The following is a 114623-nucleotide window of genomic DNA, read 5'->3' on the forward strand; positions in this document are numbered from 1 at the left end:
GATGGAAGATTACCATCTATCGCATATCGAATAGCTAGCGTAATGGCGATAATGCCATTATTTTTTTGGTTTCTCAGTTGATCTCCTTTAGATGAAATTGCTGAATCTTCTTGCGGGAAGGAATATGCATATTGTATGACTTTTTCTTTATTGCCTTCTTTAATTGCAGAAAAAAATTTACGTTCCAATGATATGTCATAATGTTGCGGATCATGCCGAAGACGTTTTGAAATGTATAGATCAGGATTTACGATTTTATAAGAAACGTCTTCGAGCAATTTATTTTTTTTCCAAACAATATCGCGATCTAATTTTTCATTAAAAATGACGTAATGTAACCAAATACTTATATCAATTAGTGTGCTTTTTTTCATCTCGGGTAGAAATTGATAGTAGTCTATTCCTTGCTGCGTTTTATCATTACAGTTGAAATACTTCATAAGTTTAATCGCCATTTCATCTGATACTTTTGGATAAGTAGTAGGGCCGAGTATAATTGTTCCTTTTATATGTTCATGATCTATGAAGGCTAATGAAATTCTCAAGGTACTTATTCCCTTTGAAAATTGGAAAATTACAAGGAGCATTTTCTTGATAAAGTTCATTCAGATGTTCTTCTTTAGAAGTATAAAAAGGACTACCAATCGTATGAGAAGTAGATTCATATACAATTTTTTTATTAATAGCTAAAAATTGAACAGGTACATGAAAAGTGCTATGTACAAGGTCGCATAAGTGCTGTATGTCGATATAATTATTCATAATCTTCTCCTTTTAAATCGTTTTGAAATATATTTGAACCTATATTCGTTTCTACAAAATATAAATTTCTTATTATTTAAATTTCTTTGCTCATACAAAATAATTACATATGTTGGATAATAATGAAAGGTAATTGACAGATTTATTTCTACAGATGTTGTATGAAAATAGACGTAGTGATGGTACCTTCCATAAAGTTCATTTTTTATATCCATTATACCGAATAAATGAATATAAGAGAGATGTTTATATATAAGAACAAATGATATATTCTTCATAAAATCTTAAGAAATCTCCTCAATTTTTGTTAAGAAACGATAGTTATACTTAAAAACAAGTTAAAAACTATTGAACGAATGAGGAGAGGTTTACATGCAGCTCATAACATTCTTACATGAATTTATTAAACATCCGAAACATACTGGTGCAGTTGCGCCAAGTTCAAAAATATTAGCAAAGAAAATGGTAGATGTAATTGATTTTAATAAAGCAAAATGCATCGTAGAGTTAGGGCCTGGTACAGGGGTTTTTACGAAGGAGATTATGAAGAGAAAAAAGAAGGGAACAATATTTCTTCTTATTGAAATTAATGAAGTGTTCTGCAATGAGTTAAAGAGAAAATATAAAGATGAGCAGAACGTTATTGTTGTACACGGTTCAGCTGAAAATATAAAGAAGTATATGGAAGAGTTCCATATAGAATGCGTGGATTATGTCTTATCGGGATTACCTTTTACCTCTTTACCAGAAGAAGTTTCAAAACGCATTTTAAATAATGCAATGGAAGCAATACATGAGAATGGGGAATTCATAACATTTCAATATTCACTTGTGAAAAAAGGATTTATACAGCATTTCTTTCCTCAAATTACATTAGAAAAAGTGTGGCTCAATTTCCCGCCAGCGTACGTCTTTAGCTGTAAAAAAGAGCTAAGGAGAGTATATGCATAATGGAATTGCATGAATTATTATCCTATATTGAGCAGTATGGTTATTGGGCGTTATTTTTCTGTTTATGGTTGGGTATTATCGGTATGCCAATTCCAGACGAAATGATTGTAATGAGTGGCGGATTTGTCTCTTCACTAGGGATATTAAGTATCATTCCTGCATTTTTATTAACGTATTTAGGAGTTGTATCCGGACTTTCTTTAGGTTATATACTAGGGAAAATATTTGGTACAAAAGTACTTCATAAACTAATGAAAAAGAAAAAGGCAAAATATCTTTTGAAATCTCAACAAATGGTAGAGAAATATGGTCATTATGCGTTAGTTACAAGTTACTTCATACCAGTTGTAAGACATATTGTACCGTATGTAGTTGGAATGAATAACATGTCATTTCGGGTATATGCTTTGTATTCCTATACGACAGGATTTGTTTGGACGCTCATTTATTTTGTGCTCGGTTCTTTATTCGGACAACATATTGAAAGAATTGTAGCAGTTGCGATAGAGTATGGTGTGTATTTTGGCGTAATTGTCGTTTTAATTGGTAGTTTGTTTTATGTAAAAAGAAGTGCAGTAGTGAGTAAGTAGCGGAGGCTGTTCCAAAATACATTTTGGACAGCCTTTTTTGTTGTTTCTACTATCAGTTTTTGTCGGTAAGTCGATATTCCTTGTCGAAACGTCGATATATTCGAAAAATCGTTGATATATTTTGAGTTGTGTTCGATATATTTGAAAAATCGCCGATATAATTTCATGTACCTAGATGTAACGCCACATTTCTTCTACATTAAGAAAAAGTTAAGAAACAGTACGAGTTTTTATTAAGAAATGCGCACTATACTTAGAAATGTTCTCAAGAAAACTTAATAAAAGGCGGAATATAAATGAAAAGATTTATTTTTGGATCATTACTTGTTATCGTCGCAGGAGCGACATATTTATTAAGTGGAAGTGCTACAGTAGATTCCATGAACCCGTTTCTTAAATTAGAATATCGTTATGCCGTAATTGATAACGATGGAAAAGATTTAGGTGGAAATAAAGGCCGTGCATACACAGTGAACACATATGATAAGGATGGAAACGAAAAAGAGATAACAATTGATGGAGTGGATACATTGCAAAAAGGTTCATACTGGCATGTAATTACGAGAGGAAAGTCTGTGCACGATAAGGTACAAATAGAAGAAGAAATAATTCCTGACGGTGCAAAGGCAAAGTTAGGATTGTAAATATAAACCCGATTCTCGATGAGAGAATCGGGTTTGTTATTTTATGGTAAAATTTAAAGGAGAGGAGTGAGAGGAATGCTACTCATTGTTAGCCTTATTTTAATTGGAATCATGTGTAGTATGAGAATAGTATCATTACATATGATAGAACGAGAAAAGATAGAAGAACGATACGTATATTGTCCAAAATGTGATGCGAAAATTAGAAAAGGGAATTCTGCTCCTTTTTGTTCAAAATGTAATGTAATCTTTTAAAGAAGATAAAAAGGCCAAAACGAACATATTTCAGTTCGTTTTGGCCTTTTTTGAATGAAGAGTAATAACAACTTTCTATGTTCCACTCATAATTTCTACGGTTATCTCCGCAAAAATAGGTTTTTTTTATAAAATCATTTTATTTTGGAGCTACAGACGTTGAAACATAAAATTGTTACTTATTAGTATCTATAACACTTTAAAGTGCGTACTTTTTATTGTGTTGTAGATAAGACATAATTACATACGTGAGAGGGAAATGAGTAGTGTAGAACTAAAAAGCATATACGTTATTTTTCATAACTATCGTGCTTTAATCGGTCAGCCCTTGTCACATTAATTGATATTCATTCATCATTTTTAAATAGATTTTAGGAGGAGATTTTAAATGAAAGATTTATTAAAAGGTACACTTGGTTTTGGTACGGCACCACTAGGTAATATGTACCGTAATATTCCAGAGGAAGAAGCAATCGCAACAGTGGATGCTGCTTGGGATAATGGTGTTCGTTACTTTGATACAGCTCCACTGTATGGATCTGGTTTAGCAGAGATTCGTCTTGGTGAAGCACTATCGAAAAGAAATCGTGATGAGTACTTCTTAAGTACAAAAGTAGGTCGAATTATTTCAGATGAATTGGAAGATCCATCTACACGTGATTTAGGTGAAAAAGGCGGACTTTTCGAATTTGGTCGTAAAAATAAAATCATCAACGACTACAGTGCGGATGCAACTCTTCGTTCTATTGAAGATAGTTTAAAACGTTTAAAAACAGATCGTCTAGATTTTGTTTATATTCATGACGTAGCACAAGATTTTTATGGAGATGAGTGGATTTCACAATTTGAGATTGCTCGAACAGGAGCATTCCGTGCACTTACTCAATTGCGTGATGAAGGTGTAATTAAAGGCTGGGGCCTTGGAGTAAATAAAGTAGAAGCTATTGAACTTATGCTGGACTTAGAAGAAGCAAAACCAAATGTATCTTTATTAGCTAGTCGCTATTCATTATTAGACCACGAGCGTGCGTTAGAACGCGTAATGCCTGCGGCTGTAAAAAACAATATGGACATTGTTGTTGGTGGACCATATAGCTCAGGTGTTCTTGCTGGAGGTACTCACTTTGAATACCAAAAAGCGTCACCAGAAATCATTGAAAAAGTTAATAAAATGAAAAACCTTGCCGATCGTCATGGAATCAGTATTAAAGCTGCTGCTTTACAGTTTTCACTGGCTAACCCAGCGGTTGCTGCTGTTATTCCAGGTGCAAGTAAACCGGAACGAATTGCAGAAGACCAAGCTGCATTGAAAACAGTGATTCCAGCAGCGTTCTGGGAAGAAATGCGTGAACAAAAATTAGTTGCAGTTAATGCACCACTACCAATTAACGTTAAATAAAAAGGAGAGTAATGAAAATGGCAAATACTATTACATCTATTGAAATTCCAGCTTCACCTGCCCAAGTATGGCAATTAATCGGAGGTTTTGATGCACTTCCAGATTGGTTACCATATATCCCTAGCAGTAAAGTAACGGAAGGTGGACGTGTACGTCATTTAGCTAATCCTGATGGCGATGCAATCGTAGAGCGCTTAGAAGCATTTAATGAGAAAGAACGTTACTACACATATTCAATTATGCAAGCACCATTCCCTGTGACGAATTATTTATCTACAATCCGTGTTAAAGAAGGTAAAGATGCTAACACATCATTAGTTGAATGGTCTGGTAGCTTCACTCCTGTAGCGGTTACTGATGAAGAGGCAATTAATCTATTCCATGGCATTTATAAAGATGGTTTAGAGGCGTTACAACAAACATATTTAGCTTAATCAATTTATTAAACATTTGAAAGTCTGCAGTGTAACAACTGCAGACTTTTTTGATTATGGAATTTCTTTTTAAGAAAATATTAAGAAACCCTAGCACTATTTGTTAAGAAAATGTATCTATACTGAATTCTGTTGCTTAAAGAGAACATCACGAATTATAACAGGAGGTACAAATAGATGAAAACGATGTTAGAAGCGAAAGGGATTTCGAAAATATATAATACAGGCGGGAATACGTTTGAAGCGTTGAAAGATATTCATCTGCAGGTGAAAGAAGGAGAGTTTGTCGGTATTATGGGACCATCTGGTTCTGGTAAGACGACACTTTTGAATGTTCTTTCTACTATTGATACGGCTTCAAAGGGTGAGATTTTAATTGATGGAAAAGATATTGTGAAGATGAATGATGATGAATTGGCACTCTTTCGCCGTAATCATTTAGGGTTCATTTTTCAAGACTATAACTTATTAGATACGTTAACGGTACGAGAAAATATTGCATTGCCACTTGCTTTGTCAAAAGTGAAGGCGAAAGAAGTAGAATCTCGCGTTGAGAAGATTGCGAAGAAGTTTGGAATAGATCATATTTTAAATCAGTATCCGTATGAAGTATCCGGTGGACAAAAACAACGCTGCGCAGCATCAAGGGCAATTGTAACAAGTCCAAGTATGATTTTTGGAGATGAGCCAACTGGTGCGCTTGATTCAAAGTCAGCGACGGATTTATTAGAAAGTATGAAGACATTAAATGAAAAAGATCTTGTAACGATTTTAATGGTAACGCATGATGCGTTTGCGGCAAGTTATTGTAAACGTGTTGTATTTATTAAAGATGGAAAGTTATATAAAGAATTACATCGTAAAGGGATGACACGAAAACAGTTCTTCCAGCAAATTATTGATATGATGTCTTCCATATCTGGAGGTGCGACAAATGAGCTTATCTAGCATTGCACTTCGTAATATAAAACGAAATTTTAAAGATTATTTTATATACTTTGCCTCTATGATTTTTAGCATCGTCATTTATTTTACGTTTAAGGCGTTGCAATACAATTCACAAATAAGTGAAGCTGGAGATAACATCGGACGAGGATTCCAGCTCGCGAGTGTTATGCTCATTATTTTCGTTGCGGTATTTATTATATATTCGAATGGTTTCTTTACACGAAAGCGTAAGAAGGAAATAGGTCTTTATTCTTTACTCGGTATTCGAAAGAAAGAAATAGGTAAAATGCTTTTTTATGAAAATATGTTAATGGGTTTATTATCGTTAGTAATCGGAATTGTAATTGGTAGCTTACTTTCAAAAGGATTCCTAAAGCTACTTGTAAATATGTTAGAGCTACATGTAAATGTTCATTTTGAAGTACCAATTGGAGCTATTATAGATACAGCAGTTATTTTTTGTTTCATTATTTTATATACGTCATTTAAAGGATACCGCGTTATTTATCAATTTAAGTTAATCGAGCTATTTCGTGCAGATAACGAAGGCGAAGTTATGCCAAAAGATTCTAAAATAATGGCTATCATTTCTTTATTATTAATTGGATCAGGTTATTTCTTTTCAGTAACGGCTATTAAAAATGCAAGCAGCGATAACTTTATGCCACTTGCGCTTTATATTGTATTAGCAACAGTACTTGGAACGTATTTATTATTTAGGTTCTTTACTGTTTTTGCATTAAAAAGAGCGCGAGATATAAAATCTTCATTTTATAATGGAATGAAAATGGTGACGACATCTCAATTACTATACCGCATTAAAGGAAATGCAAAATCGTTAGCGACAATTGCTGTATTAAGCGCAGTAACGTTAACAGCGGTTGGAATGTCTGTTACGATGTATTACAACACATATATGCAGGCGAAGAAATATCACCCAGTTAGTTATTCATATGAAAAGAAAGATATAGAATTGGATCGTAAAGTGAGTGGGATTTTAAAAGAAGGAAAGAATGAAGTCATTCATCAATATGAATTAGAGACAGTAAAAGTAGTAGGAGAATACGATGATGGAACTTCATTACAATCAAGAACAACAGAACTTATCGCACAATCATCATTTAATAAAATTGCAAAATATTTAAATGAAGAAACTTTAGATTTAAAGAAGAACGAATTGTATGCATTTGATGGTATGTACAGTGAAGGTAAGAGAGATAGTGGGGTATATAAAAATCGAAAAGCTACATTCCAAATTGAAGAAGTAGCACCAGTACAAGTGAAAGATGTACAAGCAAAAAACATTACAAACTTATATGAACTTCTAGTTGTTGTTCCAGACGAAGTATATGAGCAAGCAAAGAAGACAATTGGCTCTCATACTGTAAAAAATATTGATGTGAAAGATGAAAGAAATAGTAAAGTATTAACGGAGAATTTAAAGAAAGTAATACCGGAAGAAGATGCAGAAGGTAAAGAACAATTCAGTGATTTCTATACTATTTTCCGTGATGGTATTGAGGTATCAGGTTTAATGATGTTTAGTGGTATGTTCTTAGGACTTGTATTTTTACTCGCAACAGGGTCTATCATTTACTTCAAGCAATTAACAGAAGCACATGCAGATCGTGAGCGTTACATCGTTCTTCGAAAACTAGGTGTCACGAAAAAAGAAATGAAAAGGGCAATCGCAAAACAAATGAGATTTATTTTCTTCATTCCTTTAGTAGTTGGCATATTACACACTTTATTTGCATTAACAGGATTAGCGACAGTACTTCCGTATGAAATTGCAGTTCCGTTGTTAATTAGCATCGGCGTGTATAGTGTTATTTATATTGGTTATTATTTGTTGACGGTTCGTGCTTATTTTGGGATCGTTAGTAAATAGAAAAGAGAGAAAGAGAGCATAGTGAAAATTATGTTCTCTTTCGCTTTTTATCATTATTTATTTTCTAAAATTCGTTCAACATCATGTACACTTAATTTACTTGCCTTAGCAATCGTCTCAAGTGGTATACCAAGATCATACATACTTTTAATCATTTGGATTTTTCCCTGTTGAACTCCTTCTTTTCGACCTTTTTCTATACCTTGTTCTAAGCCTTTTTCCATACCCTTTTCCATGCCTCTTTTCATACCTTCTGTCTCTGCGTGGGCGAATTTTGCTGCTTCATCCATTAAAACTTTCTCCCTTGCGTCATAGGCTTGTCGGAAAGAGGAATCTTGACTCATACGTTCCCACTTGTTTATTGCTTTTTGTAAAATAGGGTCTTGGTTCATAGCAATATCCTCCAATAGTTTAGTTAAGTGCTCATCCTCATTTGCTGAAAGCAATAAAAGCCAACGAGCAAATGGGTCTTTCCACGGATTTACTTTTTCTTCATGCCACTGTTCTGTTAACTTTGGAATTTCTACAATGTGAATTTCTATGTCATCACTCAAGAGTTTCTGTTGTTGTGTATTCCACAATGTGCCCTTTGTATGAAATTCTTTGTGATCTAAAAACATTATGAAGTTCAATAAATTAATGGTGATGGTTTTACGAAGTGCACTGTAGGGCATACCTTTTTGTAACTGGGATGTGTATAATTTTCCCCAATAATATAAACTGCGTTTCATCATATCGTGATTATTATTAAGCTGTATTTCTACATTTACTTTTGTCCCTGTGTCTAATGTTACTGAAATATCTAGAATTGATAATTTATCATTTGCGTGTTCTCGGTGTAAATGTGGATCTTCTAATTGTAGAGAAGCAATAGGTGACTCTAAAGACTCTTGTAACATCGCGTTTAAAAAGGCAATGAGAATATCTTCACTACCATTCGTACCAAACAATTGTTTAAATGCAAAATCAATGCGTAAATTCACTAATTGTTGGTTGAACAAAGGTTGTCCTCTCCCTTATATGAAGGTGCTTCTTTTCTTAATTGTATCTAAAAATAACTAGAGGATGCAAATAGACCATTCTGCTATTTTTAAGTAGGATTATTATAATGTCAGAGGTAAGTATAGCTATGTTATACTCTAGTAAATTTGAAAAGTTTATATAGAGGTGAAGATGCTACAGATGCAAAAAGATATTTTGAAACTATTAGATAAAAAGCAAAGTAACTATGAATTTCCTGCCTTTGATAATGAATATATGGATATTTCACAAGTGAAATTCTCTCTTTTCTTTAAAGATAATAAAGATTGGTTAATGGTATTTCAGGTTGTCGGTGTAGGATCATTAGGTGTATGTAATGATATTCAAGTATACGGTGATAGAATAAATCATTCAATTGGTGATGATGGTATTTTACAATTAAATGATGGAGAGTATGAGTTGTTTGATGATGAAGGTGAATTTATGCCAAATATTTATAATGACAGTGTGAAAATTCGTGATCATCATTTTGAGTATGAATTTACAGAAGAGGACTATGTGAATAATGGAATAGAAGTAAAAACGACAGATTCTTATCCAACATACTTCATGCGTATGCTTGCTACTAATAATGAAGCACGAAATTTATTGTGGTGGAGTAAAGAAGAGATTTTAGAAGAGTTTGATTTAGAAGGCGACTGGGAAGTAGCGTATGAAACGGAAGAATGGAAACATGTTGAAGATGAAAAAGTAAGTGAAAATGAATTCTTCCAATCAGTAGCCGCTGCAATAGAGAAGAAAGATCCAAGTATTATTGTGAAGAAGGATGCTAATACGCACTGGAAAAATTGGGTGGAGTTTGATTACGAAAATTCATATTGAAATATCTTTGTAATAAAAAAGACGCGCTAAAATGTTAAAACTTTAGCTCGTCTTTTTGTATTACACAACCGCAGGATTATAAATCATCGTAAAGTGCCCTTGTAACAATTCAATATGACAAGGTGTATGAAGCGAACTTTCTCCATCTGTATCTACTTCTTTTTCTTCTTCTGTTTCAATATGAATGGATTTCGCTTTTACGTGGAAGATGTCATTTGCATTTGAGTCTTCAAATAGTTTCTTTCCGATATAATCTTTAAATGCTTGAATACCTGTTGATTTGACTGCGAAAATATCAAGTGTTCCGTCGTCGCATTTTACGTTCGGAATAAAGGACGGGATGCCGCCAAGATATTCACCGTTGCCAACCATAACAAGAACAGCTTCATCTTCATATACTTGTCCGTCATAAGTGATTTTAACTGGGAATGTTTCAGCATTTTTGACAGTTCGAATTGTGCTTAAGTAGTAACCAATTTTACCAAGCTTTGCTTTCTCCTCTGCATCAATATTGTTTGATACTTCAGATACGAGTCCAATGCCCCAGAAGTTTAAGAAATGTTGTCCGTTTGCTTTTGCAACGTCAACTGGTTTTACGTGTTCCTTAGTGATAAGTTTTGCTGCTTCTGCAATGTTTTGCGGAACGCCGAGTGTGCGAGAGAAGTCATTGCAAGTTCCACCTGGAATGATTGCAAGTGTAGGTCTAGTTTCAAGAGGTGCTAAGCCGTTTGTGCATTCAAATACTGTTCCGTCACCACCAAAGACGATAATTAAATCTACTTTACTAGCAAACTCTTGGCAATATTTTGTTGCATCACCTTGTTTTTTCGTGTGAAGGATATGTAAGTCAGGAAAAGCTGCGGCAAGAGGTGGTACGATTTTCGTTAAATTTGTATGTAAGTCGCCTTGTCCAGCTTTTGGATTTACGATGAGGAGTACTTTTTCAAATTTTGTCTTTGTCATTTTTCATCTCTCCCTGTTTTTTTGTAATGGAAAGAAGGAGCTGTTCCGATGTATTTCAGAACAGCTTCTTCCTATTAATAGGGTGCTAAGATTGTCGGTTATTGTCGGTAAGTCGATATATTGAAAAAATCGCCGATATAATTTGAGTTGCAGTCGATATATTTGAAAAATCGCCGATATAATTTAAGATACGGTCGATATATTTTGAAAATCGCCGATATAAATTTCATGTACTATCGATTTTTTAAGTTATACGATTATTCCGTTACAACCGAAGCAATAAATGGTAAGTTACGATATTTTTCTGCGCAGTCGATGCCGTAGCCAACGATAAATTCGTCTGGAATTTGGAAGCCAACATATTCAGCTTTTAAGTCCACTTTACGACGCTCAGGTTTATCAAGTAGCGTACAGAATTTTAACGCTTTTGGTTTATGCATAAAGAAGTGGTCTTTTAAGAAGTGAAGTGTTAAGCCAGAATCGATAATGTCTTCTACGACAATTACGTTTTTGCCAGTAATGTTTACATCGATATCTTTTAATAGTTTTACTTTGCCAGTTGTTTCTGTTTGATTTCCGTAGCTAGATGCAGAAATAAAGTCGATTGTTACATCGTTTTTAATGTGACGAATTAAATCAGCAGCAAATACGAAAGATCCTTTTAATACAGCGATTACTACAATTTCTTCTCCTTCAAAATCACGTTCGATTTGAAGTGCTAGTTCTTTTACTTTTTCTTGTAATTGTTCTTCAGAAATTAAAGTGTTTTTTATTTCAATATTCATTGGAGTCCTCCTACAGTGTAAAACTTGTGAACATTTCGACTGTAAAGGATAGAAAGGAAAAAGTCAAAGGAGATAGTAATTTTTTACAAAATACCGACAAAATCATCTGATGATATGATATACTAATTATATTAAGAAAACGCTTCCACAAAGGGTGATGATAATGAAGAAGAAACAGTACACAACTGTAACATTTATAAAAGCATTACTATTAACAATTGTTCTTGGATTGTTGGCTTATATAATTGATGTACCAGCGATTCGGATTTCACTAATTGGAATGACTTTAGTATTAGGCACAATTTCTCATGGTATGATGTCGCAGCTACAAGAAGCTGGACTTGATGATATGAAAGATCATATAGATAAGAAATAAGAGACCTTCACATAGGCATAGTGAAGGTTTTTTGTTTCTTACAAAAATGTAAGGTAGTTGTAAGGGAAATCGATAGTTGCATAGTAGTGTTTTGGATAAACTATGGGTGTAAGGTAAAAGGCAAGCATATTTTAGGTAAATTAAGTTTTAGGCACTCTATATGTGAAAAAGGAGTAGGAGGGCATGGAGAAACGTTGGACGACCTTTTCTTTTTTAGCAACTAGCAACACCGTAATGCTAGCTGGCGAGATGGATTTTTTGCACTTGTTTGATCGAGAAGACGATCATTCTTCTTCTAAATTTACAATGAAATGGAATAAATGGAGCGAAAGTTGTAGGTTGGAAGAAGAGGCCCCTAACGAAGCGCAAAAAATTATTTTGACAAACCCTATTAAAGCGTGGGTTGTTCAACGTCGTAAGTGTAACGTCAAAAATCACTTAAAGAAAACTGAGCCGAGACAATTAGTTATCGCTCCGGCCCGTTCTACTTCTAAATCACGCGAAAGTAACATGTAAATATTGAGACACACACCCGAAAAAACATCGTATATATTGCGATGTTTTTTTATTTTTTACAATGAAATCTTTAAATAAAATATATTTCATCTGCATTTCATATTTATATCTCTTGTTTATTCTAGTGATACATCCGATGCGAAGTGATGTAAAACGTATAAAAGGAGAGAAATAAAATGAAAAAGAAACTATTACCGATTTGTGCAATAGCACTTTTAACAGTAGGCTATTCTTCAGTAGCAAGTGCGGATACTGGAACAGTAACGAAGGAAGAAGCAACGCAACTGCAACAAGATAAGGCGAAAAAAGAAGCAGCGATTAAGGAACAGCAAAAAAATGAAGAAGAGAAAAAGAGAATAGCACAAGAACAGCTGAAAAATGATATGGCAAAAAAAGAAGAAGCAATAAAGGCTCAGCAAAAGAGTGAGGAAGGGAAAAAGGAAGCAGCACAAGTACAACAAAAAAATGCTGCAACTAAAAAAGAAGTAGCAAAGCCAGTTGTACAAGGTGAAAAATTACCAAATACAGCTTCTAATAATGTAGTAATGATGGCACTAAGCGCATGCCTTGTAGGGGTAGGGACATTATTTGGTTTGAATCGTCGCAATAAAGTTAAGGCGTAAATAAAATATTCTCCTATAAAGAATGGAATAATTTCATATATTAAAAATGGTAGGTTATTCCTACCATTTTTGACATGGAGGAATGAAGAATGAAGTTACTCAATTATATCGGTATCATATTGATGGCTATAGGACTATTTATGGGATCTTATTACGCTGTGGAATGGTATAAAGGAAAAAGTTCTGCGCAAGAATTAACGAATGAGGAAATAAAGAGCTTTAAAAATATACAACATAATCAACTTCCTTATGAAACACTGGTAACTTCTCAAGTGCCTTCTTCTCAAACAGAACATAAAGAAGGAGAAAAGGTAGCGATGTTAAATATACCGAAATTAAAGAAGAAATTTTCTATATATTGGGGAGCGGATGATGCAACTTTGAAAAAAGGAGTTGGAATGTTCGTTAGTGATGTAACGACAACGCCATCTGGAGGAGGACATACTGTACTAAGTGGGCATAGGGATACTGTCTTTACAGATTTAGGACAGTTGAAAGAAAAAGACACTCTTGTTTTAGAGTATGATAATAAAACGTACACATATGAAATTCAAAAAATATGGATTACCCATGCGGATGATCGTACTGTTATTATAAAAAAAGAAGAACCGATACTAACACTGACGACTTGTTACCCATTTGATTATATAGGGGATGCGCCAGATAGATATATTATCGAGGCGAAGTTAACTGGTAGTTATTCAAAATGAAATTATAGTTTCTGAAAGCGAGAGGGGGATATAAGTTATGGCAAAAAACATTTTAATTGTAGAAGATGAAGATATATTACGTGAAATATTAAAAGATTATTTTTTAAGTGAGCAATATGTAGTGTTTGAAGCAAGGGACGGGAAAGAAGCTTTAGTTGTATTTGAGGAAGAAGAGGTTGATTTAGTTATTTTAGATATTATGTTGCCGGAACTTGATGGATGGTCTGTTTGCCGAAGAATCCGTAAAACATCCGAGGTTCCTATCATTATGCTGACGGCACGTGTTGATGAAGATGATACGTTACTTGGTTTTGAACTTGGGGCAGATGACTATGTGACGAAGCCGTATAGTCCACCAATTTTATTAGCAAGAGCAAAACGGTTGTTAGAAAGTAGAAAAATAACAAAACAACTTTTAGAGAATGAAGATGATATATTATCAATTCATGGTATTCATGTCCATTTTCCATCGCGTACTGTTACGGTAGATAAAACAGACATTAATTTAACTCATACAGAATTTGAAATATTAGCGTACTTGATGAAAAATCAGGGGATTGTTTTAACACGAGAGCAACTCATTTCAAAAATTTGGGGATATGAATTTGCAGGCGATGATCGAACGGTTAACAGCCATATTCGTAATGTAAGAAATAAATTAGGAGAGAAAGCAAAGTACATTACAACTGTAGTACGAACAGGTTATAAATTTGAGGGGAATGTATGAGAAAAGGGATTGTACTAAAATTATTTACCCTCACAACAGCGTTATGTATGTTAATTTTAGCGACGATTTTTATTGGACAAACGATATTTTTTAAGCAATATTACGCGAATCGAAAAGTGGAAGATATTAAAGTGAATTTAAATTCCTTTGAGAAGAATTATTTAAACTATGCAGGAAATGTGGAAGAAATTAAGCGACTGGAGCAAGACTTTTTAAGAGAAAATAATACGTGGATTACGACATTAGATCAAAATGGGAATTTAAAACATGCGAACGACTTCTATTTTGAGGTTGCTTTAGAAAAAAGGGCAGAGAAGAAATATGGACCCAAAATGATCTATATTCCTTTGAACTATCTCATGAATATAGATGAAATTGAAAAGGGAGCACTATCTAGTTTTGTAGGGCAAGAATTGTATTTTAGTGGACTGCAAAGAAATGGCAGTTTTATCACATTATATTTACAATTACCAGAACAGAACTTAAGTTGGGCTAATAAACCGTTAAGTAAGAAATTACTTGAAAAAGAACGTAAGATAAGCGAGGATGGGCCAAAAGTCGCTCAAGACCTTATCGTTCAGGAAAGAAAAAATATTGCTGGAAATTTGAGTGATTTGGAAAAGAAGAGGGTCGTTCAAAATTCAGATTTTGATATGTTTGGGAAGATTACGAAAGTTCAGCTTCCGGATGTAACAAGTCCTATAAATCAAATTTATAAAAATAGCATCTTTTTAGATAACATAAAAGAATTTCAAACGGATTTATTATTAAAAGAGAGCAAGCCCATACAATCTACTACACAAACAATGGACTATGAAAAAAATGATATTAAATATAAATTATTAATCAAACCAATAAAAGAAAAAGACGGATCCGTCACATATATATGCGATGGCTTCTTTACAGCCTGTAGATGAAGCTGTACAAATGGTACAAGATTACTACATTTACATTATTGCATTTGTAGTTGTTCTTATTTTTCTAGCGTCATTCTATTATTCAAAACAAATTGCAAAGCCGTTATTAAAAATAAATGATACAACGAAGAAAATAGCGCATTTAGATTTCACAGAACAAATACCGATTACTTCAAAAGATGAAATTGGGGATTTATCTAAGAATATTAATACATTATCGAATAAACTCCATTCGCATATTGGACAGCTAGAACAAGATATTGAAAAGGAAAGAAAATTAGAAAATACGCGGAAAGAATTCATTTCTGGTGTTTCGCATGAACTAAAAACACCGCTGAGTATTATGAAAAGCTGTATTTCTATTTTAAAAGATGGAGTAGCTGAGCATAAAAAGGAGTATTATTTTCAAGCGATGGAACGAGAAGTAGACAAAATGGATACGTTAATTTTGGATATGCTGGAGTTAGCTAAATTTGAGTCAGGCACATATAAAATGAAAATGGATTCATTTTATATCGATACAGTAATGGAAGATATATGTGAACACCTTTCTGTAGAAATAGAGAAAAAAGAACTTCGTGTTCATAAAAATATAGGTCCATTTGAAGTAGTCGCAAATCAAGGACGGATTGAACAAGTGATCGTGAACTTCATTACGAATGCCATACGTTATACACCAAATAAAGAAGATATTATTATTTCTACAATAGATGAGAAGGATCGTATAAAAGTGTGTATTGAAAATAAAGGTACTCACATAGAAGAAGAACAATTAGATAAAATTTGGGATCGTTTTTATCGCGTGGATGCAGCTCGCCAGCGTTTGCAAGGAGGAACAGGTCTTGGGCTTGCCATTTCAAAGAATATTTTAGAACTACATGATGCTGAATATGGAGTAAAGAATACAGAAGATGGTGTGTTATTTTATTTTTATTTACAGAAAAAAGCGTAGACAATATAATCTACGCTTTTTTAATTTATTTTCATATTATCTTTACTTAATCTTTATTTTTAAACGATATAATCTGGTTAGAAAATGAGGTTATGTAAGGAGTAGATTAGCCGTGAATAGCAATTTACTAGGTATGGTAGTATTTATTTTTCTTTGCGCATTTATTGTATTTTTAATTGATATTACGATATGAAAAAAAGAGCGCTTATTAAGCGCCCTTTTTGTTTGCATTTATTTGATAAGCATTGATGCTCTTGAATAAGCGTGGTGAAGTAAGGAATAAAAATATAAGTAAAACGGTACATAGAATATAGGAACCAATCATTGTACTACCATTTACGATTAATGAATAAAGCACAGCTGATTGACCTTTCGGCGCATATTGTCCCCAGAAAATAATACCGGCAATAAAGTGACAGAAGTAGCGAGCAAAGCTACCGATAAATGTAGCAAGAATAATATAACCAAGAACTTTCTTACCTTCATTTTGTTTTGATGAAGGTTTGTCTTTACGGCTACCTAAATTTGATTGTTCTAAGTTATTTTCATTAGAAGTTAAAAGTGCTTTTTGAATTGGACGATAGAATAAGCCAGCAAATCCGATAAAAGCAAAGGCAATGAAGTACTCAATGAATGCTTGAACAGGTGTTAAAATGTAAGCATCTCCCACGACTATTTGTAATAGTCCCCAAACTAAACCACCTAAGAAAGCTGATTTAAAGCCCCAGCGGTATGCAATAATAAAAATAGGAATCATAGCAAATGAAATGGAACCGCCTGTTGGAAGTTTAATTGATAATGGTAAAATGTCGATGACCATGGCGAAGGCTGCAAGAATAGCAGATTCGATCATCGCTTGTAAATTGGTGTTACGCATGTTGTCTCCCCCTAAATCCAAGTTGTACAAAAAAGAATAGATATCATAGGAGGATACGAAATACGTAAATAAAAAAGAGGTATGTATTTCGGACGTTTGCACAATCCCTGCGTTAGCATTAACTAACAGGTTCAAAGGGTCGGAACGAAGTGTTCCCTCTCAGCGGTATGGCTCCCCCTGTGATAACGAAATTCTTTATTTGTTATTGTTTATTGTAAGCGAAATGGATGAGAATGGCAAACGAATCAATTATGACAATGATTGAAATAGAATTGTAGCGAAATGTTAATAAATATGAAGCAAAAGGGTATAGTACAAGAGAAATAGAGTGTGCTATAATTCTTTTGAAAATAATTATCATTCTCTTCTGAGGGGGAAGGTTATGAGCTTAGTAGATATTAAAATTGGTGAGAAAGTGTTAGTAAAAAGCGTTCAGTCGTTAGATCAATTATTAAAGAGAAGACTGGCTGCTTTCGGTCTTTCTGAAGGAAGCGAACTTCGTATGAAGCAGAAAGCGATGTTCAAAGGTCCTTGTACATTGGAGTGTCGTGGACAGTTAATTAGTATTCGTCATTGTGACGCGAAAATGATAAAGGTGGAATTAGCGTGAATAAGGTAGCTTTGCTAGGGAATCCGAATACAGGGAAAACATCATTATTTAATGCGCTTACTGGTTCTTATGAATACGTAGGAAACTGGAGCGGTGTAACAGTAGAAAAGAAGGTTGGTAAATTAAAAGATAAGCAAGGAACATTAATTGATTTACCAGGTGTGTATGATTTAAATCCAGTTTCGCGTGATGAAGGTGTTGTAACAAACTTTCTATTAACAGAAGAATTTCAGCATATGTTAAATATTGTGGATTCTTCGCAGTTCGAACGAAATATGCATTTAACGTTGCAATTACTTGAATTTGGTAAGCCGGTTTCAATTGGTTTAAATATGATTGATGTGGCGAAGCAAAGAGGAATTGTCATTGATGTAAAACGATTATCAGAACTATTAGGTGTAACAGTCGTTCCTGTCGTTGCAAGAAGTGGAAAAGGCTGTGAAGAATTACTTGCGACTCTTAAAGAAAATGACAAAAACGAGAAAAAGCCATTCATTATTTCATATGGTGTACGAATGGATGAAGGAATTGGAGAAGTAATTTCTCTTTTAGAGAAAGCGAATTATGAGCATCCGAGATGGTTAGCTCTTCAATTTTTAAGTAATAACGAAGTAGTAGAAAAAGAAATGAAAGCATTACCAATCTATAAGGAACTCATAGCCATTCGATCTCGCTTAGAAGAAAAACTTGATTGTACGTTGGAAGAGCACATTTACAAAACTCGTGAAGCGTATATTGAAAAGTTAAAAACAAATGTTATGAAGCATGAGAAAGAAGGAGAAATTCCTTTTTCAGAAAAAATTGATAGATTAATTACACATAAAATTTTAGGACTTCCAATCTTTTTAGCAGTTATGTTTTTTATTTTTCAGGTTACGTTTACTTGGATTGGGACACCTTTATCGGATATGTTAGATGAGTTTTTTGCTGGACAGCTTACGGATTGGGTGATAGCTGGGCTTACAAGTGTTGGAGCTTCTGATTTTATTCAAGCACTCGTTACAGAAGGTATTATTGCTGGTGTTGGTGCCGTATTAGTATTCGTTCCACAAATCTTTGCACTATTCTTTTTCATTTCATTATTAGAAGACTCAGGATATATGGCGCGAATTGCAGTTGTTATGGATAGAATTATGGAGTTCTTCGGTTTAAACGGAAAAGCGTTTATTCCGATGATTATCGGTTTTGGATGTAATGTTCCAGGTATTATGGCAGCGAGAACGATTGAACAAGAAAAAGAACGTTTACTTACAGTTCTTGTAACACCATTTATGTCTTGTTCGGCACGTTTACCTGTATATGCGTTATTTGCGGGAGTATTCTTCCCTCATAGTCAGGCAACTGTTGTGTTCTCCCTATATGTTGCAGGGATTGTCCTTGCGTTATTAGTTACAAAAATTATGTCTCTTACCATTTTAAAAGCGGAAAAATCTATTTTCGTTATTGAACTACCGCCTTACCGCGTGCCGCAAGCGAAAACGTTATGGCTAAGTACGTGGGAGAAAGGGAAAGGATTTGTTCGTAAAGCAGGTACATTTATCTTTGGTGGTTCTGTTGTCATTTGGCTATTAAATTATGCAGGGCCATCAGGATTTGGTGTTGATATGGGAGACAGTTTCTTAGCAATGATTGGTGGATTTATCGCACCACTATTTGCACCGCTTGGTTTTGGAACGTGGCAAGCTGCAGCTTCCCTTTTAACAGGATTTTTAGCGAAGGAAGTTGTCGTTTCTACAATGGCCATTATTTATGCGGTGAAAGAAGATGTGCTTGGAAATGTAATGGGAGCACATTATACAGCATTATCAGCTTATGCATTTATGTTCTTTATTTTATTATATGTTCCGTGTTTAGCGACGGTAGCTGTTATTAAACGTGAAACAGGATCAGCGAAATGGACGATTTTCTCAGTCGTGTATCCACTCGTAGTTGCTTATGTATTAACGCTCATTATATACCAAGTTGGATCCCTACTCGGATTCTAGAAGGAGATGTATTGTGATGATGGTCAATATTATAATTGGAGCTATCATTTTTGGTTATGCAGCATACACGTTAGTTAATTTTGTAAAGAGAAGTAAAAAAGGAAAATGCGCGGCATGTTCTTTAAATAAGTCATGTCAGTCGAATACTTGTAGTCCGGATATGGAGCAAATTGCTCATAAATAGAAAAAAGCTTTTCGAATTTGAATTGAACCCAAAAAGTTAGACAAATATATTAAGCAGCTAGCTACTAAGGATTGAACTCTGTATTGCACAGGGGGCAATCCTTTTAGTTTTGCTTTAATTCTTTTGTGATTGTAGTAATAAATATAAGTTTCTAGTTCTTGCTTAAATTGTTCCATTTACTGCTTGTATTTTATCCTTTGAAGAAAATTTAGCCATAAAAAATGCACCTCCAATTGTTAATTATGTGTCTAACAATTGGGGTGCACTTCATTTCGTGAAGCTTTTTTGTTTTACTTTTTAATTTTTACAAGTTGTGATGATTCTACACCATTCTTTCCAGGGAATTCTTTACTTGGGTCTTTATCGAATTTTAATACACCTACAGATTTTTCTTCACCTTTTACATTTCCGTAAGTTGCATCATCAACAATTGCGAACATGTCGGCATATGCACGGCCACTTCCGATAATTGTGTTGCCTTCATATTTTAATTTTGCTCCATCAAGTGTAGCATTTTCTACTTTCTCTTTTGCGAATAATACACCTTGTTCTGCTGTTACAGCTGGTAATTTATCAAGTGGCTTCGTGTTGTCTTTTGCATCCACTTTGTTAAGTAATTCTTTCTTCACCAGTTCTTCACCAGTTTTCTTATCCATGACAAGAACTTTTTTACCTTCTAATGTTGTCATTTTCATTTTATAGAAGTCTTTTTCTTTCACTTCTTTTTTGTTTTTATCTGTAATTTGCTGAACTTGTTCTTCTGATCCATAAAGTACAAAACCGTTCGCTTTCTCTCCTAATAAAGAACAACCTGATAATGCTCCAAGTGAAATTGCTGCTGCTAACCCGATTCCTACTAATTTTTTCATGATGATTTCTCCTTTTATATGTTTTATAGTAAATACAATTTTTGTATTAGTTTTGAAATGATGAGAAGCTTGTTTGTTGCTTCTGGTATTAGTGTATAAGAAATAGGGAGACGCAACTATCGAGTTAGCTTACAGTAACATTACACTTATGTAATTTAGTGAAATTGCACAAAAGTAAGTTAATTTTAAAGAGGGATAATGAGAATATATTAGAAATACAATATTATATATAGAATGTCATATTATAATGGATGTATTTTGGAAATAACATGTAAGGACATATTAGTTTTGTTATAATAAACACATAGGCTGTAAAAATGAATATTCTTTACTGTAAAGGGAGATTTTTCAGTTTTCCAAGTAGTGAATTTGAAATATGAGGTATATCATAGGAGGAATTTAGATGTCTGTATTTAAACGATTAAGAGATTTAACAATGTCGAACGTATATTCATTAATTGAAAAAGCGGAAGATCCAGTTAAAATGACGGATCAATATTTACGCGATATGCAAGCGGATGTACAAGAAGCTGAGAAAAGTGTAGCCGCTCAAATCGCACTTGAGAAGAAATTCAAAATCTTATTTGAAGAGCAAGAAGCGCTTGTGAAAAAACGTGAAGAGCAAGCTCATATGGCTGTTCAAGCTAACAACTTAGATCTTGCGCGCCGTGCGTTAGAAGAAAAACAAAATGCAGAGCAAAAGATGAATGAGTATAAAGCAAGCTATGAGCAAAACAAAGCTGCTGCTGATAATCTTCGCCTGAAGCTAGAAGAAATGCGTAAGCAATTAACTGAGCTGAAAAATAAACGTGAGACACTTGTAGCACGTGTAAATGCGGCGAAAGCACAAAAGAATATTAATCAGGCGATGTCTGGATTTGATTCAAACTCAGCGAAAGCTGGTTTAAGCCGTATGGAAGAGAAAGCTCTTCAATTAGAGGCTGAAGCAGAAGCAAGCGGTGAAGTGTACAAGAAAGAAAAATCATTAGATGATGAATTCGCAAGCTTAAACAAAAATTCTGCTGTTGACGATGAATTAGCTCGTATTATGAAGCAGTATGAGAAATAATATAGAATAGAGACAAATGAACCGACATGTCTAAACAAATTCATGTCGGTTTTCTATTACCCCGCATTAACGGGCAGTAAGACTCCCACCTCTACTTTTTGTGAAAGCAGAGAGGTGGGGGGGAGATCTACTGCCCGTTAATGCCCGATTGGTTCAACTAATAATCAGCGGGGAATGAACACCTCCCCACTGATTAAAGTTTCACTTTATATTTAGAGGAGGTTTTGCAATGACATGGACAAATGTATTAGCCATGCTTGTATGGACTGGAGCGAGTGCAGTACTTTTATTTGCAATTATGTGGGTTGATTCAATTTTTACTAAATACAATGACTTAAAAGAAATAAAAAATGGGAATACAGCTGTAACAACTCGTTTCGTCATGAAATTATTCGCGCAAGGGTACATTTTATCTCAATCGATAACGAAAGCAAATGACTTATGGCAAGCGCTACTTGCATCAGCAGTTTCTTTCGTTATTTTATTAGTGGTAGAAATGTTTATCGAATTTGTGTTAAAGAAAATGGCTGGTTTAGATTTAGAAGAAGGTACGAAAGAAGGCAGTGTTGCGCACGCGATGTTGGCCGGATCATTACATATTGTGGGTGCACTTATTTTAGGTGCTTGTTTATAAAGAGAGAAGGAGGGGTAGCTCATGAGTTTATTTAAACGAATTAAAAATATAATGAAAAGCCCAGAACCGCCGAAACCAGAGAAAAGTTTGTTAACGTTAGCTCCTGGCGATATGGTTGAAGTTTCATTAGTCATGTATGAATTAATTGGGAAAACGAGTATGCATTCTCGTAAAGAAATTGTTTTAACACTGCAAGACGGGAAAGATATTCGTTATTTAAAAATTGAAGATCGTGAAAATACGTATTACAAATTATATACACCAATTGATGGTCGTTTAGATTCGATTGATGAAATTCCGACGACAATTGAGATGGATGATACAGAGTACCATATGGAAGAGCAATATAATGGACGTGTTGTTGTGATGGGGAAAACACCATTCTCAGCTTCAGAAGAACAGTATGTATGGGAGTTCCAATCGGATAATCGAAAATTATTACGTATTGAATGGCAAAATGGTCGCACAATGATGTATGAGGGAGAAGCAATTATTCCTGCTGATGTACAAATTATAAGAGCAACGTAAGGGGGCGTAATCATGTCAAACCGATTGTTTACCATGATTAAATCGTTCGTGATCCCTATACTTGCTATCGTTACATTACTTGTTGTTGCTGGATATGCCTTATCAGGTTGTCAGGGTGGACAGACAAAGTCGATTCAAGACCGTTATCCACTTGAATCTGTCGCAAAAGAAGGTAAACAAGAATCTTACGTGTATAGGGCCGCCAATCGGTCAGTTCCTGAAGTCGCAAAGGAACTCATGAATGAAAGAGAACCGAAGCAAGCATCTAAAGAAGACGAAAATCAAATGTTCCTCGTTTATTCTGATAAGATTTATAATCTGCAAAAGGATAAAGAGAAGCCATCTGATACGTTAATTGAAATAAGTAATAAAGAATTTGTTCGTCAAAATTATCAACCGTCCTTCCTGCAAGGATATATTATGGGTAGTATATTAAATGATATATTCGGTTCACGAAAATCATCGTATGGTGATTACCGTGGGTATAATGACAGACAAAATCATAAACCGGTTATTCCAGAGAGACCGCCTACGAAAGAAGAAAAGAAAACCCCGCCCCCAATTACGAAGGAAGGGAAAGGATCTATCATTAAGCGTGGCGATAATGTAGATTCGAAATCTTCTGTAGGAGATACAGGAAGTATTACGAAAAAAGGAAGCAGCACGCCTCCGCCTTCTACTGGAAGCAAAGGGAAAATAACGAAAACACCAGGTGGTTCGAGCGGATCAGATGTGAAGCCGAAATCATCTATTAAAACGCCACCAAGGAATACCTCTCCTCCGAAAACGAGGGTCGGTGGTTCAGGAAAGATTACGAAGAGAAGATAGTGTAGAGACCGGAAAGTGGAATTTGCTTTTCGGTCTTTTTTATGGGGATTAATTCCTTGTAGCTGGTACAATGGATTTATAAGGAGGAGATTATTATGACTATGTATAAAAGATTTAGTGTAATTATGCTCCTCGTCTTATTTTTAAGTTTATTCATTAGCACAACGATGAAATTTCACTTTGTAGTAGATATTCTATGGATACTATGTACATGTACTCTTTTTCTGTATGTTCCGCTTCGTTTCCAACAAGAAGTGCCAGCCTTTCAAAAATACGTGGTATGGATTAAGAGCGGGGGAAGATGGGGGGAGTAAAAATATATCAGCGATTATCGAAATATATCGACCACAACTCCAAATATATCAGCGATTATTGAAATATATCGACTTACCGACAAAAACTGACAATGGTAAAAGAAGAGGGTGTGCCAACATATTGGCACACCCTCTTCTTTCATAATGATTAATGAATATCACGTTTCTTAAAGTTACCGCCTTTTACTTCTGCTACGTCATAAACTGTAATAAAGGCGTGTGGATCGATTTCGTTAATAAGTTCTTTCATTTTACTTTCTTCTAAACGGTTAATTACACAAGAAATTTCTTTGAATTTCTCTCTTGAATAACCACCGTATACTTCGTTATATGTTGCACTTCGGCCTAAACGATCGCGAATGGTTTCTACCATTAATTCAGGCTCTTTTGTAATGATTTTAAATGCTTTCGAACCACTTAAACCAACTTCAACGATATGAATCACTTTCGAAGCAATAAAGTAAGCAATTGCCGAAAGGATAGCTCCTTGAAGACCGAATACAGTTGATACGAAAATAAATACGAACATGTTTAAGAATAAAATAAGGTCACTCGTTCCAAATGGTAACTTACGAGAAAGCAATACAGCTAGCATATCGATTCCATCTAATGCCCCACCGTTACGTAATGCTAGTCCCATACCAAAACCGATGATAATACCACCAACAACTGTAACTAATAATGTATCGCCCTCAATAATAGCTGGTATTCCGTGCATGACAACGGTACCTATTGCTAATGAAGCAATCCCGATAATAGAATAAATCGCAAAGCTTTTACCGATTTGCTTATATCCTAACCAAACGAAAGGAATGTTAATAACTGCGATTAGAGCTCCTAATGGTAATCCAAACAATCTTGAACTAACGATACTTAAACCAGTTACACCACCGTCTGATACGTTATTTGGAATTAATACTGCCTCTAATCCGTACGCTGTAATAAATGCCCCAATAATAATCATCAAAGCTTTTGAAGCGATTTTAAGCTTATTGGGCTTGTTTTTGATAATTTTCTCCATATGATTTCCTCGTTTCAAACTAGTTTCTTATTTGTTACGTCATTCACACTTAAATTTTATTTTAACATTTTATTTGAAAAAATTCTCCTTTAATGGATGTATGCAGGGAATATTATGACCATATTATCTTTAAAATATTTTTGAAATGAGTATAAGAAATCCCATCCTTTCAAAGGATGGGATGCTATTAAGAAATGATAAAACTAAGCACGGATAGGAATAAAGCGAAGCCTAAAATAGTTCCACATATTTTCATATGGCGCTTACGTCCCATCACAACGATTGCAACATACTCACGAATCATTGCATTAGGCCAATAATAAAAGGCTGTCTTTGATCCAATTCCTTGGCTATTAAGACCAGCTTGTCTTGCATATATACCAGCGCGGAAAAGGTGGAAATTATTCGTTGTAAAAATACTTTTATACTTACCGTCTGGTTTTAAAGAATCCATAATTTCTTTAGAGAACAACATATTTTGATATGTGTTTACAGAGCGATTTTCTTGCACTGTATGTTCAAGCGGAATTCCTTTTTCAACAGCGTACTTTTGCATCGCTTCTGCTTCAGGAAGGCCTTCATCTGGACCTTGTCCACCAGAGAAAATAATTGTTGGTGGCGTATTCACAGCGGCTTGTTTCCAGTAAAAGTCGATTGCTTTATGAATACGACTTGCAAGTAAAGGTGGTACTTTATCATTAATTAAGCCGCTACCGAGAACGATAATGAAATCTTGATTACGCCTTGGTCTGTTGAATTGATATAAAAAATAAGCGCTTAAGAAGTTAGATAAGTGTATAAAGAAATATACGGTTATAAGAGAAATACCAGCGAAAATAGGCTGGAAATGTGATGAGAAGAAACTTGCTGGACTTATGAAAAGGAATAATATACAGAATAAAATACCTAAAGCAGCAATAAGTGTTAAACAGTTAGTAAAACGTCGGCCCTCTCGTTTCATTAAAATTCTCGCATTCAGAAATAGTCCAAACATTAAAGCAACAATACCAAAAGGAATCATAACGATAAGTGCTAAAATAGGTAAGACTATTATGTAGCCTAGGATAGTATTACTTGAGTTCCAAGAGACAAGTATACAAAACAGAAGGAAAAAACAGATAAAAGTATTAAATAAAAACCCATTTATTATTTTTCGTGGATCTTTTAAATAGGAGATAAGAAAAATAATAAACAATATAAGAGGAATGATTCCGAAAGACATAAATATAGTACACCTCAACTTGTATAAGAATTTGACATACCTTTTATATTACATGATTTTATAATTGAAAATGAAAAAAAAAGGATTTTGAATTTTCTCAATAAAATATATGGATACATATGTTACAATGTATGTAAAGCGATATATTAAAAGTAAAATGGTTGAAGAGGCACTCTATGGAGTGTCTTTTCTTTTTCGTATGTAATTATGCATATTATATTTATTTTCAAGTGAAGAGGATTAAAATATAAGTGGTAGACATACTTTATAAAACAGAATGTAATACAAACATTTCCCTCTACTTTTTGTATCTAACAATCGTATAACAATAAATAATTCTGTTTTATAGTGTCTGTTTATGAAAGGCATCTTCTTTGAAGGCGCCTTTTTTGTTGTTTCATGTAGATGCTTTTCACTGTTGATATAGTGGAAAGTATCTATACTAAACATTAGCAATCTTCCGTATAAATATTATCAATTTACTATATATTCCAGTAGTGTTAACCTACATATGAAAGGCTTTCTTTTTCAAAATATTACCCCTAATAAATTTTTGAAGAAGTCAACTGTCTCCAAAATTGCCATTCATGCTTAGCAAAAAAGAATCCTGCAGGATTCTTTTTTGTGTTCGACAGAATATGACAAAGTACATTTGAATAATTTGTTGTATTGTTAAATGGTTATTATGGAAAGAGAAGGAGACTTAAGTATGAGATTTAAAAAATTAATTTTAACAGGTGCACTTGTTGCAACTACAGCATTTACTTCAATTGGAACAGCGGAGGCAAGCGCAGGTTTTAAAGATGTTCCAAACAATCATTGGTCTTATAAAGCAATTATGGATTTAGCAAATAAAAACGTTGTTGCTGGATACGGAAATGGGATTTTTGGATTTGGTGATGATGTAACGCGTGAGCAAGTTGCAGCTCTTATGTTCCGCCATTTAAAACCGACAGTAAAAGAACAGTATAACAATCCATATAAAGATATTACGGATCGTTCAACTATGTTTAAAAAAGAGATTCTTGCTTTAACAGAGATGGGTATATTTGTTGGAGATAACACAGGAAAATTTAGACCGAAAGATTCGTTAACTCGTGAAGAAATGGCACAAATTTTGACAAGAGGATTCCAATTGCAAATTAGAGGGGATCATAATTTCCCGGATGTAGATAGAAATGGATGGGCGAATCCTGCTATTATTGCAATTAAATCAAATTATATTACGGCTGGAACTGGTGATGGTACATTCGCACCTAAAATGCATGTAAGTCGTGAGCAATACGTTCAGTTCTTATATAATGCAACGTTACCATTTGAAGAAAGACCAGGAGCAAAACAACCACAGCCACAACCGAAACCAGAAGTAAAACCGGAAGTGAAACCAGATCCGAAACGTTTTGCGAACTGTAAAGAAGCAAACGATGCGGGATATTATGACATTACAAGAGATAGCCCGTATTATGGTAAGCATTTAGACCGTGATGGCGATGGAATTGCTTGTGAGAAAAAGAAAAAAGGTAAATAAGAAAAAAGCACTCAGTCTGAGTGCTTTTTTCTTATGGAAACATGCTATTTTTTTAGGCGCTTTTCATAAAATGAAAGTAAGGAAATGAAAGTAGGTGACAAAATGCCGTCAGTTGTGGAAGGCGTTATTATTGAAAACTGCAATGGAACGATTAATTTAGGAGATAAATATAACGTGCAGCCGATTGAAAAAACGAAAGCTTATAATGGATCGGGATCATCGAATACAGGGATTAAAGTACAAACATTTAGCGGGATTAGTACATCAGATGTAGGGGATAGCGATGTGAATGATCAAGGAATACAGTTTACTTTATAGAGAAATATGCAAAATTGCATCAAATGATGGACTTACCCTGTGCTACAATCTAGCTGTGAGCTGTTAATGATTCTTCTGTATTATAGTTGTTAGATTAGAAATATAACATCTTATCGAAAATCATACGTATAAAAAAGACACTTCAAACGAAGTGTCTTTTTTCATTTTAGTGATACCCTTTAGCAGAGTCTTTATGAATTTTATTTTTAAAGATACTGTAACTCCAAAGTTGATATCCAATAACAATTGGTACCATAACCATTGCAACGAAGAACATAATTTTTAAGTTTAATTGACTACCAGCTGCGTTGTATAACGTTGTACTATAAGCATCATTAATACGAGATGGTAACATTCTTGGGAACATACCCGCAAAGCCAGTTGTCATAAACATTGCGATTGTTAAGCAAACGAATGTGAATGCAAGACCGATTTTATGTTTGTACACCATAATAAGTGCGAGTACACTCATTAACATTGCAAGTACTGGAAGAATGAATAGTACCGGGTACTCTGTGAAGTTTTGGAATAAATTTGTACGATTTGCAGTTGCTACATAGAAAATAGCTAAAATGATAGCAGCTGCCATTGAAAATGGTCTTGCGATTTTATAAGCACGGTCAGATACTTCACCAGTCGTTTTAATCATAACCCAAAGAGCACCCGATACGACGAATATAGCAGTGAAGAACAGCCCTCCTAAAATACCGTAATGATTTAGTAAGCTAAGTAAATTTCCTTCATAGCCATTTTTTCCAATTTGTAGTCCGTAATAAAGATTAGCAAATGTAACACCGAATAGGAAAGCAATTAAGAAACTACCAATTGCAAATGCCCATTTACAAGTTTTTTGCCAAATTGGTGAATCATCTTTATGCATGAACTCAAGTCCAGCAGCACGAGCAAATAGTGCAAGTAATACTAAGAATAACGGTGTATATAAATAACTAAACATATTTGCATATGTGACTGGGAAGGCAGCAAATGTTGCGCCACCAGCTGTAATTAACCACACTTCATTACCGCCCCAGAACGGGCCAATTGCTTCTTGTAATTGATTTCGTTCTTGTCGGTCTTTCGTAACGAAAGGAAAAATCATTCCGTTACCAAGTGCATATCCATCAAGAATAAAGTAAACTGTCCAAATCACGCCCCATAAACCAAACCAGATAATCGCAAGCATATCATGAGACATGAGCCACGCCTCCCTCAGTAGCAGGTTCTTCTAATGCTGCTGGTCCTTTTTTGGCGAACTTCAGCATTAAGTATACATCTGCGATTAAAAGTAAAGTGTAGAACAAGATTAAACTAATTAATGAGAACCAAATTTGCGGGACAGATATAGGTGATACAGATTCTGCGGTACGCATGAGTTTATATACTGTCCATGGTTGACGACCTACTTCGGCAACAATCCAACCAGCATTAATTGCGATATATGGTAGTAAAACAGACCATATTGTAATTTTTAAGTAACGTTTTGAGTTTTCTAGTTTTCCTTTTCGGTTTAAGTAGAAACCGTACCAAGTTAATGCCATAAAGAACATACCAAGTGCAACCATTAAGCGGAAGCTATAGTACACAAGGTTAACGTTTGGACGATCTTCTTTCGGAATATCTTTTAAACCAACAATTTCGCCATCAAATGAATTTGTATAGAAGAAGCTTCCTAACTTTGGAATCGTAAGGAATTCAAAGTTCTTTTCATTTTCCACATCAGGAATTTGAACAATCGAGAAGCCTTGTCCTTTCCCAGTTTCCCAAACAGCTTCCATTGCAGCACCTTTAGCAGGTTGATATTTAGCCGCGGATACACCAGATTGATGTCCCATAAACGGTGTAATTGTTGCGGCAAATAAGCCTAACATTAAGCCAAACTTAAATGATTTTTTGAAGAATTCAACTTCATTTTTACGTAATAAGTGATAGGCACTAATTGCCATGACGAAGAAAGCACCAACAATATAGCAACCAACTACAGTATGGAAGAACATATTCCAAGCGTATGGATTCGTAACGAGTGCCCAGAAATCATTTAATTCAGCGCGGCCGTTACGTACGACGTAGCCAACAGGGTTTTGCATAAAGCCGTTTGCTGTAATAATCCAAAGGGCGGAAATATTTGTTCCAAGTGCAACCATCCACATACAGAAGGCACGGAACTTTGGTGAAATTTTGTCTTTACCGAATAACCATATTCCCATGAAAGTAGATTCTAAGAAGAAGGCAACGAGTGCTTCGATTGCGAGAGGTGATCCGAAAATATCTCCCATATATTTGGAGTACTCAGACCAGTTTGTTCCAAATTGGAATTCCATCGTAATCCCGGTTATAATCCCCATTACGAAGTTAATTGTAAATAATTTACCCCAGAAATTTGCCATTTTGCGGTATGTTGGATTCAATGTGCGGGCGTATTGAGTCTCCATACACGCTACTAAAATAACAAGTCCGATTGTCAAAGGTACAAATAAAAAATGATAAAAAACAGTAATTGCAAATTGAAAACGACTCAGTAACAGAACGTCGGACATAATAAATATTCACTCCTTTTTTACATTATCTACAATCAGTTTATAGTGAAAATGCGTTTAAAGTATGTGAGACTTGTTACAAAGCTGTGTGTATATTTTGAAAGAATTATGTCGATTATCTGAAAAATATCTTATTTTTACTATAAAGCGATATCCTTTTTGAGTTTTTCATATTTTGGTACACTAATTATGTAGTGTAAACGAGAGAAAAGAGGGCCTTTTACTATGAAGTCATTAGAAGAGATTTTGCAATACAATGAGAAATTTGTGGAAGAGAAAAAGTATGAAGAGTTTGTAGCGGGGAAATTTCCAAACAAAAAGATGGTAATTATTTCTTGTATGGATACAAGACTTGTTGAACTATTGCCGAAAGCGATGAATATGCGTAACGGCGATGTGAAAATTATTAAAGTAGCAGGCGCTGTTATTTCACATCCATTTGGAAGTATTATGCGTAGTATTTTAGTCGCTGTATACGAACTTGGCGCTGATGAAGTATGTGTAGTTGGTCACCATGATTGTGGTATGGCAAAAATTCAAGCAAGTAGTACGATTGAGAAAATGAAAGAGCGCGGTATAACAGAAGAGAAATTAGATATGCTTCGTTATTCTGGAATTGATTTAGAACAATTCTTGCGCGGTTTCTCTAGTGTAGAAGAAAGTGTAGAACATAGCGTATCAGTACTTCGCAACCACCCATTACTTCCGGAAGAAGTACCTGTTCACGGTCTTGTTATCGATCCTGATACAGGAAAATTAGATTTAGTTGTGAATGGTTACGATAATTAAGAATGTACTTTGTCATCCTTTTTATCTGGGACAGGATCAAATCCTCCTGGGTGGAAAGGGTGACATTTTAATATACGCTTACAAGTAAGCCAAAAGCCTTTGAGTGCACCATGCTTTTGAAACGCCTCTAATCCGTAATGAGAACAAGTCGGATAAAAGCGGCAAGTGGGTGGTGTCATCGGAGAAATGAACTTTTGATAAAAGCGTATAATCCCAATAAAAATCTGTTTCATAACGATCTCCTTTTCAGCATATTCTTAAAGTATTATAGCACGACTGTACATAATACTTTACTAATGTGCATTTCCGTTATATCATATTGGATATAACGGAATTAAATTAAAAGCGGGAGAGATGTTGTATGCCATCAGTAGAAAGCTTTGAATTAGATCATACGATTGTAAAGGCACCTTATGTAAGACATTGCGGAGTTCACAATGTAGGTAGTGACGGTATTGTAAATAAATTTGATATTCGTTTTTGCCAACCGAATAAACAAGCGATGAAACCAGATGTTATTCATACGTTAGAACATTTATTAGCATTTAATTTACGTAAATATATTGATCGTTATCCGCATTTCGATATTATCGATATTTCACCAATGGGCTGCCAAACAGGATATTACCTTGTAGTAAGCGGAACACCGACAGTTCGAGAAATCATTGATTTATTAGAACTAACATTAAAAGATGCGGTTCAAATTACAGAAATTCCAGCTGCAAATGAAACGCAATGTGGTCAAGCGAAGCTTCACGATTTAGAAGGAGCAAAACGCTTAATGAACTTCTGGTTAAGCCAAGATAAAGATGAACTTGAGAAAGTATTTGGATAGAAAGAAAACTGCCTGTAAAAGGGCAGTTTTTTTTGTCATGATAATAAATAAAATTATATCGACGATTTTTCGAATATATCGACCGTAACTTGAAATATATCAACGATTTTTTTAATATATCGACGTTTCGACACTGGATATCGACTTACCGACAAAAACTGACAAAAAAATCATCCCTATTTTATTACGTGCTTGTAAATGCGAAATTGCTCAAGATTTCATTCTATATGTAGCGAAGGTAGTTTGATATGAGAACGAAGAGTGTAAGAATAGAAACGAAAAAAAAACGGAATGCTCATTGATTTTCGTCCGGATATAAATTCGTTAATTCCGACAAGAATAAAGAAAAAACTGAGAATAAATTGTACGTATGGGAGAAGTGAGAAATGATCGGTAATCTGGATATAAGTGCAAAGAAAGAGTATGAGAAGCGTGAAAAGTCCTAAAGCAATCCGTAATCCAATTAGCATGTAATTCCCCCTTAAATAGATTATTTATCGGAATATTTCTGAGAAGCTAAGAAATAAAGCACCAGCTCCAGCTATGAAAGCAAATATACCACTAGATTTTCTGTCTTGTTTTATTTCTCCTAGTCCTATAGTGAAAGCCATTAATCCTAAGAAAATGAACATATAAGGCATCATTTCTCTATTACCAGTAAAATATCCGTAAATTACTATACATAATGCAATGAGTGCAAAAATAATCTGTAATCCCTTTAGCATATATATCCCCCTTGTTATTTTATATAGCTAATGATGAGGAAAATCTAAATAAATCCGGTTCCTGAATCTTTTTTCTTTATTTGTTCAAGGGCAATAAGGAATAGTAAAGCTCCTAATAGAAATTGTGAAAGTGGTAGAAAGTTATGTTGACCTGCTAGTAAACGAATACTGGATATGATGTGGCCTAAAATAAGTAGTAGTATACGAAGCGTATTATGAATTCTTCTTGCTGTTTTTTGTATACGGGTTATCTTCTGGTTTATCGACGGAATGTTTATAAGCGTAGCCTTTATTAATCGTCATGACGGAGAGTACTAATATGACTAGGACAATTATAATACCGATAATTAATATTTTAAACATGGAATCCCTCCTTTTCTTTATTTTACATAATTTTGTAATTGATGAAAACAATAGAAATAAAAAGGATGAAAGAAGGGTGTTACATGGAGCAGAAAAAAACATATTATATATCAATAGCAAACGGTCAAATTTCACAAGTGAAGACAGCGGATACGTATAATTTTGAGATTTCCGCAAATGATGAGGAAATTACGGAGTTAAGAGAGTACTTTGATCAAGCGTATGTAGAGGATTTAGGTTCATTTGTACGCTCCCACGTTCCATTTGTTGAGTATCATCATGATTCAAATAATGACCGATATGATGAACAACTACAAAAAGCATATAAAATGATTTACGATTTAGGAAATCATGAGACGAAAGAATTAGTCGCGCAAATGGGAATAATCAATGGATTATAATTGGATAATATTATGCAGAAAAGCGAGAATATGCTACAATTTGTGGTAGGAAAAACTTGTAACCATCAATAGGGGAGTAATGGCATGTACAAATTTAAAGATTATTACCACAACACTGTACAATTATCGTTTGAACGTTATCCATTTTCTCCTGAGCCAAAGCATGTTTGGGTTGTATGCCGGTACGGGGATCAATGGTTATTAACGCATCATTTACGTCGCGGTCTTGAATTTCCAGGTGGAAAAGTAGAACTAGGGGAAACACCGGAAGAAGCGGCAGTTCGAGAGGTTCATGAAGAAACCGGCGGCATAGTTTCTGATTTAACTTACTTAGGACAATATAAAGTATCTGGAAAAGACAAAATAATCATTAAAAACATTTATTTTGCAACAATTAGTGCGGTAGAAGAACATACGCATTACGAAGAAACGAAAGGATCTGTTTTATTAACAGACATTCCTGACAACATTAAAACGGATAGAAAATTTAGCTTTATAATGCGCGACGATGTATTGGCGCGTACGATGAAACATATAGAAGAAATCGGCTGTTTTACGAAGTAAAGTGGCCGATTTCTTTTTTTATATTTTAGGAGGAGGAAGATGGATAACAGAAAAGAAACGACTGTTACTGTTTCGATGGTTAAGTTAAATATCTATTCATTACTTATAATATTTGCGTTGGCGTTTGGAATTGGTTATTTGCATATATTTCTTTCAGGCGGAGTTCAAATTGAATTTACATTGCCCGTTATGTTTCTTTTGATTATTGGAATGATTGTTTTCGTTTGTATTCATGAGGCAATACATTTAATTGGATTTCGTTATATCGGAGGTGTTCCGTGGAGTGAACTAACATGGGGCGTCAATTGGAAATTAGGTGCTGCATACGCTCATTCTAAAAAAGAAATTACAGTAAAGCAAATGAAGAAAGTATTAATGCTGCCGTTTTTACCGACTGGAATTTTGCCAATTGTATTGGGGTTAGCTATGAATCTGGAGCCACTCTCATTTTTAGGAATTCTACTAACAGCAGGTTGCATGGGTGACATTGCCTTATATCAAAAAGTTTCAAAGTTTCCAGATGATGCGCTAGTTAAAGATCATCCGAGTAAACCGCAGTTTACAGTATATGAATTATAAAGGAAGAGGAGGCGTCCGGGAAACGAAGCCTCCTTTTACTATTGTCTTGTTTTTGTCTCTATCTCTAAAAACGAAAGCACCTCCAACAAATCATCCACCACACGCGAATGCTCAAAATTACCCCAAAATGAATCTCTTTTCCAAACACCAAGAATCCCTACTTGTTCAGAACCCAGTACATCATTTTCAGGATGATCCCCAACGTAAAGACATTCTTCTGCCTTCACATCTAGCTTTTTTAAAGCTCTTTCGAAAATTTCAGGATGCGGTTTTTTAATTCCTTCCGCTTCTGAAACGAGAATTGTATTTGTATACGTATGTATGTTTAGTGCGCGAAGATTATTTATCTGAAAGTCAGTAAAGCCGTTTGTAATAATACCAATTTTAATATTTTGTTGTGTTAAACGTTGAAGTAATTCATGCATGTTTTGGAAAGGGATACAATGATGTTGAAAATTTGTAATGTAGTCGTGCAGCAGTTGCTCTTGCGTTAAAGTAGTAATGTTGTATTCGGAAAGGAGAGTAGCATATACTTTATCTTTCCACGTATAGCCATTATTATCTAGTTCGAGAAATCGAGAACAATACTCGGATTTTTCTATGTTCATTAAATGAGAGGCAAAGCGATTATATTGATCATGAATAAATTGTTCTAAAGATTGACGACGATCTAATAGTGTTCCATCTAAGTCGAATAAGACTGCCCGAATCATAGGAAACCTCCTTACATTTTTTATAATTCATTATCGCATATTCGTTAAAAAATGATTATGATATTTTGTAGAATGGAATAATGGAGGATTGTATGAAGAGACTGTATGGCAAGTTAGTAGGGGTTATCGTTGCAATCGGCTTACTAGCAGGATGCGAAAGTTCTATGAAGAGTGTGAAAGAAAAAGAAGTGTGTAAAACAGACGAAGAATGCGTGGAAATAGGAGATAAGAAACTTCAAAAAGTATATGAAAAAATAGATGGATTATCTGAGCTTGAAGCAGTAGAAGATTATGAAATAGAAGAGCATGAAAGTGCAGATATGAAAGAGGCAGAGCAGAAAAAAGAAGATGATGATGAAAATTATTTCTTTTTAGCTTCTTATTATATTGATGGCGATGAAATTGTAGATCCTTATTTTGAAAAAATAGAACGGAAACGTTTAAATAAAGTATTTGCTGAAGATAAAGAAGCGAAAGAAGAAGTACTGCAACAACGTCAAGATAGAGGGTATCATGAAGACTTGTGGGATATGTATCGCACGCTCATTCCAGCTAAATATCGCGGGAATATAACAGAATTTGATCTAATAACGGATGGTTATGACGGTGTTGTTGCTCACGTTATGCCTAGTATAGAGAATCCGAAAGAATGGACTCTTAGCTTAGATACGCTTGATTCTGCGGTAAATATTGATGAAGTGATGAAAACATTAATTCATGAGACGGCTCACGTGTTAACGCTCGGGCATAAGCAAATACCAGTAGATGAAAACTATGTAAAGGATTTTGAAGAGGATAAAGATATTTCGACGTACCGAAATAAATGCGGCAATCTTTTCTTACAAGAGGGATGTGCGAAGGAAAACTCTTATATTAATCAATTTTATAATTCTTACTGGAAGCCTATTGAGCTGGAGTGGACAGAAAAGAAAGTAGAAGAAAGTGAAGAAACGCAAATTGAATTTTTTAAAGAAAAACATGATGAGTTTGTATCACAGTATGGAACGACAAATGTAGCAGAAGATATTGCAGATACATTTACAGCATTTATTTTGCAAGATTCAAAAAAGGTGAAAGAAGGATCGGAGTTAAAGTATAAAAAAATTGCCTTTTTCTATCAATTCCCTGAGCTTGTAAAAATGAGGGCGGAAGTGTTGGTAGGATTATATGATGTTTCGAAAACGATAGAACAACGAAGTGGAAACTAATGCGAGTTATATATGTTAGCTAAGAAAACGTAAAGAATTGTAGTTCTTTACGTTTTTTATGTTGATAAAATTGAAAATTCTGTATTTTTATTAAAAAGAAGAAGGAACTACCATTATAAAATAGAATTAGTATAAAAATGTCACAATTTAGACACAATTATAATGCGCGTGTTATAGGGACTATAAGTTTACTCTCGAGGAGGTAATGAAACGTATGAAAACGATTCTTGCTGTCGCTGGTCTCATTTGGGTAATGTCTCACGGTTTTCCGATTTTTGAAGGGGAGCAAATTCGTAGTGCATTGGATAAAAAGTTTAATGATTATCATGTGATAGATCGAAAAGATAATGTCGTTACAGTACGTGTGAAAGATTGTTTCCATACAGTTACGGTTGCGGATGGAAACGTTAAAAATGAAACAAAGATGTGTGATAAAAAGTAAAAGAAAGAAGCTGACTATAGTCTATCGCTCTAAGTCAGCTTCTTTTTCGTTTCCCAATTAGAAGTTTTTCAAATGTCTCAACAAACACATACATAAGTGTTGCGAGGACGCATGTGAGTAGTACGCTTAGTAAGACAAGTGTGAAATTAAATACTTGGAATCCGTAGCTAATTAAGTAGCCAAGACCTTGTTTAGAGACGAGAAGTTCGCCGAATATAACACCGACCCATGATAAACCAACGTTCACTTTTAACGTTGAAATAATGGCTGGGAAAGATGCAGGGAGAACGACTTGTTTATAACATTGCCATTTATTTGCACCAAATGTGTCCATCACTTTTATATAGTTAGAATCGACTTCTTGGAATGCGCTGTAAATAACGAGAATGGTAATGATGATGGAAATGATTACCCCCATTGCAATTGACGAAGAAATATTTGGACCGAAGATTACAATGATAATTGGCCCAAGTGCCACTTTTGGCATGGCGTTTAGGACGACGAGATATGGATCAAGTACGCGGGCGAGAAGTGGTAGCCACCAAAGGAAAGTAGCGATAATGGCTCCGAGCACTGTTCCAAGAATGAAGCCTACTCCCGTTTCAAGTAATGTCGTCCATATGTGGACCCAAAGCGAACCGTCCATCCATTTATTAAGGAAGAGATCCCAAATGCTTGAAGGAGAGCTAAAGAGTAAAGGATCAATCCATTCTTTTTTGCTAGCGATTTCCCATAGTGCAAAGAAAAGAATGAGCAGTAAAAGCTGCAAAGAGCGTGCTAACCATGCGCGCCTGCGTTCTTTTTTCCGAAATTGTTCATGTAGTTGCTTTATATTATCCAAGGCGCTCCAACTCCTTCCATATATTTTGGAAGAGGGATGGGAAGTCATGGTGGTGGCGTGATTCTAACGGTGATAAGGAACGGATGCTTTCTGGGACGATAAATGTTTTTGCAATTTTTCCAGGATTCGCTTGTAGTAAATAAATACGATCACTCATCGCAATTGCTTCTTCAATATCATGTGTTACGAGTAGTGAAGTTTTCTTATATTTGTGTAGTAAGCTGAAAACGAGATTTTCTAGTTTCAATTTCGTTTGATAATCGAGCGCCGAAAAAGGTTCATCTAGCAATAAAATTTTTGGATCGGTCGCTAACGTTCGAACGAGGGCGGCACGTTGACGCATACCACCGGATAGTTCACGAGGGTATTGCTGCTCTACATCATGTAGACCGACTTGCTTTAAAAGCTGTAAAGTATGTTCTTTCGTCTGTTCATCGTAAATGTTTCGGATATGAAGTCCAAGCATAATATTTTCTTCAATTGTCTTCCAAGGGAACAAGTAGTCTTGCTGCAACATATACCCCATAGATGAAGTTTTCGTTGTAATGGGCTCACCATCTAAAAAGACGATACCTTCAATTGGATCAAGCAGCCCGGCAATAATGGAGAGGAGTGTCGTTTTGCCGCAACCACTTGGACCGAGTATCGAAATGAATTCGCCTTCTTCCACTTGTAAACTCATATCTTCGAGAATCAATTTGGCATTCTCTTTTGCGAAAAAGCAGTGAGAAACGTTACGTATTTGTAAAAAGCTCATACACTTCGCCTCTATTTCTTAATAACGCTCTCGGCAATTTTTGTATTGACGAGCGCTTCATGTGGAACTTCTTTTTGTAATTCGCCAGCGTCTTTCATAATCGTTTGGAGCTGTTTCCATTCTTCAGCATCTAATAGCGGATTTGTCGCATAAGAATGTTGCTTTTTATACCGTTCAATTACTTTTACTGTAATGTCTTTTGAAGTGTCTTTAAATACCGGAGAAACGGCATCAGCAATCTCTTCTGGACTATGAGTATCAACCCATTGCTGCGCTTTATAGAGAGCACGTGTGAACTTTTCAGCAGCAGCTTTATCTTTCTTTAAGAAACTTTCTTTTGCCATGAACGATGTATACGGAACAGTACCAGATTCATTTCCGAACGAAGCGACGATATAACCTTTACCTTCTTTTTCAAATATACTTGCAGTCGGTTCAAAGAGCTGGACAAATTCTCCCGTACCAGATGCGTAGGCATTTGCAATATTAGCAAATTCGATGTTTTGAATTAAGTTTGTATCTTTGTGAGGGTCAATGCCATTTTTCTTTAAAACGTATTCTCCAACCATTTGCGGCATACCGCCTTTACGCTGTCCTAAAAACGTAACACCTTTTACGTCATTCCAATTAAAAGAGTCTAATTTTTTACGCGAAACTAAAAATGTTCCATCTGTTTGTGTAAGTTGTGCGAAGTTAATGACGGGGTCTTTTGCGCCTTGTTGATGAACGTAAATGGACGTTTCAGAACCGACGAGAGCAATATCAATCCCGCCAGATAATAAGGCAGTCATCGTTTTATCTCCTCCAGCTGTTGTTTGGAGGTCAACATGTAATCCCTCATCTTTAAAAAATCCTTTTTCAATCCCGACATATAACGGGGCATAGAAGAGAGAGTGGGTAACTTCGCCGACTCGAACATTTTGAGTTTGTTCTTTCGTATCTTCTTTTTTACTACTGCAAGCAACAAGTGTGAAGACAGCTAGTAACATGATACAAAAAACAGCTATTAATTTTTTCACTATATAACACCTCCTAGAAGTCACTCTACAAGCATGATATGTAGGTAAGTGCCCACATGTGAGTGTAGATAGCAGGAATTTTTTTGGTGATAAAGAAGTACAAATATAAGGGGTGATAAAATGGAGTACGAATATGATGATAGCGTACATTTACATCTTGACTATTTCGGAACAGAATGTGATATGGAATCGATTGCTTATAAACGGAAGAATGAAGACGTGTGGGATGTATATTTTAATTTTGGAGCATATGGTCTTCAGAAAGATGGGATCGAGACGGGTAAATTTATGGACGAATATGCTGGCTATTACGTTTTTTCTGTACATGCTCGTGATCTTAGTTGGGAATTTGGAAGTGCTCAATTTGAAGAGTGGGTTTTGAAAAATCATATAGTAGAAAAATCGCTGCAAAAATAAGGAGGAATTTTGTGGTCGATTTTCTCATTTTCTTGTTTATTTTCGTAGTCGGATTTTTTATTATGCAAGTGCTCATTTACCGATTTGCAAAGAAAAACATCCAAAAATATACAAAAACAAAATGGATTCATATGTGGCTAGAGATGAATATGAAAAAGGGTCCGAGATTAGATTTTTTTGATTTTGTAGTTATTGTACTCGTATGTATCGTATGGAAAATATGGCTGTTTCCTTTTATATAATACACATGCTAATGATTTTTTCTTTTATCATAAAATAACGAAAAGAACCTGTCTTGTGGCGGGTTCTTTTCGTTATAGTAATAGTTGTAAAAAACTTGCATTTATAAGTGAAATAGTGAGTAGTATTGTGAAAGATATTTTGACAAATACAGAAACATATACATACGGAATTAAAGTGTGATTACAGAATGGACAAATTGGCTGTGTGCAAAGTGTGGGGTAATAAGAAAGAGGTCGTCCACCGTTGGACGACCTCTTTCTTATTATGCTTGGTTCGTGCGGAAGAATGGAAGCTTCTGCACAATGTGAATTAATCCGTATGCAAGAATTAAGCACATAAGAGGATTAATGAAAAATCCATAGCGATTAATTGCTAAGAATAAGTTTGAGAAGATAATGTAAATAATAGAACTTGCTACTAGCATCATAACGCGTTTATGTTTAAATGAATTTAGCATGAAGCAGAAGCTGCTCAAGAATGTACCGATGATAAACACTCTATGACATAGTTGCATAAAGTTGTGAATACGGTATTGGTCTACAGCAGGAGCTGTTTTGAATAATTCAATTGTTTTACCGACAGTGAACCAAGAGAACCAATAAGTGAAGTCCGTCTTAAAGCCGTTCTTGATTAATTCTTTTGCGTATGCCCCTTTGTCATCTAAGCCTTTGGCTCTCATTTCATTTACTATATTTTCATATCCAATTTTATTAAATGGATCAGCACCCGCAATTAGTGGATCAGCACCTTGGGTTGAGAATAAAATAAATTGGTTGAGTGCTAAATAGTTACGAACAACCCATGCACCAATAATAAAGAAAGGTCCGATAAACCATAACAATCCGATTCGAATGGAGTCTTTAAATCCATATGTAAATAACACAACAAGAACAGGAATGAGCATCATTGGAGCTGGATTTGGACGGAACATAAGTAAAATTGAAACGACAATTCCAAACCATATATGGAATTTCACTTTATTGTATTTCCATGCGAGAACAAATACATATACACATAACGCTAATAAGAATATGGATGGAACTTCTGTTAGCAATGTACGGAAGTATGTATAGTTACTTGGATAAATAGCATATAAAATACTTGCAACAATTCCATAAATGTTTTTTTCGAACAATTCTTTTCCTATTAAGAATACTAATAGCACTGTGCATAGGTTCATAATCATGTTAATAACAGTTGCTACGTAATAGTAAGGAATTGATGTAATATCAGAAATAATCATAGCGCCAGCTAATAGTAATGGCTGACCTGGTGTGATATATGCATTTTTCCCTGGAACTTCACTAGGTTCTAAATACACATAACCAAATACACCATGTTTTAATAGTTGTTCAGCTGTTAACGAATAGTTAAAGGCATCATTTGCACCATATGTTACTTTGACTAACTCTCCATCTAATCCTGGCTGTTTTACTAAACAAAAAACGTGCAACAGGAAAGAAAGCGCCAAAATTGCATATACCGCTTTAGGCAAACTCTTAAACTTAGTAAGCAAAAATGAGCAACTCCTTTTTTATTAATTCTTTCGTATTTTCATGTGAAATCTTTAATAGTATTAAGGATTTCCAAAACATAGTTATTATATCATAAAGTGGAATGCTGAAATTAAGTTTTTCAAGAATGAGTAATTTGTATGCCATAATTTAACTGTTTACTAAGGGAATATTAAGACAATACATTTATGATAGAATCAACTATGCAGACGAAATATGTCATATATGTTATTTTAATAGAAATAGTTCTTTCGATGCGGGGGAAATTAAGACATAGAAACGAGGGAATGAATTGAAGTATGGTTCTACATTTTTTGATCTTCCAAAAAGAAATATATTAATTTCTAGCATTATAAGTAGTATGGTGACTTTATTAGTAATAACTATGCTGTTTATGCTTTTAAAGGTTTTTAATTTAGACATAATGAAAGCTCATTTAAATCAAAATCTTGTTTTAATTGTTATGATGATTTTCATATGGGGCATAACATTTTATATTTCACATTTTAATAAAAAAGAGATGTCTACACTTAGGGCATCCCTACGAGTGCATTTTGTATTATTTTTACTAGCTCATACAGTAGCGTTATTTTATATTGTCATGCAAGTTAATATGAGTTTCATAGAGGCAATGAATTGGATTTACTTGTATAACATGCAGTTTATATTAAGTTTTGTAGTAATTTATGCAATATACATTCTTGTTTATAATTTAATAGGCAAGGTTTTTCTAAGTATGATTTTAACGAGCTGTACGTTAGTCATTTTAGGTATTGTGAATTATTTAAAGCTTATTTTTAGAGGTGATCCGCTGTATCCTTCTGATTTCACACAAATTATGCATATGCAATCTGTTATACCGATGGTGATGGACTATTTTAGCTGGAGTTATATTTTTGTCATTATCTTAAGTATCATGGCTTGTATTGTAGCAGGGATATATATGAGAAGGTATATTCAAAATGTAAAGACTCATCTAGGAATAAGAGCCTTATTAGTAGTAGGTTCTATTTTTGTTCTATATGCGTACGGTAATTTTGCGAACACATTTATGAATAAAGTATTTCAAAAATCAGGTGTAGATTTTGTTTTGTGGGATCAAAATGAGAACTATGCTTCAAATGGTTTTGTACTTGGGTTTATTAGCAATTTAGATACAACAGTTATGGAAAAACCAAAAAATTATTCTAAAGAAAATATGCTTCAAATAGCAAACGATATAAAAAAACAATATAGTGGAAATATAGGGAGCCCAAAGAAAAAAGAGAAACCGAATATTATTTTTGTAATGAGTGAATCGTTTTGGGATCCGACGAAAGCAACTAACCTTTCTTTTAGTGAAGATCCTGTACCAAATTTACATCATTATATAGAAAACTTTCCTGGTGGACAAACTATTTCTCCTACATTTGGGGGAAATACGGCGAACGTTGAATTTGAGGCATTAACGAGTTATTCAATGAGTTTGTTAAAGCCAGGTTCTATACCATATCAGCAGGTTATTACAAATAAGAAAGAAATTCCATCAATCCCTACGGCGTTGAAAAAAGAAGGGTATTACACAAGTGCAATTCATTCATTTGGTCGCACATTCTTTAAACGTGATGATGTATATAAGGTGTTAGGATTTGATAAATTTAATGCAGCTGATACGATGGAAAATGTAGATGTTGATGGAGATTATATTAGTGATTTAGCGATGAGTAAAGAGATAATTGCTGAGTTAGAGAAACAAAAACAACCTACATTTATTCATGTAGTTACGATGCAAAATCATTTTCCATTTACAGAGGGCCGATTTGGTGAAAACCTAATAGAAATTAGTGGGCTAGAAAATGAAGAATCAAAGGGAGAATTAGAAACGTATACAGAAGGGTTAAGACGTTCAGATGAGGCCCTTCAATATTTAATAGAGCAACTAGATAATTTAGATAGACCTACATTATTAGTATTCTTTGGAGATCATCTTCCATCATTAGGAACAAATAAATCTTTTTATAAAGAGAATGGGTATATAACGAATGAAAAAACACCGAGCGAACGTTTAGCGATGGCTCAAACGCCGCTATTAATGTACGCAAACTTTGATATGCCAAATGATAATTTAGGTGTAGTAAGTCCAATTTATTTTTCTAATCTTATTTTTGATTATGCAGGATTAAATAAATCCTTATTTTATCAATTTTTATCGGCATTTTACAAGGAAATACCAGTGCTTAGAGATGAATTAAAAGTTGATAAAAATGGAGAGGTAATCAATGATTTAACAAAGAAACAAAAAGAAATGTTAGAACAATATAAAATGCTCCAATATGATTTACTCGTCGGAAATCAATATAGTAAAGATATCCTCTTTAAATAAAGTGAAACTTTAATCAGTGGGGGGCTTCTTCATCCCCCACTGATTATTAGCCTTCACCGATCGGACTTTTATGGGCAGCCCGAACCCCACCTAACTTCTTTGCTTTGCTGAATTTTGAGGTGGGGGTCTTACTGCCCGTTAAAGCGGGATAAAAGAAACAAAAAGAACTTGTATAATGATACAAGTTCTTTTTTATAGTATTTAACGGGGTAACCAGACAAGCTGGGTTTAGGGAGTATTACCTGTACATTTAGTATAAATGAAAATATAATCGTTTTATCAGTTGATTTGTGAGAAATGTGTGAATTTTAACGTTTTTGAAAACTACGTTCCTATCGATACGATTTGGCATAGGTTTTTATGAATGCAAAAACTTTATAAGTTCTTCGTTTACTTCATCCGCTAGGAGTGTAGGATTTCGTTCTATTAAGACACCAAACTTTCCTTCATTCTTACGTGTGAAAGATTGTAGTTACTTATTCCTCATCAATTCCCCGTAAAAGCCCGATTAGTGAGGGATAGTTAATTTACCACTTATATAAAATCTCTCCCACATAATATACGTATTATTGTTTATAATTTTTATGATTGCATATCGTCTGAAAATATCACGATTTTGGGATGATTTTCCTCAAATGTTCGATTTATCTTTGTTTGTATAAGGAAATCATTTATTATAATAAATGGTATTCTTAGAGATATTATGTTGAAGGGGTGTTGAAGTGAAGGAAAGTTTTCTATCATATAAAGAAGAAGAAAGGAATGCCAAAATCTTTTTGTGGGTGCTATACGTCATTGTTGTTTCATACCAAATTTTCTATGCAATCGTATTAGAAAATAAATCACTAACGGATAAGGGACATAGCATACTATGGCAAGTTATTTGCGGAACTGCAATACTCGGTGTAAATGTATATTTAATAAAAAAAGAGAAAGTGAATTTTGTGAAATATGCATGTGTATTTGCATACATAGGAATAGAAATTGCTAACATATTTTCGTATATGCTTTATAATGAGGCGGCATTTGATGGGGGAAATATAGTAGAAATTATTCTTATCTTCTTTGTACCTATATTTTTAAATAAAAAATATTTTGTGTTTGTACTTTCAACTATTGTAGGGAAATATGTAATTTACTTATTTGTATTAAAAGAAGTAAAAGGATTTATGTTCCTCATTATGTATACACTCGTATTAATAGCAGCATACATCATTTTAAATCGATTTATACAATACCTTTCAGCGGTAAAGGAAAGTATTAAGATTGCTAGTGAATCACAAAAATTAGCAGTAATCGGAAAGATGGCAGCGACAGTGGGACATGAAATTAAAAATCCACTTGCTTCATTGAAAGGGTTTACGCAATTACAACGAGAGAAGCATGAAGAGGACCCTATTTATAAACAGATGATTTTTGAAATAGAAAATATGAATAATATGATAAGTGAATTGATGGAAGTTGCTACATGTAAACCTTCTATTTATAAAAAACATAATATAGGTGAAATTGTATTACAAGCAGTAGCAATTCTTCGAGAAAAAATGAATGAATCTAGTATCCAGCTTATTTCTAATATCGAAGAAAAGATGATAGAAATTGAATGTGATGAGCGGAAAATGCGAGGAGTTTTTCTATATGTCATAAAAAATGCTCTGGAGGCAATGGAGCAAGGTGGCACATTAGAGTTACGGTTAGAAAATAAAGGACAAGATTATGTAATGCTAAGTGTAATCGATAATGGTTACGGTATTAAGAAAGAGAATGTGGCTCGTGTTACAGAAGCTTTTTATACAACAAAACAGGATAAAATTGGTTTGGGACTTACGGTAGCAGATCGAATTGTCAACGAACACCTTGGTACGTTACATATTTCAAGTGAAAGAGATAAGGGAACGAGAATAGATATTATTCTTCCAAAAAAGTGTGGAAATAATGAAGTACAAGTGGGAGAAAAGCTAGGAGTTACCATATGAATAAAGACGATATATTTAAAAATGAAGAAATGAAGGCGCTGAAAATATATTTAAGTTTATTTTTCATTATATTTTTTGTATACGATCTTGCCTACGAATTTATTGTACCTTTAATAGGAGGAGAGCAAGAAGGAGTAGGACAATTTGAAGATGGTTTAGGTTTATGGCTTTATTTTCTGATGGTGGTTTTATTTTGCATTGGAATATACTTTATGAAATGGAAAAATCCATTTGCAGTAAAGTATATTATTCTAATTGGATATAATCTATTAGATTTTATCCATAATATTATGATTTACTACGGTAGTGATGCTGAGTTTGATGGTGGGAATATAGTAGAAGGATTTTTTATTTTATTTGCCCCACTTTTTGTGAATAAAAGATATTTTTGGTTAGTTCCGAGCATACTTGTTGGAAAATATGCTCTTATAGGAATCATGATTCACTCATCACTCGTTTTAATCCCGATGGCATTATATAGCGTATTTACTATCATATGTTGGATTATGTTTGTAAGGTTCCAATCTTACGTTCGTACGCTTGAGATGATGAATAAAGAAATACAACAAACAGAAAAGTTAGCAACTGTTGGGAAAATGGCTACAGTTATTGGTTCCAAAATTAAAAGACCTTTAGCCAATTTAGATAAATTTGTGAATAAGCAAGCGATTAAATATCCAGAGGATAAAATATATAGTGATATTATGAAACAAGAAGTAGAACGAATTCATACAATCGCTACAGAACTTAGTGGATTTGAGAAATCTAAATCAATAGAATCAGAAGTTCATAATATAGAAGAAATTATCGCTTATGTTATTCGAGTTATGGGGAAGCCTGCTTTAAATCAAGGTGTGCACATACAAGGTATTTATAGTAAAGACATACCATCGATTACATGCGATGAAAAACGATTAAAACAAGTATTTTTTAATTTAATTAAAAATGCGATTGAAGCAATGTCAGTTGGCGGAACGATTACGATTAAAGTGACTGTAGAAGATGCAATCATTGTTCAAGTTAAGGATGAAGGTTGCGGCATTCCAAAAGACAAAATCCCGAAGCTAAATGAAGCCTTTTACACAACGAAAGAAACGGGAACAGGTTTAGGCTTAGTAGTTACAGAAAAAATTATTAAAGACCACAACGGTAAAATGAGTTTTGAAAGTGAAGTTGGGGTTGGAACGACGGTGAAGGTTATGTTGCCGATACAATAAAAAATATATTTTAAAAAGGGAAATCATTTATTTGAGAGTGATTTCCCTTTTTTGTGAATAAAAATCCGGAAGTGTTTACACTATTGGTGCATTATGTATAATTACGAATCTAAGATATGGGTATTTTTATAGTGATAATATATAGTGAATTTGTCTGTTATTGATTTTTTTAGAATTGAAATGGATATATCTTTTATATACTATAACCACCATTTTTCCTGTGGAACCAAAGTAACATCCACTTCAAAATTTTCTTTAAACCAATTATACATCAATGTTTCTTTCACTTACTACATACATTGTATATTGTTCGTAATTTTCTGTATATATTTTTAAAGAAAAATGGTGGTACAATATATGAAGGATACGAGAAGAGAGGATGAAGATTAGAGTATGTACGTTACTGTAACAGAAGCAGCATATAAAAAGATTATGGATACGATTCCAAATGAAGCGAAATATATAAAGTTATTTTACGATAATGAAGGTTGCGGTTGTGTAATGAGCGGAATTATCGATTTAGTAGCTGTAGCAGAAAAAGATGAGCGCGATGTGGATATCGAATCTAGCACAATGAATTTTATCGCAGATCGCACAAAGCTTGTATTTATGGATGATAAATTAACAGTTGATTGGCATGAAGGTGGAGGGACGTTTCAGCTGAAGAGCCCGAGCCAATTTTATAATCCAAATATGAAGTTACACGTTCGAGTGTAGTAAAGAAAAGGTGGTTCCAAAACGTATTTTGGAACCACCTTTTTTATTGTATAAGTCGCTATTCTTGTCGTTTTTTGTTGATAAGTCGATATATTTAAAAAATCGCTGATATAATTCGAGTAGCGCCGATATATTTTGAAAATCGCCGATATAATCAGAGTTGCGCTGATATATTCAGAAAATCGCTGATATAATTTCATGCCCCAAAACGTTTCATACAATAAAAAGATTTTTTCACATAATGAAATGTACATATGATTGAATTTTCTGTATAATTTTATTTGCGGAGGGGATACGCATGAGAAGATGGGGAATTGAGTTATTAATTTTAGCAGTCGTTATTATTTGGGGGATTAATTTTACGATTGCGAAATATGGACTTTTAGAATTTACAGCAATTGAGTTTACTGCACTTCGGATGATATCGGCGGCACCGCTTATGTTACTCCTTACATTTTTTATTGAAAAGTCGGTTTATATGGAGAGAAAAGATATACCTAGATTAATCATCGTTAGCGTTGTAGGTATTGTACTGTATCAAACGTTATTTATGGAAACTGTTAAATATACATCCGCTACAAATGCCTCTTTACTCATTTCTATTTCACCTATTTTTACAACTGTATTTGCGATTATCTTAAAACAAGAAAAGTTTTCTTCTCGAAAGCTTATCGGTTCGATTATTGCCTTTGGTGGTGCAGCCTTAGTTTTAGTAGCAGGGCATTCACTGGCTAGTTCTTTTTACGGGAATGGGATTGGACTCATTACATCAATATGTTGGGGGCTTTATCCTGTTTTAGCTGGTCCATTAATTAAAAAATATTCAGCGCTACGTGTTACCGCATGGTCAGCACTAGTTGGCGCGATTCCACTCTTGCTTTTAAGTGGACCATACGTATTTATAATGCCATTTCATATTACACATGGAATAACACTATTCGCTTTACTATATTCTATTTTCTTTGTAACAGTATTTGGTTTAGTAATGTGGTATGTTGGTGTTCAAAAAATTGGAGCATCACATACGATGGTATATATGTATATAACGCCACTTGTAGCTGTTTTATTTGCAGCTGTATGGGCAAATGAATACGTATCGTTTCAACAAATAATCGGTGGAATTATTATTTTCTTCGGTTTATGGTTTGTGAAATCGGAGAAAGTAAAAGTGCATTCTACTGCGGGGGAACCTATATCAAAATAGGAAAACAGATCACCTATGATCTGCTTTCCTATTTTTTTATTTTTGGTAAGAAGATGAGAAATAAGATCGCAGTAATAAGTGGAATTAAGTTTAAAAATGGAATACGGAAGAGTGTAATAAGAATAATACCCGGAAGAAGGACACCGAGGACAGCGTAGAAAATACTATGGTTTTTCGTGTACCAATATAATGAAAGTCCAATAAGTGCAGGGATAATAAGGTGAATGAGAGCCATTAAAAAATAAATCATTAGACGCCCCCTTTATTTGTGTACTTATTACATCATATCCGTATGTTCATAGATTGATATCAATTTTTTCATAAATGGACGAAAAATGTTTGAAAAAACGTCACAAATTATGGGGGGATGATCTTTGAAATCTTGTATAATATTATTTTCTAAAAATATTTAAACAACATAAACATACCGTTTATGTTGTTTTTAATTTGAGTGAAATGAATGTAAGTAGTATAGACTTGAAAAAATTTATTGTTGGATAGATAAAAATTACGGAAGAGGAGAACATCATGATTAGTATGTCATTAAGGTCGTTTAAAATTCAATCGTATTATATACTAGGTATTCTTTTACTAGGCTGGATGGTAACGCCGTTTTCAGCACATTTTTTAGGTGCAGGAATTGGACTTATCGTAAGTATGTATTGCGTTTGGCTTTTAGGGAGACGAATTGAGAAGCTTGGAGATAGTATCGTAAAGAACACGAAAGCGCCGACGCTCGGTATGTTTAATCGTTTTGCGGCTGCTATTTTAGGCGCTATTATTATGTACGAAATTGAGCACCATATGGTAATGTGGGCATTTGCAGTAGGGATTATGGGCGGTTATTTTTTAATCGTTGTGAACTTAGGTTATTATAGTATGAAAGATGAAAAGGAACTAACAAAAAGATAAAAAGCCTCTTTTTAGATGGAATAGAGGATCTAGCGAGGGATAGAAGCGTTTAAATCCTTTTTTAGCTCCATACGTTGTGAAACTAGAGGGATGTAATTTATATGTTCGAATCCGTAAGTTGTATGTGTAAAAATGAATTTACCCTAGAATAAGGAATCCAGCGATGAATAGTACAACAGGAAGCGAAACATTGCATAAAATACAGGTTTTTGCTTCCGATAAGTTAACATGAAATTACGTATTAGTATGACTTTTATGTTCTTTAAAAAAGTTGGATATAATACAAAAAACTATTCCGGTAATTAGAATAATATATTTTATCGTTTCACTTGTATGCTCAAATAAATTAACGTTAAGCATTACAAGTCCCCAAAACATTTGAATCGCTCCATAACTGAATAAAATTTTTCCTGTACGAGAAAAATTTTTCATAGGTTTCACCCCTTCCTATATATGTAAATTATATCATGAAAAACTAAAAATAAGTAAATATAAAGTGAAAATTCTGTAAATTAACAAACGAAGTCACAGATGAAGAGAGTAACGTTTTACTTTATATAAGATATAGAAAGAAGCTTACGTAAAAAACGTAAGCTTCTTTTTTATGTAAGTGTGTGTAACCGTTAAGCCGCATTGGGTTTTGTCGGTGAGTACGCGAAACTTTACGGTTACACGACACTTATTCATATGAGTAAAGGGTTATTCCAACAGAAAGTTTGCGCTTAAGCGATTGGACCGCCTAAGTTAATAATGTCTTCAGATACGCTGTCGAACTTTTTGAAGTTAGCTTTGAATTCATTTGCAAGTTCGATTGCTTTTGCTTTATAAGCAGCTTTATCAGCCCAAGTTTGTTCAGGCATTAACACTTCGTCAGGTACACCTGGTACGTGAAGTGGAACTTCAAGACCGAAGATGTCATGTTTAGCTGTTTCAGTTTTCGCAAGTTCACCGCTTAATGCTGCTTGAATCATTGCACGAGTGTAACCTAAGTTCATACGTTTACCAACGCCGTATTCGCCACCAGTCCAGCCAGTGTTTACTAAGAATACTTTCGCATCGTGTTTCTCAATTTTTTCACCAAGCATTTCAGCATAGCGAGATGCATCAAGTGGTAAGAATGGTGAACCGAAGCAAGTTGAGAATGTTGCTTGCGGAGATGTAACACCGCGCTCTGTTCCTGCTAGTTTACTAGTGTAACCACTTAAGAAGTGATACATAGCTTGTTCTTTTGATAACTTACTGATTGGAGGCAATACGCCAGATGCATCAGCAGTTAAGAAGATAATTGTATTTGGGTGTCCTGCAACACTTGGCAGTACGATATTGTCAATCGCATGCATAGGGTATGCAGCACGAGTATTTTCTGTTAAAGTAGTATCGTTATAGTCTGCGATACGCGTTTGGTCATTAATGATAACGTTTTCTAAAACAGATCCAAATGTGATTGCATCGAAAATTTGTGGTTCTTTCTCGTGAGAAAGGTTTACACATTTCGCGTAGCAACCGCCTTCAATATTGAATACACCGTTATCAGACCAACCGTGCTCATCATCACCGATTAATTTACGGTTTGGATCAGCAGATAATGTTGTTTTACCTGTTCCAGATAAACCGAAGAATAATGCTACATCGCCTTCTTCACCTACGTTTGCAGAGCAATGCATAGAAAGGATATCTTGTTCAGGTAATAAGAAGTTCATAATAGAGAAGATTGATTTTTTCATTTCTCCAGCGTATTCTGTACCACCAATTAGTACGATACGTTTTTCGAATGAAACCATAATGAATGCTTCAGAGTTTGTACCGTCAACAGCTGGATCAGCTTTGAAATTCGGTGCAGAAACAATTGTGAACTCTGATTCATGAGTTGTTAATTCTTCTTCAGTTGGACGAATGAATAGTTGATGTACAAATAAATTGTGCCATGCATATTCATTAATAACTTGAATTGGTAGGCGGTAATTGCGGTCAGCGCCTGCAAATCCTTTGAAGACGAATAACTCTTCTTTCTCTTTTAAGTATTCTAAAACTTTCGTATATAATTTATTAAAATGTTCTTCAGAAATCGGTTGGTTCACTGCTCCCCAAGCAATTTTGTCAGCAACCGATGCTTCTTTCACAATAAATTTATCTTTAGGAGAACGTCCTGTATATTTTCCAGTTGAAGCAGAAACGGCACCAGTCGAAGTTAATTTCCCTTCATTTCGCATTAATACTTTTTCCACTAATTGCGGAACACTTAGTTGAATCTGTGCATTGCTTCCGTTCAATAATTCGTGTAAACCAATTTGGACATTCACAGTACTCATATTTATATACCATCCTTTTCATTTAATGAAATATTTCTCGTAATCCCCAACAAGAGTATAACACAATTATATAAATAATGTATACTATTTATTTCTTTTTGTTTGTGTGAATACATTATTTCCTTATTAATATTTCATTTTAGGCGCATTGAGAAAAACTTTCACGAAAATGTGAATATTAATTGACAAATGAATATCATTTCTTTAGTATAGGTTGGGACGGATACTCTCTTATCCCGAGCTGGCGGAGGGACAGGCCCGATGAAGCCCAGCAACCTCACTTGTATTGGTAAACACAAGTGAATAGGTGCTAAAACCTGTGCGAGGCTACAGGTCTCGAACGATAAGAGCGAAGGGCAAAAAGCAGTATGCAAGTAGCAAATTAAACCTTTCCTCTCTATTATGTAGGAAAGGTTTTTCTGTATGCTTGTGTGGGAGAATAAATGTATGTCGCAATCTGTGGCAAATTAAGGATGAGTTCCGTACAATATATACAATTACTGTAGGGAGGTTTACCACATGACAAAAAAACGTCATCTGTTCACATCTGAGTCTGTAACTGAAGGACATCCAGATAAAATTTGTGACCAAATTTCTGATTCAATTTTAGATGCGATCTTATCAAAAGACGCAAATGCACGTGTAGCTTGTGAAACAACTGTAACAACTGGTTTAGTATTGGTAGCGGGGGAAATTACGACTTCTACTTACGTAGATATTCCAAAAATCGTTCGTGAAACAATTCAAGGCATTGGTTACACACGCGCAAAATACGGATTCGATGCAGAAACTTGTGCAGTTTTAACATCTATCGATGAGCAATCTGCTGACATCGCTATGGGTGTTGACCAAGCGCTAGAAGCACGCGAAGGTCAAATGACTGACGCTGAGATTGAGGCAATTGGTGCAGGAGACCAAGGTTTAATGTTTGGTTTCGCATGTAATGAAACACAAGAGTTAATGCCACTTCCAATCTCGCTTGCTCACAAATTAGCTCGCCGTTTAACTGAAGTACGTAAAGATGATACATTATCATACCTACGTCCGGATGGAAAAACGCAAGTTACAGTTGAGTATGATGAAAATGGTAAACCAGTACGTGTTGATACTATCGTAATTTCTACACAACATCACCCAGATGTTACATGGGAAGAAATCGATCGCGACTTAAAAGAGCACGTAATTAAAGCTGTAGTACCAGCAGAATTAATCGATGGAGAAACAAAATTCTTCATTAACCCAACTGGCCGCTTCGTAATTGGTGGACCACAAGGTGATGCTGGTTTAACAGGACGTAAAATCATCGTTGATACTTACGGTGGATACGCTCGCCACGGTGGCGGTGCATTCTCTGGTAAAGATGCAACAAAAGTTGACCGTTCTGCAGCATATGCAGCTCGTTATGTTGCGAAAAACATCGTAGCAGCTGGTCTTGCTGAGAAAGCAGAAGTACAACTTGCATACGCAATCGGTGTAGCACAACCAGTATCAATTTCAGTTGATACATTCGGCACTGGTAAAGTATCTGAAGACGTATTAGTAGAACTAGTTCGTAACAACTTCGATCTTCGCCCAGCTGGTATTATTAAAATGCTAGACTTACGTCGCCCAATTTACAAACAAACAGCAGCTTACGGCCACTTCGGACGTACTGATGTAGATCTATCATGGGAACGTACAGACAAAGCTGCAGCTTTAAAAGAGCAAGCTGGTCTATAATATATGAAAAAAAGCTTTGCGCGGTGAGCGCAAAGCTTTTTTTTATTTCGTTTTATTTACAATTTGAATGCATGATTTGCAATATACTTCTCCATCTAGCTCAATATACTTTTTCATATGTTTGTATTTCTTTTTGGCATGATTTACAAACAGTTGGCTTTTTTGAAACATGTGAAATCAACCTTTCATTTGACGTGCTTTGCCCGCGCAAAATGCACCGCTTAGTAAAAATAGCGTTGCGCATATAATACTTACTAATGTAGCGTATGGAATTGCGCCTTTTAGAGAAAAGCCGACAGTGATGGAAGCGATAAATAAGAGGATGAATGTTGTTGTTAATTTTTTGTATAGTTCCATAATAGATAGACCTCCAATTTATTTTTTAGTACAAGTTTTAAAATTGAATTCTATGTATGTAGAAAATATAAAGAGTAGCTAAAGGTGTGTAGTCTAAGGAGTATAAGAAAGTGCACTTTCCTTTTTGTGGTTTTTTATACTTATATTGTATCATGGCGCATTGTTGGCTTCATACATAATTGTGTAAAGATATGTATGATAAAATGAAGAAAAGCCTTTAAGAAAGGAAAGATGAAAAAATGAGCGTAACCGAACATAAAAAACAAGCGCCAAAAGAAGTGCGCTGCAAGATTGTAACGATTTCCGATACACGTACAGAAGAGACAGATAAGAGCGGGCAACTATTACATGAATTGTTAAAAGAAGCAGGCCATACAGTGACTTCTTATGAAATTGTGAAAGATGATAAAGAAAGTATTCAGCAAGCTGTGTTAGCTGGTTATCATAGGGAAGATGTTGATGTTGTATTAACAAATGGCGGAACTGGTATTACGAAACGCGATGTCACAATTGAAGCAGTATCAGCGTTATTACATAAAGAAATTGTCGGATTTGGTGAGTTGTTCCGCATGATTAGTTATTTAGAAGATATCGGAAGCAGCGCAATGTTAAGTAGAGCGATCGGCGGCACAATTGGGCGCAAAGTAGTCTTCTCGATGCCAGGATCTAGCGGAGCAGTTCGCCTTGCGATGAATAAATTAATTTTACCAGAATTAGGTCATATTACATTTGAGTTGCATCGCCAATGAGTAAGTATGCTGGAATTGTATTGGCAGGAGGTATGTCGAGTCGATTCGGTGAACCAAAAGCGTTAGCGAGCTGGCAAGATAGTACTTTTATTGAGCATATTTTGAAAGTGATGACAAGTACGCTCCAAGAAGTTGTAGTCATTAGTCATTCTGATATAAAAGAGCGAGTAGAGAAACTCGTACAAGTTCCTGTTATAGAAGATATTCCGCACTATAAAGGGAACGGGCCACTTGCTGGAATTGTATCAGGTATGGAATATATAGAAGCAGATTGGTATGCTATTATGCCATGTGATGCGCCAAATGTTTCGCATGAGTGGTTTACCATTTTACTGGAGCAAACAAGCAATGAGTATGATGCAGTTGTACCTATTATTAATGGAAGGAAACAACCGCTACTTGCAGCGTACCATAACCGCGTGAAAGAAAAGATTTATACTTTGCTTCAAGAAGAAAAAAGAAGTATGGGTCAGCTTTTATCACAATGTAATGTGAAATATATTGCTGGTGAAGATATACAAGCAAATGCGGATTGGTTTATAAATGTGAATACGAAAGAAGAATATGTGCAGGCTCAAAAAGACCTTTCAAATGAATGAAAGGTTTTTTTGTATACAGAAATTGGGGAACAATTACTGTATAAAGGTATGTGAGTAAGTTGATTTTAAGGAGAATTCTTAAAATCACTATACAGTTAAAATACTGTATAACCATATATTAATTTTTATGGGTTTTTATTACAAGTCTATTTGTTTATGTTTGTTTTTGTTATAATGAATATAGAAATAATATAATATTTCACCTTGTGTATCATTTATTTAAGTGAATTTTACAATTGTATAATAAACTCCCTTCGTTTTTTGAAGGGAGTTTTTCTGTTTAAGCAAGTAACTCTGATGCGTTATGCTGAAGTACTTCCTCATATTCGTTAAGCAAGCCACGAAAGATCTCATCCCAGCTTTTTGATTTCGCATAAGATAAAGCTGCTACTCCCATCTGCTCCAATTTTTCTTCATTTTGCAATAAAAAATAAATGGATGATAGAAATGCGTCCTCATTTTTTGGCGGGCAAAGAACTCCCGTTTTTCCATCTGTAATAATATTTTTAACCCCGCCACTATTTGCACCGATGACAGGTGTGACGCATGCAAGCGATTCAAGTACAACATTTCCGAATGTTTCAGTGGCTGATGGAAATACCATCATGTTAGAACAAGCATATGCTTCAGCTAAATCCACGCCTTGTAAATAGCCAGTAAACGTGACATTTGTTTTCGGAACAGCTTCACGAAGACTTGTTGCTAGAGGACCGTCTCCTGCTATAAGCCAATGAATATCGTTTCGAGTATGCGCTGATTTAACGATAAGATTTTGCAACGTATCAATATCTTTCTCAGGAGCAATCCGTCCAACATAGGAAAGGACATACTTCGCTGTAATATTATATTTTTTCCGGAATACTTCTGTATTGTAAGCTGGATGAAAGAGTGTGCAATCTACACCCCGTCCCCAAATAGAGAGGGCCTGAAAGCCTTTATGTTTTAATTGATGTAATGTTTCAGGAGAAGGGACAAAATTTTTTTGCATATGACTATGAAACCATTTTAAATAGTTCCAAAGCATATTGGAGAGAAATTCGATTTTGTAATAGCGCAAATAAGCATCGAAATCAGTATGATAAGAACCGACAACTGGGATGTTTAACTTTTTCGCATAATACAATCCACAAAGTCCCATGTTGAAAGGTGTAGCAATGTGAATTATGTCAGGTTTAAAGGAAAGAAGTTCTCGCTTAATGCGCGGAGTAGGAAAAGAAAAGCGACATTCTGGATATAATATTGTTAACGGGATACTTCTCATCTTGTTCACATTCGCTACGAAATTATCTTCAGCTGTATGCTGAGGGGCGAAAACAGAATAGGCGATTTTTTCTTTCTGAAAATATCGTGTTAACCGCTCTAACGTTTTCGCAACCCCGTTCACTTGTGGCGTAAAAGTATCGGTAAAAATGGCGACTCTCATCATATCACTCCTTTATGTGAAAAGTGGGATGAATTGATAAAAAGAGATGATGCCAGAGCAAGTGCCGAGACACATACCGACGAATACATCAGATGGATAGTGAAGCCCTAAATAAATGCGAGAAATACCGACGCATAATGCTAACGGTAATAGGAAAATAAGTAAGCTTGGATTATAGCAAATAAATGGAATAAAGACAGAGAAAACGGCTGTTGTATGACCAGACGGGAAAGAGTGGTCTTGTAATGGATGGACTGGATATTTTGCATCCTGAATTGTTAAATAAGGACGTTTTCGTGGATACCATCTTTTTAATATTTGCACAGGAATATGGCTAATTGCTAGCGAAATAGCAGTTGCAATTGCAGCTTGATGCAAAGTTCCACTTGCGAAAATTAAAAAGAACAGTGTGAGTGCGATAGAGAAAGTCGCGCCACCGATATGAGTAATATTGCTGAAAAAGAGATTTAACGTTTTTTGATCAAAGTAGCGGTTAATTCCTCTGAAAATGTAACATTCTATTTTATATAATCCACTGACCTTCATGAAAATTCTCCTCCCTCATCTACATATATATGGAGATATTAGCTTTTATTTTAATAAGATTTTGTTGAGGGAGTAATAATGTTTTGTAAAGAAAAAGTTAGATTTTATATAAAAAAACTGCCAGTATTATGGCAGCTGTAAAATCATTTTTGTAGTGATTTATAATATTGGCCTTTTTCAACGTATTGCGTGCGAATTCGCTCCATGTCTTTACGGTCTTCTTCTGTTAACTCACGAACGACTTTCGCTGGACGACCGAAAGCTAATGTATTCGGCGAGATTTTCTTTCCTTGTGAAACGAGGCTTCCAGCACCGATAAAGGCTCCTTCGCCAATTTCAGCACCATCTAATATAATAGATCCCATTCCAATTAAAGCATCTTTCTTAATATGGCAGCTATGTAAAATCACTTGATGCCCAATTGTTACGTCATCTTCTAAAATAAGAGGATATTGCGGGCTTTGGTGGAGTGTACATTGGTCTTGTACATTTACTCGGTCTCCAATAATTGTCGGTGACACATCACCACGTATGACTGTATTAAACCAAATACTTGATTCCTCGCCAATTGTCACATCACCAGTAATGGTTACGTAGTCAGCGATAAAAGCACTACTCGCAATTTTCGGATTTTTTTCTTTGTAAGGATATATCATGTAAAGCCTTCCTTTCCTAGAGACTAGTTTCAGTGTATCAAATTATGAGAAAGAGTGAAATGGAGGAGAGCCGTATGTGGAATTATGAAGCTGAGCAAGCAAAGGCTGTCATCGTTATTGTGCACGGCGCAATGGAATATCACGGACGTTATGAAGCTGTTGCGGAAATGTGGAATCATATCGGCTATCACGTCGTGATGGGGGACCTTCCGTCACATGGAACGACTTCAAGAAATAGAGGACATATTGATTCGTTTGATGAATACATAGAGGAAGTTAAATTATGGGTGAAAGAGGCAAGAAAGTATCGATTACCTATTTTTCTATTTGGTCATAGTATGGGTGGTCTTATCGTCATTCGTATGATGCAAGAGACGAAGAGAGAAGATGTAGACGGCATTATTTTAAGTTCGCCATGTTTAGGTGTATTAGCTGGACCTTCTGCACCGCTTCAAGCTGCCTCAAAAATATTAAATATTATCGCTCCGAAGTTACAATTTGCAACGAATCTTACAGTGGAAATGTCAACGCGTAATCATGAGGTGAGAGATGCGATGGAGAACGATTCATTGTTCTTGCGCAAAGTATCAGTACGTTGGTATAGTGAATTGATTAAGTCTATTGAAATCGCTCATAAAAAAATAGATGATTTTCCAGATGTTCCGCTCTTGCTAATGCAAGCATGTGAGGATAAACTTGTAGATAAAACACGTGTCCGCACTTGGTTTAATAATGTTAAAATAAGTGATAAGGCTTTTAAAGAATGGCCGAATTGTTATCATGAGTTATTAAATGAGTATGAGCGTGATGAAATTTTGAATTATATTCAGTCATTTACTGAAATACGCATCAATAACATAATAGAAACAAATAAGTAAATTATTTGTACATTGAATAGAGGAGATGAAGGAAGAAGTGAACGTACCGAGTAATCCCATAACGCTCATGGCGAAAGTATACCGTGATGTGTTTCCGGTTGTACACCATGAGCTAGCGATGTGGAAAGAGCGTGCCTACCATATTCCGAATGATGAGCTTCATAGTCAGGCAATCGCAAGTATTGAGCATAAAACGTTTCATTGCGAAGGCGGTGGCATTTTAGCACTATTAGCAAATGAACACCGTGAGGAATGTATTCGTTTTATCGTCGCATATCAAACGATTAGTGACTACTTAGATAATTTATGTGATCGCAGTACATCACTTGATCCGAATGATTTTGCCGCACTGCATGAATCTATGTTAATGGCATTATCACCTGAAGTAGAAGGTGGCGGTAATTATTATCGCTATCGTGATGATCAAGATGATGGTGGTTATTTAGATGAACTTGTTGAAACATGCCAAGATGTTTTAAAGAAAACGAAGCACTATGACAAAATTGCTCCTATTCTTCATGAACTTGCTTGTTATTATTGTGATCTGCAAATTCATAAACATGTGAAATTAGAAGAAAGAGAACCAAGATTACAAACATGGTTTGAAGCACATAAAGAAAACTTACCGGAGATGAGTTGGTTTGAATTTTCAGCATGTGCCGGTTCTACGCTTGGAATCTTCTGTCTTGTCGCATATGCCTTTCATGATGAATTACATGATGAAGATATTGCGAAAATTAGACAAGGATATTTTCCTTACGTACAAGGACTTCATATCTTACTTGATTATTTCATTGATCAAGAAGAAGACCGCATCGGCGGGGATTTGAATTTCTGTAGTTATTATGAAAACGAGCAAGTGATATTAGATCGTATGAAACATTTTGTAGAAGAAGCAGAGAAGAGCATTGGTGATTTGCCTCATGCGAAGTTTCATCGTCTCATAAGCCGAGGATTACTTGGTATTTATTTATCAGACCAAAAAGTATCAGCACAAAAGAATATGCACAAAATGGCAAGGCGCATTGTAAAATACGGTGGTCTCACTTCACGATTCTTCTATTGGAACGGGAAGATGTACCGAAAGAAAACGGCGCAGTGATAAAGAAAACCACTCATGTAGAGTGGTTTTTTGTTATAATATGGTAAAGGTGGTGGCAGAAATGAAGCAATTGTTTCAAAAGCTGTATAACCATATTGAAATAACATTACTCGTGCTACTCTCCATTTCATTTGTAACTGGAATGTATATGATGATGAATAAAGCCGGTGGTCCTACAACGATGGATTATGTAGCTCAAGTTATTATTGTATTGATTATTATAGTAGATATTGTCTTTTTAATAAGTGATAGAAAAAAAGAAAATAGTAAATAAAAAGCATTTGTACAAGGGAGTACAAATGCTTTTTTACTATGAGTGTATTTTTGAAAATACATATATAAGAAGTTCAATCACAAAAATAGCTAAAACAGATAGTCCGAATAAAGGCATGACAGCGCCTAGTATAACCATCATGATAAAGAAAACGATTATGCTTTTCTTATCTCTTTGCTTTGGCGGTGCTGCTAATTTTCCTTTCGGCTTTCTTGCTAGCCACATTTTTACTCCGTAATAAATAAGGAGCAATAAAGATAATGTCGTTAGTAAGCATAATATTTTATTGGGCCATCCGAATAAATGACCTTCGTGAAGCGGGATACCGTAAGTGAACCATTGCGCAAGTAATCCATAATCACGATAGTCCGTTTTGGAAATAAGTTCTCCGCTATATTGATTAAAGTAAGCTGTTATTTCTTCATTTGGTGCAACATGCATACCTGTAATACCAGAACCGCTCGATTTCGAAACAGTAAACACACCTTTTGGATCAGCTGGTAGTGAAATAACATATGGTTTCTTTATTTTAATTCCGTTTCGCAATTCATCGACAGAAATTGCTTTTGGCTCATTCGAATTCGATTCAGGAGGTGCTTCTTTTCTAGTTGCCCACGGCAATTCTTTTACCTTCGATTCAGGCGGTGCCATATACACTTTCGGATATCCGAGTGATTCATTTGACGATGCAATTTTATAAATTTGGTTACCCATAAATCCTGACCATGGCAATCCAGATGCAACTAACAAAACGAGAGGAATTGTAAATATAATACCGATAATAGAATGACGTCGTTTTGCTTTCTCTCGCTTATTGGATGCCGGTGTGTTTTTGAATCGGCGTATACTCATGTACAACCCAGTTACAATTAAAAAGATTGTCCAACATGCCGCAAGTTCTACCGTATAGTTGACGATAGTGCCACCAACTAAAAGAGAACTATGTAATTCCCTCATAATATTGGCAAACGTTTTACTTGCGTTTTGATCCCCAACAATTTGATTATTGCTATCTAAATACACATATTTTTGTTGCCCAGTATACTCATTTGCAATCGTAAGTCTCGTATTATAATCCCCATTAAACTCACTAATTTTCGCCACACTATAATGTGGATATTTTTTCTCTGTTAAGGAAATAGAATCAGCCATCGAAATAGATTCTGTTTGAGCACTCTTCCCAAAATATAAATCTTTATAGATGAAATCCTCAACCTCTTCCCGAAATAAATACCCAATTCCGCTCAGTGACAACGTAATAAGAAGCGGCGTAATAAAAAGCCCAGCATAAAAATGCCAACGCCAAAAAATGTAATGAAGCGAACGATTTACTTTCATGCTCTTAGTTCCCCTAACCTTCCCTATATGAATAACTACTTATTTAATATAGCGAGATTAAGTGTGATTACTTTGAAAGAATTGTGAAGAAAGTTAAAAGTTTTTAAGTATTTTTATGGGTGAGACATACAATACGCAATGCAAAGCTTAGTTGAATGAATTAGCTCTGCATTTCCTTTTTGTAGCCTAATTTGAAGCGCTTTTTGAAAACAAGTAAGGGCGGTGTGGAAGTCACCTTCATCTAATTTACTTTTTCCGTAATGTTGGTAGAAAAAATCTTCATAAGCGGGTAAGTCTGGCAGTGTTTGTAGAAGTTCGGCAAAGATTGTATTTGCAGCAGAAAAATTTCTTTCCCAATGATATGTATGTGCGAGACGAAGTTTGTTAATAAAGAGCCCTTGGATGTTGTCTGTTTGTGTGTAATATTCAATGGCCTTCTGTAAGTAATACTTACTGTCAGAAAGGTTGCCAGTGATTCGTTCATAAACACCGATTAATCCGCAGTTTTTCCCATATAACGGTCCTTCATGTAAATGCTCTTTCAAAAGTACAATCCCTTGCTTCATTTTAACAAGGGATAAAGGTTTTTCTCTAAGGTTTTCATCAAACGTGTATCCCATTTCAAAAGGTATATTCATTGGGACCCCCTTATATTTTCTACATACATCTTAACAACCGCTTTCGCAAGACATTGAGAGGAATCAACAAAATCCTCAATCGCCACCACATTCAAATCAGTACATGCAATAATTGCAGTATCAACTTCCTCTCTCAATTGTAAAACGAGCGCATTCCACAATTCGCGAGCTTCTTCAACTTTTCCACTTTTAATATAAGTAATAATTTGATTAATCATATCCTGCCATTTTTCATGATGAATGTACTCTATATTACGCTTTGCAATCCCATCTTGGTAAATACCAGCTTGAACAGTTGCTTCTGTTGCGAGAAGAGCGACTCTTTTTGCAGTTTCAGGAATCGCTTGTAACGTTTCATCAACTATATTCAAAATAGGAATAGAAAGAGATTGCTGTAATTCTTCAAAATAAAGATGCGCTGTATTGCACGGCATAGCGATAAAGCTTGCGCCAGTACTCTCGAGTTTTTGTGCTCCTTCAATAATCGCTTTTTTCATCGCTTCATGATCAATAGGGCGATCCATGTAAAACGGTGTTGGGCACGAATAGATCATCATATGAGGAAAGTCCATGTCATGCTTTGCTCCGTATATTGTTTGGCACTTTGCTACAACTGTATCGACGAATGGTCCAGTTGATTTTGGCCCCATTCCCGCTAGTATTCCGATCATTGTTTCGTCTCCTTCAATATGTAATTAAAAACGTTTTTTGCGAACGATAAAAAGAAATAAGGTAAATAATAAAAATGAATATACGATAGCCCAAGCTGTGAGCCATAGCGTGTGAGTCAGTATATTATATTTGTATTGTCCAAGCATTAGAAAGCTTTCGACAGGTGGTAAAAACCATAGTAACTCTTTTTTAAACCGGATAGATGCAATCGTTATAAGCAATATAAATGTAAGACTAAGCCAAGCGGTGCTTGCTTTTGGAATCATATTTCTAGTAAATAAAGATGCGATTGAAATTCCAAGTATAGAGAAAGACATATGAGCGAGAAATCCGACTAAAAATAAAGAAACTGTCATTTTTTCATTAAACATTTGCAAAATAATTGGGTAGATTACGGATATAAAAGATAAAACAGTACAAATGAGAAAAGCTGTAATATATTTCCCTACATATAGTGCGGAAATATTATTTGTGTGAGAAATCGTAATTTGTTCTTGTACAGGATCTTCCGTATGAAAAATTGTGACCGTAATCCAGGCAGATAATAAATAAAGCGCGAGAGCTGTTTCTAAATATGTCGGTACAATAGGAGTCGGTTTATATGTATATACAAAAAGTAAGCTCACAAAGTACATCGCAATAGGAGGGACGTACTTATACGATTTTGTATAGTCGAGAAAGTGATAACGAATAAGAGCAAACATAATAAACCTTCTTTCGATTTAAAAGTTAGGTTGTAGCAGTGTGATAGATGCTTTTTTATGCAATAAAAACTGAAGCATTTCGTTTGTATATTCTTTTTCAATTTGTAATTGAATAAGGTTTTGATTTGAATTGTGTGCAACGTGTATAAAACCGGATTGTTTTTGTAGTTCTATCGCTGAAAATGTTTCGTGAACAATTGCTTCAATATAGACTTGTTCTGCTCCTTTTTGTGCAGAGATATTTTCTGTGATTGTATGATTTGCTAACGTCACAATTCTATCAGCGAAGTTTTCTAATAGTTGTTTTTCGTGACATGTAAATAATACGGATATACCTTGTTGTTTTAATGAGAGTAAAATATGTTCTAATTCTTGCTGAGAGTTCGGATCGAGTCCAGAAAGCGGTTCGTCTAAAATTAATAAATGGACGTCTGTAAGTAATGCTTGCATAATACCGGTTTTTTGTTTCATACCTTTTGAAAAGTTTCGTATAACGGAATGCCTTGCATGAAGTAAATGAAACCTTTCAAGAAGCAGCGGAATTTTATCTTTTACATATTTTGTTGATAAACCGTGAATGCGGCCGAGATGAAATAGATAATCCTCTAATGTAAAACGAATCCCTTCAGGAAAATGTTCAGGTACATAGCCGATTTGTATATGTTCTTTCCTTTGAATTGTCCCTGCCGTATGTGAAATAAAGCCTGCAATTATTTTGAGTAGAGTACTTTTTCCAGTCCCGTTCCCGCCAATAATGGCGAGTGCTTCTCCTTCTGGAATGGATAAATCAATGTTGTCTAGTATAAGTGATTTGCCATACTTCTTTTGAATTCCCTTTAGTTCTACTAGCAAAGTTCTATCCTCCTATACAGTGTATATATCCATTATATAGGAGAATAACAAAAAGACGTGCAGTGAGTGCACGTCTTTTTTTGTTATGTTTTGTCGATAAGTCGATATAGTGTGTCGAATCGTCGATATATCGAAAAAATCGTTGATATATTCGAAGTTACGATAGATATAATTGAAAAATCGTCGATATATTTATCGCTTCTCAATCGCTACAATAAATGGCGGGTTATTTTGTTGGTTAATGAAGCCGTAGCGCAGTACGTGTGCTTGTTTTTGGTCTAATTCTTCGGCAAATTTGAGAACAGCGTCCCGTTCCACTTGTCCTTCTGGATGTCCGTGGTAAATAACAAGGACGATGATTCCTTCAGGTGCCATTACTTCTAGTAATTGTTCGATCGCTGAAATTGTTGAGTTCGGTTTTGTAACGATATGTTTGTCTCCGCCTGGAAGGTAACCTAAGTTGAAAATTGCGCCTGTTACTTTTCCTTTTGCATCTTCTGGTAATACGGATAGAAGTGTATCGTGACTATCGTGAACTAAAACAGTACGTTCGAAAAGTTCTTTTTCTTTTAAACGAGTTGTTGAGCTTTCAATTGCCTCTTTTTGAATATCAAATCCAAATACTTTTCCGTTATCGCCAACGATTTCAGCTAGGAAGCATGTGTCATGCCCGTTTCCTAAAGTTGCATCTACAGCGTAATCGCCTTCTTTTACTGCCGTTTGCAAGAGAGTGCGAGCAAACGGTAATACACGTTCTAATTTCATTTTTGTTTCTCCTCATTTGCATATTTTCCTTGCCAGCTTCCGCGGCGTACAAATTCTGCATCGATGGAATTTAATACTTCCCATTTATTTAAGCTCCACATTGGACCAATCATTAAATCAGGTGGACCGTCACCTGTGATGCGGTGCACAATTACGTCCTCTGGAATGATTTCAAGTTGATCAACAACGAGACTTACGTAATCCTCAAGAGAAAGGAACTCGAGTTGTCCTTTTTCATATTGCTTCACCATTGGCGTTCCTTTTAGTAAGTGAAGTAAGTGGATTTTAATTCCTTGTACGTCAAGCTTTGCTACTTCACGAGCTGTTTCCATCATCATGTCGTAATCTTCAAGTGGAAGGCCGTTAATAATATGAGAGCAAACTCGAATACCATGCTTACGTAATTTATTTACGCCTTCAACGTAAGAAGGATAATCGTGAGCGCGGTTAATAAGGTTTGCGGTACGTTCATGAACAGTTTGTAGTCCGAGTTCAACCCAAAGGTATGTGCGTTTATTTAAGTCCGCTAAATATGCAACGACATCGTCCGGTAAACAATCTGGACGAGTTGCGATAGAAAGACCCACAACGTCTTTTTCAGCTAGAAGCGGTTCGAATTTTTCTTTTAATACTTCAAGTGGTGCATGTGTATTTGTATACGCTTGGAAATACGCAATACATTTTCCATCTTTCCACTTTGAGCGCATTTTTTCTTTCATTTCATGATATTGCGTTATAACATCATCGCGGCGATCGCCAGCGAAGTCACCAGATCCAGCAGCACTGCAAAATGTACAACCGCCATAAGCAACTGTACCGTCACGGTTCGGGCAATCGAAGCCAGCATCTAATGAAACTTTAAAGATTTTTTCACCAAATTCATTTCGTAAATGGTAATTCCATGTATGATAACGTTTATTGTCGTTTGTATATGGAAAAGGGTTTTGAACCTTCATTACTTTCCCTCCTAAGCCGAGTCAAAATGAAACAAAATCCATTATAACATACTCATAAGGTTCATATGGAAGGGACACACTAAAGGGGAATTGAAGCAAGGAGGGACAATTATGGCAGAGCGTCAATCACTTGAATCGTATATTACACAAGCAGAACAAGCGGTGGAATATGCGAAAGAACAATTAGATCTTGGTATGAGACAAGAGCATTACAATACGATGGAGTATTCGGATGCGCAGTTACAATTAGAGCAAGCGTATAACGATTTACAAACGATGCAACAACATGCGAATGATGAGCAACGTGAGCAATTAAATAGAGCACGTATGGCAATTCGCCAATTGCAACATCAAATGATTATTACACCGCACTAATAAGGAGTGAATGTAATGGCGAAACGTTCAGATCAAAATAACCCAGAGCAAAAAACGCAAAATGGACATAACGCTGAGTTTTCGAATGAGCTTGATCCAGTTGTTCAAGTGAAACAGCGTAACAGTAAAAAAGGACAACCTCAAAGATCGAAACAATCAGAGTAGACCAGGTCGCAATATGACCTGGTTTTATTTTGCTATATGACAATAATGTAAGATTACTGTAAGGTTTGTCGATAGTTGTAAGAATACATTTCCAGTAGAGTAGGGGAGGATTAAATTTTATACAAGGAGTTGCTTTATGGGGAACAATATGACAAACAAACGAATTGATGAGTTAGATTACATTCGTGGCTTCGCATTACTGGGGATTATTTTAGTAAATATTCTTGCACTACTTAACATTAAAATTCCAGATCCTAATACAGTGGATGCTAGTTATCAAAGGTTTTTATACTTATTTGTAGAAGGTCGTTTCTTCTCAATCTTCTCATTCTTATTTGGAGTGGGATTCTATATCTTTATCTCTAGAGCAATTGCAAAGGGGAAAAATGGATATGTTTTATTTTTACGCCGCTTAGTTGCACTATTTATTTTCGGTTTGATTCATCAAATGTTTCAGCCTGGAGAAGCATTAACGTTATATGCAATTTGCGGGTTGATCGCTTTACCATTTTATAAAGTGAAAAAACAAGTGAACTTAGTTATTGGTCTTATTTTAACAATTGCCTTTAGCGTAATGGGTGCTAAGGAACTATTGCCACTTGGCTTAATTTTATTAGGGCTTGCTGCAGGACAATATCGTGCATTTGAAAATCTTGCGCAAAATATAAAGAAAGTCGCTATTTTTACAGGTGTTATGTTTGTTTTAAGTGTCGTAGCTGTATGGTATCAATACGGGCACGTGCCTGCTGATCCATTTGTAAATATGATACTAATGAATGAGGACGGAACAATGGATGCTGCAAGCCAATTTTTAAAAATTGGTGTTACAGTTGGACCAATCATTTCAGCTTTCTATGTTGGAGCATTAATTTTACTACTTCAATTAAAACTAGTTCAAACATTGTTAGCGCCACTGAAATATTATGGTCGTATGGCTTTAACGAATTATATTGGACAAACTGCAATGATTTTAATCGCAGGAAGTGTATGTAACTTTGCAGGTAACTTAACTTACATGCAGACGTTATATGTGTGTATTGCAATTTATGCAATTCAAATTGTGTTTAGTGTGATTTGGATGAAAATCTTTAAAATGGGTCCATTAGAATGGATTTGGCGTGTTATTACGTATTGGACGGTAACACCTTTAAAGAAATAAAGAGAGAAGTGGGCTGTTCCTTTTGTGGAGCAGCTTATTTTTATTGTCGGCTTTTGTCGATAAGTCGATATATATATAAAATCGCTGATAAAAGTGGGAGAATCGCCGATATATTAAAAAAATCGCTGATAAAAGTAGGAGAATCGTCGATATATTTGAAAAATCGCCGATATAATTTCAGTTACCGATTCACTATGTCACTAGTAGTAAAAGCCAAGCTTACAAACACACCTTTTTTATCTTACAAAAGTGTAAGGTAATTGTAATGTTAACAAATAGCAGTTCATCTCCAAAAGGCGCAAAATAGGTAATGGAAAAACAAGCGTAGGAGGATATATATGACGAAACCAGTTGTAGACGTGAAAAACGTTCAAAAAGTGTACGGTAAAAAAGGTGAGAACCAATCACATGCATTAAAAGGTGTATCATTCTCAATTCAAGAGGGTGAGTTTGTTGGGATTATGGGACCATCTGGTTCTGGTAAGACGACATTATTAAATGTAATTTCAACGCTAGATAAAGCAACGGGCGGTGTTGTTGAAATTGCGGGAACGGATATTACAAAAATGAAGCAAGGTGAGCTTTCAGATTTCCGTTCACAAAAGTTAGGATTCATCTTCCAAGACTTTAACTTATTAGAGAATTTATCTATTTACGAAAACATTGCACTTCCACTTTCTCTTCAAGGTGTCTCGTCGCGAAATATTGGGCCAAAAGTAGAAAAAGTAGCAGATATGTTAGGCATTTCAGCTATTCTTCAAAAGTATCCATCTGAAGTATCTGGTGGACAAAAGCAACGTTCAGCAGCAGCACGTGCGTTAGTGCATGAGCCTGCAATTATTTTAGGGGACGAGCCAACAGGAGCGCTTGATTCTAAAAATGCAACGAGTTTACTTGATGCGATGACAAACTTAAATAAAGATCAAGGCGTATCTATTATGATGGTTACACATGATCCGTACAGTGCAAGTTACTGTCAGCGTATTTTATTCATTCAAGATGGTGAGCTATATAAAGAAATTCACCGAGGCGGTACACGTGAAGAATTTTATAAAGAGATTTTAGATGTGCTAGCAGACTTAGGCACACAAAAAGCGTAAGAAAGGAGGTTCTAAGGCATGTTATTCAAACTTTCCATGTCAGGACTAAAAAGTAAGCTGAAAGATTATATCGTCTTACTTGTTGGTCTTGTCATGTCGATTTCAATTTTTTATATGTTCCAAACGTTAGCACTAAATAAGGCGTTTATTGAATCCAACTCAGTTATTCAATCAATTGGATTTGTATTCCAAGCAGGTTCATTTTTACTTGCTATTATAACGTTCTTCTATATTTTATATGCGAACTCTTTCTTATTATCTCTTCGTCAAAAAGAGTTTGGTATGTATATGATGTTAGGAGCAAAAAAGCATAAAGTTACATTACTTATGTTTATCGAAACAATCGTATTAGGCGCTGCGTCTCTTGCGATCGGTATTACAGTTGGTGTAGGACTTGCAGAAGGTATCGGACAGTTGTTAATGAAACAATTAGAGTTTGCTGGTGAAGGCTATAAAGCATTTTACCTTCCATCAATGACCGTTACTTGCATTTTCTTCTTAGCACTATTTGTATTATCAGCAATTATGAATAGTATTAAGTTATCACGTATTTCTGTACTGCAACTTGTACATGCAGATGCACAAACAGAACGTGTTGCGGTAAAAGGAAAAATGACAGGTGTAGTTGCATTCCTAGCGGTTATTTTATTAGGCATTGGCTATGCATCGATGATTTACATGGAAAAACTAAGAGAAATGGGAATCCTTATTGCATTAGTGACAACAACAGCTGGTACTTACATGTTATTTGGATCACTTCTTCCTGTTATTATTAAAAAGTTAAAAAGTAATAAAAAGCGTAGTGAAAAAGGGCTTAACGCTTTTACATTTGCACAATTAAACTTCCGTATTAATAGCTTAACAAAGGTACTTGCAACAGTAGCGATGTTAGTTGCGCTTGGAGCCGGTGCCATTTCAGGTGGTATGGCGTTTAAAAATAACGTTATAAAAATGGTTGATGGTTTCGTAATATATGATTCAGTAGTTCATAATCCAACTGCTGAAGAAAAGAAAATTTTAGACGATATTACATTTAAAGAGAAAAGCGAATATCGTTACAAAGTCGATGATAAATACGTTTACTATGTAAAAGAAGATTTAGAGAAAAATCGTCCTTTAGTAAAAGATATGTCAAATATCAAATCAATGAAGGATATAGTGAACACGAAAAAAGTTTCAGAGGAACTACCAGTGGGTGCAGTTTCTAGAGAAATGAATGAAAAAGGTGCGAGTGCTAAAGAACTTCCACAAGAATGGGACGAGGCTTTCAGAACAATCGAGCCATTCTACGTACATGAAGATCATGCAATTAAAATTGTAGATCAAAAAATGTACGATACTGTAAATGGTAAAGAAGGAATTGTATTTACTGGAAAAACAGATGATTTTGAAGCACATAAAAAAGAATGGAAAAAACTTGACGAGTTGCAGCTAGATAAATATAAAAATGTAAAAGCTGAAAGATTAGATAGTAAATATCAAGCTTACGACATGTTCTATGGCGTTGCGAGCGGAACAGTGTTTATGGGATTCTTCCTTGGAATTGCTTTCTTAGCAATGATGGCAAGTTGTTTAATGTTCAAAATTCTTTCTGGTGCATCAAAAGATATTACACGTTATCAAATGCTTCGTAAAATCGGGGTGCGCCGTGAATTATTAACGAAATCCATTTATAAAGAGTTATTCTTAGTCTTCTTATTCCCAGCAATTGTAGGTATTGCTCACGTATTAGTTGGTATGAATATTTTCGGATTTATTTTAATCGATCCGTACTTCCGTATTTGGGTACCAATCATAATTTTCGTAGTTATTTACACGATTTATTACTTCATTACAGTTCAATTGTATAAAGGAATTGTTCTTCCGAAAGAAGATTAATAAAAACCGAGCGAAATTGCTCGGTTTTTATTATTTTCAGAAAAAATACTTTAATGTTACTGAAATATATAATATAATGTAAATAAGTAACATAATATAAAAGTAGAAGCAGCTGGATAAGGAAAGGAGGAATCCGATCTGTAGAAAGAGGCTGAACTTGTATCCCCTATTATTCCTACCCCTACTGTATTTGCACAATTATAAATTTCCGAGCTTAAAAGTATATTGTAAAAATAATGGATAATACATGGAAATCTCATAGCGTGATAAGGTAAAATGGACAACATGATGAGAAAATTACCGTTCATAAGATGAGGAGAATACATGTATGGAAGTTGTAGAGGCATTAAAAGATATAAGCCAAATTGAGGCGATGAAAAAGTATTTAAAAGAGCACTCACAGCGAGATTATCTTTTATTTGTTATTGGAATTAACACAGGATTAAAGATTACTGAGCTACTTAGTATGAAATTTGAAGAGGTATTAAATGAAGATGGAACTGTTAAAGAGTTTTATTCTCTTCCTGTGAAAGATGAAAAGTTTAAACAAGATATTTATTTAAATACAAAAGTAAAAGAAGCACTTTTAGAGTACGTACAATCTATTGATGTGAAAAGAGAAAACTACGTATTTCAATCTAATAAAACGAAAAATTCAATTACACGTCAACAAGCGTATCGTGTCATTCATAATGCTGCTGAAGCGGTTGGGATTGTTGGTAAAATCGGAACAAACTCAATGAGAAAAACGTTTGGATTTCATGCATACAAAAGAGGGATAGCGATTGCACTATTGCAAAAGCATTTTCATCACGCGACACCTTCAGAGACGCTCAAGTATTTAGGAATCTCAAAAGATGAAGAATTTAAAACCGAGATTGATGTTGATTTGTAAAAGCCGTAACTAAAAACTTTAGGAGGCGGGAATATGAATATTCGAGAGAGTGAATTACCGGGCATTGGATGTAAGTTTGAAGTAATTACAAAAGGTAATGAAAAGCTGGTTATTGTTATTCACGATGATGGCCGAAGAGAAATGTATCATTTTGATGCAGATCATGATGAAAGTATTTCAAGTATTTCTCTTCGTGATTCTGAAGCGAGACAAATTGCGGCTATATTAGGCGGAATGGTATATAGACCGCAAGCTTTAGACACAATTGAGATGGCTTTTGAAGGACTATCAATTGAATGGTTTAAGGTGGAAAATAACGCACCAGTCGTACAAAAAACAATTGGTAGCTTACATGTCAGAAAAACATATAACGTAACGATTATTGCTATTTTAAAAAAGAATATGAAGAAATTCTTTAATCCAGGACCAGACTCTATTATTGAAGCTGGCGATATGCTCGTGTTATCGGGCGCGAGACATGAAGTGAAAAGAATTATTAATGAATTGCTTTCAGCAGGAGGTGATTCATAATCGATGGATACTTTAATCTTTGAAGTTGGAACTGCGTTAGTATTAGTAGCTTTTGCAGCCATCCTCGCTGCGAAGTTAAAGTTCTCGATTATTCCGTTTCTCATTATACTCGGTATGTTAGTGGGGCCTCATGCCCCCGATTTAGGACTTATCGATTTAAGGTTTATTGAAAGCGGAGAAGTTATTTCATTCCTCGGCCGTGTTGGCGTCATATTCCTCCTATTCTACTTAGGCTTAGAATTCTCAATTAAAAAATTAATTAAATCAGGAAAGTCGATTGCTTTTGGGGGGACTGTTCACATATCACTTAATTTCTCATTAGGTTTGCTTTATGGATATGTGGTGGGATTTCCCTTATTAGAGACGTTAATTATTGCTGGAATCATTACAATTTCATCAAGTGCAATTGTTGCAAAAGTCATTGTTGATTTAAGAAGATCTGGTAATAAAGAGACTGAATTAATATTAGGAATCATCATGTTTGATGATATTTTTTTAGCTGTATATTTATCGGTCGTTTCAGGGTTAGTACTCGGTGGTGCCACATCATTTGTAGGTGCTCTTACATCGGTGTTAATCGCAGTAGGGTATATGCTACTATTCTTTGTAATCGCTAGAAAAGCTACGCCGTTTTTAAATAAAATATTAGATATTTCCTCAAATGAAATTTTTATTATCGTAATATTCGCTATTTTATTCTTCGTAGCAGGATTTTCAGAAACGATTCATGTCGCTGAGGCAATTGGAGCGTTATTGTTAGGACTCGTCTTTTCTGAAACAGAGCATAGTGATCGAATTGAGAAACTCGTTGTCCCATTCCGTGATTTCTTTGGAGCCATATTCTTTTTCAGCTTCGGTTTAAGCATAGATCCGTTTTCCCTTGGAGGAGCAGTGTGGTTGGCATTAGGAGCAGTGCTCATTACACTCATCGGTAATTTTACAGCTGGAATGATGGCGGGACGTAAAGCCGGGTTATCGCATAAGGCTTCTACGAATATCGGTTTAACACTTGTATCGCGTGGAGAGTTCTCCATTATTGTTGCTAATATCGGCATTGCGGGTGGCTTAATGGCAGCGATTAAACCGTTCTCTGCTTTATATGTTTTAATATTGGCATCGTTAGGACCGTTATTAACGAAAGAGTCTGGGAGAATATACTCTCTACTAGATAAGGTATTTAAATGGAGTGCGAAAGAACGTGCAAAGCGAGAAAAGGAAGTCGGATAGTATAAAGAGGCTGCATGAAGTTCATGCAGCCTCTTTATATAGTGTTGCTGTTGTCGTTTTTTGTCGGTAAGTCGATATATTTTAATAATCGCTGATATATTTCGAGAATCGTCGATATATCTTAATAATCGTCGATATATTTCCAAAATCGCCGATATATTTTCAAACAGCAATCAATATAATTTCATTTACCGACAAACCATTATCTGAATTTCATCAACTATTAATCAGTTGCCTTCCTATTTAAAAACGACTACAATTTTACTGTTATAGATGAACGAAAAAATAGAATAGGAGGGGAGACTATGCCAAGGAAAGTATGGCTATTAGTAGCTGGGATGATTATTAATGTCACGGGTGCTTCTTTTTTATGGCCTTTTAATACAATTTATTTGCATGATCACCTAGGAAAATCTTTATCTGTGGCCGGAATGGTATTAATGATCAATTCGCTTACTGGTGTAATCGGAAACTTGCTCGGCGGTGTTTTATTTGATAAATGGGGCGGTTATAAATCAACTTTAGTAGGGATTGTCATTACACTCGTATCGATTTTAGGTCTTGTGTTCTTCCACGGTTGGCCATTATATGTTGTATGGCTAGCGTTAATCGGTTTTGGTTCTGGAATGGTCTTCCCATCGATGTATGCGATGGTTGGTACGGTTTGGCCAGAGGGCGGAAGACGAGCATTTAATGCGATGTATGTTGGACAAAACGTTGGTATTGCGATCGGAACAGCGTGTGGTGGATTAGTTGCATCGTATCGTTTTGATTATATTTTCTTAGCAAACTTTATTTTATACTTTGTTTTCTTCTTAATTGCTTTTATTGGATTCCGTGGTATGGAAGACAAAAAAGAGCCAGGAGTACAAAAAGAAGTGGAAACGAAAAAAGGTTGGTCGCTTACACCTGGATTCAAAGCACTTCTTATCGTATGTGTAGCATATGCTTTATGCTGGGTTACATACGTACAATGGCAAGGAGCAATTGCAACACATATGCAAGAGTTAAATATTAGTCTTCGTCACTATAGTTTATTATGGACGATAAACGGAGCGATGATCGTTTGTGCACAGCCACTAGTTAGTATGTTAATTCGCTGGATGAAGCGTTCGTTAAAACAACAAATTATGATTGGGATTCTTATTTTTGCAGTGTCATTCATTGTATTAAGTCAAGCGCAGCAATTTACGATGTTCCTCGTTGCGATGGTAACATTAACAATTGGTGAGTTATTCGTATGGCCAGCAGTTCCAACGATTGCAAATATACTTGCGCCAAAAGATAAGTTAGGGTTTTATCAAGGTGTTGTAAATAGTGCGGCGACTGTAGGGAAAATGTTCGGGCCGGTCGTTGGCGGAGCAATTGTGGATTTATACAATATGGAAGTATTGTTTATAGCAATCATGGTAATGCTTGTAGTAGCGCTTATCGCAACGAGTATTTATGATAAACGAGTAAAAGTAGAAGAAACAGTTGAAGAAAAAATTGCAGTTTAGTTTGACGGAACATGTTCACATGTTTTAGAATATATTTAAATAAAACAACCTTTAGAACAAGGGAGATAGCTCGGCTGTCTTAAGACGAATTCGTTAGTTATTAAAAGTAACGATTAACCGAGAAGCCCCGCTTTAAGTAAGCTCTTTAGAGATACGAAGTGGAGGGTAGTTCAAATTAACTCATATGTGTAATAACAGTGAGAAGGAGTAGTAGTAATAGAAGCTGGTTTAGAGAGTTGACGGTCGGTGCAAGTCAATCCACGTTTCGTTATGAACTCGCCTTTGAGTTGCAGTTGTGAAACTAATAGTAGCAATTGCCGTTAATCCACGTTACGGATCTAAGCGAATGTATATTTGTACATTAATTTAGGGTGGTACCGCGGGAATCTATAACCTCTCGTCCCTTTCTAGGGATGAGAGGTTTTTTGTATTTTGGGCGGTGAAAATAAATAGAATTTCAAGGAGGGTATCTCATGAGCTTTAATCATCAAGAAATTGAGAAGAAGTGGCAAGGGTACTGGGAAGAGAATAAAACATTCCGTACGCCAGATGAGACAGAAAAACCAAAATTTTATGCACTAGATATGTTCCCATATCCATCAGGTGCAGGCTTACACGTAGGACATCCAGAAGGTTATACAGCAACAGATATTTTATCTCGTATGAAGCGTATGCAAGGATATAACGTTCTTCATCCAATGGGCTGGGATGCATTCGGTCTTCCAGCAGAGCAATATGCACTTGATACTGGAAACAGCCCAGCTGAATTTACAGAGCATAATATTAATACATTCCGTAACCAAATTAAATCATTAGGTTTCTCTTACGATTGGGACCGTGAAGTAAATACAACAGATCCAAACTACTACAAGTGGACACAATGGATCTTCCTAAAACTATTTGAAAAAGGCTTAGCTTACGTTGATGAAGTACCTGTAAACTGGTGCCCAGCACTTGGTACAGTACTTGCAAACGAAGAAATCATTGACGGTAAGAGTGAGCGCGGTGGACATCCAGTTGAGCGTCGTCCGATGAGACAGTGGATGTTAAAAATTACAGCTTACGGAGATCGTCTATTAGAAGATCTAGATGAGCTTGATTGGCCAGAAAGCTTAAAAGATATGCAACGTAACTGGATCGGTCGTTCTGAAGGTGCCGAAGTACACTTCAACATCGATGGTACAGACGAGAAGTTCACAGTTTTCACAACGCGTCCTGATACATTATTTGGTGCAAGCTACTGTGTACTTGCTCCAGAACATGCACTTGTTGCTGACATTACAACTGCTGAACAAAAAGAAGCTGTAGAAGCTTACATTAATTCTGTAAAAATGAAGAGTGATTTAGAGCGTACAGAACTTGCGAAAGAGAAAACTGGTGTATTCACTGGTGCTTACGCAGTTAACCCAGTAAATGGTGAGAAATTACCAATCTGGATCGCTGATTACGTTCTTGCAACTTACGGAACAGGTGCTGTAATGGCAGTTCCAGCTCATGATGAGCGTGACTATGAATTCGCATCAACGTTCAATCTTCCAATGAAGGAAGTTGTAAAAGGCGGAGACATTACGAAAGAAGCATACACAGGTGATGGTGAACACGTAAACTCAGCATTCCTTGATGGTTTAAATAAAGAAGAAGCAATCGCAAAAATGATTGAATGGCTTGAAGTAACGAGCGCAGGAAATCAAAAAGTAACATACCGTCTACGTGACTGGTTATTCAGCCGTCAACGTTACTGGGGTGAGCCAATTCCAGTTATTCACTGGGAAGATGGCACAATGACAGCTGTAAAAGAAGAAGAATTACCATTAGTTCTTCCGAAAACAGACAACATCCGTCCTTCAGGTACAGGTGAATCACCACTTGCTAACATTGACGAGTGGGTAAATGTTGTTGATCCTGAGACTGGTAAAAAAGGTCGTCGTGAAACGAACACAATGCCACAATGGGCTGGTAGCTGCTGGTATTACTTACGTTACATCGATCCAAACAATAGCGAAGCACTTGTAGATCCTGAAAAAGTAAAACAATGGCTTCCAGTTGATATTTATATCGGCGGAGCAGAGCACGCTGTACTTCACTTACTATATGCTCGTTTCTGGCATAAAGTATTATACGATATCGGTGTAGTTCCAACGAAAGAGCCGTTCCAACAATTATTCAACCAAGGTATGATTCTAGGTGAAAACAACGAGAAAATGAGTAAATCAAAAGGTAACGTTGTAAACCCTGATGATATCGTAGCAAGCCACGGTGCAGATACACTTCGTCTATACGAAATGTTCATGGGACCATTAGATGCTTCAATCGCTTGGTCTGAAAATGGTCTTGACGGAGCTCGTCGTTTCCTAGACCGCGTATGGCGTCTATTCGTTCAAGATAACGGTGAATTAAGTGAGAAAATTACTGATGCACCAAATAAAGAGCTTGAAAAAGCTTACCACCAAACAGTGAAGAAAGTAACAGAAGACTATGCAGAGCTTCGCTTCAACACAGCGATTTCTCAAATGATGGTATTCATTAACGATGCATACAAAGCTGAAACACTTCCGAAAGAATATGTAGAAGGTTTCGTAAAAATGATTGCACCAGTTGCACCTCACATCGGGGAAGAGCTATGGAGCAAACTTGGATACAATGAAACAATCACATATGCAAGCTGGCCAACATTTGATGAGTCTAAACTTGTAGAAGATGAAGTTGAAATCGTTGTTCAAGTTATGGGTAAAGTTCGCGCAAAACTAACAATGAGTAAAGACGCATCAAAAGAAGAAATGGAACAACTTGCACTTGAAGCAATTAAGGACCAAATTGAAGGGAAAACAGTTCGTAAAGTAATTGTAGTTCCTGGAAAACTTGTTAACGTTGTTGCAAACTAATATATTCTAAATAAAAGCTCAGAGTATTTATGCTCTGAGCTTTTTTGTGTAGAAAATAATTTCTGGATCACCTTAGTCTAAGCTTTCAATTATTCCACTACGTACAAATAAAAGAGCGGAATTCCAATACAGACAAACACCTATTTTTCTATAGGAAATATGATAAAAAAGGTAGGCTAAATTGAGTAGAAGAGGTGAAAGGAATGAAAGGGATGGACAATAATGCACCACATGGCTTTTTCGGAGGTGGATCGGATAGTTATGAACAAATGATGTTAATGGGAGGCGGACAACAAGGATATGGCGGAATTCCGAGCTGGATGGGTGGAACACCTGGAGGTTTTTCAACATCAGTAGCTGGCGTACAAACAGGAATCCCAACATTTGTAGGCGGAGCAGCGGGAGGAGTACCAGTGGGCGTACCAACTACATTCCCATCTTTCGTTGGAGGAGTACAAACAGGATTTCCGGTACCGGGAGTAGGTGTTGTGGCAGGCGGAGTAGGTGGTTATCCACAAGGTTTTTATGGTCACCATGGCCACCACGACGGTCATCATGGACACCATCATCAAGGTCACCATGGCCATCATGGACATCACCACCAAGGTCACCATGGCCATCATGGACACCATCACCACCAAGGTCACCATGGCCATCATGGACACCATCACCACCAAGGTCACCATGGTCATCATGGACATCATCAACAACAAGGTCACCATGGTCATCATGGACATCATCAACAACAAGTACATCACCACGGACACCATCATATACATCCGCAGGCTGTTCTTTATCAAACTCACCAAGGTCAACATGGACATCATCATCAAGGCCACCAAGGTCATCATGGACACCATCACCATCAAGGTCACCAAGGCCACCAAGGCCACCAAGGTCACCAAGGCCAACAACACCAACAATACCAACAGTATCAACAACAATCTTCTCCTTGGACAGGTGGAATTGGAGCAGGAGCAGCGGGGGCAGCAGCAGGAGCGGCTAGTATTAGTGGAGCAGCAGGGCACGCTGGACACGTGGGACATTAATGATTGCCAGAAAAAAAGACATAATAAAAAACTGCTAGGAAATCCTAGCAGTTTTTTTCAGCTTCTTGGCGTTGACGTTCGATTTCAGCACGAAGTTGTGGTTCTGGTGCTTGCCAGCCCTCTGGTTTTAGAATTTTGCCGTCACCTTCGCGGAATCGAGGTTTCCCGTCAGGGAATAGTTTTGCCATGTTTGCGTTATTTACAATTTCGAATCCTTTATCAGGACGTACGCCCATTTCGGCAAACGTGCCGAATGCAAAGTAAATAAGGTCAATTAGTGCATCGTATTGATCTTCAACAGTCGTTGCCTCTAGAAATTCTTCTAGCTCTTCTTGCATAAAACTCGCACGGATTTTTGCACGTTCTTCTGTTAATTTTGTTGGAGTATTTGTTACGGGATGTCCGAATACTTCATGCATTTTTGCAACAAGTTCGTACCCTTTATCTAAACCTTTTTCGTTTGTCATGTTGTTTCATCCTTTCTCGCTTAGTGCCGAATCTCATTGTAACATAAGCTGATTATGAAATGAAAAGGGACTGTTTAAAAGTTGCATCTTTTAGTTAAGATAGGGAAATATTATATCGACTAAACGATAAAACATAATCCATTAATAAAAGAAAGCCATCCCGGAATATTTTTGGGACGGCCCTGCTCGTTATTTTTCTTCTTTTATTAAAATGGATAAAATAAGGTCGATGCCAAACATACCAACGAGCAACATTGGTATAACGACAAGTAAATAACGTGTGAAGGAAACATTTTTTAAGTATGTATGAGCAAATAAAAAGACGCCGAGAAATAAAATACCATTTAAAATAGGCTTTACTAATTTTTTAGACATAAGCTCCCCCATAAACATCTTCTCTCTCTATCTAAAATAAAAACTCCTCTTTCCGTTGTATCATGCCGGGAAGAGGAGTTCAATCATTTCTCATTCAATTACACCAGAATTTGTAATATTTACAGTGTATTTTATATGAATTGGAACATCTTTGTACATTTTTCTCCACTCTTCTAATTTGAATGGACGATAATGGTGTTTATATTTTGCTCCTAGCCCGAGGGGATCGACATTTAAAGATTTAAACTGCTTAATTAACTTAGCAGCTTGTTTATCTAATTGCTTTTGAACATCTTTCTCAATGTTTTTTGTGTTTTTATTATTTTCTAAGTTAATTTGTTTTGATAGTTCTTGAATACGTGCATCAAGATGAACGTGAATGAAAAAAGAAGGCTTCCCGTTTTTGATCTTTATATCGTAATATGGAATAGAACGAATGTTGTTAACCACTACGTATGCAGAATCCGTTTTAAATTCATGTGAATCTAATTTATGTTTCTCTAATAGTTCTTTAAAGATGAACATATCTTTTTCCGCAATTTTACCGATATATTTATCCTTTTTAAAAAGACCAATTCCGGTAATTTTTATTTTATCACCATGCTTCTTTAAAATGGGAATATAGTAGTCTTGTCCTTCTTGATAATAACGGAATGCTCCTACATGTAGGTTATCCGTTGGTAAAGGACCGGTCTCCATATTATGTTCTAGCAATTTTTTTATATAAATTGCAACGTTGTATGAAGTCGAATATTTGCCTTTTAAAAGTTCAGTACCATTCCCCTCTAATAAAGCAGCATATAAAGCGTTCCCTATATTCACATCTCGAAGTAATGTATCGAATGAAGTAGCCATTCCTGTTTTAGCAAGTCTTATCGTATATAGAGCGACACGCATTTGTCCGCTAGCAAAAGGTTGAGAAGATTCTAACGATGTATCTGTTTTTACTTGTTTTACCGCATTTGCAGTTCCTTCAAAAACTTGAACTTTATTTCCCTTTTTCTGAATGGGGCAAACGAATGTCACTTTTACTTTATTATCTTTTGCAACGTCAAATACGGTTCCTTGAATAAGTTGTACATCATCGATAATGTTTTTTTGTAAACATCCCGTTAGACTGAAGAATGTTATACAAGAAATAAGTATTAATTTGCTTGTGCTTTTGATTTTTTCCATTTTCTTTTCACCCACACAATGATAAATAGGATTGGGATGTATACATAAATGAGCCAAAAACTAACTTTTGCTGCATTACTAATAAAATTGTTAATATCGTGCCTGTTTGTTAAAAGTTGTGAAACAATAAGCGTGATAAAGAAAAAAGCAATTAAAATACCTCGTTGTTTTACACGAAATATTTCGTGAGTTGCTCTCATTGACGCCCATAAAGGGAGGATAAAACTTGAAATAATAACAAGTGCATAGCCTGAAATTGCAATATATTCGAGTCTTTCTATAAATGGTAATTGAATGACTTGGGTCATAGAAAGTTGGGCCCATATCGTTTTTAACAATTGTTTTTCACTAAAAAAAGAAAAGGCTAAAAGGGTGCTAAATAGATATAGAAGATTTGAAAATAGTGCTCCGAGCTGAGCGTATTTATGAGATTGCATAGGCTTTTTCACAAATGGATACACCATGAGGTAAATCTCAAAACCGGTCATACTGTAGATTGACAGTTGAGCGGATTTTAAAATGTCTGAAAAAGAATGTGTAAATATAGGTAGTAAATTATCCCAATGTGAGTATTTCAAAACGAATAAACTTAGAAATAAATATCCTAATGTACCACCAATAGAGATGACGCAAATACCGGTAATTACACGAAATCCAGAAGAGATAATGTAATAGCTAACTAAGCACAAAAAGAGTGTTAACATAAAGGTGGAAGCGGTAGGAAACATCCATACTTGAATAATTTCAACATACGTTCGAATAACCGAAATACTGACGATTAAAAAATAAGCTGCAAAGATGATATTAAAGACATTTCCTATCCACTTTCCAAACGTTTGCCTTTGTAAATCAATTAAATTTCCATTTGTTTCTTTTAATAAAAAATACATCATCCATATAAGGAGATGGATACAGAGTCCTGTGATTACAACGCCCATCCATCCGTCATATCCAGCGGCCTTTGCGATGATTCGAGCGAAGCCGAGAACGCCAGCACCGAACTGTGCACCGTGAATTAAGAAGAAAACGAAGATAGGAGATATTTGATATTTTTCTTGAACTTTACTCATCGAATGCACCTCATTTCTTAATCATCAAAGTCTGATCTATGTTTTGTTGAAATTCCTTTCGCTGCTTTTTTTACATGTTGTGGCCTTGCTTGTACATCCCGTGTATCAATCATTGTTAAAGGGAAACGGATCCAAGAATCTTTAACAGATTGTTGTCTTGTTGGGTAGAACAAAGCGTACGGCTTGCGTAAAGAAGTAAGTCTAAATAGGTGCGTAAATAAGAAGATAAATCCAAGTGAAATCCCGAAAAGTCCTCCTATTTCTGCAAATATGAGAAACGGGAAACGTAGTAATCGAACCGCATTACCCATTTTATAAATAGGTGTAATAAAGGATGCGAGTGCTGATAAGGCAACGATAATTAATAAAATATTACTCGTTAAACCAGCTTGTACAGATGCTTGTCCGATTACGATACCGCCTACAATACCGAGCGTTTGACCAACTTTCATCGGTAACCTTGCCCCAGCTTCTCTCAGTAAATCGATTGCGAGTTCTAAAAAGAGTGCTTCAATTAAAGGCGGGAATGGTACTTGCGCCCTTGATAAAATTAAAGTTTCAAGTAAATCACTCGGAATGAGTTCATAATGATAATTTAAAACTGCAACGTATAACGGTGTAGCACATATAGAGAATAAAACGGAAATAAGACGTAAAACCCTTGAGAATGTAGCGTATAGCCAAGAGACGTTGTAGTCTTCTGGTGAAATGAAAAAATCGAAATAGGATACAGGTGTTAGTAAAACACTTGGAGAACCGTCCACAAAAATAGCGATTTTCCCATCGATTAGTGCTTTTGTAACTCTATCAGTGCGTTCTGTATTGATATAGAGAGGGAAAATCGACTTTTCTCCCATCAATTCTTGTAAATAAGCACTATCATTAATTTGATCATATTCAAGAGCACGTAAAGACTCCTCTAGAAAATCAACATTATCTTTTTCAGCAAGGTTGTCTAAATACATCATGACAACTTTTGTTTTGGAAAACTCACCGATAATCATCTCTTTTGTTTGTAAATCTAAAACAGGAAGACGTTTTCGTACTAAATTTATGTTTGTATCAATATCTTCTACAAAACCTTCTTGCGGACCAATAACAGTCGATTCATTTAAAGGAGGAGTTGGTGCACGATAATTATCAATTGCAATATTTGCGAGCATACATTTTTGATCTTGTTGATTTACTTGAACAATCGCATGCCCCTTTAAAACCATGTCCTCAATTTTTTGTAAATCGTTCGTAATTGTAATGCCGCTCATCGGAATATGTTCCTTCAGCTCTTCTAGTGATGCGTTAGGTCGTTCTAAAAGAGTGGGCATTAAATATTTTTGTAATTTCTCTCCATCAAGCGAAGGACGATAGTAAGAAATCCAATAAGGCATCGTTTCGTCGTCGGATGTATGATAATTCACAAAATCACTAGACTTTTTCAGCTTCTCTATTAAATCTTGTAAAGAATGAATACGATCTTTTTCTGGTTTCGAAAAATCATAAATACTATTACCTTTAGAATTTTGTTGCTTATCCTGATTTGAGTTGTCTTGTTTAGAGTGTTGCTGTTGACCCTGATCGGAGTCGTTCTGCTTAGAATGCTTCTGTTGCCCTTGATTCGAGTCGTTTTGTTTAGAGTGTTGCTGTTGATCCTGATCGGAGTTGTTCTGCTTAGAATGCTTCTGTTGCTCTTGATTCGAGTCGTCTTGCTTAGAGTGTTGCTGTTGACCCTGATCGGAGTCGTTCTGCTTAGAATGCTTCTGTTGCTCTTGATTGGAGTCGTCTTGCTTAGAGTGTTGCTGTTGACCCTGATCGGAGTCGTTCTGCTTAGAATGATTCTGTTGCCCTTGATTCGATTCGTCTTGCTTAGAGTATTGCTGTTGACCCTGATCGGAGTTGTTCTGCTTAGAATGATTCTGTTGCTCTTGAGAAGATTCATCTTGTTTAGCACTTTGTTGCTGATTTTGATTCGATTGATTTTGCTGATTATCTTGAGAAGATTCCTTGTGTTCCTCTTTTTTTTGCTCGCTATTGTTACCTTTATTATGTTTCGTACTTCTAGTCTGTTCTTTGTTGTCGTCCTCTTGATTGTTAGGTTTTTGCTCCGAATTATCTGTTTCGTTTTTCTCTGTTGTATTTGATTTTTTTTTCTTACGTAGCCAATTCCAAATCATATGTATGCCCTCTTTGATTGTGTAATATAGTGCTATTTTGTGGCTAATTTTGTATATTATTCATTTATTTATGAAAAGAAGGAGGAGATGGGTTTGCATAGAAAAAATCCTTTAGTAAGCAGTACATACTATGACGAGAAGAGGGCGAGTCTGTGCAAATTGTAAAAAAGGAGAAATTTATTTTAAAGGAGTTTACATTTGAAAATGGTAGGACAATTCCTGTTCAAATGGGGTATGAGACTTATGGTACTTTAAATAGAGAAAGGTCAAATACGATTTTGGTTTGTCATTATTTTAGTGCAACTAGTCACGCGGCAGGAAAATATACAGCGTATGATGAGGAGTCTGGCTGGTGGGATGGTTTAATTGGACCGGGAAAAGCAATTGATACAAATAAATACTTTGTTATATGCACTGATAATCTTTGTAATGTGCAGGTGAAGAACCCTTATGTAATTACAACGGGACCGAAATCGATTAATCCGAAAACTGGAGATGAATATGCGATGGACTTTCCGGTTTTTACATTTCTTCATGTAGCTCGTATGCAATATGAGTTAATAAAAGATATGGGAATCGCAAGGCTACATGCTGTAATGGGACCGTCAGCTGGCGGGATGATTGCGCAGCAATGGGCTGTTCATTATCCTCATATGGTAGAGCGGATGATTGGTGTTATTACGAACCCGCAAAATCCAATTATTACGTCGGTAAATGTAGCGCAAAATGCAATTGAGGCTATCCGGCTGGATCCAAGTTGGAAGGGCGGGAAATATGGAGAAGAGCAGCCAATGAAGGGGCTTCAGTTAGCAAATAGAATGATGTTTATGAACGCGTTTGATGAGCATTTTTATGAAACAACCTTCCCTCGTAATAGTATAGAAGTAGAACCGTATGAAAAGGTTTCTTCATTAACATCATTTGAGAAAGAGATAAATAAATTGATATATAGAAGTATAGAGTTAGTAGATGCAAATTCGTGGATGTACACTGCGAAAGCAGTTTTATTACATGACATTGCGCATGGATTTTCGTCTTTAGAAGAGGCGCTGTCTAATGTAGAAGCAAATGTACTTATGATTCCGTGTAAACAAGATTTGCTTCAGCCGTCACGTTATAATTATAAAATGGTAGACCTATTGCAAAAACAAGGGAAGTATGCAGAAGTATATGAGATAGAAAGTATAAATGGGCATATGGCGGGAGTATTTGATATTCATTTATTTGAAAAGAAAGTGTATGAGTTTTTAAATCGGAAAGTATCTAGTTTTGTGTAGAAAATAAATGATGTGAAAAAGGTGCAATGTATGTAGTAGGCACCTTTTTTTACATGATTTGTAGGCGGAAAATATATGTGGCAATTGCTATACCGAAGAAGGCGATACTAAGCAATAGAAACAAGAATGACATTTCTTGTGGTGATTTTATCTTTCTATTATTTTTCATACTAAGAGCAATAATTGCAGCGATTAAGAAAATGATGCCCATAATGAAAAGAAAAAGTGTCATTTTCATTGGCTCCTTTCATAAAACAAGTATATTGAGGATACAATGCAAGAGTTATGTTTGTAAAGGATAAGTTTTACGAGAAAATTGAGAAATAAATTCCCTATTCTTTGCGTTCTTTCTTTCGCGTGCTAAAATTGATGAGAAATGATTGTTTAAAGAAGAGATTAAAGGTTTTATTGTATATAAGGAGGAACGAAATATGACAGAAGTGAAAACAATTACTACAGAAGAAGTACAAGAGCGTTTAGAAAACGGAGAAACGTTATTTTTAGTAGACGTAAGAGAAGATGAAGAAGTAGCAACAGGGAAAATTCCAGAAGCTGTACATATTAAAATGGGGGATATCCCAAATAAAGTAGATTTCTTTGATAAAGAGAATGAATATATCTTTATTTGTCGCTCGGGAATGCGCAGTGAAAATGTATGCCATTATTTAAATGAGCAAGGCTTTAAAACAGTGAACATGGTTGGCGGTATGCTTCAATATGAAGGCGAAATCAAATAAGTAGTTTAAAAAACTTGAAACGAGTCTGTTTCAAGTTTTTTTCTTTTGCATACAGTGTACAAAAGGGGGATAGGTAAATGGGGATTAACTTACGGAAAGTAAAAATTATAAATAATACAGGGGCTGTTAATGTCGGCGATTGTTATGATATCTCACCTTTAGCTGTAGCGAAAGTGTATGCAGGTGCTGGAGGATCGAGTGCGGCTATTTTTTTAAATGGGAAAAGACAGCCGGAAGCGGTATTCGAACATCAGTGTTTCTTCCGCCATTAGCAACGAGTACACGTACATTAGGTTCATAGAGGAAAGGTAGAGTGTAATTATGCCTGCTCATATAAAAGAGTTTGTTATTGTGAATAATACTGGGAATATATTTACAGGTGATAATTTGAGTGATACTTCATTTACTGCTTCGAAATCGTACAGTGGTTCAATGGGATGCACTTGGATTGATGTTGTTACAGTAATAGGGACGGAGACGAAGCTTTGTTTACAGCCGGGTGATTCGGTGACGACAACATATACAAGAGGTACTCCTGCTGGTACTGTAACAGGAACAAATATGGGGCAAAGTGTAAATGCATCGGGTATAGCACAAGCTGTCCCTAATACAGATAATATGGATTCAGTTGCTGGACTCCCCTAAAATCATAGGGGAGTTTTTTATTTGTAAGAAGAGCTTATGTAGCGTGAAAAGCGGAGTAATTGTTTGAAAAATAGTATTGGAAACCTCTTTGGAAAATACAATTCAAATAGAAGGTGATTTTTTATCCCACTTTAATGGGCAGTAAGATTCCCCCTCAAAATTTAGCGAAAGCAAAGAAGGTAGGTGGGGGTCGGGCTGATTGAAGTTTCACTTTATGTGAAGCATATTTTGTAATTGTATTTTGCTGTTGAAGGTGGTGGGAGTAGTGGAAGGAAATGATGAAAATTTAAAAATAAAAAGGTCGATACATTCTAATTTTAAGTTATCACCAGATCTTGTTGGTCCTACTTTTCCTCCAGTGCCAACTGGAATGACAGGGACGACAGGGCCGACGGGGAGTACCGGAGCAACCGGAAGTACGGGAGCCACGGGAGTAACAGGCCCAACCGGAAATACGGGATCAACGGGAAGTACGGGAGCAACGGGAAGTACGGGATCAACGGGAAGTACGGGAGCAACCGGAAGCACGGGATCAACGGGAGTAACAGGTCCAACCGGAAGTACGGGAGCAATAGGAAGTACGGGCCCAACCGGAAGCACGGGTTCAACGGGAGTAACAGGCCCAATCGGAAATACAGGAGTAACGGGAAGTACGGGAGCGACAGGAAATACCGGGGCAACGGGAGATACGGGCCCGACAGGAAGTACAGGATCAACGGGAGTAACGGGAAGTACGGGAGCGACGGGAAGTACGGGAGCGACAGGAAGTACGGGAGCGACAGGAAATACAGGGGCAACGGGAGATACGGGTCCGACCGGAAGTACGGGATCAGCCGGAAGCACGGGATCAACGGGAGTAACAGGTCCAACTGGAAGTACGGGAGCCACGGGAGTAACAGGCCCGACCGGAAGTACAGGAGCCACGGGAGTAACCGGCCCAACCGGAAATACAGGAGTAACGGGAAGTACGGGAGCGACAGGAAATACAGGGGCAACGGGAGATACGGGTCCGACCGGAAGTACGGGATCAACGGGAGTAACAGGCCCAACCGGAAATACAGGAATAACGGGAAGTACGGGAGCGATAGGAAATACAGGGGCAACGGGAGATACGGGTCCGACCGGAAGTACAGGAGCCACGGGAGTAACAGGCCCAACGGGAAGTACGGGAGCCACGGGAAGTACGGGAGCGACGGGAAGTACGGGAGCGACGGGAAGTACGGGATCAACAGGAAGCACCGGCCCAACGGGAAGCACGGGTTCAACGGGAGATACGGGTCCAACGGGAAGTACCGGATCAACTGGAAATACCGGAGCGACGGGGAACACTGGTCCAACGGGAAGCACCGGCCCAACAGGAAGCATGGGTTCAACGGGAGTAACCGGCCCAACCGGAAATACAGGAATAACGGGAAGTACGGGAGCGATAGGAAATACAGGGGCAACGGGAGATACGGGCCCGACCGGAAGTACAGGAGCCACGGGAGTAACCGGCCCAACCGGAAATACGGGAGTAACGGGATCAACGGGAGTAACAGGTCCAACTGGAAGTACGGGAGCCACGGGAGTAACCGGCCCAACCGGAAATACGGGAGTAACCGGAGCAACGGGAAGTACAGGAGCAACAGGAAATACAGGATCAACGGGAAGCACCGGCCCGACAGGAAGTACAGGAGCAACGGGAAGTGCAGGAGCAACAGGGAGTACCGGATCAACCGGAAATACGGGAGTAACGGGAGCCACGGGAAGTACGGGACCAACAGGGAGTACAGGAGCAACGGGAAGTACAGGAGCAACAGGAAATACCGGATCAACGGGAAGCACCGGCCCGACAGGAAGTACAGGAGCAACGGGAAGTGCAGGAGCAACAGGGAGTACCGGCCCAACAGGAAGCACCGGAGCAACAGGAAGCACAGGTCCAACCGGAAATACGGGAGTAACCGGAGCCACGGGAAGTACAGGAGCAACAGGAGATACCGGAGCAACGGGAAGCACCGGATCAACAGGAAATACCGGAGTAACAGGAGTAACAGGAAGTACGGGATCAACGGGAGTAACAGGCCCAACCGGAAATACGGGAGTAACGGGAGCCACGGGAAGTACAGGAGCAACAGGAAATACCGGATCAACGGGAGTAACAGGCCCAATCGGAAATACAGGAGTAACGGGAAGTACGGGCCCAACCGGAAATACGGGAGTAACCGGAGCCACGGGAAGTACAGGAGCAACAGGAAATACCGGATCAACTGGAAATACCGGAGTAACAGGAGTAACAGGAAGTACGGGATCAACGGGAGTAACAGGCCCAACCGGAAATACGGGAGTAACCGGAGCCACGGGAAGTACAGGAGCAACAGGAGATACAGGATCAACGGGAAGCACCGGAGCAACGGGAGATACGGGTCCAACAGGAAGCACCGGAACAACGGGAAGTACGGGCCCGACCGGAAATACCGGTCCAACAGGAGACACGGGAGCGACCGGTGCGACAGGAGTTAGTACAACTGCAACATATGCATTTGCGAATAATACATCTGGAACCGCTATTTCCGTTTTATTAGGTGGTACGAATATACCATTACCGAACAATCAAAATATTGGCCCAGGAATTACTGTCAGTGGAGGGAATACTGTATTTACAGTTGCGAGTGCAGGGAATTATTATATAGCTTATACAATTAATCTAACGGCAGGATTACTTGTAAGTTCCCGTATAACTGTAAATGGCAGTCCGCTTGCAGGAACGATAAACGCCCCGACAGTGGCTACTGGTTCCTTTAGTGCAACAATCATTGCTAACTTGCCTGCTGGAGCCACTGTTAGCTTGCAATTATTTGGAGTAGTTGCAATAGCTACATTATCTACGGCAACGCCAGGAGCTACTCTAACGATTATTAGATTGAGTTAATAAGAAGAAAACCTTGAGGCTTCTATGCTTCAAGGTTTTTTATCTCCTTATTTGTATGTAGTCTCATTGATTAGGAAAGTTTTACTTTATTCACATGAGCAAAAACATCGCAGTTCGAAAATATATTATAATAGAATGAAAAGAAAGAAATTTGGCAGAAAGGGAGGGTGGCGATGCAGGAGATGGTTACAGATTTTTTTGGACGCCCACTTCAAGATTTACGTATATCTGTCATTGATCGTTGCAATTTTAGATGTACATATTGTATGCCAGCGGAAGTGTTTGGGCCAGATTATGCTTTTTTGAAAGATGAGTTTTTACTGACGTTTGATGAAATTGAGCGTTTGGCAAAACTATTTGTTAGCATTGGTGTACGAAAAATTAGACTTACTGGTGGCGAGCCACTACTTCGTAAAGATTTAACAAAACTTATTGCACGTCTCGTGAAAATTGACGGGCTGTTAGATATAGGGTTAACGACCAATGCAATTCATTTAACAAAGCAAGCAAAAGTATTAAAAGAAGCTGGATTACATAGAGTAAATGTTAGTTTGGATGCAATAGATGATGATATATTTAAGGCTATTAATGGCCGGAATATTAATACGAAACCTGTTATAAAGGGAATTATAGCTGCAAAAGAGGCCGGGCTTGATGTAAAGGTAAATATGGTTGTGAAAAAAGGGATGAATGATCATCAAGTACTTCCGATGGCTGCGTATTTTAAAGAGCAAGGAATCTCGCTTAGGTTTATTGAGTTTATGGATGTTGGTAGTACAAATGGATGGAACTTTGATCAAGTCGTTACGAAGCGAGAGTTAATTGAGATGATTCATCGCGTGTATCCGCTTGAGCAAGCTGAAGCGCATTATTTTGGTGAAGTTGCGAAGAGATATCGTTACGTCGGAACAAATATTGAAGTCGGTTTTATTACTTCTGTTTCTGAGTCCTTTTGTTCCTCTTGTACGAGAGCGAGAATTTCAGCAGATGGAAAGTTTTATACTTGCTTATTTGCGACAGAAGGACTCGATCTAAGGGAGCTTCTTAGAGGGAATCTTTCAGATGAGGAGTTATTACGTGTTATACAAGATGTATGGATGAATAGAAAAGATAGGTATTCGGATGAACGGACAGAAGAAAGTGCAAAAAATCGTCCGAAAATTGAAATGTCTTATATAGGAGGATAAGAAAGGGGGCTATCGTATGCAGGAGCGATATTCAAGGCAAATATTATTTTCTGGTGTTGGAGAAGAAGGACAGAGAAAAATTAGAGAGAAGCATGTGCTTATTATTGGTGCGGGAGCTCTTGGTGCAGCAAATGCAGAAGCGATTGTTAGAGCAGGTGTTGGAAAAGTAACAATTGCGGATCGTGATTATGTAGAGTGGAGTAATTTACAAAGGCAACAATTATATACAGAAGAAGATGCAAAGCAGTATAAACCGAAGGCGGTAGCAGCGGCAGAGCATTTAAAAGCGATTAATTCTGAGGTGGAAATAAATCCGGTTGTGACTGATGTAACAGTGCAGGAAATGGAAGAGTTAGTGAAGGGTGTAGATTTAATATTAGATGCGACAGATAATTTTGAAACGCGTCTTCTTATTAATGATATTTCACAAAAGTATAATATTCCATGGATATATGGTGGTTGTGTCGGAAGCTACGGAGTAACGTATACAATTGTACCAGGAAAAACACCGTGTTTCCGCTGTTTAATGGAGCATCCAGCAAGCGGAGCAACATGTGATACGGCTGGTATTATACAGCCGGCGGTGCAATTAGTAGTTGCGCATCAAATAACAGAAGCGTTGAAAATATTAGTAGAAGACTATGGGGCGCTTCGCGAAACGATGTTATCGTTTGATCTTTGGAATAATCAACAGATGGCATTTAAAGTGAATAGACAGAAAAAAGAAACGTGTTTATCTTGCGGAAGATTACGTACATATCCGAGTTTAACATTTGAAGCACAAACGAAAACAGAAGTGTTATGTGGACGAAATACAGTACAAATCCGTCCAGGTGTGCGGAATGAATTTAATTTAGAAGAAATTAAAAAGCGCTTACAAAGAAGTGTGGATGTAAAGGCTACTCCGTATTTAGTATCGTTTCTGGTAGAGGAATTTCGTTTTGTTTTATTTACAGATGGCAGAGCTTTTATTCATGGGACGAATGATATAAATGTAGCAAAACGTTTATATACAAGATACATAGGTTGAACCTAAAGAGAAACCCTTTAGGTTCAACAGAGAGAAAATCAAGACTTTCTCGTATAATCTCCACTTTTTCCACCTGTTTTTTCAAGTAAGTACGTTTCGCCAATAATCATACCTTTATCAACAGCTTTACACATATCATACACAGTAAGGGCAGTAGCGGAAGCAGCTGTTAAAGCTTCCATTTCAACACCAGTGCTACCTTCTGTTTTAACTTTTACTTCAATCAGTAATCGATATTGTTCATCAGATTGTTTCCAATCGAAAGAAACGTCAACACCTTTTAATAATAAAGGATGACACATTGGGATAATATCAGAAGTGCGTTTCGCAGCCATAATACCAGCGATTTGTGCAACTGCTAATACGTCACCTTTTCCGATTTCATTATGAGAGATTTTATCGTAAATTTCTTTTGTAACGACAATGCTAGAGCACGCAATTGCTGTTCGAACGGTTGCTTTTTTATCGCTTATATCAACCATTTTCGCGCGTCCTTGGTCATTAAAGTGTGTGAATGAAGACATGGAATTCCTCCTTGAAGTAATTTCTATTTAATATATAAAGTTTAATCGAGATAAAAAAAATTGCAAATATGGGGTGAGAAACGATGGTAGAAAAACGAATTCCGATTCAAGTTGCTGAGGCAGTAGAGAGAGTAATGGAATATGCGAAAATTGGTGAAGTAGAAGAAGTTTCTATTACGGAAAGTTACGGGAGAATTCTTGGGGAGGATGTTGTCTCTGATCATGACGTTCCTCATTTTGATCGTTCTCCTTATGATGGTTTCGCAATTCGAGCGGAAGATACGAAAGAAGCAAATCAAGAGAATGCAATTGAGTTTGAAGTAATAGGAGAAATCGGAGCGGGGTCTGTTTTTCTAGATACAGTAGGATCTTTTCAGGCGGTTCGTATTATGACAGGAGCAGCTATTCCAGCAGATTGTAATGCAGTCGTAATGCTAGAACTGACGGAAGGTTTTGAGAAGGACGGAAAAACATATATGAAGTTAAAGCGTCCTTTTCATAGTGGCGACAATGTGTCATTTAAAGGGGAAGATATAAAACAAAATCAAGTTCTCGTTCAGAAAGGTGTTGCAATTAATCCAGGTGTTGCGGCCTTATTAGCGACGTTTGGATATAGTACTGTGAAAGTTGTAAAACAGCCTGTTGTTGGTATTGTGACGACAGGAAGTGAATTGTTAGAAGTACATGAGTCGTTACAACCGGGGAAAATTAGAAATAGTAACTCTTATATGATTGCTGCTCAAATTATGAAAGCTGGAGGTAAAGTCCGATATTATGGCCAACTTGCCGACGAGTTAGGTGCATGTTTTACAGCTGTTCAATCAGCGATGGATGAAGTTGATATTTTAATTACGACAGGCGGTGTGTCGGTAGGAGATTATGACTACTTGCCAGCTATTTATGAAAGATTACAAGCGAATGTACTCTTCAATAAAATAGCGATGAGACCAGGAAGTGTAACGACCGTAGCTGAAGTTGATGGAAAGTTACTTTTCGGTTTATCAGGGAATCCGTCAGCTTGTTACGTAGGATTTGAGCTATTTGTGCATCCAGTTATAAAAACATATTTGAATGCGAAAGAACCTCACGTATATAGAGCAGATGCTATTTTACAAAAAGATTTTCCAAAGCCGAATCCGTTTACTCGTTTTGTAAGAGCAAAGGTGACAATTGTGGACGGGGCATTACAAGCGATGCCGGTCGGTTTAGATAAATCGAGTGCGGTATCTTCACTTGCAGATGCGAATGCTTTTATTGTGTTGCCTGGAGGAACGAGAGGCTTTGAGGCAGGGATGAAAGTGTCTGTATTATTGTTAGAGCACGCTGAGGGATGTGATTGGCCATGGGCAAAGCCCCTTCAATCTTACAAATAGTAGGGTATCAAAATAGCGGGAAAACAACACTTGTAGAGAAAATTGTACATGCATTAGCTGAACGGAAAATAAAAGTTGCTACGATTAAACATCACGGGCATGGAGGGTTTCCAGAAGTAGCGCAAAAAGATAGTGAAAGGCACCGAAAGGCCGGTGCTGTCGTAAGTAGTGTAGAAGGCGCTGGATTACTTTCATTGTCGTCATTAAGAGAGGAATGGTCCTTGCAAGAAATTATCCGTTTATACGAGTTTTTTGAAGTGGATACAATTTTAATTGAGGGCTATAAAAAAGAGAGCTATCCAAAAGTGGTGTTACTTCGTTCTGAGGAAGACGTTGAACTTTTACATAAAGTAGAAAATATAGTAGCAGTTATTACGTGGTATGATGCTCCTGCAAACTTACGAGAAGAATATAAAGTATTTCATATAACAGAAGAAGAGTTGTATATAGACTGGTTTTTACAAACGGTAAGGAGTGCGAAATGACACATACGTATTATGAAGTAATTGATACAGAAATTTCAATTGAAGAAGTAGCGAATAAGGTTATTCGCCGCGAATGTGGTGCTGTTACAACATTTATTGGAACGGTTAGAGAATTTACGAAAGGGCGTCGTACATTATACTTAGAATATGTCGCTTATAAAACGATGGCAGAAAAGATGCTAGAGAAAATCGGATCAGAAGTGAAAGAGAAATGGCCAGATACACACGTTGCGATTACACATCGCATCGGTACACTGCAAATTTCTGATATCGCGGTTGTTGTGGCTGTTTCAACGCCGCATCGTAAAGCGGCTTATGAAGCAAATGAATACATTATGGAACGCATAAAACAAATTGTTCCGATTTGGAAAAAAGAGTTTTGGGAAGATGGAGACTCTTGGATTGGCGATCAATTAGAAAAAACGCCATATCCGGCGGGAGAGCCTGGGAAGGAGCTATAAGTATGATTCGAGTATTGTTATTTGCGAACTTACAAGAAGAAGCAGGAAGAAGTGAATTACAAATAGAGAAAGAAAGTATTACGGTTGCAGAGTTAAAAGATGTTATTGCAAAAGAATATAATGTACCAGTCACAGAACCAATTATGGTTGCGATTAATGAAGAATATGCAAATGAAGATGATACGATTCAATCTGGTGATGTTGTTGCACTAATCCCACCAGTGAGCGGTGGTTAATATTGGATTCATTAAAACGACTTTCCTATATAGGGAAAGTCGTTTTTTTTATGGCGTTTTTGAGAACACTAACGTATAGAACAAGGAGGGCGTTATGAAAAAAATATGTGTAATGCTAACAATGATATGTTCTATCTTTTCCTTTTTGCCAAGTTATTCTTTGGCAAAAGAATCGAATGAACAACTTTTAGAAAGTGCATTATTAAATCGATATTATTCTGTGATAAGACAAGTGACAGAAGATCAATATGAATGTGCTTCAGTTATCAATATAAAGCGTCTCGGCAAGAATGGTGAGTTCGTTCCTAGATATGAAGTGACGCTACAATTTCTTACATTTCAAGGAGCACATAATCCGCCAAATGATAAAGTTACGCTTACTTTGGAAGATTATTTAGATCACGTAAGGATAAAGAAAGTGGAGCGAGAAAAGAATGTTTCTGGTGCTATTGCAGAAAAAATTTGTGAAAGGGAAAAAGAAAAAATAAAAGCTCACTCTACTGATTCAGAGTGATAACCTATGACATTTAGTAAAGAAAGGTAATGAGCGATGGATATATTTTTAGCGATTTTACCAGCTATATTTTGGGGAAGTATTGTGCTATTTAACGTAAAACTGGGCGGGGGGCCTTATAGTCAAACGCTCGGTACAACGTTTGGCGCGCTTATTTTCTCGATTGTTGTTTATATTTTTATGAAACCAGTATTGACTCCTACTGTTATCGGAGTTGGTATTGTGTCAGGTTTATTTTGGGCGCTCGGTCAGGCGAATCAATTAAAAAGTATTGATTTAATGGGCGTTTCAAGGACGATGCCCATTTCAACAGGACTTCAATTAGTTGCGACAACTTTATTTGGAGTCATCGTATTTCATGAGTGGTCCACAACAATATCAGTCGTCCTTGGTGTATTAGCTCTCGTTTGTATTATTATTGGTGTTATTTTAACATCTCTTCAAAGTGAAGAAGAAAAGAATGCAGAGCAAGCGGGGAATTTTAAAAAAGGCATTATCATTTTATTGATTTCAACAGTCGGCTATTTAGTTTATGTAGTAGTGATTAGACTATTTAAAGTAGATGGTTGGTCAGCTTTGTTGCCACAAGCAGTTGGTATGGTGTTAGGGGGGATTTTGCTTACTTTTAAACATCATCCATTTAATAAATATGCAATACGAAATATTATTCCAGGATTAATTTGGGCAGCTGGAAATATGTTTTTATTCATTTCACAGCCGCGTGTTGGAGTGGCAACAAGTTTCTCGCTATCGCAAATGGGAATTATTATTTCGACGCTTGGCGGGATTCTTATATTAGGTGAAAGAAAAACGAAACGCCAATTAACAGGGATTGTTGTCGGTATCATTTTTATTATTGCAGCCGGAATTATGTTAGGTATAGCAAAAAGTTAAAGGAGGTATGGAAATGTATAGTGATTTAGAAGGAAAGGTTGTCGTTATTACAGGATCAGCAAGTGGTCTTGGAAGAGCAATGGGAGTAAGGTTTGCTGCGGAGAAAGCAAAGGTAGTGATTAACTATCGCTCACGGGAGTCAGAAGCGAATGATGTGTTAGAAGAAATTAAAAAGGTAGGCGGAGAAGCGATTGCTGTAAAAGGTGATGTGACGGTCGAATCAGATGTGGCGAATCTCATTCAATCTGCTGTAAAAGAGTTTGGTACGCTTGACGTTATGATTAATAATGCAGGGATAGAAAATGCGGTACCATCGCATGAAATGCCGCTTGAAGATTGGAATAGGGTAATTAACACAAATTTAACTGGTGCTTTTTTAGGAAGCCGTGAAGCGATTAAATATTTTGTAGAACACGATATTAAAGGATCTGTCATTAACATGTCGAGTGTTCATGAGAAAATTCCGTGGCCGCTATTCGTGCATTATGCAGCTAGTAAGGGCGGTATGAAACTAATGACAGAAACGTTAGCGATGGAATATGCACCAAAAGGTATTCGAGTAAATAATATAGGGCCAGGTGCAATTAATACGCCGATCAATGCAGAAAAGTTTGCTGATCCTAAAAAACGTGCTGACGTAGAAAGTATGATACCGATGGGCTACATTGGAAAACCGGAAGAAATTGCAGCAGTCGCAACGTGGCTCGCTTCCTCAGAGGCGAGTTATGTAACTGGAATTACGCTATTTGCAGATGGTGGAATGACGTTATACCCATCGTTTCAAGCTGGGCGAGGGTAATAGAAAAGGACGAAGAGATAAAACTCTTCGTCCTTTTTTACAAAAAAAAATAGCGGCCAGCTATTTTAAATTTAGTGATTAATTGTATCTTGAAGATATTCTGTTGCTTGATGTTCAGAAACATTTTGTACGAGTGCAACTTCACTAATCATCATTTTTCGGGCATTATCTAGCATTTGTTTTTCGCTCGCATTTAAAGCTCTCTCTTTATTGCGGCGAAGTAAATCCCGAACAACTTCTGCACTATCTTGCAGATTGCCGTTTTTCATTTTTTCCATATTCATTGTATATCTTTGTTTCCAGGAAAGTGATGTATCTGATTCCCCGTTTTGAAATTCAAGAAGTATATCATCTAACGTACCTTTATCTACGATATAACGAATACCTGATTTTTGTAATTGATCCATCGGAAGCATTACTTGCATATCCTTACTAATGATACGTATTACACAATATTGACGTATTGTTCCTAATATTTCTTTCTCTTCAATGGCTTCGATGACTCCTGCGCCGTTCATTGGATAAACGATTTTATCACCAATTTGAAACAAATCATCCACCTCCATATGTGGTAACCATCTTTAATGATAGCATAAGTAAATGTAAATGTCAAATTTTATATAATACCATAATAATTATATTTGAGTCAATAAGTAAAAGCTCTTTTTATATATATTTTTTTTACTTTTATTTATGGATGATTTTTTTAGAAAAATAGTACAGGTGGAGAAAGGAGGCATATCCACTTATTTTTAAGCATAAAATGTAAAATCGCTAATACAATATACCTAAATCCGTTCTTTGCAAAGGAGGGAGAGAAGGTGGGGCGCACAATAAAAATTGATATTACAAATAAAGTGGTAGCTAAATTTAGACCAGATTATTTGGAATTGTATACGAGTAAATTTATGATAGGTAAGTTTTATGTCTATACTGAAGGTAAACAATATGTGTTAGAAGACGGATATATATATGAAGATGGAAAGTTTTATCGCATCATAGATACGCACCGTGGCAATAATCAAGCGGCGGAGGGCTGCGATCTAGGATGGTGTTAACATGATTCGTGTAAAAGTGTTTGATGAAAGTCACGAAAAAGACTTAGAAGACGCTGTAAATGTTTTTTTGAAAAAGATTGATGATAGTAACTTTGTAGACATTAAGTACCAAGTCGGTGTTTCTATTAACGATGACGAAAACCAAATTTATTGTTTTTCAGCAATGATCGTTTATAAAGCATAAAAAAGAGCTGGATGAGCCAGCTCTTTTTTATGCTTTATGTTGGGACAACATGTGTCGGTAATACGTTCATAATAGATTGGGTTGCGCCTAATTTCTTTGTCGTTAAAAGAGGCTCCCCTGTCTCATGATTTTGGGCATCTTTACACATACCAAGGTGATAACGATCACCTAAAAATGGATCAATATAAAAACCGTTTTTGAATACTTTATCATTCGGATGTTTTTCATGGTGAATATCAGAGCAGTTAATGCAATAGAACATAGCGTTCAACCCCTTTTTATTTTTGTTTGAAAAAAGTGAGTCGGTAGTCATTTCGCTCCTAAGGAAATGTTGAGGAGAAGAGAAATAACTACCTACTCAAATGGTGGGCATATTCCTTCTGATTTTTCATATCTCGCGTAGTGTCCCTGAGGGAAGGAGGAGAGACGAAATACGCATGATATACGTAAGGCGCTTCTTCCAAGATGAATGATGGAGTTTCATGTTGAGAGAAGTTTTTATTTTTTGTTGCCTTTGTGAGTATATTATGAGGAAATGTTCGGAGGGTGTTTGTCCTGTTGAAAAAATGTTGAGAATTTCTCAACAGTAAAAAAGAGTTAGCGTTGACATGAAACTAAAAGGTGTTATATTATCGAAGTGTAACCAAAAGGTGTTATATTTGAATGCCGAATAAAGGAGAATGGAAATGGAACAACAACATACATTAACTGACATTAAACAAACGATCGTTTTTAACGCGTCTATTCAAAAGGTGTGGAATGTAGTATCAACTGCAGAAGGGATTGCCTCATGGTTTATGCCAAATGATTTCGTATTAGAGGTAGGACATGAATTTCATGTACAATCACCATTTGGACCATCACCATGTAAAGTATTAGAAATCGATGAGCCAAATCATCTATCTTTTTCATGGGATACAGATGGCTGGGTTGTTTCATTTCATCTGAAAGACCTAGGAGATAATAAAACAGAATTTACGTTAATTCACGGCGGCTGGAAACACCCTGATGAAATTCTTCCGAAAGCGAATGCGAAGAGCTCTATTATTCGCGACAGAATGAGCGGAGGCTGGGTAGCGATTGTAAATGAAAAACTGAAAAAGGTTGTCGAAGGCTAAGTGTCCTCATCAGCAGCGAAATATGATGTGTTTCAAGCAATTGCTGATCCAACCCGCCGAGAAGTAATACGGTTATTAAGTGATAAAGAGTTACCGATTTCCAAAATAACGGATCATTTTCCGATGAGTCGTACTGCGGTTGTAAAGCACCTTCATATTCTTTCAGAAGCGAATTTAGTAAGTGGAAGAAAAAGCGGAAGAGAGAAAATATATCGCTTGCATCCAGAACCATTAGAGGAATTACAACAGTGGCTCTCGTATTATGAACGTTTTTGGGATAATAAATTGTCCATGCTGAAACATATTGTGGAGAATGAAGAGTAAAAGAGGATGACCATTTTGGTCATCCTCTTTCTTATTGCTCACTCGTTTGTGTAGCGGGCTTTAATAAAAGCCAAGCGATAATTAATGTACATACTGCCAATACAAAAGTACTCATATAAATGACGTGTACACTTGATGCTAATGCGGATTGCGATTCGGTTACTACGTTTGTTGTAGTACCTCCATGTCCGCCAGATACAAGATCAAGGTTTTTAATACCACGTGCGTGAATCATCGTATTGAAGATTGTACCGAATATTGCCGCACCTAACGTTTGGCTAAATGTATTAATAAATGTGTTTAAACCAACGGCTGTTCCACGTGTATGAGCTGGTACGGCTGCTTGAATTGTTACCATGTAAATCGGTGTCACAAGCCCCATTCCTAAGCCGAATAATCCGACTGCCACATAAATAAGGAACGATGGTGAATGTGTTGATAATGTAAATAATAAGAACGTAGCGACTGATAAAATGCTAGCCCCAAGTAAAATGATTTGTTTCGTTTTTAATTTTCCTACTAAGTTACCAGAGAAAATAGCTCCAAATGTCCACATAACAGGGATTGGCATTAAAATAAGTCCGGCTTCTGTTGCATTTTTTCCTAATACACCTTGGCTCCAAATTGGAAGGTACATTGTAATACTAATAATCATTGCGCCAGCGATAAGCGTTAATATATTAATCGTAGATAATGTACGGTTAGAGAAAAGTGCTAGCGGAATTAATGGTTCCGGAGATTTTTTCTCGATGAATAAGAAAATAATGAATGAAACGACGGCGAAGATTAATAGGCCGATAATTGTTATATCTCCCCAGTTTTGCTTACTGCTACCTGTTAATAATGCGTATAGTAGAGCAATCGTACTTAGTGAGAATACTGTTGCACCAAGATAGTCGATATGGTGCTTAGCAGGCTTAATAGATTCTTTGTAGTAAATGGCAATCATTAAGCAAGCGATAATTCCAAATGGAACGTTTAAGAAGAAGATGTAGCGCCAAGATAGAGAATCAACTAAAAATCCACCTACTAATGGCCCGATAACACCTGAGACGCCCCAAACAGCACTTATCCATCCTTGTGCTTTTGCGCGGTCTTTCGCTTCGTCATATAAGTCACCAATGATTGTCATAGTAATTGGCATGACAGCACCAGCACCTAAACCTTGAAGGGCACGAAAGACGATAAGTTGTTCCATCGATGTAACGACACCGCAAAGTGCAGAACCGACTAAAAAGATTGTAGCTCCAATAAGTAAAACTTTTTTACGGCCAAATAAATCAGCTAGCTTTCCGTATATTGGAGTTGAAACCGCTGTGGCAAGCATGTAAATTGCGTAAACCCAGCTAACAAGTTCAACGCCGGATAAATCACTCGTTATACGAGGGATCGCTGTACTAACAATCGTTCCTTCTACAGCAGAAAGAAACGTCATTAGCATTAAAGACATCATGACTTTTTTTCTCATATGTTTTCCCCTTACCCTTTTTCAAATATTCAACAATATAAAATATAAAGGTACTAAGGTAAATAAAGCAACAAAAAAGCAATGGAAAGTTAAGGGGTGGGGATATTTGTCGTTTTTTGTCGGTAAGTCGATATATTTGAAAAATCGCCGATATAAGTAGCAGAATCGCTGATATATTTGGAAAATCGCCGATATAAGTAGCAGAATCGCTGATATATTTACAGAATCGCCGATATAATTTCATGTACCTATAAAAAAAGAAACAGGAATCCCTGTTTCTCAGTTTAATATTGCATTTTTGCATTTTCTCCAGCTGTTGTTCCGGCAATTCTACCAGTAACGAGAGCAGATGTAATGTTATAGCCACCAGTATAACCGTGAATATCAAGAACTTCCCCGCAGAAATATAAGCCGTTCGTGAATTTAGACGACATTTCTTTTGGGTTAATTTCTTTAACGGATACACCGCCGCCAGTAACGAATGCTTTTTCAATTGACTGCGTACCATTTACATTTACAGTAAATTCTTTAAAGTCTTTCACAAGTGCACGAATCTTCTCGTGAGAAACTTGTCCAGCTTGCTCGCTGCCATCAATTTCATTTTTTTCTAATAAGAATAGGAAGTAACGTTCAGGAACATAACCTTTTAACACGTTTTTAATTCCTTTTTTCGGATCTTCCTTCATTTGTTTCAGCATGCGCTGGAATAGTTGTTCACTATTTTCTTCTGGCAATGCATCGATGCTCATTTGCACTGTATTCGTTTTGAACTTTTTCAGTGCTTTTACAACGAATTGACTACAGCGAAGGGCAGCAGGACCAGATAGGCCGAAATGGGTGAAGAGCATGTCCATTTTGTGAGAAATGATAGCCTTTCCTTTCGGGTTTAATACGCTTAAGTTTACATCTCGTAAAGCGAGGCCTTGTAGTGAACGGTCTCGAATAAATGGTTCGTTTGACAGGATTGGTACTTCTGTTGGGAATAATTCTGTAATTGTATGACCAGCTTTTTCTGCCCAAGCATATCCGTCTCCAGTAGAACCAGTTTGAGGAACAGATTTTCCGCCAACAGCGATAACGACGTGATTTGTTTCTAGCACTTCGCCAGTCTTTAGTACGACTGCTTTCGTTTGACCATTTTCATATTCAATCGTTTCAACAGGTGTATTCGTGCGGATCTTTACACCTAAATCTTTTAATCGTGTTAAAAGTGCGTCTACTACCGATTGGGCTTTATTTGAAACAGGGAACATGCGGCCATGATCCTCTTCTTTCAGTTTTACACCGAGATTTTCGAAGAATGTAATAATATCTTCATTATTAAAAATAGAAAAAGCGCTGTATAAGAAGCGGCCATTTCCTGGTATATGTTTAACGATCTCATCAAGTGGTAGACGGTTCGTTACGTTACAGCGGCCGCCACCAGAAATCGCAAGTTTACGCCCTAGTTTATTTCCTTTATCAAGAAGTAAGACGCTTGCGCCTTCTTCTGCAGCACCGATTGCAGCCATTAGCCCAGAAGGCCCACCGCCGATGACAATAACATCATAATGCATAATATATCGACCTCATTTTCTACATTTCCTGCCTAAAAGAATAGCATGTTTTCCCTTAAAAGAAAAATAGAGTGAAGTACTGCTTAAGGAGAGAATTGTGGTACAATACAAAAGTTAGAGTTCAGCACTATCCTGCTATTTGTGGGCCATAGGACTAAAACCTTAAGAGTTAGGGGAAGTCTAATAGTTCTCGAATGCTCGAATAGTTCAATTTATTATAGTTTCACTTTATGTAGATGTAGGAGGATTTTTGTATGTCCGATTCGAAATTTCTGCGCGGAACGCTTATCGTTACGTTAGGGACATTTTTAGTGAAGTTCTTAGGCATGATTTACGTCTTTCCGTTTCATGCATTAGTAGGGACAGAAGGCGGAACGCTCTATACATATGGATACATTCCATATACGATCTTTTTAAGTATTGCAACGGCAGGGGTGCCGCTTGCTGTTTCAAAATTCGTTTCCAAATATAATGCGCTTGGCGATTATAAAACGAGCCGGAGAATGTTCCGCTCGGGAATGGTTATGATGATAGTAACAGGAGTTCTTTCATTCCTAGTACTGTACATGACGGCGCCGTTGTTTGCAGAAGCAATGCTTGGTAAACAAAGTGTACACAGTAATATAGGAGAAGTTACGACGATTATTCGTCTTGTAAGTTTTGCGCTTATTGTTGTGCCGGCAGCGAGTTTAATTCGTGGTTATTTCCAAGGTCACCAATCGATGGGACCAACTACTGTTTCGCAAATTATTGAACAAATTATTCGTATCGTCTTTTTATTAGCGGGTAGTTTTATCGTTATTAAAGTACTTGGTGGTACAGTTGCAACAGCAGTTGGGGTAGCGACATTTGCTGCATTCGTTTCAGCAGTTGGAGCGCTCGGTGTACTCATTTGGTACTGGCTAAAACGTAAAAAACATTTGGATCAATATTTAATTGAACAAACTGTACCAGAATCGACAGTGAGTACTGTTCAATTATTTAAAGAATTATTTGCATATGCGATTCCTTACGTTGTAATTGGGTTAACAATTCCTTTATATCAACAAATTGATACATTGACATTTAACTCAATTATGCAAGCGATTGGCCAAGGTGATATTGCAGAGCGAGCGCTCGGTATTTTCACAATGTGGACGCATAAATTAATTATGATTCCTGTATCACTTGCGACAGCGTTTAGTTTAACGCTCGTACCAGCGATTACAAAATCATTTACTGAAAAGCAATACCGTTATTTAAAGTTACAAATTACACAAACATTCCAGGCAAATATGTTCTTAACATTGCCAGCAGTTGTCGGTATTTCATCACTTGCCTATCCGATTTATACTGCATTTTACGATTCAGATCCATTAGGTGGACAAGTATTAATGTGGTATGCACCGGTTGCGTTGTTATTTGCTTTATTTACAGTAACAGCGGCAATTCTGCAAGGTATTAACCAACAAAAGCATGCGATTATCGCACTTATAATGGGTGTTATTTTGAAATTTGTATGTAACGTAATCTTTATTCGTTATTTCGGTACAGTAGGGGCGATTCTAGCAACAGCTGTTGGTTTCTTAGCTTCTGTTTGGTACACAAATCAACAAATTAAAAAATACGCACACTATTCATTCGGTGTTGTATATAAGAGAACGTTCCAAATTGCAGTATTAACATTTGTAATGGTTGTGGTCGTAAAACTATCACAATGGATTCTATCCTTCATGATTTCGCCGGATGGCCGAGTTGGCGCTCTTATTACAGTTGCGATTTGTGCAGGTCTTGGCGGTCTCGTTTACGGATTGTTAGCAATTCGCACAGGAGTACTTGAAAGAGTATTCGGCGGAGAAGCGTTAGAGAAAATCCAGCGTAAACTTGGCAATAGATTTAAAATAAAGTTGAAATCAAAAGGGGCGTAATTACGTCCCCTTTTCTATGATAAATAAAGAAGGTGAAAAACGTGAGATTAGATAAATTATTAGCAAATATGGGATATGGAAGTAGAAAAGAAGTAAAGAAATTATTGAAAGACGGCGTTGTGAAAATTGATGGAATACCGGTGAAAGATGCAAAGGTTCATGTAAATGTAGAAGAACAAGAAGTTATGATTCACGGTGAAGTCGTGGAATATAAAGAGTTTGTCTACTTAATGATGCATAAACCACAAGGCGTTATTTCAGCTACAGAAGATGATAATCATGAAACAGTAATAGATTTATTAGAGTTAGAAGATGCGATTTTTAATCCGTTCCCAGTGGGAAGGCTTGATATTGATACAGAAGGTTTCTTATTAATAACAAATGACGGGAAGTTATCACATCAATTGTTATCTCCGAAAAAGCATGTGCCGAAAAAATATTATGCACACGTTGCAGGAGTAGTAACGGAAGAGGATGTAAAAGAGTTTGCTAAAGGTGTTATTTTAGATGATGGCTATGAAACAAAGCCAGGTGCACTTACAATATTAAAAAGCGATGATATTTCTGAAATCGAGCTTGTCATTACAGAAGGAAAGTTCCATCAAGTGAAGCGTATGTTTGAAGCGGTAGGGAAAAAAGTAGTCTACTTAAAGAGAACAGAGATGGGGCCGTTAGTGTTAGATGAAGAGCTAGAACTTGGACAATACCGAGAGCTAACAGATGAAGAAGTAGAGATGTTAAAAACATATCAAGTAGATACTGAGAAATAGTGCTATTTTTAGGCGCAGAAAAGACCCCTTTCTAATGAGTTAGAAAGGGGTATGTATTTATTTACATACAATTATTTTTCGTTATGAGGTCATTCTCACTTTCTTTCCTGTTGTTGTCCACTTACCGCGGCAAGGGCTATACACGAGTTCATTAAACTGCAACACATTTAGATCACGTTGTATCGTTCGCGGTGTGATCCCGAACTCATCTACAAGGTCTTTCGTCGTTACCGTTCCGTTTTCATTGATGTACATATAAATTGATTTAATGCGTGTTAGCATACGAGTAGTTGTAGGTTTCAAGAGAAAACCACTCCTCTACTAGTTTTTTTGACCCCATTCAGGAAAGAAGGTCGTTACTACCATTGTACTCTACATGATAAAATTCATGCTTTAATCTACTTAAATTTTACAGAAATTTAACAAATATTCATATAGAAAAATATTGGTAGTTGACATTGTATATATGGTCAGTCAACTAACACATAAAATTCTACGTAAAACGCCAAATTCCTGCAAATTTTTTTGAAAAAATAAAAGAAAAACTAATAAGAAATATCTGAAATATTACAATTGTTCGGTATTTGGTTTTCGTATATGGCATAAGAGATTTCGGTTTGTTATGATGAAAGAAACAATATAGTGAAGGATGGATGCGTGATGTCAGCAATTAATTGGACAGAAGAAGTTGCAAAACGAAAAGATGATTTAATTCGTGATACACAACAATTTTTACAAATTAAAAGTGTATGGGAAGAAGAGTCGGCGAAAGAGGGCGCACCATTCGGTGAAGGTGTAGAAAAAGCTTTATCTTTCATGTTACATAAAGGAGAAACGGAAGGCTTTACTTCTAAAAATTTAGAAGGGTATGCAGGTCATCTTGAAATGGGACAAGGAGAAGAATTAGTAGGTATTCTTTGTCACGTTGACGTTGTACCAGAAGGCGATGGCTGGACGACTCCTGCATATAGTGCAGATATTCGTGATGGAAAGATTTTTGCACGTGGTGCAATTGACGATAAAGGCCCAACGATGGCAGCTTATTATGCGATGAAAATTGTGAAAGAATTAGGTTTACCTCTTTCAAAACGTGTTCGTATGATTTTAGGAACAGATGAGGAAAGCAATTGGAAATGTGTAGATCACTACTTTAAAAACGAAGAAATGCCAACAATCGGTTTTGCGCCAGACGCGGACTTTCCAATTATTAATGCAGAAAAAGGAATTTCTGATATACAAGTTGTGCAAAATGGTAGTGAAGAGAATAAAGGTACATATGAACTTGTTTCATTTGAGTCAGGTCGCCGTTTAAATATGGTTCCTGATTTTGCAGAAGCGGTTGTTACAGGAGAGGATGTAAGTGCACTTACAGTAGCATATGAAGAGTATTTACAAACTGCTAAAAAAATAGGTGAAGCAATTGTAGAAGGTAATACAGTAACGTTGCAAATTAAAGGGGTTTCAGCTCACGGATCTACTCCTGAAAAAGGAGAAAATGCAGGTTTATTACTGGCAAACTTCTTAACGAAAGTTGCTCTTGATGGAAAAGGGGCTTCGTTTGCGACATTTGTAGCAGCAACATTTATTGGTGATATTTATGGTGAAAAGGCTACTATCGCTTATAAAGATGAGGTTAGTGGTCCGTTAACAGTGAATGTTGGTCGCCTTTCTTATACGAAAGAGAATGGTGGCAATTTAGGATTAAACGTACGTTATCCAGTTACGACTAACTTTGAAGAAATGATTGCAAAGTTAAAAGAATATGTGGGTACTCATGGATTTGAAGTAGCTGATTATTCAAACTCTCGTCCGCATCACGTTGATAAAGACCACGTATTAATTCGTACGTTGCAGCGCGTATATGAAGAACAAACAGGTGAAAAAGCAGAACTATTAGCAATTGGCGGTGGTACTTACGCTCGTTCGTTAAAAGCTGGTGTTGCATTTGGCCCATTGTTCCCTGGAAAAGAAGAACTTGCGCATCAAAAAGATGAGTATATTGAAATTGAAGACTTATTAAAAGCAACAGCAATTTACGCGCAAGCAATTTATGAATTGGCGAAGTAATGGATATATAAATAATAAAAGACCGTCCCGATACATTCTTTGGGACGGTTTTCTATTACGTGTCGTTTGTTGGTAAGCAGATGTTCCTTGTCGAAATGTCGATATCATTTCATCTATTAACGCGACCTGAACTTGGTTAGACTTGTAGGGAAGTTGGATTCTTTTTAATGGAATGAGATAAGAAAGAAAAGCAACAATAGAAAGAAGGAGAAGATGTACATGGAACTGCATTATTTTGTCGCGATTACGTTACCAAATCATATAAAAGAAGTGCTGTCTAACTATAAAGAGGAAATGCAAGAGGAATTACCATTTCGTTCATGGGTACATAAAGAAGACTATCATGTTACCCTTTCGTTTTTAGGTAGTGCGACAGAGAAACAATTAGAAGGAATAAAGAATGGATTACAAACACTTATAAAAATGAAAGAACTATCGTTCACATTACAAGGATTTTCAACGTTTGGTATGGAAGACAGGCCGCGTATTTTTTGGGCAAAGGTAAGAGGAAATCAAGATTTGTTTCAATTGCAAAAGCGAGTACACGTTATGTGTGAAGAGAATGGATTTTCTTTAGAAACGCGCCCATATCATCCGCATATTACTGTTGCACGTAAATGGGTAGGAGAAGAAAAGTTTAATTTAGAACATATAAAGGAAGTGCCTGAAATATCATTTCAAGCGGATACGATTACTTTATACGAATCTCACGTAAAGGAGACACCGAAATATAAAGCAATTGCTGAAATAAAATTACAAAAATAGAATGTATGAAAACGTTTTTTATACAGGTGAATATACTATAAAGAACAATGTGTTACTGTATAGGGCTTCGCTGATAAGAAAAGCCTTATCATTTGCAGCTCGTTTCATTTTAACTTTAAGAATGATGGTGATTTTTTTATGTTGAAAGTAAAACGTCCATTTGATGCCTATTTAGATGAAATGAATAAAATTACAATTTTGCTCCCACATGCGTATGGAACAAGTCGGACATTTCGTTTGCAAGAAGGAAGTAACGTGAAAGATTTACCGATTGCTCATACAATTGCGCTTCCGGATGCAACGAAGTATGAGTGCTTTATAGAAGAGCCGCTAGATGTGGGGAAGTATTATACAGTACGAGATGAACGGAATGAAGAAACAGATTTACAAATAGGTGCTGTCATAAGAACAGCGATTTTCGATGAAAAGTATTATTACGAAGGTACAGATTTAGGGGCAGTACACCAAAAGGAAGCAACTACATTTAAAGTATGGGCTCCAACTGCGAGGCTTGCGAAAGTAAGAATTTATAAAAGTGATAAAGAATATACCGATCACGAAATGCACAGAGAAGAAAATGGGGTATGGGCTCATACATTACAAGGCGATTTAGCCGGAGAAAAGTATACATTTCTTGTTTGTATAAATTTAATATGGAACGAAGCTGTGGATCCTTATGCAAAATCAGTGACTGTAAATGGGAAGTACGGCGTTGTTATTGATTTGGAAAAGACGAATGTAACAAAGCGAGGGCAATTACCACCTTTACAAGCAATGACAGACGCCATATTGTATGAACTGCATATTCGTGATGCTACTATTCATCCGAATAGTGGAGTGAGTAAAAAAGGAACATATAAAGGGCTAATGGAAGAAGGTACAACAGGACAAAATGGGACGTTAACAGGTTTGTCTCATATAAAAGATTTAGGTGTTACACATGTTGAACTATTACCTTTATATTGTTTCGGTGGTGTAGATGAGGCAAACCCTTCCTCTGCGTATAATTGGGGTTACAATCCATTATATTACAACGCACCAACGGGATTTTATGCTACAAATCCTTCTGACCCGTATAACAGGATCGTAGAGTGTAAACAGCTGATTGAAACATTTCATGAGCACGGTATTAGAGTGATTATAGATGTTGTATATAATCATGTGTATGAAAGAGAGCTATCGTCATTTGAAAAGCTTGTTCCAGGATATTATTTTCGTCATGGTGAAAATGGTATGCCCTCTAATGGGACGGGAGTCGGAAATGATATAGCATCTGAACGGAAAATGATGAGGAAATTCATTGTAGAGTCTATTTTATATTGGCTTACAGAGTACAATGTTGATGGATTTCGGTTCGACTTAATGGGAATTTTAGATGTTGATACAATCAATATAATAGAAAAAGAAGTGCGAAACATAAAGCGAGATGCACTGCTATTAGGAGAAGGATGGGATCTACAAACACCACTTCCTCTAGAGGAAAAAGCAACGTTAAATAACGCAAAGAAAATGCCGCATATTGCGCAATTTAATGATCAATTTCGTGATGGGATAAAAGGGAGTACCTTTCATATAAATAAACGTGGTTTTGCATTTGGTGGGTATGTAGACTGTAATCATTTGCAGTATATTGCATCAGGAAGCCTTTTGAGTATGAAAGAAACAGGTTTGTTTCTAGAGCCTGTGCAAAGCATTAACTATGTAGAATGTCATGACAATATGACGATGTGGGATAAACTAATGCGCAGTAATGAAGAGTCGGAAGAGATTTTGAAAAAACGTCACGTGCTAGCAACTGCAATGGTGATTCTGTCGCAAGGCATCCCTTTCTTACATGCTGGGCAAGAGTTTTATCGTACGAAGCAAGGAAATGAAAATAGTTATAATGCAAATGATGAAATTAATCAATTAGATTGGGATCGAAAAGAGAAAGAAATAGAGACCGTTAACTATATAAAAGGTTTAATTGCGATTCGTAAAGAGCACGGAGCATTCCGGTTACAAAATGCAGACCTAATAAAAAAGTATATGACTTTTTTGCAAACATCTCCAGAAGTACTTGCATATCATTTAGAAAATGTAGAGTCATTTGGACCGTGGAAAGAAATTGTCGTTTTATTTAATAGCAGTTTAGAAGCGAAAACGGTGCAACTGCCGAAAGAAGAAACGTGGCATGTGTTAGTAAACGAAAAGCAAGCGAAAATAGAGCCAATTTCTTCATTTAGAGGAAAGGAACTTAGGCTCGCTCCAATTAGCACGTATATATTGACGATAATGTGACAAATCGCTACTTGACGATGAGAATGTAATAAATGTAGAATTGACAAAGGTGACGATTTTGATAAGTTGTCATTCTATGGCTGGTTTTGTAAAATAAAATAGAGAATTTTTGGCTTATGCCAAGTTTTCTTTTCATTTACAGTAAAATATATATGAATCCACAACATGTGTAGAAATGTTGCGGTTTTTCTTTTCATAACTATAAAAGATAAGGATTTGTTAACGGGTAATGAATATGGAATGGTTGGAACAATTATTAGGAAAAGAGTGGAGTCTTGTACCGGCTGGTGGAGTAACGGGCGATGCATATATTGCGCAAAACGGACAACAGAAGTTATTTTTAAAGCGGAATACATCGCCCTTTTTAGCGGTATTGTCAGCAGAAGGAATTGTTCCAAAATTACTTTGGACAAGAAGGGTAACGAACGGTGATGTAATTTCTGCTCAAAAATGGCTTCCGGGACAGAAGTTAGAGCCAGAGGATATGAAACTAGAACGTGTTGCGAAACTTTTGAAGAAAATACACTCCTCTAAAGCACTTGTGCAGATGATTCAGAGACTTGGGAAGCAGCCGCTTCACGCACAAGAGTTATTACAACAACTGCAACTTGTTTTAAGAGGAGATATAAGGGATGAGGAAACAATTCAGCAAGGTCTTCAATATTTAATGGATTCATTAAAAGATATTGAATACAATGAATTCGTTGTATGCCATTGTGATGTAAACCATAACAATTGGCTATTGTCGGATGAAGATGAGTTGTTTTTAATTGATTGGGATGGAGCTGTAATTGCTGACCCAGCTCTAGACCTCGGTATGTTATTATATTGGTACATTCCGCGCCAAGAATGGAGTGAGTGGCTCGGTTACTATGATATTGAAATGGATGAATCGCTGCTTAAACGTATGAGATGGTATGTGATAGCACAAACGATTTTGTCTATTCAATGGCATACAACAAAAAAACAGCAAGCAGAAGCTGAATATTGGCATCAATATTTACAGCAACTACTTGCTTCAGAGTAATACTTAAGAAAAATTGTCCATTCCAGCAATCCACTGAGTAAGTTGTTCTTGATTATTGGAAATGTGGTTGTCCAAATTAGAGGAAGATTTACCCGATTGACTATAAGAATATACATCGTTTAGCATTGCTTTAGCGTCACTACTTATATTATCGTTTGCGAGTAACGATTGAATGAGACGCTCTAATTGCTCGCATTCAGAAACTGTCCCGCAACAATCACTTTGGTGATTGACTAAAATATCTTTCAGCACTTCTAATTGATGTTGTTGATTAATTGGCATGAACGGATCATCCTTTCGATTGTTTTTCTCTTCTTAGAAAAGTAAGAGAAAAAGCTGTTTCGTCATGGAATGTTTAATGCTGTATGTAGTTTTTATCAAAATGGTACATCTTATACTTGAAAGAAACGGACCGAGTGCTCGTACGTACTTGGTTTTTTGTTTGGTAGATTGATTAAAAACAGAAAGAAGGAATTATTCCTTTAAAATAGCTATGTAAAGAGAGGGAAACATCTATGCGTTTAAGACATAAACCATATGCAATGGATCGAATTAATGAGTATTCACATATCGTAATTGGAAACCCAGAGGAGCGCGCTGGTAACTGGAAAGAAGTATTTGGAAATGAGCAACCCATTCACATCGAAGTAGGTACAGGTCGTGGCCGCTTTATGTATGATATGGCAAAAGCCAATCCACATATTAATTATATTGGAATTGAAAAATTCACAAGTGTTGTTGTAGACGCACTTGATAAATTAATTGAAGAAGAATTACCGAACTTAAAGTTAATTAATAAAGATGCTGAAGATTTAACAGTTTTCTTTGCAAAAGGTGAGATCGATCGCGTGTATTTAAACTTCTCAGATCCATGGCCAAAGAAACGTCATACGAAGCGTCGTTTAACGTACAAAACGTTTTTACGCAATTATGAAGAAGTGTTAGTAGAAGGCGGAGAAATTCATTTCAAAACAGATAACCAAGGTTTATTTGAATATTCTCTTATGAGTATGGCGGAGTATGGTATGTTACTAACTTACTTAAGCTTAGATCTTCATAACAGCGACTTTGAAGGTAACATTATGACTGAGTACGAAGAGAAATTCTCTAGTAAAGGTCATCGCATTTACCGAGTAGAAGCAAAATATCGTACAGAGCCTATGCAGTAATGCATAGGTTTTTTTGTGTCTAAAATAATCAGAATTTTATGTTAGTATTGTAAGAAAAGGGGGATGAAAAATGGAACAGTTACAAATTGGAGATATAAAAGTGACGTGGCTAAAAGGTGGGAACACACATTTAGATGGAGGAGCAATGTTTGGCGTTGTGCCGAAAGTACTTTGGTCACGTAAATATAAACATAATGATACAAATCATATTTATTTACGAACAGATCCGTTACTTTTGCAAACGAAAGACGGAAACATGCTCATTGATTCTGGTATAGGAAATGGTAAATTGAATGAAAAGATGAAGCGGAATCAAGGTGTAACGGAAGAGTCGTCAGTTGAGAATTCTTTAGAAAAGCTGGGACTAAAGCCTGAAGATATTCATTACGTTTTAATGACGCATCTTCATTTTGATCATGCATCTGGTTTAACGAAATGGGAAGGTGATCAACTTGTACCAACTTTTCCAAATGCGAAAGTTTACGTAAGTGAAACAGAGTGGAATGAAATGAGAAGTCCAAATATTAGATCCCGTAATACATATTGGAAGGAAAATTGGGAGCCGATTGTAGATCAAGTTGTTACATTTCAGCAAGAAATAGAAATTACAGCTGAAATAAAAATGGCGCATACAGGCGGTCATAGTGATGGACATGCAGTTATTGCTTTAGAAAGCCAAGGA

At 36.2% G+C, this 114623-nt stretch carries 127 protein-coding genes, 6 pseudogenes, 2 riboswitches and 1 other annotated feature (2 of these 136 only partly in view); of the genes and pseudogenes, 85 read left to right on the forward strand and 48 right to left on the reverse strand.

What is annotated here, in order from left to right:
* A pseudogene (locus tag QCI47_RS03225) lies at positions 1 to 762 on the reverse strand (helix-turn-helix domain-containing protein); it reaches 463 nt to the left of the window's first position.
* A gap of 372 nt (positions 763 to 1134) precedes the next feature.
* Between QCI47_RS03225 and QCI47_RS03230 the strand changes: the two are divergent.
* The 8 genes from QCI47_RS03230 to QCI47_RS03265 all read left to right on the forward strand — a co-directional run bounded on the left by QCI47_RS03230 (position 1135) and on the right by QCI47_RS03265 (position 7874).
* Positions 1135 to 1713 carry a class I SAM-dependent methyltransferase gene (locus tag QCI47_RS03230; protein ID WP_071743380.1) on the forward strand — a complete coding sequence of 193 codons (579 nt, stop codon included), beginning with the start codon at positions 1135 to 1137 and terminating at the stop codon, positions 1711 to 1713.
* Positions 1713 to 2303 carry a DedA family protein gene (locus QCI47_RS03235; protein WP_061131988.1) on the forward strand — a complete coding sequence of 197 codons (591 nt, stop codon included), beginning with the start codon at positions 1713 to 1715 and terminating at the stop codon, positions 2301 to 2303. Before QCI47_RS03230 ends, QCI47_RS03235 begins: the two co-directional genes overlap by 1 nt.
* 296 nt (positions 2304 to 2599) lie before the next feature.
* Positions 2600 to 2947 (forward strand): YxeA family protein, encoded by a 348-nt coding sequence (locus QCI47_RS03240; protein WP_046199465.1) that lies wholly within the window; start codon positions 2600 to 2602, stop codon positions 2945 to 2947.
* 75 nt (positions 2948 to 3022) lie between these two features.
* Positions 3023 to 3202 (forward strand): hypothetical protein, encoded by a 180-nt coding sequence (locus QCI47_RS03245; protein ID WP_000924671.1) that lies wholly within the window; start codon positions 3023 to 3025, stop codon positions 3200 to 3202.
* Between the two features lie 388 nt (positions 3203 to 3590).
* Entirely contained in the window at positions 3591 to 4601 is a 1011-nt protein-coding gene (locus QCI47_RS03250) for an aldo/keto reductase (protein WP_353811694.1), read from the forward strand.
* Positions 4602 to 4618: 17 nt separating this feature from the next.
* Positions 4619 to 5035, forward strand: coding sequence for an SRPBCC family protein (locus QCI47_RS03255; RefSeq protein ID WP_000024113.1), 417 nt, complete (start codon positions 4619 to 4621; stop codon positions 5033 to 5035).
* 177 nt (positions 5036 to 5212) lie between these two features.
* Positions 5213 to 5983: an ABC transporter ATP-binding protein gene (locus QCI47_RS03260; RefSeq protein WP_000855640.1), complete on the forward strand. Its 771-nt coding sequence runs from the start codon at positions 5213 to 5215 to the stop codon at positions 5981 to 5983.
* Complete coding sequence (locus QCI47_RS03265; RefSeq protein ID WP_048557017.1) at positions 5970 to 7874, forward strand: ABC transporter permease; 1905 nt, start codon at positions 5970 to 5972, stop codon at positions 7872 to 7874. The genes QCI47_RS03260 and QCI47_RS03265 overlap by 14 nt, the downstream gene beginning before the upstream one ends.
* A gap of 53 nt (positions 7875 to 7927) precedes the next feature.
* Here QCI47_RS03265 and QCI47_RS03270 read toward each other — a convergent pair whose 3' ends face one another.
* A complete protein-coding gene (locus QCI47_RS03270; protein WP_074542765.1) occupies positions 7928 to 8875 on the reverse strand; it encodes an Rpn family recombination-promoting nuclease/putative transposase in 948 nt (315 codons plus the stop codon).
* A 181-nt stretch (positions 8876 to 9056) separates the two neighbouring features.
* Between QCI47_RS03270 and QCI47_RS03275 the strand changes: the two genes are divergently transcribed.
* Positions 9057 to 9737: a DUF7003 family protein gene (locus QCI47_RS03275; protein WP_033688618.1), complete on the forward strand. Its 681-nt coding sequence runs from the start codon at positions 9057 to 9059 to the stop codon at positions 9735 to 9737.
* A 60-nt stretch (positions 9738 to 9797) separates the two neighbouring features.
* Here the strand turns inward: QCI47_RS03275 and QCI47_RS03280 are convergent, their stop codons facing one another.
* Positions 9798 to 10700 carry a diacylglycerol/lipid kinase family protein gene (locus QCI47_RS03280; protein ID WP_353811695.1) on the reverse strand — a complete coding sequence of 301 codons (903 nt, stop codon included), beginning with the start codon at positions 10698 to 10700 and terminating at the stop codon, positions 9798 to 9800.
* 257 nt (positions 10701 to 10957) lie between these two features.
* Complete coding sequence (hpt, locus tag QCI47_RS03285; RefSeq protein ID WP_001019312.1) at positions 10958 to 11485, reverse strand: hypoxanthine phosphoribosyltransferase; 528 nt, start codon at positions 11483 to 11485, stop codon at positions 10958 to 10960.
* A gap of 160 nt (positions 11486 to 11645) precedes the next feature.
* Between hpt and QCI47_RS03290 the strand changes: the two genes are divergently transcribed.
* The 7 genes and pseudogenes from QCI47_RS03290 to QCI47_RS30240 form a co-directional block, all read left to right on the forward strand.
* On the forward strand, positions 11646 to 11861 hold the full coding sequence (locus QCI47_RS03290; protein WP_309423398.1) for a hypothetical protein: 216 nt from the start codon (positions 11646 to 11648) through the stop codon (positions 11859 to 11861).
* Positions 11862 to 12044: 183 nt separating this feature from the next.
* Positions 12045 to 12377 carry a hypothetical protein gene (locus QCI47_RS03295; protein WP_000415597.1) on the forward strand — a complete coding sequence of 111 codons (333 nt, stop codon included), beginning with the start codon at positions 12045 to 12047 and terminating at the stop codon, positions 12375 to 12377.
* Between the two features lie 176 nt (positions 12378 to 12553).
* Positions 12554 to 13000: an LPXTG cell wall anchor domain-containing protein gene (locus QCI47_RS03300; RefSeq protein ID WP_074542764.1), complete on the forward strand. Its 447-nt coding sequence runs from the start codon at positions 12554 to 12556 to the stop codon at positions 12998 to 13000.
* A gap of 89 nt (positions 13001 to 13089) precedes the next feature.
* Positions 13090 to 13710, forward strand: a complete 621-nt coding sequence (locus QCI47_RS03305) for a class D sortase (protein WP_061131993.1) — start codon at positions 13090 to 13092, stop codon at positions 13708 to 13710.
* 37 nt (positions 13711 to 13747) lie between these two features.
* Positions 13748 to 14437 (forward strand): response regulator transcription factor, encoded by a 690-nt coding sequence (locus tag QCI47_RS03310; RefSeq protein ID WP_074542763.1) that lies wholly within the window; start codon positions 13748 to 13750, stop codon positions 14435 to 14437.
* A pseudogene (locus tag QCI47_RS30235) lies at positions 14434 to 14965 on the forward strand (two-component sensor histidine kinase); the annotation flags it as partial. The gene QCI47_RS03310 and the pseudogene QCI47_RS30235, both read left to right, overlap by 4 nt.
* 131 nt (positions 14966 to 15096) lie before the next feature.
* A pseudogene (locus QCI47_RS30240) lies at positions 15097 to 16306 on the forward strand (sensor histidine kinase); the annotation flags it as partial.
* Positions 16307 to 16514: 208 nt separating this feature from the next.
* Here QCI47_RS30240 and thiT read toward each other — a convergent pair.
* On the reverse strand, positions 16515 to 17183 hold the full coding sequence (gene thiT / locus QCI47_RS03320) for an energy-coupled thiamine transporter ThiT (protein ID WP_046198255.1): 669 nt from the start codon (positions 17181 to 17183) through the stop codon (positions 16515 to 16517).
* Positions 17184 to 17269: 86 nt separating this feature from the next.
* A riboswitch (TPP riboswitch) is annotated at positions 17270 to 17371 on the reverse strand.
* Positions 17372 to 17565: 194 nt separating this feature from the next.
* Here thiT and QCI47_RS03325 point away from each other — a divergent pair.
* The 3 genes from QCI47_RS03325 to QCI47_RS03335 are packed head-to-tail and all read left to right on the forward strand — an operon-like array spanning position 17566 to position 19962.
* Positions 17566 to 17793, forward strand: a complete 228-nt coding sequence (locus QCI47_RS03325) for a FeoA family protein (RefSeq protein WP_000060519.1) — start codon at positions 17566 to 17568, stop codon at positions 17791 to 17793.
* Positions 17790 to 19778: a ferrous iron transport protein B gene (gene feoB, locus QCI47_RS03330; protein ID WP_001044825.1), complete on the forward strand. Its 1989-nt coding sequence runs from the start codon at positions 17790 to 17792 to the stop codon at positions 19776 to 19778. The genes QCI47_RS03325 and feoB overlap by 4 nt, the downstream gene beginning before the upstream one ends.
* Positions 19779 to 19794: 16 nt before the next feature.
* Positions 19795 to 19962, forward strand: coding sequence for a FeoB-associated Cys-rich membrane protein (locus tag QCI47_RS03335; protein WP_000989595.1), 168 nt, complete (start codon positions 19795 to 19797; stop codon positions 19960 to 19962).
* A 56-nt stretch (positions 19963 to 20018) separates the two neighbouring features.
* Here the strand turns inward: QCI47_RS03335 and QCI47_RS03340 are convergent.
* A pseudogene (locus tag QCI47_RS03340) lies at positions 20019 to 20138 on the reverse strand (IS3 family transposase); the annotation flags it as partial.
* A gap of 114 nt (positions 20139 to 20252) precedes the next feature.
* The gene (locus tag QCI47_RS03345; protein WP_046198253.1) at positions 20253 to 20831 is read right to left on the reverse strand and encodes a lipoprotein BA_5634 family protein; all 579 of its coding nucleotides are present in this window, start codon (positions 20829 to 20831) and stop codon (positions 20253 to 20255) included.
* Positions 20832 to 21234: 403 nt separating this feature from the next.
* Here QCI47_RS03345 and QCI47_RS03350 point away from each other — a divergent pair, with 403 nt between their 5' ends.
* The 5 genes from QCI47_RS03350 to QCI47_RS03370 all read left to right on the forward strand — a co-directional run bounded on the left by QCI47_RS03350 (position 21235) and on the right by QCI47_RS03370 (position 24204).
* Complete coding sequence (locus QCI47_RS03350; protein ID WP_000110281.1) at positions 21235 to 21900, forward strand: PspA/IM30 family protein; 666 nt, start codon at positions 21235 to 21237, stop codon at positions 21898 to 21900.
* Positions 21901 to 22129: 229 nt separating this feature from the next.
* Positions 22130 to 22534 carry a DUF350 domain-containing protein gene (locus QCI47_RS03355; protein ID WP_000220322.1) on the forward strand — a complete coding sequence of 135 codons (405 nt, stop codon included), beginning with the start codon at positions 22130 to 22132 and terminating at the stop codon, positions 22532 to 22534.
* A gap of 21 nt (positions 22535 to 22555) precedes the next feature.
* Positions 22556 to 23062 (forward strand): DUF4178 domain-containing protein, encoded by a 507-nt coding sequence (locus tag QCI47_RS03360; protein WP_000051759.1) that lies wholly within the window; start codon positions 22556 to 22558, stop codon positions 23060 to 23062.
* A gap of 12 nt (positions 23063 to 23074) precedes the next feature.
* Positions 23075 to 23890 carry a DUF4247 domain-containing protein gene (locus QCI47_RS03365; protein WP_000071211.1) on the forward strand — a complete coding sequence of 272 codons (816 nt, stop codon included), beginning with the start codon at positions 23075 to 23077 and terminating at the stop codon, positions 23888 to 23890.
* Positions 23891 to 23985: 95 nt separating this feature from the next.
* Positions 23986 to 24204 (forward strand): hypothetical protein, encoded by a 219-nt coding sequence (locus tag QCI47_RS03370; RefSeq protein ID WP_309423354.1) that lies wholly within the window; start codon positions 23986 to 23988, stop codon positions 24202 to 24204.
* Between the two features lie 148 nt (positions 24205 to 24352).
* Here the strand turns inward: QCI47_RS03370 and QCI47_RS03375 are convergent, their stop codons facing one another.
* Both QCI47_RS03375 and QCI47_RS03380 read right to left on the reverse strand, forming a co-directional pair.
* On the reverse strand, positions 24353 to 25225 hold the full coding sequence (locus QCI47_RS03375) for a YitT family protein (protein ID WP_000411240.1): 873 nt from the start codon (positions 25223 to 25225) through the stop codon (positions 24353 to 24355).
* 187 nt (positions 25226 to 25412) lie between these two features.
* On the reverse strand, positions 25413 to 26447 hold the full coding sequence (locus tag QCI47_RS03380) for a YdcF family protein (RefSeq protein WP_000007818.1): 1035 nt from the start codon (positions 26445 to 26447) through the stop codon (positions 25413 to 25415).
* A 709-nt stretch (positions 26448 to 27156) separates the two neighbouring features.
* Here QCI47_RS03380 and QCI47_RS03385 point away from each other — a divergent pair.
* Both QCI47_RS03385 and QCI47_RS03390 read left to right on the forward strand, forming a co-directional pair.
* Positions 27157 to 27975, forward strand: coding sequence for an S-layer homology domain-containing protein (locus tag QCI47_RS03385; RefSeq protein ID WP_353811696.1), 819 nt, complete (start codon positions 27157 to 27159; stop codon positions 27973 to 27975).
* Between the two features lie 84 nt (positions 27976 to 28059).
* Positions 28060 to 28293, forward strand: coding sequence for a spore germination protein (locus QCI47_RS03390; protein WP_001998505.1), 234 nt, complete (start codon positions 28060 to 28062; stop codon positions 28291 to 28293).
* A gap of 166 nt (positions 28294 to 28459) precedes the next feature.
* Here QCI47_RS03390 and cydB read toward each other — a convergent pair whose 3' ends face one another.
* A complete protein-coding gene (cydB, locus tag QCI47_RS03395) occupies positions 28460 to 29488 on the reverse strand; it encodes a cytochrome d ubiquinol oxidase subunit II (RefSeq protein WP_000017662.1) in 1029 nt (342 codons plus the stop codon).
* Complete coding sequence (gene cydA, locus QCI47_RS03400; RefSeq protein ID WP_048557024.1) at positions 29478 to 30827, reverse strand: cytochrome ubiquinol oxidase subunit I; 1350 nt, start codon at positions 30825 to 30827, stop codon at positions 29478 to 29480. Before cydA ends, cydB begins: the two co-directional genes overlap by 11 nt.
* A gap of 225 nt (positions 30828 to 31052) precedes the next feature.
* Here cydA and QCI47_RS03405 point away from each other — a divergent pair, with 225 nt between their 5' ends.
* Entirely contained in the window at positions 31053 to 31616 is a 564-nt protein-coding gene (locus QCI47_RS03405) for a beta-class carbonic anhydrase (RefSeq protein WP_000838159.1), read from the forward strand.
* Here the strand turns inward: QCI47_RS03405 and yidD are convergent.
* A complete protein-coding gene (gene yidD, locus QCI47_RS03410; RefSeq protein WP_000809333.1) occupies positions 31613 to 31849 on the reverse strand; it encodes a membrane protein insertion efficiency factor YidD in 237 nt (78 codons plus the stop codon). The two genes, QCI47_RS03405 and yidD, sit on opposite strands and share 4 nt — an antisense overlap.
* Before the next feature lie 128 nt (positions 31850 to 31977).
* On the opposite strand from yidD, the gene luxS reads away from it, so the two are divergent.
* Positions 31978 to 32451 (forward strand): S-ribosylhomocysteine lyase LuxS, encoded by a 474-nt coding sequence (luxS, locus tag QCI47_RS03415; RefSeq protein WP_001141369.1) that lies wholly within the window; start codon positions 31978 to 31980, stop codon positions 32449 to 32451.
* Positions 32452 to 32945: 494 nt separating this feature from the next.
* Here luxS and QCI47_RS03420 read toward each other — a convergent pair whose 3' ends face one another.
* Genes QCI47_RS03420 through ytzI form a run of 3 tightly spaced genes read right to left on the reverse strand, consistent with a single transcriptional unit; the run spans position 32946 to position 33539 of the window.
* Entirely contained in the window at positions 32946 to 33176 is a 231-nt protein-coding gene (locus QCI47_RS03420) for a YczI family protein (RefSeq protein ID WP_000911960.1), read from the reverse strand.
* A gap of 44 nt (positions 33177 to 33220) precedes the next feature.
* Positions 33221 to 33397, reverse strand: coding sequence for a DUF3953 domain-containing protein (locus QCI47_RS03425; protein WP_219993374.1), 177 nt, complete (start codon positions 33395 to 33397; stop codon positions 33221 to 33223).
* The gene (gene ytzI / locus QCI47_RS03430; RefSeq protein WP_000472802.1) at positions 33390 to 33539 is read right to left on the reverse strand and encodes a YtzI protein; all 150 of its coding nucleotides are present in this window, start codon (positions 33537 to 33539) and stop codon (positions 33390 to 33392) included. The genes QCI47_RS03425 and ytzI overlap by 8 nt, the downstream gene beginning before the upstream one ends.
* 83 nt (positions 33540 to 33622) lie before the next feature.
* Between ytzI and QCI47_RS03435 the strand changes: the two genes are divergently transcribed.
* From QCI47_RS03435 to QCI47_RS03445, 3 genes are all read left to right on the forward strand, one after another.
* Positions 33623 to 33940, forward strand: coding sequence for a hypothetical protein (locus QCI47_RS03435; RefSeq protein ID WP_000435818.1), 318 nt, complete (start codon positions 33623 to 33625; stop codon positions 33938 to 33940).
* Positions 33941 to 34024: 84 nt separating this feature from the next.
* Entirely contained in the window at positions 34025 to 34504 is a 480-nt protein-coding gene (mutTA, locus tag QCI47_RS03440) for an antimutator 8-oxo-(dGTP/GTP)ase (RefSeq protein WP_000276386.1), read from the forward strand.
* A gap of 39 nt (positions 34505 to 34543) precedes the next feature.
* A complete protein-coding gene (locus QCI47_RS03445; RefSeq protein ID WP_076874915.1) occupies positions 34544 to 35083 on the forward strand; it encodes a DUF3267 domain-containing protein in 540 nt (179 codons plus the stop codon).
* A gap of 38 nt (positions 35084 to 35121) precedes the next feature.
* Here QCI47_RS03445 and QCI47_RS03450 read toward each other — a convergent pair whose 3' ends face one another.
* Positions 35122 to 35796 (reverse strand): HAD family hydrolase, encoded by a 675-nt coding sequence (locus QCI47_RS03450; RefSeq protein ID WP_061132002.1) that lies wholly within the window; start codon positions 35794 to 35796, stop codon positions 35122 to 35124.
* Between the two features lie 92 nt (positions 35797 to 35888).
* Here QCI47_RS03450 and QCI47_RS03455 point away from each other — a divergent pair, with 92 nt between their 5' ends.
* Positions 35889 to 37004 (forward strand): recombinase family protein, encoded by a 1116-nt coding sequence (locus QCI47_RS03455; protein ID WP_353811697.1) that lies wholly within the window; start codon positions 35889 to 35891, stop codon positions 37002 to 37004.
* 214 nt (positions 37005 to 37218) lie between these two features.
* Positions 37219 to 37446: a hypothetical protein gene (locus tag QCI47_RS03460; RefSeq protein WP_000849109.1), complete on the forward strand. Its 228-nt coding sequence runs from the start codon at positions 37219 to 37221 to the stop codon at positions 37444 to 37446.
* A gap of 34 nt (positions 37447 to 37480) precedes the next feature.
* Here the strand turns inward: QCI47_RS03460 and QCI47_RS03465 are convergent, their stop codons facing one another.
* From QCI47_RS03465 to QCI47_RS03475, 3 genes are read right to left on the reverse strand one after another with little or no spacing between them, the layout of a single operon-like run.
* On the reverse strand, positions 37481 to 38287 hold the full coding sequence (locus tag QCI47_RS03465) for an ABC transporter permease (protein ID WP_061132004.1): 807 nt from the start codon (positions 38285 to 38287) through the stop codon (positions 37481 to 37483).
* Positions 38280 to 39044: an ABC transporter ATP-binding protein gene (locus tag QCI47_RS03470; RefSeq protein ID WP_000009050.1), complete on the reverse strand. Its 765-nt coding sequence runs from the start codon at positions 39042 to 39044 to the stop codon at positions 38280 to 38282. Before QCI47_RS03470 ends, QCI47_RS03465 begins: the two co-directional genes overlap by 8 nt.
* An 11-nt stretch (positions 39045 to 39055) precedes the next feature.
* Positions 39056 to 40063 (reverse strand): ABC transporter substrate-binding protein, encoded by a 1008-nt coding sequence (locus QCI47_RS03475; protein ID WP_000733214.1) that lies wholly within the window; start codon positions 40061 to 40063, stop codon positions 39056 to 39058.
* A 120-nt stretch (positions 40064 to 40183) separates the two neighbouring features.
* On the opposite strand from QCI47_RS03475, the gene QCI47_RS03480 reads away from it, so the two are divergent.
* The 3 genes and pseudogenes from QCI47_RS03480 to QCI47_RS30245 form a co-directional block, all read left to right on the forward strand.
* A complete protein-coding gene (locus QCI47_RS03480) occupies positions 40184 to 40480 on the forward strand; it encodes a DUF3986 family protein (RefSeq protein WP_000455572.1) in 297 nt (98 codons plus the stop codon).
* An 11-nt stretch (positions 40481 to 40491) separates the two neighbouring features.
* Positions 40492 to 40722: a hypothetical protein gene (locus tag QCI47_RS03485; RefSeq protein ID WP_000227427.1), complete on the forward strand. Its 231-nt coding sequence runs from the start codon at positions 40492 to 40494 to the stop codon at positions 40720 to 40722.
* Between the two features lie 106 nt (positions 40723 to 40828).
* Positions 40829 to 40903 (forward strand): annotated as a pseudogene (locus QCI47_RS30245) (YwbE family protein); the annotation flags it as partial.
* An 82-nt stretch (positions 40904 to 40985) separates the two neighbouring features.
* On the opposite strand, the gene QCI47_RS03490 reads toward QCI47_RS30245, so the two are convergent.
* Positions 40986 to 42239 carry a glycosyltransferase family 39 protein gene (locus QCI47_RS03490; protein WP_000956217.1) on the reverse strand — a complete coding sequence of 418 codons (1254 nt, stop codon included), beginning with the start codon at positions 42237 to 42239 and terminating at the stop codon, positions 40986 to 40988.
* A 290-nt stretch (positions 42240 to 42529) separates the two neighbouring features.
* On the opposite strand from QCI47_RS03490, the gene QCI47_RS03495 reads away from it, so the two are divergent.
* From QCI47_RS03495 to QCI47_RS03515, 5 genes are all read left to right on the forward strand, one after another.
* On the forward strand, positions 42530 to 44599 hold the full coding sequence (locus tag QCI47_RS03495; protein WP_309423360.1) for an LTA synthase family protein: 2070 nt from the start codon (positions 42530 to 42532) through the stop codon (positions 44597 to 44599).
* A 722-nt stretch (positions 44600 to 45321) separates the two neighbouring features.
* Positions 45322 to 46575, forward strand: a complete 1254-nt coding sequence (locus tag QCI47_RS03500) for an ATP-binding protein (RefSeq protein ID WP_061132007.1) — start codon at positions 45322 to 45324, stop codon at positions 46573 to 46575.
* Entirely contained in the window at positions 46572 to 47792 is a 1221-nt protein-coding gene (locus QCI47_RS03505; protein ID WP_061132008.1) for an ATP-binding protein, read from the forward strand. The genes QCI47_RS03500 and QCI47_RS03505 overlap by 4 nt, the downstream gene beginning before the upstream one ends.
* Before the next feature lie 393 nt (positions 47793 to 48185).
* Entirely contained in the window at positions 48186 to 48509 is a 324-nt protein-coding gene (locus QCI47_RS03510; RefSeq protein WP_000289565.1) for an iron-sulfur cluster biosynthesis family protein, read from the forward strand.
* 298 nt (positions 48510 to 48807) lie between these two features.
* A complete protein-coding gene (locus QCI47_RS03515; RefSeq protein ID WP_309423368.1) occupies positions 48808 to 49713 on the forward strand; it encodes a DMT family transporter in 906 nt (301 codons plus the stop codon).
* Between the two features lie 28 nt (positions 49714 to 49741).
* On the opposite strand, the gene QCI47_RS03520 is transcribed toward QCI47_RS03515, so the two are convergent.
* The gene (locus QCI47_RS03520) at positions 49742 to 49963 is read right to left on the reverse strand and encodes a hypothetical protein (RefSeq protein ID WP_000639042.1); all 222 of its coding nucleotides are present in this window, start codon (positions 49961 to 49963) and stop codon (positions 49742 to 49744) included.
* A 278-nt stretch (positions 49964 to 50241) separates the two neighbouring features.
* Here QCI47_RS03520 and QCI47_RS03525 point away from each other — a divergent pair, with 278 nt between their 5' ends.
* Positions 50242 to 50625: an ATP synthase subunit I gene (locus tag QCI47_RS03525; RefSeq protein WP_309423371.1), complete on the forward strand. Its 384-nt coding sequence runs from the start codon at positions 50242 to 50244 to the stop codon at positions 50623 to 50625.
* Between the two features lie 234 nt (positions 50626 to 50859).
* Here QCI47_RS03525 and QCI47_RS03530 read toward each other — a convergent pair whose 3' ends face one another.
* Both QCI47_RS03530 and pckA read right to left on the reverse strand, forming a co-directional pair.
* Positions 50860 to 51057 carry a hypothetical protein gene (locus QCI47_RS03530; RefSeq protein WP_000788116.1) on the reverse strand — a complete coding sequence of 66 codons (198 nt, stop codon included), beginning with the start codon at positions 51055 to 51057 and terminating at the stop codon, positions 50860 to 50862.
* Positions 51058 to 51347: 290 nt separating this feature from the next.
* Entirely contained in the window at positions 51348 to 52934 is a 1587-nt protein-coding gene (pckA, locus tag QCI47_RS03535; protein WP_000108804.1) for a phosphoenolpyruvate carboxykinase (ATP), read from the reverse strand.
* 228 nt (positions 52935 to 53162) lie between these two features.
* Positions 53163 to 53284: riboswitch (SAM riboswitch) on the forward strand.
* A 169-nt stretch (positions 53285 to 53453) separates the two neighbouring features.
* Here pckA and metK point away from each other — a divergent pair.
* Positions 53454 to 54653, forward strand: a complete 1200-nt coding sequence (gene metK, locus QCI47_RS03540) for a methionine adenosyltransferase (protein WP_000163115.1) — start codon at positions 53454 to 53456, stop codon at positions 54651 to 54653.
* 42 nt (positions 54654 to 54695) lie between these two features.
* Here the strand turns inward: metK and QCI47_RS03545 are convergent, their stop codons facing one another.
* Positions 54696 to 54824: a hypothetical protein gene (locus QCI47_RS03545; protein ID WP_001998486.1), complete on the reverse strand. Its 129-nt coding sequence runs from the start codon at positions 54822 to 54824 to the stop codon at positions 54696 to 54698.
* Positions 54825 to 54830: 6 nt separating this feature from the next.
* A complete protein-coding gene (locus QCI47_RS03550; RefSeq protein ID WP_000424794.1) occupies positions 54831 to 55010 on the reverse strand; it encodes a hypothetical protein in 180 nt (59 codons plus the stop codon).
* Between the two features lie 239 nt (positions 55011 to 55249).
* Between QCI47_RS03550 and QCI47_RS03555 the strand changes: the two genes are divergently transcribed.
* Complete coding sequence (locus QCI47_RS03555) at positions 55250 to 55759, forward strand: MogA/MoaB family molybdenum cofactor biosynthesis protein (RefSeq protein WP_000117134.1); 510 nt, start codon at positions 55250 to 55252, stop codon at positions 55757 to 55759.
* Positions 55756 to 56358 carry a molybdenum cofactor guanylyltransferase gene (locus QCI47_RS03560; protein ID WP_076873760.1) on the forward strand — a complete coding sequence of 201 codons (603 nt, stop codon included), beginning with the start codon at positions 55756 to 55758 and terminating at the stop codon, positions 56356 to 56358. Before QCI47_RS03555 ends, QCI47_RS03560 begins: the two co-directional genes overlap by 4 nt.
* 280 nt (positions 56359 to 56638) lie before the next feature.
* On the opposite strand, the gene QCI47_RS03565 is transcribed toward QCI47_RS03560, so the two are convergent.
* The 3 genes from QCI47_RS03565 to QCI47_RS03575 form a co-directional block, all read right to left on the reverse strand.
* Positions 56639 to 57781, reverse strand: a complete 1143-nt coding sequence (locus tag QCI47_RS03565) for a glycosyltransferase family 4 protein (RefSeq protein ID WP_353811698.1) — start codon at positions 57779 to 57781, stop codon at positions 56639 to 56641.
* A 12-nt stretch (positions 57782 to 57793) separates the two neighbouring features.
* Complete coding sequence (locus QCI47_RS03570) at positions 57794 to 58327, reverse strand: phosphatase PAP2 family protein (RefSeq protein ID WP_000868600.1); 534 nt, start codon at positions 58325 to 58327, stop codon at positions 57794 to 57796.
* 143 nt (positions 58328 to 58470) lie between these two features.
* Entirely contained in the window at positions 58471 to 58983 is a 513-nt protein-coding gene (locus QCI47_RS03575; RefSeq protein ID WP_309423375.1) for a gamma carbonic anhydrase, read from the reverse strand.
* A gap of 74 nt (positions 58984 to 59057) precedes the next feature.
* Between QCI47_RS03575 and QCI47_RS03580 the strand changes: the two genes are divergently transcribed.
* From QCI47_RS03580 to QCI47_RS03590, 3 genes are read left to right on the forward strand one after another with little or no spacing between them, the layout of a single operon-like run.
* The gene (locus tag QCI47_RS03580; RefSeq protein ID WP_000267442.1) at positions 59058 to 59861 is read left to right on the forward strand and encodes an alpha/beta hydrolase; all 804 of its coding nucleotides are present in this window, start codon (positions 59058 to 59060) and stop codon (positions 59859 to 59861) included.
* A 37-nt stretch (positions 59862 to 59898) separates the two neighbouring features.
* A complete protein-coding gene (locus QCI47_RS03585; RefSeq protein ID WP_001102457.1) occupies positions 59899 to 60963 on the forward strand; it encodes a tetraprenyl-beta-curcumene synthase family protein in 1065 nt (354 codons plus the stop codon).
* A gap of 40 nt (positions 60964 to 61003) precedes the next feature.
* Entirely contained in the window at positions 61004 to 61237 is a 234-nt protein-coding gene (locus QCI47_RS03590) for a hypothetical protein (RefSeq protein WP_353811699.1), read from the forward strand.
* A gap of 36 nt (positions 61238 to 61273) precedes the next feature.
* Here the strand turns inward: QCI47_RS03590 and QCI47_RS03595 are convergent, their stop codons facing one another.
* From QCI47_RS03595 to mnmL, 7 genes are all read right to left on the reverse strand, one after another.
* Positions 61274 to 62575: a PepSY-associated TM helix domain-containing protein gene (locus tag QCI47_RS03595; protein ID WP_309423378.1), complete on the reverse strand. Its 1302-nt coding sequence runs from the start codon at positions 62573 to 62575 to the stop codon at positions 61274 to 61276.
* A gap of 113 nt (positions 62576 to 62688) precedes the next feature.
* Positions 62689 to 63213, reverse strand: a complete 525-nt coding sequence (locus QCI47_RS03600) for a hypothetical protein (protein ID WP_071743428.1) — start codon at positions 63211 to 63213, stop codon at positions 62689 to 62691.
* The gene (locus QCI47_RS03605) at positions 63210 to 63884 is read right to left on the reverse strand and encodes an aspartate/glutamate racemase family protein (RefSeq protein WP_270726852.1); all 675 of its coding nucleotides are present in this window, start codon (positions 63882 to 63884) and stop codon (positions 63210 to 63212) included. The genes QCI47_RS03600 and QCI47_RS03605 overlap by 4 nt, the downstream gene beginning before the upstream one ends.
* A 24-nt stretch (positions 63885 to 63908) precedes the next feature.
* Positions 63909 to 64589 carry an ABC transporter permease gene (locus QCI47_RS03610; protein WP_270726849.1) on the reverse strand — a complete coding sequence of 227 codons (681 nt, stop codon included), beginning with the start codon at positions 64587 to 64589 and terminating at the stop codon, positions 63909 to 63911.
* 18 nt (positions 64590 to 64607) lie between these two features.
* A complete protein-coding gene (locus QCI47_RS03615) occupies positions 64608 to 65441 on the reverse strand; it encodes an ABC transporter ATP-binding protein (protein WP_076875160.1) in 834 nt (277 codons plus the stop codon).
* A 192-nt stretch (positions 65442 to 65633) separates the two neighbouring features.
* The gene (gene mnmM / locus QCI47_RS03620) at positions 65634 to 66206 is read right to left on the reverse strand and encodes a tRNA 5-(aminomethyl)-2-thiouridylate-methyltransferase MnmM (protein ID WP_000764489.1); all 573 of its coding nucleotides are present in this window, start codon (positions 66204 to 66206) and stop codon (positions 65634 to 65636) included.
* Positions 66203 to 67162 (reverse strand): tRNA modification radical SAM protein MnmL/YtqA, encoded by a 960-nt coding sequence (gene mnmL, locus QCI47_RS03625; protein WP_000868018.1) that lies wholly within the window; start codon positions 67160 to 67162, stop codon positions 66203 to 66205. Before mnmL ends, mnmM begins: the two co-directional genes overlap by 4 nt.
* A gap of 111 nt (positions 67163 to 67273) precedes the next feature.
* Between mnmL and QCI47_RS03630 the strand changes: the two genes are divergently transcribed.
* The 11 genes from QCI47_RS03630 to QCI47_RS03680 all read left to right on the forward strand — a co-directional run bounded on the left by QCI47_RS03630 (position 67274) and on the right by QCI47_RS03680 (position 79922).
* Positions 67274 to 67537 carry a YtzC family protein gene (locus QCI47_RS03630; protein ID WP_000840865.1) on the forward strand — a complete coding sequence of 88 codons (264 nt, stop codon included), beginning with the start codon at positions 67274 to 67276 and terminating at the stop codon, positions 67535 to 67537.
* A 15-nt stretch (positions 67538 to 67552) separates the two neighbouring features.
* Positions 67553 to 67702 (forward strand): hypothetical protein, encoded by a 150-nt coding sequence (locus QCI47_RS03635; RefSeq protein ID WP_001129345.1) that lies wholly within the window; start codon positions 67553 to 67555, stop codon positions 67700 to 67702.
* A 136-nt stretch (positions 67703 to 67838) separates the two neighbouring features.
* On the forward strand, positions 67839 to 68861 hold the full coding sequence (locus QCI47_RS03640; protein WP_095843200.1) for a DUF418 domain-containing protein: 1023 nt from the start codon (positions 67839 to 67841) through the stop codon (positions 68859 to 68861).
* A gap of 338 nt (positions 68862 to 69199) precedes the next feature.
* Entirely contained in the window at positions 69200 to 69961 is a 762-nt protein-coding gene (locus QCI47_RS03645; RefSeq protein WP_000165846.1) for an ABC transporter ATP-binding protein, read from the forward strand.
* An 18-nt stretch (positions 69962 to 69979) separates the two neighbouring features.
* The gene (locus tag QCI47_RS03650) at positions 69980 to 71839 is read left to right on the forward strand and encodes an FtsX-like permease family protein (protein ID WP_061132020.1); all 1860 of its coding nucleotides are present in this window, start codon (positions 69980 to 69982) and stop codon (positions 71837 to 71839) included.
* A 328-nt stretch (positions 71840 to 72167) separates the two neighbouring features.
* Positions 72168 to 72734 carry a tyrosine-type recombinase/integrase gene (locus QCI47_RS03655; protein WP_000454218.1) on the forward strand — a complete coding sequence of 189 codons (567 nt, stop codon included), beginning with the start codon at positions 72168 to 72170 and terminating at the stop codon, positions 72732 to 72734.
* 33 nt (positions 72735 to 72767) lie between these two features.
* Positions 72768 to 73265 carry a cation:proton antiporter regulatory subunit gene (locus QCI47_RS03660; protein ID WP_001026041.1) on the forward strand — a complete coding sequence of 166 codons (498 nt, stop codon included), beginning with the start codon at positions 72768 to 72770 and terminating at the stop codon, positions 73263 to 73265.
* Positions 73266 to 73268: 3 nt separating this feature from the next.
* Positions 73269 to 74492 (forward strand): cation:proton antiporter, encoded by a 1224-nt coding sequence (locus tag QCI47_RS03665; RefSeq protein ID WP_309423384.1) that lies wholly within the window; start codon positions 73269 to 73271, stop codon positions 74490 to 74492.
* Between the two features lie 305 nt (positions 74493 to 74797).
* Complete coding sequence (locus QCI47_RS03670) at positions 74798 to 75991, forward strand: MDR family MFS transporter (protein WP_001137564.1); 1194 nt, start codon at positions 74798 to 74800, stop codon at positions 75989 to 75991.
* A 188-nt stretch (positions 75992 to 76179) separates the two neighbouring features.
* Positions 76180 to 76399: a binding site (T-box leader), on the forward strand.
* A 65-nt stretch (positions 76400 to 76464) separates the two neighbouring features.
* On the forward strand, positions 76465 to 78873 hold the full coding sequence (gene leuS, locus QCI47_RS03675; protein ID WP_000009457.1) for a leucine--tRNA ligase: 2409 nt from the start codon (positions 76465 to 76467) through the stop codon (positions 78871 to 78873).
* A gap of 194 nt (positions 78874 to 79067) precedes the next feature.
* Positions 79068 to 79922, forward strand: a complete 855-nt coding sequence (locus tag QCI47_RS03680) for a hypothetical protein (RefSeq protein WP_309423389.1) — start codon at positions 79068 to 79070, stop codon at positions 79920 to 79922.
* A gap of 44 nt (positions 79923 to 79966) precedes the next feature.
* Here the strand turns inward: QCI47_RS03680 and QCI47_RS03685 are convergent, their stop codons facing one another.
* The 5 genes from QCI47_RS03685 to QCI47_RS03705 all read right to left on the reverse strand — a co-directional run bounded on the left by QCI47_RS03685 (position 79967) and on the right by QCI47_RS03705 (position 85178).
* Positions 79967 to 80389, reverse strand: coding sequence for a pyrophosphohydrolase domain-containing protein (locus tag QCI47_RS03685; protein WP_000180554.1), 423 nt, complete (start codon positions 80387 to 80389; stop codon positions 79967 to 79969).
* A gap of 189 nt (positions 80390 to 80578) precedes the next feature.
* A complete protein-coding gene (locus QCI47_RS03690; protein WP_000038782.1) occupies positions 80579 to 80764 on the reverse strand; it encodes a hypothetical protein in 186 nt (61 codons plus the stop codon).
* A 90-nt stretch (positions 80765 to 80854) separates the two neighbouring features.
* The gene (locus QCI47_RS03695; protein WP_353811700.1) at positions 80855 to 81940 is read right to left on the reverse strand and encodes a Ger(x)C family spore germination protein; all 1086 of its coding nucleotides are present in this window, start codon (positions 81938 to 81940) and stop codon (positions 80855 to 80857) included.
* Positions 81910 to 83010 carry a spore germination protein gene (locus QCI47_RS03700; protein WP_000049063.1) on the reverse strand — a complete coding sequence of 367 codons (1101 nt, stop codon included), beginning with the start codon at positions 83008 to 83010 and terminating at the stop codon, positions 81910 to 81912. The genes QCI47_RS03695 and QCI47_RS03700 overlap by 31 nt, the downstream gene beginning before the upstream one ends.
* 17 nt (positions 83011 to 83027) lie before the next feature.
* Entirely contained in the window at positions 83028 to 85178 is a 2151-nt protein-coding gene (locus tag QCI47_RS03705) for a spore germination protein (RefSeq protein WP_353811701.1), read from the reverse strand.
* A 152-nt stretch (positions 85179 to 85330) separates the two neighbouring features.
* Here QCI47_RS03705 and QCI47_RS03710 point away from each other — a divergent pair, with 152 nt between their 5' ends.
* Positions 85331 to 86455 carry a homoserine O-acetyltransferase family protein gene (locus tag QCI47_RS03710; RefSeq protein WP_309423396.1) on the forward strand — a complete coding sequence of 375 codons (1125 nt, stop codon included), beginning with the start codon at positions 85331 to 85333 and terminating at the stop codon, positions 86453 to 86455.
* A gap of 49 nt (positions 86456 to 86504) precedes the next feature.
* Here the strand turns inward: QCI47_RS03710 and QCI47_RS03715 are convergent, their stop codons facing one another.
* A complete protein-coding gene (locus tag QCI47_RS03715) occupies positions 86505 to 86687 on the reverse strand; it encodes a hypothetical protein (RefSeq protein WP_000171883.1) in 183 nt (60 codons plus the stop codon).
* Positions 86688 to 86886: 199 nt separating this feature from the next.
* Between QCI47_RS03715 and QCI47_RS03720 the strand changes: the two genes are divergently transcribed.
* The 6 genes and pseudogenes from QCI47_RS03720 to QCI47_RS03745 all read left to right on the forward strand — a co-directional run bounded on the left by QCI47_RS03720 (position 86887) and on the right by QCI47_RS03745 (position 92962).
* Positions 86887 to 87192 carry a rhodanese-like domain-containing protein gene (locus QCI47_RS03720; RefSeq protein WP_000141219.1) on the forward strand — a complete coding sequence of 102 codons (306 nt, stop codon included), beginning with the start codon at positions 86887 to 86889 and terminating at the stop codon, positions 87190 to 87192.
* A 77-nt stretch (positions 87193 to 87269) separates the two neighbouring features.
* Positions 87270 to 87493: pseudogene (locus tag QCI47_RS03725) on the forward strand (spore germination protein).
* 20 nt (positions 87494 to 87513) lie between these two features.
* Positions 87514 to 87837, forward strand: a complete 324-nt coding sequence (locus tag QCI47_RS03730; RefSeq protein WP_001110853.1) for a hypothetical protein — start codon at positions 87514 to 87516, stop codon at positions 87835 to 87837.
* 265 nt (positions 87838 to 88102) lie between these two features.
* Positions 88103 to 90745 carry a beta strand repeat-containing protein gene (locus QCI47_RS03735; RefSeq protein ID WP_353811702.1) on the forward strand — a complete coding sequence of 881 codons (2643 nt, stop codon included), beginning with the start codon at positions 88103 to 88105 and terminating at the stop codon, positions 90743 to 90745.
* A gap of 173 nt (positions 90746 to 90918) precedes the next feature.
* On the forward strand, positions 90919 to 91932 hold the full coding sequence (moaA, locus tag QCI47_RS03740; protein WP_001157135.1) for a GTP 3',8-cyclase MoaA: 1014 nt from the start codon (positions 90919 to 90921) through the stop codon (positions 91930 to 91932).
* 16 nt (positions 91933 to 91948) lie between these two features.
* Positions 91949 to 92962, forward strand: a complete 1014-nt coding sequence (locus tag QCI47_RS03745; protein WP_001158102.1) for a molybdopterin-synthase adenylyltransferase MoeB — start codon at positions 91949 to 91951, stop codon at positions 92960 to 92962.
* A gap of 38 nt (positions 92963 to 93000) precedes the next feature.
* Here QCI47_RS03745 and moaC read toward each other — a convergent pair whose 3' ends face one another.
* Complete coding sequence (gene moaC, locus QCI47_RS03750; protein WP_000094141.1) at positions 93001 to 93486, reverse strand: cyclic pyranopterin monophosphate synthase MoaC; 486 nt, start codon at positions 93484 to 93486, stop codon at positions 93001 to 93003.
* An 83-nt stretch (positions 93487 to 93569) separates the two neighbouring features.
* Here moaC and moeA point away from each other — a divergent pair, with 83 nt between their 5' ends.
* From moeA to QCI47_RS03785, 7 genes are all read left to right on the forward strand, one after another.
* The gene (gene moeA, locus QCI47_RS03755; RefSeq protein WP_061536623.1) at positions 93570 to 94859 is read left to right on the forward strand and encodes a molybdopterin molybdotransferase MoeA; all 1290 of its coding nucleotides are present in this window, start codon (positions 93570 to 93572) and stop codon (positions 94857 to 94859) included.
* A complete protein-coding gene (gene mobB, locus QCI47_RS03760) occupies positions 94829 to 95344 on the forward strand; it encodes a molybdopterin-guanine dinucleotide biosynthesis protein B (protein ID WP_109630353.1) in 516 nt (171 codons plus the stop codon). Before moeA ends, mobB begins: the two co-directional genes overlap by 31 nt.
* Positions 95341 to 95805 (forward strand): molybdopterin synthase catalytic subunit MoaE, encoded by a 465-nt coding sequence (gene moaE / locus QCI47_RS03765; protein ID WP_000149942.1) that lies wholly within the window; start codon positions 95341 to 95343, stop codon positions 95803 to 95805. The genes mobB and moaE overlap by 4 nt, the downstream gene beginning before the upstream one ends.
* A gap of 2 nt (positions 95806 to 95807) precedes the next feature.
* Entirely contained in the window at positions 95808 to 96041 is a 234-nt protein-coding gene (gene moaD, locus QCI47_RS03770) for a molybdopterin converting factor subunit 1 (protein ID WP_000621789.1), read from the forward strand.
* 94 nt (positions 96042 to 96135) lie between these two features.
* Positions 96136 to 96555: a DUF3888 domain-containing protein gene (locus QCI47_RS03775; RefSeq protein WP_000717661.1), complete on the forward strand. Its 420-nt coding sequence runs from the start codon at positions 96136 to 96138 to the stop codon at positions 96553 to 96555.
* Between the two features lie 36 nt (positions 96556 to 96591).
* On the forward strand, positions 96592 to 97449 hold the full coding sequence (gene glcU / locus QCI47_RS03780) for a glucose uptake protein GlcU (RefSeq protein WP_061185361.1): 858 nt from the start codon (positions 96592 to 96594) through the stop codon (positions 97447 to 97449).
* A gap of 13 nt (positions 97450 to 97462) precedes the next feature.
* Positions 97463 to 98248: a glucose 1-dehydrogenase gene (locus QCI47_RS03785; RefSeq protein WP_000286685.1), complete on the forward strand. Its 786-nt coding sequence runs from the start codon at positions 97463 to 97465 to the stop codon at positions 98246 to 98248.
* 71 nt (positions 98249 to 98319) lie between these two features.
* Here QCI47_RS03785 and QCI47_RS03790 read toward each other — a convergent pair whose 3' ends face one another.
* Positions 98320 to 98814, reverse strand: a complete 495-nt coding sequence (locus QCI47_RS03790) for a CarD family transcriptional regulator (RefSeq protein ID WP_001998466.1) — start codon at positions 98812 to 98814, stop codon at positions 98320 to 98322.
* Positions 98815 to 99069: 255 nt separating this feature from the next.
* On the opposite strand from QCI47_RS03790, the gene QCI47_RS03795 reads away from it, so the two are divergent.
* Complete coding sequence (locus QCI47_RS03795; RefSeq protein WP_000533800.1) at positions 99070 to 99306, forward strand: DUF2553 family protein; 237 nt, start codon at positions 99070 to 99072, stop codon at positions 99304 to 99306.
* 1 nt (position 99307) lies between these two features.
* Positions 99308 to 99490 (forward strand): sporulation protein Cse60, encoded by a 183-nt coding sequence (locus QCI47_RS03800; RefSeq protein WP_000621751.1) that lies wholly within the window; start codon positions 99308 to 99310, stop codon positions 99488 to 99490.
* A gap of 34 nt (positions 99491 to 99524) precedes the next feature.
* On the opposite strand, the gene QCI47_RS03805 is transcribed toward QCI47_RS03800, so the two are convergent.
* Complete coding sequence (locus QCI47_RS03805; RefSeq protein ID WP_000498984.1) at positions 99525 to 99752, reverse strand: DUF3973 domain-containing protein; 228 nt, start codon at positions 99750 to 99752, stop codon at positions 99525 to 99527.
* Between the two features lie 424 nt (positions 99753 to 100176).
* Here QCI47_RS03805 and QCI47_RS03810 point away from each other — a divergent pair, with 424 nt between their 5' ends.
* Together QCI47_RS03810 and QCI47_RS03815 are read left to right on the forward strand one after the other, a co-directional pair.
* Complete coding sequence (locus QCI47_RS03810) at positions 100177 to 100608, forward strand: SRPBCC family protein (protein WP_000437669.1); 432 nt, start codon at positions 100177 to 100179, stop codon at positions 100606 to 100608.
* Complete coding sequence (locus tag QCI47_RS03815; protein WP_000098837.1) at positions 100609 to 100932, forward strand: ArsR/SmtB family transcription factor; 324 nt, start codon at positions 100609 to 100611, stop codon at positions 100930 to 100932. It begins immediately after the preceding gene.
* Positions 100933 to 100963: 31 nt separating this feature from the next.
* Here the strand turns inward: QCI47_RS03815 and QCI47_RS03820 are convergent, their stop codons facing one another.
* The gene (locus tag QCI47_RS03820) at positions 100964 to 102400 is read right to left on the reverse strand and encodes an MDR family MFS transporter (protein WP_001228033.1); all 1437 of its coding nucleotides are present in this window, start codon (positions 102398 to 102400) and stop codon (positions 100964 to 100966) included.
* Between the two features lie 284 nt (positions 102401 to 102684).
* A complete protein-coding gene (locus QCI47_RS03825; protein WP_000558878.1) occupies positions 102685 to 103956 on the reverse strand; it encodes a BaiN/RdsA family NAD(P)/FAD-dependent oxidoreductase in 1272 nt (423 codons plus the stop codon).
* Positions 103957 to 104210: 254 nt separating this feature from the next.
* On the opposite strand from QCI47_RS03825, the gene QCI47_RS03830 reads away from it, so the two are divergent.
* Positions 104211 to 105863, forward strand: coding sequence for a putative polysaccharide biosynthesis protein (locus QCI47_RS03830; RefSeq protein WP_001284047.1), 1653 nt, complete (start codon positions 104211 to 104213; stop codon positions 105861 to 105863).
* A gap of 41 nt (positions 105864 to 105904) precedes the next feature.
* Entirely contained in the window at positions 105905 to 106633 is a 729-nt protein-coding gene (locus tag QCI47_RS03835) for a pseudouridine synthase (RefSeq protein WP_001234931.1), read from the forward strand.
* A gap of 81 nt (positions 106634 to 106714) precedes the next feature.
* On the opposite strand, the gene QCI47_RS03840 is transcribed toward QCI47_RS03835, so the two are convergent.
* On the reverse strand, positions 106715 to 106936 hold the full coding sequence (locus QCI47_RS03840) for a DeoR family transcriptional regulator (RefSeq protein WP_000805512.1): 222 nt from the start codon (positions 106934 to 106936) through the stop codon (positions 106715 to 106717).
* A 357-nt stretch (positions 106937 to 107293) separates the two neighbouring features.
* On the opposite strand from QCI47_RS03840, the gene pepV reads away from it, so the two are divergent.
* The 4 genes from pepV (at position 107294) to QCI47_RS03860 (ending at position 112772) form a co-directional block, all read left to right on the forward strand.
* A complete protein-coding gene (pepV, locus tag QCI47_RS03845) occupies positions 107294 to 108700 on the forward strand; it encodes a dipeptidase PepV (RefSeq protein WP_309422334.1) in 1407 nt (468 codons plus the stop codon).
* A 219-nt stretch (positions 108701 to 108919) separates the two neighbouring features.
* Complete coding sequence (gene thpR / locus QCI47_RS03850; protein ID WP_309422333.1) at positions 108920 to 109465, forward strand: RNA 2',3'-cyclic phosphodiesterase; 546 nt, start codon at positions 108920 to 108922, stop codon at positions 109463 to 109465.
* A 138-nt stretch (positions 109466 to 109603) separates the two neighbouring features.
* A complete protein-coding gene (gene pulA, locus QCI47_RS03855) occupies positions 109604 to 111745 on the forward strand; it encodes a type I pullulanase (protein ID WP_000921716.1) in 2142 nt (713 codons plus the stop codon).
* A gap of 229 nt (positions 111746 to 111974) precedes the next feature.
* Positions 111975 to 112772, forward strand: coding sequence for a phosphotransferase family protein (locus QCI47_RS03860; protein ID WP_001055736.1), 798 nt, complete (start codon positions 111975 to 111977; stop codon positions 112770 to 112772).
* Between the two features lie 3 nt (positions 112773 to 112775).
* On the opposite strand, the gene QCI47_RS03865 is transcribed toward QCI47_RS03860, so the two are convergent.
* Positions 112776 to 113054: a YtzH-like family protein gene (locus QCI47_RS03865; protein ID WP_001122234.1), complete on the reverse strand. Its 279-nt coding sequence runs from the start codon at positions 113052 to 113054 to the stop codon at positions 112776 to 112778.
* A gap of 233 nt (positions 113055 to 113287) precedes the next feature.
* On the opposite strand from QCI47_RS03865, the gene trmB reads away from it, so the two are divergent.
* Together trmB and QCI47_RS03875 are read left to right on the forward strand one after the other, a co-directional pair.
* Positions 113288 to 113941: a tRNA (guanosine(46)-N7)-methyltransferase TrmB gene (trmB, locus tag QCI47_RS03870; RefSeq protein WP_001239380.1), complete on the forward strand. Its 654-nt coding sequence runs from the start codon at positions 113288 to 113290 to the stop codon at positions 113939 to 113941.
* A gap of 70 nt (positions 113942 to 114011) precedes the next feature.
* Positions 114012 to 114623 carry the 5' portion of a YtnP family quorum-quenching lactonase gene (locus tag QCI47_RS03875; protein WP_309422332.1) on the forward strand. Its footprint extends 243 nt past the window's final position, so only the first 612 of its 855 coding nucleotides appear in the window; the start codon lies at positions 114012 to 114014; the stop codon falls past the right edge of the window.

It is taken from the genome of Bacillus cereus group sp. RP29, from assembly GCF_040459765.1.
GTDB classification, from domain to species: domain Bacteria; phylum Bacillota; class Bacilli; order Bacillales; family Bacillaceae_G; genus Bacillus_A; species Bacillus_A paranthracis.

Bases quoted from the DNA above. Each gene is read 5' to 3' on its own strand.
- QCI47_RS03230 (WP_071743380.1), top strand. From the start codon at position 1,135: ATGCAGCTCATAACATTCTTACATGAATTTATTAAACATCCGAAACAT.
- QCI47_RS03235 (WP_061131988.1), top strand. From the start codon at position 1,713: ATGGAATTGCATGAATTATTATCCTATATTGAGCAGTATGGTTATTGG.
- QCI47_RS03240 (WP_046199465.1), top strand. From the start codon at position 2,600: ATGAAAAGATTTATTTTTGGATCATTACTTGTTATCGTCGCAGGAGCG.
- QCI47_RS03245 (WP_000924671.1), top strand. From the start codon at position 3,023: ATGCTACTCATTGTTAGCCTTATTTTAATTGGAATCATGTGTAGTATG.
- QCI47_RS03250 (WP_353811694.1), top strand. From the start codon at position 3,591: ATGAAAGATTTATTAAAAGGTACACTTGGTTTTGGTACGGCACCACTA.
- QCI47_RS03255 (WP_000024113.1), top strand. From the start codon at position 4,619: ATGGCAAATACTATTACATCTATTGAAATTCCAGCTTCACCTGCCCAA.
- QCI47_RS03260 (WP_000855640.1), top strand. From the start codon at position 5,213: ATGAAAACGATGTTAGAAGCGAAAGGGATTTCGAAAATATATAATACA.
- QCI47_RS03265 (WP_048557017.1), top strand. From the start codon at position 5,970: ATGAGCTTATCTAGCATTGCACTTCGTAATATAAAACGAAATTTTAAA.
- QCI47_RS03275 (WP_033688618.1), top strand. From the start codon at position 9,057: ATGCAAAAAGATATTTTGAAACTATTAGATAAAAAGCAAAGTAACTAT.
- QCI47_RS03280 (WP_353811695.1), bottom strand. From the start codon at position 10,700: ATGACAAAGACAAAATTTGAAAAAGTACTCCTCATCGTAAATCCAAAA.
- hpt (WP_001019312.1), bottom strand. From the start codon at position 11,485: ATGAATATTGAAATAAAAAACACTTTAATTTCTGAAGAACAATTACAA.
- QCI47_RS03295 (WP_000415597.1), top strand. From the start codon at position 12,045: ATGGAGAAACGTTGGACGACCTTTTCTTTTTTAGCAACTAGCAACACC.
- QCI47_RS03300 (WP_074542764.1), top strand. From the start codon at position 12,554: ATGAAAAAGAAACTATTACCGATTTGTGCAATAGCACTTTTAACAGTA.
- QCI47_RS03305 (WP_061131993.1), top strand. From the start codon at position 13,090: ATGAAGTTACTCAATTATATCGGTATCATATTGATGGCTATAGGACTA.
- QCI47_RS03310 (WP_074542763.1), top strand. From the start codon at position 13,748: ATGGCAAAAAACATTTTAATTGTAGAAGATGAAGATATATTACGTGAA.
- thiT (WP_046198255.1), bottom strand. From the start codon at position 17,183: ATGCGTAACACCAATTTACAAGCGATGATCGAATCTGCTATTCTTGCA.
- QCI47_RS03325 (WP_000060519.1), top strand. From the start codon at position 17,566: ATGAGCTTAGTAGATATTAAAATTGGTGAGAAAGTGTTAGTAAAAAGC.
- QCI47_RS03335 (WP_000989595.1), top strand. From the start codon at position 19,795: ATGATGGTCAATATTATAATTGGAGCTATCATTTTTGGTTATGCAGCA.
- QCI47_RS03345 (WP_046198253.1), bottom strand. From the start codon at position 20,831: ATGAAAAAATTAGTAGGAATCGGGTTAGCAGCAGCAATTTCACTTGGA.
- QCI47_RS03350 (WP_000110281.1), top strand. From the start codon at position 21,235: ATGTCTGTATTTAAACGATTAAGAGATTTAACAATGTCGAACGTATAT.
- QCI47_RS03355 (WP_000220322.1), top strand. From the start codon at position 22,130: ATGACATGGACAAATGTATTAGCCATGCTTGTATGGACTGGAGCGAGT.
- QCI47_RS03360 (WP_000051759.1), top strand. From the start codon at position 22,556: ATGAGTTTATTTAAACGAATTAAAAATATAATGAAAAGCCCAGAACCG.
- QCI47_RS03365 (WP_000071211.1), top strand. From the start codon at position 23,075: ATGTCAAACCGATTGTTTACCATGATTAAATCGTTCGTGATCCCTATA.
- QCI47_RS03370 (WP_309423354.1), top strand. From the start codon at position 23,986: ATGACTATGTATAAAAGATTTAGTGTAATTATGCTCCTCGTCTTATTT.
- QCI47_RS03375 (WP_000411240.1), bottom strand. From the start codon at position 25,225: ATGGAGAAAATTATCAAAAACAAGCCCAATAAGCTTAAAATCGCTTCA.
- QCI47_RS03380 (WP_000007818.1), bottom strand. From the start codon at position 26,447: ATGTCTTTCGGAATCATTCCTCTTATATTGTTTATTATTTTTCTTATC.
- QCI47_RS03385 (WP_353811696.1), top strand. From the start codon at position 27,157: ATGAGATTTAAAAAATTAATTTTAACAGGTGCACTTGTTGCAACTACA.
- QCI47_RS03390 (WP_001998505.1), top strand. From the start codon at position 28,060: ATGAAAGTAGGTGACAAAATGCCGTCAGTTGTGGAAGGCGTTATTATT.
- cydB (WP_000017662.1), bottom strand. From the start codon at position 29,488: ATGTCTCATGATATGCTTGCGATTATCTGGTTTGGTTTATGGGGCGTG.
- cydA (WP_048557024.1), bottom strand. From the start codon at position 30,827: ATGTCCGACGTTCTGTTACTGAGTCGTTTTCAATTTGCAATTACTGTT.
- QCI47_RS03405 (WP_000838159.1), top strand. From the start codon at position 31,053: ATGAAGTCATTAGAAGAGATTTTGCAATACAATGAGAAATTTGTGGAA.
- yidD (WP_000809333.1), bottom strand. From the start codon at position 31,849: ATGAAACAGATTTTTATTGGGATTATACGCTTTTATCAAAAGTTCATT.
- luxS (WP_001141369.1), top strand. From the start codon at position 31,978: ATGCCATCAGTAGAAAGCTTTGAATTAGATCATACGATTGTAAAGGCA.
- QCI47_RS03420 (WP_000911960.1), bottom strand. From the start codon at position 33,176: ATGCTAAAGGGATTACAGATTATTTTTGCACTCATTGCATTATGTATA.
- ytzI (WP_000472802.1), bottom strand. From the start codon at position 33,539: ATGTTTAAAATATTAATTATCGGTATTATAATTGTCCTAGTCATATTA.
- QCI47_RS03435 (WP_000435818.1), top strand. From the start codon at position 33,623: ATGGAGCAGAAAAAAACATATTATATATCAATAGCAAACGGTCAAATT.
- mutTA (WP_000276386.1), top strand. From the start codon at position 34,025: ATGTACAAATTTAAAGATTATTACCACAACACTGTACAATTATCGTTT.
- QCI47_RS03445 (WP_076874915.1), top strand. From the start codon at position 34,544: ATGGATAACAGAAAAGAAACGACTGTTACTGTTTCGATGGTTAAGTTA.
- QCI47_RS03450 (WP_061132002.1), bottom strand. From the start codon at position 35,796: ATGATTCGGGCAGTCTTATTCGACTTAGATGGAACACTATTAGATCGT.
- QCI47_RS03455 (WP_353811697.1), top strand. From the start codon at position 35,889: ATGAAGAGACTGTATGGCAAGTTAGTAGGGGTTATCGTTGCAATCGGC.
- QCI47_RS03460 (WP_000849109.1), top strand. From the start codon at position 37,219: ATGAAAACGATTCTTGCTGTCGCTGGTCTCATTTGGGTAATGTCTCAC.
- QCI47_RS03470 (WP_000009050.1), bottom strand. From the start codon at position 39,044: ATGAGCTTTTTACAAATACGTAACGTTTCTCACTGCTTTTTCGCAAAA.
- QCI47_RS03480 (WP_000455572.1), top strand. From the start codon at position 40,184: ATGGAGTACGAATATGATGATAGCGTACATTTACATCTTGACTATTTC.
- QCI47_RS03505 (WP_061132008.1), top strand. From the start codon at position 46,572: ATGAATAAAGACGATATATTTAAAAATGAAGAAATGAAGGCGCTGAAA.
- QCI47_RS03510 (WP_000289565.1), top strand. From the start codon at position 48,186: ATGTACGTTACTGTAACAGAAGCAGCATATAAAAAGATTATGGATACG.
- QCI47_RS03515 (WP_309423368.1), top strand. From the start codon at position 48,808: ATGAGAAGATGGGGAATTGAGTTATTAATTTTAGCAGTCGTTATTATT.
- QCI47_RS03520 (WP_000639042.1), bottom strand. From the start codon at position 49,963: ATGATTTATTTTTTAATGGCTCTCATTCACCTTATTATCCCTGCACTT.
- QCI47_RS03525 (WP_309423371.1), top strand. From the start codon at position 50,242: ATGATTAGTATGTCATTAAGGTCGTTTAAAATTCAATCGTATTATATA.
- QCI47_RS03530 (WP_000788116.1), bottom strand. From the start codon at position 51,057: ATGAAAAATTTTTCTCGTACAGGAAAAATTTTATTCAGTTATGGAGCG.
- pckA (WP_000108804.1), bottom strand. From the start codon at position 52,934: ATGAGTACTGTGAATGTCCAAATTGGTTTACACGAATTATTGAACGGA.
- metK (WP_000163115.1), top strand. From the start codon at position 53,454: ATGACAAAAAAACGTCATCTGTTCACATCTGAGTCTGTAACTGAAGGA.
- QCI47_RS03545 (WP_001998486.1), bottom strand. From the start codon at position 54,824: ATGTTTCAAAAAAGCCAACTGTTTGTAAATCATGCCAAAAAGAAATAC.
- QCI47_RS03550 (WP_000424794.1), bottom strand. From the start codon at position 55,010: ATGGAACTATACAAAAAATTAACAACAACATTCATCCTCTTATTTATC.
- QCI47_RS03555 (WP_000117134.1), top strand. From the start codon at position 55,250: ATGAGCGTAACCGAACATAAAAAACAAGCGCCAAAAGAAGTGCGCTGC.
- QCI47_RS03560 (WP_076873760.1), top strand. From the start codon at position 55,756: ATGAGTAAGTATGCTGGAATTGTATTGGCAGGAGGTATGTCGAGTCGA.
- QCI47_RS03565 (WP_353811698.1), bottom strand. From the start codon at position 57,781: ATGAGAGTCGCCATTTTTACCGATACTTTTACGCCACAAGTGAACGGG.
- QCI47_RS03570 (WP_000868600.1), bottom strand. From the start codon at position 58,327: ATGAAGGTCAGTGGATTATATAAAATAGAATGTTACATTTTCAGAGGA.
- QCI47_RS03575 (WP_309423375.1), bottom strand. From the start codon at position 58,983: ATGATATATCCTTACAAAGAAAAAAATCCGAAAATTGCGAGTAGTGCT.
- QCI47_RS03580 (WP_000267442.1), top strand. From the start codon at position 59,058: ATGTGGAATTATGAAGCTGAGCAAGCAAAGGCTGTCATCGTTATTGTG.
- QCI47_RS03590 (WP_353811699.1), top strand. From the start codon at position 61,004: ATGGTAAAGGTGGTGGCAGAAATGAAGCAATTGTTTCAAAAGCTGTAT.
- QCI47_RS03595 (WP_309423378.1), bottom strand. From the start codon at position 62,575: ATGAAAGTAAATCGTTCGCTTCATTACATTTTTTGGCGTTGGCATTTT.
- QCI47_RS03600 (WP_071743428.1), bottom strand. From the start codon at position 63,213: ATGAATATACCTTTTGAAATGGGATACACGTTTGATGAAAACCTTAGA.
- QCI47_RS03605 (WP_270726852.1), bottom strand. From the start codon at position 63,884: ATGATCGGAATACTAGCGGGAATGGGGCCAAAATCAACTGGACCATTC.
- QCI47_RS03610 (WP_270726849.1), bottom strand. From the start codon at position 64,589: ATGTTTGCTCTTATTCGTTATCACTTTCTCGACTATACAAAATCGTAT.
- mnmM (WP_000764489.1), bottom strand. From the start codon at position 66,206: ATGAAATTAGAACGTGTATTACCGTTTGCTCGCACTCTCTTGCAAACG.
- mnmL (WP_000868018.1), bottom strand. From the start codon at position 67,162: ATGAAGGTTCAAAACCCTTTTCCATATACAAACGACAATAAACGTTAT.
- QCI47_RS03630 (WP_000840865.1), top strand. From the start codon at position 67,274: ATGGCAGAGCGTCAATCACTTGAATCGTATATTACACAAGCAGAACAA.
- QCI47_RS03635 (WP_001129345.1), top strand. From the start codon at position 67,553: ATGGCGAAACGTTCAGATCAAAATAACCCAGAGCAAAAAACGCAAAAT.
- QCI47_RS03640 (WP_095843200.1), top strand. From the start codon at position 67,839: ATGGGGAACAATATGACAAACAAACGAATTGATGAGTTAGATTACATT.
- QCI47_RS03645 (WP_000165846.1), top strand. From the start codon at position 69,200: ATGACGAAACCAGTTGTAGACGTGAAAAACGTTCAAAAAGTGTACGGT.
- QCI47_RS03650 (WP_061132020.1), top strand. From the start codon at position 69,980: ATGTTATTCAAACTTTCCATGTCAGGACTAAAAAGTAAGCTGAAAGAT.
- QCI47_RS03655 (WP_000454218.1), top strand. From the start codon at position 72,168: ATGGAAGTTGTAGAGGCATTAAAAGATATAAGCCAAATTGAGGCGATG.
- QCI47_RS03660 (WP_001026041.1), top strand. From the start codon at position 72,768: ATGAATATTCGAGAGAGTGAATTACCGGGCATTGGATGTAAGTTTGAA.
- QCI47_RS03665 (WP_309423384.1), top strand. From the start codon at position 73,269: ATGGATACTTTAATCTTTGAAGTTGGAACTGCGTTAGTATTAGTAGCT.
- QCI47_RS03670 (WP_001137564.1), top strand. From the start codon at position 74,798: ATGCCAAGGAAAGTATGGCTATTAGTAGCTGGGATGATTATTAATGTC.
- leuS (WP_000009457.1), top strand. From the start codon at position 76,465: ATGAGCTTTAATCATCAAGAAATTGAGAAGAAGTGGCAAGGGTACTGG.
- QCI47_RS03685 (WP_000180554.1), bottom strand. From the start codon at position 80,389: ATGACAAACGAAAAAGGTTTAGATAAAGGGTACGAACTTGTTGCAAAA.
- QCI47_RS03690 (WP_000038782.1), bottom strand. From the start codon at position 80,764: ATGTCTAAAAAATTAGTAAAGCCTATTTTAAATGGTATTTTATTTCTC.
- QCI47_RS03695 (WP_353811700.1), bottom strand. From the start codon at position 81,940: ATGGAAAAAATCAAAAGCACAAGCAAATTAATACTTATTTCTTGTATA.
- QCI47_RS03700 (WP_000049063.1), bottom strand. From the start codon at position 83,010: ATGAGTAAAGTTCAAGAAAAATATCAAATATCTCCTATCTTCGTTTTC.
- QCI47_RS03705 (WP_353811701.1), bottom strand. From the start codon at position 85,178: ATGATTTGGAATTGGCTACGTAAGAAAAAAAAATCAAATACAACAGAG.
- QCI47_RS03715 (WP_000171883.1), bottom strand. From the start codon at position 86,687: ATGACACTTTTTCTTTTCATTATGGGCATCATTTTCTTAATCGCTGCA.
- QCI47_RS03720 (WP_000141219.1), top strand. From the start codon at position 86,887: ATGACAGAAGTGAAAACAATTACTACAGAAGAAGTACAAGAGCGTTTA.
- QCI47_RS03730 (WP_001110853.1), top strand. From the start codon at position 87,514: ATGCCTGCTCATATAAAAGAGTTTGTTATTGTGAATAATACTGGGAAT.
- moaA (WP_001157135.1), top strand. From the start codon at position 90,919: ATGCAGGAGATGGTTACAGATTTTTTTGGACGCCCACTTCAAGATTTA.
- QCI47_RS03745 (WP_001158102.1), top strand. From the start codon at position 91,949: ATGCAGGAGCGATATTCAAGGCAAATATTATTTTCTGGTGTTGGAGAA.
- moaC (WP_000094141.1), bottom strand. From the start codon at position 93,486: ATGTCTTCATTCACACACTTTAATGACCAAGGACGCGCGAAAATGGTT.
- moeA (WP_061536623.1), top strand. From the start codon at position 93,570: ATGGTAGAAAAACGAATTCCGATTCAAGTTGCTGAGGCAGTAGAGAGA.
- mobB (WP_109630353.1), top strand. From the start codon at position 94,829: ATGGGCAAAGCCCCTTCAATCTTACAAATAGTAGGGTATCAAAATAGC.
- moaE (WP_000149942.1), top strand. From the start codon at position 95,341: ATGACACATACGTATTATGAAGTAATTGATACAGAAATTTCAATTGAA.
- moaD (WP_000621789.1), top strand. From the start codon at position 95,808: ATGATTCGAGTATTGTTATTTGCGAACTTACAAGAAGAAGCAGGAAGA.
- QCI47_RS03775 (WP_000717661.1), top strand. From the start codon at position 96,136: ATGAAAAAAATATGTGTAATGCTAACAATGATATGTTCTATCTTTTCC.
- glcU (WP_061185361.1), top strand. From the start codon at position 96,592: ATGGATATATTTTTAGCGATTTTACCAGCTATATTTTGGGGAAGTATT.
- QCI47_RS03785 (WP_000286685.1), top strand. From the start codon at position 97,463: ATGTATAGTGATTTAGAAGGAAAGGTTGTCGTTATTACAGGATCAGCA.
- QCI47_RS03790 (WP_001998466.1), bottom strand. From the start codon at position 98,814: ATGGAGGTGGATGATTTGTTTCAAATTGGTGATAAAATCGTTTATCCA.
- QCI47_RS03800 (WP_000621751.1), top strand. From the start codon at position 99,308: ATGATTCGTGTAAAAGTGTTTGATGAAAGTCACGAAAAAGACTTAGAA.
- QCI47_RS03805 (WP_000498984.1), bottom strand. From the start codon at position 99,752: ATGTTCTATTGCATTAACTGCTCTGATATTCACCATGAAAAACATCCG.
- QCI47_RS03810 (WP_000437669.1), top strand. From the start codon at position 100,177: ATGGAACAACAACATACATTAACTGACATTAAACAAACGATCGTTTTT.
- QCI47_RS03820 (WP_001228033.1), bottom strand. From the start codon at position 102,400: ATGAGAAAAAAAGTCATGATGTCTTTAATGCTAATGACGTTTCTTTCT.
- QCI47_RS03825 (WP_000558878.1), bottom strand. From the start codon at position 103,956: ATGCATTATGATGTTATTGTCATCGGCGGTGGGCCTTCTGGGCTAATG.
- QCI47_RS03830 (WP_001284047.1), top strand. From the start codon at position 104,211: ATGTCCGATTCGAAATTTCTGCGCGGAACGCTTATCGTTACGTTAGGG.
- pepV (WP_309422334.1), top strand. From the start codon at position 107,294: ATGTCAGCAATTAATTGGACAGAAGAAGTTGCAAAACGAAAAGATGAT.
- thpR (WP_309422333.1), top strand. From the start codon at position 108,920: ATGGAACTGCATTATTTTGTCGCGATTACGTTACCAAATCATATAAAA.
- pulA (WP_000921716.1), top strand. From the start codon at position 109,604: ATGTTGAAAGTAAAACGTCCATTTGATGCCTATTTAGATGAAATGAAT.
- QCI47_RS03860 (WP_001055736.1), top strand. From the start codon at position 111,975: ATGAATATGGAATGGTTGGAACAATTATTAGGAAAAGAGTGGAGTCTT.
- QCI47_RS03865 (WP_001122234.1), bottom strand. From the start codon at position 113,054: ATGCCAATTAATCAACAACATCAATTAGAAGTGCTGAAAGATATTTTA.
- trmB (WP_001239380.1), top strand. From the start codon at position 113,288: ATGCGTTTAAGACATAAACCATATGCAATGGATCGAATTAATGAGTAT.